This is a genomic window from Rossellomorea arthrocnemi, assembly GCF_904424705.1.
GTDB lineage: Bacteria > Bacillota > Bacilli > Bacillales > Bacillaceae_B > Rossellomorea > Rossellomorea arthrocnemi.
On the sequence record NZ_CAJGBF010000002.1, the window covers coordinates 113,865 to 229,207 of the forward strand.

Genomic DNA, 115,343 nt, shown 5'->3' on the forward strand with positions numbered 1-115,343 from the left:
TTGATCACTATTGAATTGTTCCACGATGGCCGAGGCAAGTTCCCATGCCACAACGGCTTCTGCTACTACACTTGCAGCTGGCACCGCACAGCTATCCGATCTCTCGATGCTTGCTTTAAATGGTTCCTTCGTCTCGATGTCTACGCTTTGAAGAGGCTTGTACAGTGTAGGGATGGGCTTCATGACTCCTTTGACACGGATTGGCATTCCCGTTGTCATACCACCTTCAAATCCGCCCAAACGATTCGTCTTCCGGTAGTATCCCCGCTCTTCACTCCATGCTATTTCATCATGAACTTCACTTCCCGGCTTTCTTGCCATTTCAAAGCCCAAGCCGAATTCGACGCCTTTGAACGCATTGATACTCATAACCGCCATGGCAATTTTCGCATCAAGCTTACGATCATAGTGAACATAACTTCCAACTCCTGAAGGCATCCCTTCTACCACGACCTCCACTACACCGCCAATGGAATCACCATTTTGCTTTGCTTCATCAATCAGGTTCATCATTTTCCGGGCTGCCACTTCATCCAGACAGCGGACGGGAGATTCTTCAGTTAGATCCCTCAGTTCATTGATAGAATCATAATGAACCTTCTCTGCTTTAATGCCTCCGATTTCAAGGACATGACCGACGACTTCAATATCCAATAATTTAAGAAGCTTCTTGGCAACGGCACCTGCCGCCACTCTAACTGTCGTCTCTCTTGCTGAAGATCTCTCCAACACATTCCTAAGGTCTCTATGTCCATATTTCATTCCGCCAACGAGATCCGCGTGGCCTGGTCTTGGCCTGGAAATCTTTCTTTTCACCTCTTCTTCTCCGCCATCTTCGAGAGGCTCGATTCCCATTACTTTCGTCCAGTGAGTCCAGTCTTTATTCTCCACAACCAGACCCAAAGGAGACCCGAGAGTATGGCCATGTCTCACTCCTCCGACAATTGATGCACGATCCTTTTCAATCTGCATTCTTCGTCCACGCCCATAGCCTTTTTGCCTTCTTGCCAGGTTATCATTTATATCTTCAGCTTCTAACGGCATTCCTGCAGGAAGCCCTTCAATGATGGTCGTTAATTGTGGTCCATGTGATTCTCCAGATGTTAAGTATCTCATTTACTTTCCCCCTTCAACTCGTTAAAGAATTATGTACCAATATAACATAGAATTTATATTCTTTCCTAGTCCTTACGTTTAAAAAATTTTCTAATATTCTATTTTCCTAAATAGAGGTTCTATTCGTTCTTATATAAGCAAGTCACAGGGGCTTGCGGTGAACCTCCCAGGCTTTGCCTGCGGTGCTTCACCTATGCAACTTCTTCCCAAGGAGTCGATCACCTTCCGATTCAATCAACTCATTCTAAAAAAGATTTTCATGAAATCCAATAAAACCAAACCTTGGATTACAATCGCTTATAAAAATAAATACGATGTTAACCCGGCATTTTTGAATTCCCCGCTTATTCCTATAAGGGATTAAGAGAGTATTCAAAAATGCCGGATTGACATCGTCATTGTTTATATTTTTTTGTAGAAGAAGGTGTCTTCTGTTTCGAAGCCGTATTGTAATGGGTTAAAGATTTGTTCTGTGCTCCCTACAAAGAGAACGCCGCCAGGTTTTAATGAGTCATTAAATTTTTTGTATAGAATGTTTTTTGCCTCTTCTGTAAAATAAATCAGGACATTTCTGCAAACGATCAGGTCATATTTCCCTTCGAAAGGATCAGAGAGCAGATTTTGTTGTTTAAAGGTTACTGTTCTCTTCACTTCGTCTTTCAGTTTAAACAGCGGCCCTTCCTGGGTAAAATTGTATTTTTTCATTTCTTCCGGAATTTCAGATAGTGACCTTTCAGGATAAACCCCGTTCATTGCCCGCTGAAGAGCATTTTTGTCTATGTCTGTCGCAGTGATTGACCCTTTGGTAAGGGGAATATACTTCGACAACATCATAGAGAGAGTGTAAGGTTCTTCACCGGTGGAGCATGCTGCGCTCCATACTTTAAACGATGTACTCCCCTCGAGTATCCGAGGAAGGATTTTGGTTTCTAGTACTTCCCAACGCTTGTAGTTACGATAAAACTCTGAAACGTTAATTGTCATCCGATCCAGGAATTCTTCCATTTCTTCTTTATCCCGGTTCAATGTACAGAAGAATTCCTGAAAACTCACGTACCCCTTCTTTTCATAAAGGGCAGTTAATCTCCTCTTCATCTGTGCTTCTTTATAAAGGGAAAGGTCAATTCCCGTTTTCCGCTTAATTGCCTGAATAAATTCACTATAATCAGTTGACATAAGGATTCACACTCTCTTTGCTACGATAGGTATAAGGCTATAGTATCTATATCGAACATTTCAGGAGAATGTTAAACCCTGACACATAGAAAAAAGCAAGCCGCTAATCACGACCTGCTTCTAAATAGCAAAGGCTTACGTAAATTAGTAAACCCACTCATTCATTAACTTAGAATATTCTACTAGTTCTTCTTCTTTAAAGAATAAGCCGCTCTCTCTTACAGCGCTTTCAGCAGAGTCAGATCCGTGGATAATGTTCTTACCGACAGTCAGACCGAAATCACCGCGGATTGTACCAAGAGCAGCATCTTTGGGATTGGTCGCACCCATCATTCCACGAGCTGTCGTGATCACATTTTCACCTTGCCAAACCATTGCAAAGACAGGTCCGGAAGTGATAAAGTCAACGAGTTCCCCAAAGAATGGTCTTTCTTTGTGCTCGCCATAATGTTCTTCGGCAAGCTCGTTTGAAATGCTCATAAGTTTAGCACCGACTAATTGAAAACCTTTTTTTTCAAAACGTGATACGATATCACCGATTAACCCTCTTTGTACGCCGTCCGGCTTTACCATTAAAAATGTCTTTTCCATGTTCCCCACTCCTAAATATGTATGTATGGTAGTCTAAGGACATCCCACGAAAATAGTAACACTGATTGGGGGTTTTGGCAACGTTTCCATTTTAAATTTTCTTAATATTTTCTCTTCCCGATAAAGTTCGCAATATTTTTAAGGCTTTTCTTTACCCTGTTATATGGGAGTTGATCCAGGTCTTTAAGAGCTTTATCCAGGTACATTCTACTGAGGTCATGGGATCGCTCAATGGCATCCGTTGCCAGGATGGAAGTAATGACCTCTTTCATCTCGTCCGGAGTGGTATATTCCGTCACTTTTTCGATCTTCGACTTTAAATCCGGGCTTTCCATGGCATATAGAATCGGAAGGGTGATATTCCCTTGCCACAAGTCACTTCCAGCAGGTTTCCCCAGTTCCTCTTCACTAGCTGTAAGGTCTAATATATCATCCGTGATTTGAAAGCTCATCCCCACATTGTAGCCAAAACGGTAAAGACGCCTGTGAATCTCTTCAGGAGCACCCGAAGCAATAGCACCCAGCTGGCAGCTTACAGCTATAAGCAAAGCGGTTTTCCTTTTAATTCGTAAAAGATAATTCCTCAAATTCTGATCAAATCGATATTTGTCTTCAATTTGTGCAATTTCTCCCTTACACAATTCTACCAGTGTGTGTGATAAAATTTTATGTGCCTCTGGAACTTTTATATGAGTCATATATTCAAGAGCACGTGCAAAAATATAATCCCCTGTATACATGGCGATACGATTATCCCATTGCGCTTTGATCGTCGGTTTTCCCCTTCTCAGCTCTGCATCATCGATAACATCATCATGCACAAGGGAAGCCATATGCATCAGTTCTAATGCAACCGCTACATTTTTCACAATATTGATATCATATTGCCCAAACTTTGCAGACAGCAATACAAACACGGGACGGATTCTCTTCCCACCTGCCTGTAAAAGGTGAAGGGATGCCTCTTGTAAAAGCTTGGACTCTGACTCAATCGCCACTTCCAGTTCCTTTTCAATTTCATCTATATCCGTTTTAAGAAACGAATACATCCTGTTTAGCTTCATAGTTTTTCCACCTAATTTACGAATTTCTTACTTTCTGCCGGAATGCATGGCGGCAACCCCGCCACTATATGGCTTCACATGTATATCCTTAAAGCCCGCTTCTTGGAACATTCCTGCAAGCTCCTTCATACCCGGGAAATCTCTTGCAGATTCCTGAAGCCAGGAATATTCACTAAAGCTTTTGGCAAAGACCTTACCGAACAAAGGCATCACAAATCGGAAATATGCGTAGTACATCTGTTTGAATCCGAACATGGTCGGTTGAGAGGTTTCAAGGCAAACCGCCATTCCACCAGGCTTAACAACACGGTTCATTTCTTTTAGGACGTGTAGATAGTCAGGTACATTTCGTAAACCGAAACCTATCGTCACATAATCAAATGTGTTATCGTCGAAAGGCAGTTCCATTGCGTTCCCATGAATCAGTTCGATGTTGTTTGTATGTTTAACTTTTTCTTTTCCGATGGAAAGCATATTTTGACTGAAGTCCAGCCCTACGACACTGCCGGAATCACCGACTTTTTCTCCTATGGCCAATGTCCAGTCCGCGGTTCCGCAGCAAACGTCAAGAGCCTTGGAACCAGGCTTCACATTCATATGCTTCATCGTATCTTTTCTCCACTTCTTATGCTGTTGAAAACTGATTACCGAGTTCATCTTGTCATAATTGGAGTAAATTTTTTCAAATACTCCGTGGACTTTTTGTTCTTTCGACTGCTGCATGTCGTATTACCCTTCTTCCGCGTATAGTTTGGTCATAGGTTCAGGCTGCACATAAGGTAACAGCTCTACAATAAGCTTCTTAAAATAGGGCGTCACCGGCTCGATTGTCTCTAACTGAGCTTGGACCCTTTTCTTTGTCCGTTCAATGAGTCCATCTATTTGAGATAGCAAATGTCCGGTCTCATCCTTTGTTAAGTGTAAAGACCGTTCTTCCTGATCGGTACTGCCTGACAAAATGGATAACGCCTTGATAAAGCTTGTATTCTGTGAATGTCCGAGACTGATTTTCTCCTGAACAAGCTTCTTATAGAGCAGCGCCTCCTCAACGATCCCAATCCATTGATTATCTTCAAAAAACCGAAAGAAGTTGGAAACAATCGCTGATTCTCTCATTTTCACTCTCTTCATGAGTTCATCAAGATTTTTATGTCCGTCTTTGTAAATGGAAATTTTGCTTTCGTTTACTTCTTTAATCGCTTTTGCTAAATTCGAAATAAGTTCTACATCATCTGTTTCTGCGAGAATCTTATAATAGAGGCTGCTAAAGTAAACCCCTGCAAGAACCGTCAGCTGCCTTTCCTTCAAGGGATCACGCTCAGAAATTGTAACCTTTTCATGAGTATCAAGGGCTATCTGCAATAACATGGCAGTCGAAATCCACTGTACAACTTCTTTACTGATCGCCCTTCCTTCACTTACGAAAGGCAGAAGCAGAAAATAGATTCTGTCCCGGTCAATATACGGTTGATCTATGTATTCCTTTAGATAAGAGTGATGCAACTGCTTTTCTATGTATTGATGAATGATATTCGCTTGATGGTTACAATCAATGAATTTCATACCCTTTAATCCCCATTTCTTCTATGTATCAGTCTATAAATTTCAGCATTAGGTATTATACCATAAAATCCTCCACAATAGGGAGCATGAGACTCATCTCCATCAAGCAGATTATAACAAAGGGGACGACCACGAAGCCAAAGACTTCTTAGTCCGTCCCACCATTATTCTTCTCTATCCGTAAAATTCAGAATAGAGATTATTTCTTGTTATCACTTTCAACTTCGCCGTAGCTGGTGACGATTGTGGCTTTTCCTCTTACTTTAATCGCAGATGTGTGATCCGTAAATTGGGCAATCATCACTTCACCTTTATCCAATTTTTCTGAATGATGAAACCTGGTGTCAGTTCCTCTTGTCAGCCCGATCACGTTTACACCGTCTTCAATTGCTTTAATGACAATATAATCATTTGAATTCATCAGTCGTCACTCCTAATTCTTTATAAAAGAAAGCACTTCGCTGCGTGCCTGAGAGTCCTCTTTAAACGTACCTCTTACCGCTGTTGTCACTGTACTTGAGCCCGGCTTCTTCACACCACGCATCGTCATGCACATATGCTCGGCTTCGACAACGACCATGGCACCGTGAGGAAGAAGGGTTTCCATGATCGTATCCGCCACTGTTGACGTGATTCTTTCCTGAAGCTGAGGACGTTTAGCAACAGATTCAACAGCCCTTGCAAGTTTACTTAATCCTGCTACACGGCCATCTCTTGGAATATAAGCAACATGGGCTTTTCCATAGAATGGTACCAGGTGGTGCTCGCACATTGAGTAGAAAGGAATATCCTTCACTAGCACAAGCTCTTCGTGTTCTTCACTGAATATGGTTTCAAAGTATTCTTTGGGGTCGTGACCGAGTCCAGAGAACACTTCTGCATACATTTTCGCCACGCGCTTTGGCGTATCTAATAAACCTTCTCTATTAGGATTCTCTCCAATAGCTTCTAATATTAATCGAACTGCTTCTTCTATTTGGCCATGATTGACTTGTGCCATAATGTTGTCCTCCTAAAATAACTTAAAGAAATAGTAACATTGTTAATATTAGCACAAGCCCATAATGTCATCAAAGACTAGTGCTTTAGAAGTTATATAATAATATAAAATCATCAATAAAAGAAGAACATTTCATACATAATTTTGAGGAGAACATTTCATACTATTAATGAGAATAACAAAAAAGGCCGCATATTCATGCGACCTTTTCGTTACGCTCAAAGTATGTAATTATTTTACAGCTTCTTTAAGCGCTTTACCTGGTTTGAAAGCAGGTACTTTGCTAGCTGAGATTTCGATCTCTTCACCTGTTTGTGGGTTGCGACCTTTACGGGCTGCACGCTCACGTACTTCGAAGTTACCGAATCCGATTAATTGTACTTTATCACCGTTTGCAAGTGAATTTTGAATTGTATCGAAAACAGCGTCAACCGCTTTAGTAGCGTCCTTCTTAGATAGCTCAGCAGCTTCTGCAACAGCATTGATTAGTTCTGTCTTATTCATGCCATTCACCTCCTCCCAAGGAAATGTCTCAGTCATGATTCATTTACTTTAATATCATTAGTAAACAACTTTAGCGAATTCTATACATTAAATGTAGAAAAAACGCTTGAAAACGTTGTTGAATCAATATTCAACAACAATTCTGTTAAAAGATTATCACAATAGATTGACCTTAGCAAGAACAAATCAAGAAATAATGGGAATCTTTTCTTATTTGAAACACAAATGTAATAGAATCACCCTCTATCCCTTTACTCTTGCACTATATTCAACCTATCACTTCTTTTAGATGACTGCAACTTATACCTTCACCTGTCAGGTACTCTATCTTACTTCCCAACCTCGGAATCCCTTAAACATCAATCCCTATTCACCTCCGCGATGCATATCCTTCAAAATGATCTATTTAATGAAATGTTCATTTCAAGAACCCATGTGTACCAAGGGTTTAGTGCTTCCTTATTTGTTTTCGCACCTTTTCCTTACGTACTGAAATTTTATAAATATACAGTGTGAAATTCAGCAATCCAATATCAAAATCAAACAAAAAATTCAAACCTATAGTGATGGTTACAAAAAACCAAAATAAAAAAGACCCTCCTAAGAAGGTCAAAAGCTTTTATAATATGATGGCGATTAATCCACCTGATCCTTCATTGATAATTCTTTCTAAGGTATCCTTGAGTTTATATCTTGCATTCTCAGGCATTAAGGATAGTTTAGCCTGAATCCCTTCTCTTACGATAGAACTTAAGCTTCTTCCGAAGATATCGGAATTCCAGATGGATAAAGGATCATCTTCGAAATCCTGCATCAAGTAGCGCACCAGTTCTTCGCTTTGCTTTTCTGTACCGATGATTGGTTCGAACTTAGACTGTACATCTACTTTTATCATGTGTATCGATGGAGCCACCGCTTTCAAGCTGACTCCGAACCTTGCGCCCTGTCTGATGATTTCAGGTTCATCGAGGCTCATATCATTCAATGATGGAGCGGCGATGCCGTATCCTGTCTGCTTCACCATTCTCAATGCATCAGAAATCTGATCATATTCCGCTTTGGCATGAGCGAAATCCTGCATTAATTCCAGGAGATGATCTTTCCCTCGAATTTCCACTCCCACAATCTCCTTAAGGACTTCATCGTATAGTTCATCTGGAGCATACAAGTCGATTTCCGCAATCCCCTGCCCCATATCAATACCGGCAAGCCCGGCACGTTCGATATGATCGAATTCACTGAAATAATGAACTACACGGTCCACATCCCTGAGGCGCTTAATATCCTTGACTGTTTCCTTAACAGCTTCCTGATAGTTCTGCCTTAACCAATGCTCTTCTTTTAGTACCATTACCCAGCTAGGAAGATTGACATTCACTTCAAGTACCGGGAATTCAAATAGCGCTTCTCTAAGTACATTGAGAACATCCGAGTCCCTCATGCTTTCCACACTCATCGCGAGAACTGGAATGTCGTACTTATCCTGCAGTTTCATTCTCAGGTCTTCTGTCTCAGGTGCATGTGGCCTTGCCGAGTTGATGACCATGATAAATGGCTTACCTACCTCTTTCAGTTCCTCAATGACACGTTCTTCAGCCTCAATATAGTCACCTCTGCCAATTTCCCCGATGGAGCCGTCTGTTGTTACAACCACTCCGATCGTAGAATGTTCCTGGATGACTTTCCGTGTACCGATCTCGGCGGCTTCATGGAATGGAATAGGCTCTTCATACCATGGGGTATTGATCATTCTAGGGCCATTTTCATCTTCATATCCTTTAGCACCCGGGACAGTATATCCCACACAATCTACCAATCTAATATTCACTTCAAGACCTTCATCGACGTGAACAGAGATGGCTTGATTTGGAACAAACTTCGGTTCAGTCGTCATGATGGTTCTGCCTGCAGCACTTTGAGGCAACTCATCCTGCGCTCTTGCACGTTCTGATTCGCTTGCGATGTTAGGAAGGACGACAAGTTCCATGAACTTCTTGATGAATGTTGATTTTCCTGTTCTAACCGCTCCTACCACACCTAAATAGATATCTCCGCCTGTTCTTTCGGCAATGTCTTTAAATAGATCGACTCTTTCCAAGAGATTCCCTCCCATCTTATATTCCAGGGATGTTTCATCCGTGTATTCTGTGTCTCACATTCTATATTTATGATGTTGTCCCAACGACTTATGACTATTAATATGCTATTTTCCCCCCCTTATGAGTAAAAGTGAAAAATTTATTATGTCTTTAGCATTTATGATCATTTGTTTTGATGAAATAACCCTATAAAGGATGACATAAAAAAATAATAACCCTTCCCTTACAATATATTTTGCAAGGAAAGGGTTATGCCTATTTTGTCATAAAGACAGGTTCGTTATTTTCATCGATCGTATACGGTAAGGAATATGCAGGAACAAAATATGTGTCATCCACAAGTAAATTCCGGATATCTTCACCCATTTTATATTTTTCATTACTGGATTTAAGCTTTTCAAATAAGTCCATGGAGTAATCCACAAAGATATCACCGTCCCCGTTAATGACCAGAGGAAGGTTTTTATTTGAGTATGGGCTATTCACGTATACTTCATCGTCATAGCCGAGCTCCTTATAATTCAATGTATAGACATTGGTTGCTACCTCTTTTTTAAAAGGAGGATAGTCCTGAGCTTGGATCCTTATTTTTAATTCTCTGATTTGTTCAGCCATTCGAAGATCGAATATCTTGACTTGGGGTTTTTCTTCCACATTTACCAGGACATATTGAAAAATACCACCGTTTTCAAACGCATTCCCTGGAATTTCAGGTAGGAATCTTGGTGACAATTTTCTAAAATCAATCGGATATTTTTGATAAATCGGAGTACCCTGGTCCCTGGTCTTAATCGGAAGCAGTCCACTGTTGTCCTTTTGATAGGTTTCCACTGCGTCTTGTACTGTCTTCACCTGGGTTTCATAAGGAATCTGATTTTGACTTAGCTCTTTCTCCGGGTACAAACAACCTGAAAGTACACTCATCGTCAGTACAAGAAGAAATGCTGATATACTAAAGCGCTTCAATCTAAAACGTCCTTTCAATCGGGCGGCCCCTAATTGGTGGGTCCGCTGAATACTATATAAATCATCATAAGTCCACCAGCGATCATCAGTATGTATGCCATAAATGCAGTGATAAAGCGCAGGAATTTCTGCTTTATCTTATACCTGCTGAAATAGATCGTTAATATGGCAAAAAACATGAATCCCATTGATGCAAACGAAATCCACATCTTCGTCATTGAATCCAAAGTACATCCCTCCTGTTATCGAATGTATTATATCATAAGATTTTTACTAAAGAATAGAAAAGAATGGTTGTTCATGAATCTGTTATAAACCTCATGTGGCTTTTCCCAGTTTCTTTACTAAACATCAAAAAAAAGCTTCTCAAGTATTTTAACATCCAAGACGTCAAAATACTCGAGGAGCTCTAAATAAGGGAGACCTACCCATCCATAGGCAAAGCTGTATATATTCATGACAGTGTATGCAGGAGTGTCAGTGTTCGCATCCTCGAATGCCTATTATTTCAAGGATTAATTCTGCATTTATCAGAAATGGCTAATCTAGATCTCTTTATTTTTTCAGGATCAGGTTAAACGTTCACCAAGAATATTCACCAGGTCTTCCATTTCATTCGTTTTCACACGACCCATTAAATGGTCAACTGCTTCTTTCGCTTCGACTTTATTGAAAAGGACATCGTAAAGTGCATCTGTAATCGGCATATTCACTTCATATTTCTCAGCGAGCTGGTGAGCAGCTTTCGTCGTGCGTACCCCTTCCACAACCATACCCATGTTGGCAAGGACCTCATCAAGGTTATGACCCTTCCCAAGCATGTTTCCGGCTCTCCAGTTTCTTGAATGCACACTTGTACAGGTCACGATGAGATCACCAATACCTGTTAAACCTGAAAACGTTAATGGATTTGCACCCATTTTGGTTCCCAAACGAGCGATTTCCGCAAGTCCACGAGTAATAAGGGCCGCTTTGGCATTATCTCCATACCCCAAACCATCAGTAATTCCTGCTGCTAAGGCAATAATATTCTTTAAAGCTCCGCCGATTTCCACACCGAGCATATCGGGGTTTGTATATACTCGGAAATTCATATTCATGAAAAGATCCTGGACTTCTTCAGCTGCCTTCATATCCTTAGAAGAAACAGTAACAGTCGTCGGATGCCTTAAGCTCACTTCTTCTGCGTGACTTGGTCCCGACAATACCACTACTGTATGTAAATTAGCAGGTGACATTTCATCTTCGATCAATTCCGAAATTCTGAGAAGGGAATCAGGTTCAACCCCCTTACTTACATGAACAACGGTCAACGGTGCACGTTGAACCTCTTGAATTTGCCCGAGAACCTCCCGGATTGCTTTCGTAGGTACTGCCAGAATAATGGTATCAACGCCATCTAACGACTCTCTTAAGTCATGATACCCTTTAATGGTTTCCGGGAGCTCGATTTCTTTCAAATACTTTTCATTGGTATGCATAGAGTTGATTTCATCAATTTGCTCTTTCTTGTGGCCCCACAGTCTGACTTCCAATCCATTATCAGCAAGGACCATTGCAAGAGCGGTACCCCAGCTGCCTGCTCCAACTACTGTTACTTTTTTTGAACTTTTCATTTTTTTCACCCACCTTATTATTTTCTTGCACGGGCAATAATACGAATAGGGGTTCCTTCAAATCCGAATGCATCACGAATTCTATTTTCCAAGAAGCGTTCATAAGAGAAATGCATTAATTCAGGGTCATTCACAAATACGACGAATGTAGGAGGCTTCACTGCCACCTGTGTAGCATAGTAAATTCGGAGTCTCTTACCATTATCCGTCGGTGTTGGATTCATTGCAACAGCATCCATGACCACTTCATTCAACACACTGGATTGTACACGCATGGCGTGATTTTCACTTGCCGTATTAATGATTGGCAGCAGCGTGTGAATGCGTTTTTTTGTTTTCGCAGAAAGGAAAACAATTGGGGCATAGTCAAGGAATTGGAAGTGTTCCCTGATATTCTTTTCCCATTTATTCATCGTTTTCTCGTCTTTATCCACAGCATCCCATTTATTCACGACAATCACGACCGCACGCCCTGCATCGTGGGCATACCCTGCAATTTTCTTGTCTTGCTCGATGATTCCCTCTTCACCGTCAATGACTGATAGAACGACATCTGATCGCTCAATGGCTCTGAGGGCTCTTAACACACTGTATTTCTCAGTTGTTTCATATACTTTACCTTTTTTCCTCATACCTGCCGTATCAATGATGACATAGTCCTGTCCATCATAGGAATAAGAGGAGTCAATTGCATCCCTTGTCGTACCTGCAACGTTACTTACAATGACTCGGTCTTCTCCTAGCAAGGCGTTGACTAAAGATGATTTTCCTACGTTCGGACGTCCGATTAAAGAAAATTTGATGACATCTTCCGCATAATCTTCTTCCTCTTCATGCTTGAAGTTTTTGACGACTTCATCGAGAAGATCCCCTAAACCAAGTCCGTGGGAACCTGAAATGGGATACGGTTCACCAAATCCCAGAGAGTAAAAATCATATATCATCTCTCTCATTTCAGGATTATCGATTTTATTAATTCCAAGAACGACCGGTTTCTTGGAACGATATAGAATTTTGGCTACAATTTCATCAGCGGCAGTGACACCTTCACGGCCATTAGTCAAGAAAACGATAACGTCGGCTTCATCTATTGCAATTTCAGCTTGTTGTCTGATCTGATCCAGGAATGGTTCATTCCCCAGTTCAATCCCGCCGGTATCAATGATATTAAATTCATGCGTCAGCCACTCTGCAGAACTATATATACGGTCTCTTGTTACACCAGGTACATCTTCAACGATGGATATTCTTTCTCCAACAATTCTATTAAAGATCGTGGACTTTCCAACGTTCGGACGCCCTACGATTGCTACTACTGGTTTTGTCACGCTATTCACCCTTTCTGTAAGAAGTTGTCCTTTTCTTACATTTCCTCATTTTAAGCCTTTTCAATCATGGTCATGTTATGCATAAGAAGGACTGGCCCTTAAGGTATTGTTTCCTTATGGGACAGTCCCCCCTAACTTTACTATTTTATCAATAAAAGAATAAACTAGCAATCAATGTTTTACAACAATGAAGAGTCCTTCATCGATTTCGTGGGCGATCCCATCAAGAATGGCCTCTAAGTTCGCGCATATTTTTTGTAGTTCTTCATCCGTTTTACAATAGAAGACACTTGTTCCACTAGGTACTCTTTCAGGTGTTGTCGTCACCGTTGCAAGAATGAATTTCTGTATAGTTGTACTCATTCTAATTTACTCCCCTCCTGATTCGCTTTCGACTCAGACGGCATCCTTATAGCATTTTCCAGCGTTGGTACCTGACCAAGAATGGCAATCGCTTTCTCTACATCCTTTCGTTGAGGGAGAACAAATACCCCGATTCTTCCATCATCCAGATCCCTCTTAGCCAGTGGAGTTAGAGCAGGGGTTCCTGAATCCTTAAAAATCCCCAGTGAAGTGGACATATCATGGAGAATGGCTTGCCGTTGACCCAAATTGGCAACCGTCGATCGTGCATCAAAGGATTTGGGTGAAAGGATAAAACCCATTCCATACCGTAAAATCTCTTCCTGCCTTACTTTCAGACCAATATTCATTATGTAGATATTATCAACATATAATCCCGCTCCATCAAAATGAGGCTTAACATATTCTATGTTAACAATATCCTTCAACCTTCCACCCGCCATTAGTTTATGAGCAAGGACCATGCAGACTGCACTGATTACTAATGCAGCATATACGTTCAAAACGATATACGCAATCGTCGCAAGAAGAGAGGTGAAAATGACTAAGTAGTTTCTACTTTCAAACGCAATGGCAATCCCTTCAATGTAGGTAGCCCCTCTTGGGACGAGTTCATAAGCGTCAAGCTCAGTCAATGTGTTTCTCTCCATATTTCTCACATCACGGAACTGAGATGCCGCGACAGTCAAGAACGTAATCGCAGTGAAATTCTCCTCCAATAAAGCAGGAATTGCAATAGTGCCGAGGCCTGCCGCAATGAACCCAAGTGCTATATGTATAATCTTCCCATGCAGATACGTTGGATATTGGCGATAGTCTGTACGGAGCATATAAATTCTCGTCAAGGTCCCTACAACCACACCAAAAATCACCGGATACACATATACATTCATAGATTTTTCATTTCCCCTTTATTTGTTTGTGCCTTAATATTAATGAACTGATTTAATTCTCCCAACAACTTCAAGGCGATAAGAAACCCCATGGAAAGGGCCAGCATATCAAGGTAGACTGGACCTCCTGTAGAATAAGAAAATCCGATTTTATTTAGCGGAATAGAGAGAAAAAAATCGCCAATCACACTGCTCCCCATTATCGCTATTGCTCGCAGCATAAAAAGGGAAGAATCTCCATAAAAAAGAATACATACCAGAACAAACGATAAAGAAATGATGAGATCACGATCCAAGAACATTAGAACAGGGTCATAAATCGCCAATAACCCAATACCTGCATAACACATTCCCATAGTCAGAACGGCAATAAGCATATATAATTTTTTCCTTAAGCTCAGTTTTCTAATATACAAGATACAAATGAGTGCTAAAACAATGGCTGATACCCCTACCTCCACAGAACCTGTTTGTATTCCGTAGGGGAATACACAGATGAGCAGTAAACACATGAACGAATAACGGAAGCGATGTGGATGAGATCTCCTTAATAAAAAAGTTGCATAAATCCAAATTCCCCAAAGTAACCATAAATACAAAATCCCATCCATAGACAATCTCTCCCTCCTATTATCTACATTATGGAAAATCTTTATGTATCTCATTCATGTATGAATAAACTTTTCAAAGAAAAAATAAAGAAAGGAGGTGTTTTCGAGTGGGTAAAGACCGTCAAGAAAAGAAACTGAAACAAAGCAAAAGAGTGGAATCAGACAGAGATCAAGGATTGCATTATAAAGGAGCAACGAGCCTGCAAGGTGCGGAAGAAACAAAAAAATAAACCCGGTACAATAAAAAAAGAACGAATTCTCAATCTGAGAATTCGTTCTTTTTTATTGATTAAGCGTTCTATTGCTATATCTTTCAGGCTTTAGACCTCTTACATGGAGCCAATGATATACGTTGCCCGATAACACCATTGGTACGCTATGAAGATCTTCAATCCGTCTGCACCCCAAAGCACACATTAAAAACTGAATGTCTGTATGAATTTGTTTCACTTCATCAATGGTATCGTTTAGACCTGATTCCAGAAGCTGTTTGAGAATGACTCCGGCCATTCCTGCTGCAGATGCCCCTAAACCCAAAGACTTAACGATATCTAAGCTGTTTTGGATACCACCTGATGCAAGGATCGGCTTCGATGATGCTGCATGACTTTCAGCGATCGATATGGCAGTGGGAATCCCCCAATCATTGAAGAAATCCAACATACGCTTTCGCCGTTTATTTTCGATTTTCGAGAAGTTCGTTCCCCCAAAGCCTCCTATATCAATGGCTGTAATATTCGAGTGAGACAAGGATTTGGCAGCTTCTGCACTGATTCCAAAACCCGTCTCTTTGACAATGACAGGAACTGGAATATTCTCGGCAACCTCCAGGATTCTTTCCAAAGCCCCTCTGAAGTCACGGTCTCCTTCAGGCATGGTTAATTCTTGAATCACATTCAAATGAATCTGCAAAGCGTTGGCTTCAATCATCTCCACAGCATCTTTTGCCTGTTGAACCGTTGCCTCACTGCCTAAATTCCCCAAAATCATCCCATTCGGGTTATGCTTCCGGACAATTTCATACGTTTTTCTTTCATCTCGTTCTTTAAGTGCTGACATTTGGGAGCCTACAGCGATCGCAAGCCCCGTTTCCCTGGAAAGGATCGATAATTCTTTATTGATTTCTAAAGTGGTCACTCCACCGCCACCCGTCATAGCATTTATAAAAATTGGCGAACTCCAGTTAAGTTCGCCAATTTTAGTTTGTAGATGAATCTCATCTACTGCTATATTCGGTAAGCTTTGGTGGACAAAAGCCACTTCATCAAAACCCGTCCTTCTTTGTTGACCGGTTGATAAAGCATAATTAATGTGGTCTTGCTTTCTTTGAGCTCTCGTCACCATTCATCACCATTACTTAAGATCTTTTAGTTTATCTCCAATCATTTCTCCTAATTGGAAGCCGGTATTTTCCTCCGGCATTTCGTAATCCGTTACTTCTTCTTCTTTTTCTTCAAGAGCCTTGATGCTTAAAGATAAGCGTTGTTCATTTTCATTCACATCGAGTACCTTCACTTTAACATTCTGATTTTCTTGCAATACTTCATGTGGGGTACCGATATGTTTGTGTGAAATTTGAGAAATATGAACAAGCCCTTCAACACCAGGTAATACCTCGACAAATGCACCATAAGAAACCAGGCGTTTTACGACCCCGTCCAACACACTGCCTTTTGGAGCCTTCCCGGAAATATCACTCCATGGCCCCGGCAGGGTTTCTTTAATGGATAAAGAGATACGCTCGTTGTCACGATCAACACTCAGCACTTTCACCTGTACTTTTTGCCCCTCTGTTACAACATCGGAAGGCTTTTCGACATGCTCGTGGGATAATTGGGAAATATGAACAAGTCCATCAACACCGCCGATATCTACAAATGCACCAAAATCCGTTATGCGCTGCACTGTTCCCTCAAGAACGGCACCCGCTTCAATATCCGTTAGTAACTTTTTCTTTTGTTGCTGCTTTTCTGCTTCCACAACAGCACGATGGGAAAGGATCAAACGATTTTTTTCCTGATCCAGTTCAACAATTTTGAAGGTTAATGTTTTATCCTTATAGTCCGAAAAATCCTCGACATAGTAATCTTCGACTAAAGAGGCGGGAACAAATCCCCTAACTCCAAGGTCAACGACAAGGCCACCCTTTACAACATCCTTCACTTCCGCTTCAAAGACGTCTCCATTTTCAAAGCGGATCTTCATTTCTTCCCATGCCTTTTCAGCATCCACTTTTCGTTTGGAAAGAACTAGAAGCTCTTCTTCCACTTTAGTCACGATTAACTCAAGTACATCCCCTTCACTGACTACATCAGAAGCTTTTTCGATATGAAGGCTTGAGAGTTCACTAATTGGAATGATGCCATCCACTTTGCTATCTTGAACGTCAACTAAGACCTGTTTTTCTTCAACCTTAGTAACTGTCCCTTTCACTTTTTCACCAATTTCAAGATTCTTCACTTCAATTCCATTCATGTCTTCCATTATGTACTCCTCCTTAATCCATGACTACAAAGATTTTGATAATTGTGAGACTTCGCAATTAAAAATTTTCTTTCTACTAACTTCTAATAAATACTACTTTTTGTCAAGCGGGAAACCTTATATTATTGATACTCATGTATCAGCTTTTCAATATGTTTCATAATGATTTCCGTCGTTTTCTCGGCATTTAATCTTTCTTCACGAATACTTTCCATTTCGATCGGAGGTCCGAATACAACCTTCAATTTCTTAAACGGTTTGTAAGGTCCGATGATAGCACAAGGGATAACGTACGCCTCAGACCGTAGAGCAAAGAAGCCGGCACCGGCCAATCCCTTGCCGATTTGACCTGTTTTACTTCTAGTACCCTCTGGGAACAATCCTAAAACATCTCCCTGTTTCAAAACCTGTAATCCTTTTCGGAGTGCTTCCCTGTCACTCATCCCCCTTTTTACGGGGAAGGCACGTATGCCGGGCAGGAGTTTCCCCAGTAGGGGAACATTGAACAGCTCTTCTTTAGCCATGAAGGACACGGGTCTTGGTGCGGAGATCCCGACTACAGGCGGGTCCAGATTATCAATATGATTGGTGCACAGAAGGACCCCGCCGTCTTTCGGGAAATGTTCCAACCCCATTACCTCGATTCGATATAAAGGAGAAAGAATCGACTTAACAAGACCTCTGGCAAAGGTATATAGATTCACTTTAACCTTTCCTTTCTACTAACATCATAATTTGAGCCACCACTTCTGATATGGACAGGGAAGTGGTGTCTATTTCTGTCGCGTCTGCAGCTTTTTTCAGCGGGGCCACTTCCCTTTCAGAATCTATCTTGTCCCGGAGGGCAATTTCTTGTTTTAATTGTTCGAGATCAGAAGAATAGCCTTTAGAGATATTTTCTTCATGTCTCCTTTGTGCCCTCTCATTCACACTTGCAAGTAGGAATATCTTGATTTCTGCATCCGGAATCACATGGGTGCCGATATCCCTTCCGTCCATCACGACAGCCCCCTCCTTCGCCAGCAGTTGCTGACGCTTCACCATTTCTTCCCTTACCCGGGAATGAACGGCCACATGGGATACTGAATTGGTTACAGATGCCTGACGAATTTCCTCGGTTACATCTTTCCCGTCAAGGAAGACAAGCTGCCCCGTCTCCGAAGGTTCAAGTTCGATCGTGGTTTTGGACAATAAATCATTTAATGCATACTCATCATGCAAGTCTACGTTGTCAGTCAAAGCTTTATACGTTAAAGAGCGGTACATCGCCCCGGTATCAATATAAAGATAAGATAATTTCCCTGCCACTATTTTTGCCACAGTGCTTTTCCCTGCAGCTGCAGGACCATCGATTGCAATTCTAAATTTTTTCAATTCATCCACCTACTTATGTTCCTAATAATTTACTTACCCATTTTAACATAAATCTCACATTTCGTTTATAGATTCTTTCTTTTGAGGTGTTCGTCTTGGAATACAGCATTCAAGAAAAATAGAGCAGGGATCAATCGCCTGCTCTAGCGTGTTAGGGTTTCTACAATCTCACTGTATTCCATTTTTTCCACCCCTTCATAAAAAACGATCTTATGAAGCTCAGGGAGGATATTCATTTGATGGAATACAAATTGAACCGCTAATAATAGGATAAAGTGCATGATGGCTAATTTGATTAAGATTCTTTCTACCCTTTTCATTTATATCACCCTTTTTCCATTCTAAGAAAAAGTATGTGTACATTTTGGGATTTTATTCAAGTAAGCCCTTTTTTCTCAGGTCGAGCTGTCTTTCGAAACAATACCGTAATATAAGCTGTCGCTGATTTTCGGATAAGTGAACAAATTCGATGCTTGCAATCAGCTTATGTTCCTTCTCCCAGACACGGATCACCTTGCCTGCAATCTCCACATACTGGCACTCTCCTGTTTGCATAGGCAACACGATGATCGTTGACAGCTTTGTTCCACTTTCAATATCCATCCCTTCCCTCACCACCACTGCACAGCCTCCGGCACTGAGATCTTCCGTAATGGTCGGGTAAAACCGTTCATTGATCTTTAACGAGATATCTGTATTCGCCTCTACACGAACGAATTGTCTCCTTTGGACTTTAACCAACCCTTCATCCCCGGGATAATGCAGGTGGATCATCGGTATCTTAGATAATTTGCGTCCCATCACTTCCGTTTCAAACATCAGGACCGTCTGTTCATTGATGGTGAAGCTAGCTTTAAGCTGCGTACCATCGATTAAAAAAATGGCTTTCTCCGTTTTCGTATGGATGGGATAATCAATATAAATCCCTTCCTGAGAAAGTTCTACGACCCTGCACCTATATAGATCAAATGTGTCATTATGTATAGGTTCCAATTGCAATGTGGTACCTGCTTTTATCATAGTCCTAAATTCCTACTTTCCCCATTTATGTATCTATATTATGTCATGCCGAACCTCACCTTTCCAGACCTTTTTTAACTTCATTTTGAATTTCCCAATAAAAGAAGAGGGACGGACCTCCCCTTCTGGAGGTCCGTCCCTCTAAGTGTCAAACGACTTCTTCGTAAATGGGTTCTGCTTTTTTGAGTCTTTCCACTTTTTCTTCTTCCCCTGTGTCTGCATTAACGAATATTCTATAGGTATCTTTACCTAGCATCCCTAAGAATTCATAACATAATACTTCTTCGTTCAGGTCGTTCACAATTACAGCCTGACGCTCTTCCATTATTTTCAGATTAGGGTTCGTCGTTTCTTTCGCCTCTGCTTTTGTCATAGAAGCTTCAGGGATTTCTCTTTCATGATTATTTTTTAAGTATTCTTCCGCTGCAAAACCTACAATTTGTCCATTATCCAAGGCTACCTTGATTTTGACTGAGTCTGGATAGATCCTCACTCCATCCAAAACCGTCACGTATGTGAAAATACCGATATTATCATACTGTGCACTTTCAAACATCTCTAACTTTTGGAAATTGTTTTCTTTTAGGAAAGTTGTCGCTTTTTCCGCTGCCTTGTTCAAGCTGATCCTTGGTTCCTTAATTTTACGATTGTTGATATACCAGATCGGATATCCCCCTTTTTGGGTGACATCCATGCTCGCTTCCGTATTTCCATTTCCGATCGAGACACTATAGAATTTGTAATCGGATCCTTTTCCACTTTTTGATACTTTTGCATCCTTTGATTTAGGGATACCGGAATATTTACGTAAAATTTTGACTGCTTCCTCTTTGGAAATCTCTTTACCTTTTAGCTTTTTAAAGTTTTGATCTTTTTTCTCAGTATTAACAAAAGTGGTCGTTCCAAAATTCGCTTCATCATACCCGGATACATTTTTCTCGACGGTTTTGAATCCATCGATAATCGTGTTATCGGTCTGCTCATTACCAGAAGCCAGAGCCATTTCAACATCCATCCATCGTAAATTATTTTCCATTACCAGATGCTGGACTTTCCTTAATTGATTCTGTATATCGGCACTTTGTTCATATAAATTTTGCAAAGATTTATATTCTTTATCCGATAAAGGATTCTTATCTAAATCCCTTACCGCAACGCGATAACTGAAATCACCGATATTACTTAAGAATTCTTCCGTTTTATTGAAGGGGAGCAGTGTTAAGGGAAGCTGTCCGACATCACTGTGTGCCTGGGAAGTTAGTCTCCAGACGTCGGCAAGGGCGGGTGACAGTGATTTTCTTGAATTCATGGCGAGGGTCGACCCGATCTTATCATGAAGTAGATCCACCTGATAAGTTAACTCATGAAATGCTCTTTGGTAGTTATTTTCAGCATTGATCAATATCGCATTTTTCTCCTGGTGTTCCTGATATCCCCAAAAAGCGGTCCCCGCTACACCGAGGACGAGCACCGTAATTAAAATGACACGTACCAATTTCCTTCACCTCTTTAACTACAGAATATGTGTTTTCCAATTTTCTTGATTTGTGGACGCGACCATATCCACTTGCTTGTTGCCGTCGCAGGATTAAAGTAATATAGGGCACTGGAAGATGGATCCCAACCATTAATGGCATCCAAGACCGCTTCTTTCGCCTTTTCATTCGGAGTCAGCCAGATTTGACCGTCGGCAACTGCTGTAAAGGCTCCCGGTTCAAAAATCACTCCTGCCGCCGTGTTTGGAAAAGCAGAGCTGTCAATTCGATTAAGAATGACTGCCGCTACAGCTACCTGACCTTCATAGGGTTCTCCACGGGACTCTCCATACACTGCATTCGCCATCAACTGAATGTCATTTTGAGAGAAACCATTCGGTGTATTTACTGCCGTTGGCTTAGAAGGTGTTGGTTTTGGAGCTGGTTTGGTTTGTGAAGTACCCTTCCCTCCTCCTCCGTCCGCCGAGCCTTTTTGCTTTTCTAAGTCTGTCCCCCCGTAATGGCTGAAGTTGTTGCCTTTTTCTATTTGTTTTTTCACAAATTCTTTATTGTACTTAGACGCCTTGGCTAGTTTCTCTTTCGTCTCCGCTCCAGCAAGGCCGTCAATTGGAAGCCCGAACTCATATTGAAAGTTGCGGAGTGCCCAATAGGTCCCCCACCCAAACACTCCATCAATATCTCCGTTATAATATCCGATATATTGAAGTCTGGATTGAAGTTCGATTACATCCTCGCCCGTTGCGCCATGCTGTATTACCTGATTTGTAAAAGCGTCTGCCTTCTCCCCTTCAGAAGAAATCATAAAGAGAGAACACATAAGCACCATGACGACTGAAGCAGATACCCATTTGAAACGACTATTCATAATGCTTTACCTCCATATCTTCAATTAACATTAACTCTAGTTTTTGTAGAGGATCCCATTTTATACAAGTGGAATAATAAAAATATAAAGGATTGTCAGTTCAGTACTTTGATAAGACACTGTAATGTCTCAGCAAAAGGGATGTAAACTATCAGAGTTATAATGAAACATGGAATAATGCATAAATTCAAACGGGAGGGTCATGATGGAGGATTATTTAGCGAAATCTTTGGATGAATGGAAAGAGGATATTTCAGAGGTATTGGATCAAATCAATACTGATTATGAGGATGTAAAAAAAGAGTTGAAGGTCTATTCTTATAAGTACGGGATTACAAAGCAGGTGATCCAATCTACGGTGAATGAAGAAATCATTGATAATATCCGTGAAATGTACCATAAACCATTTGAAGAAAAGTATAATGAATTGAAAGAATACATACGCGATTTGGATGAAAAGAGAAAAGTGTTTCAAATGTTTGTAAATAAAATAGATGAGGTGAAGAGGAAGGAAACCTCTAAAACCGATCTTGCTGCTGCATATAAATAAATCGAACCCCCGCTTTTTAATGCGGGGGTTCGATCCTTTAGGTTGAATGAAAAAGACGCCACCAAAGGGGAGCGTCTTTAAATGATTTCTTTCTTCAATTCCCCTTTGTACTTCTTCTCTGTAAGCTGGTGGGCGCTCTTCACTTTCTTTAATCCCAACCACCATAAGAAAAACATAAACGGGACCATATAGTAGATCCAGTTTTTCTCGGCAAGGAAAATATAGTTGTAGGTTCCATGTAACATGATTGGCACTGATATAGCAAGAAAAAGCCATTTATGCCTTTCTTCACTGGATGAAAACTTGGCTTTCCCCAAATAGTAGCCCATGATGACACCGAAAAGGGCATGACTTGAAACCGGCAGTATGGCCCTTCCAAATGCATGTTCAACACCATTTGCGACCAAATATAAAATATTTTCAACTGTGGCGAAGCCAAGTGATACTCCGGCACCGTATACAATACCATCATACGGTTCGTTAAAGTCTACGTGCTGAAAAATCGCAAACATCAAAATAAACCACTTAAAAAATTCTTCGAGGAACCCGGAGGAAATAAAAGCGGTAGACCAATTGGAACCAATGATTCCTTCAACTTCCAGGACATATTGTAAAAACATAATCGGAAAGGTAATAAGAGCCCCGTACATAAATGTTTTAAACACTAGCGTAATGGGTTCGGCCTCATATTGATCCCGTAAATAAAAGTAACTTAACAATGCTAATCCTGGTGCTATACCCGCTGATAAAATCACCAGCATAAAAAGTCCTCTTTTCTTTCGGTTTTCTTAATCGTATCATGTTAATGTAGGATTGGAAATAGGAATTTAAATGGTTGGAGGAATGAATGATGAAGAAAGATATTTTAGTCATACATACAGGCGGCACCATCTCAATGATGGAAGACGAACAGACAGGAGCCGTAACACCAGGAAAAGAAAACCCACTGTCAGTACAGACGTCCATTGTGTCAAACATAGCGAATCTGACAGTTGTTGAAGCATTTCATCTGCCCTCACCCCACATTACGCCGGAACATATGCAGCAGCTGAAGGAAATCATCGAAGAAAACTATAAGGAAAAGTCATTTCATGGGGTTGTCATCACCCACGGAACAGATACCCTGGAGGAAACAGCGTATTTCTTAGACTTGACCCTCCGCCTCCCCATCTCTATCGTGGTTACAGGTGCTATGAGGTCAAGCAATGAGATCGGTGCGGACGGGTTATATAATCTGATTTCATCTGTACGGGTTGCAGCAGACGACAAATCCAAGAAAAAAGGGGTTTTAGTTGTCCTGAACGACGAAATCCATTCAGCAAAAAATGTGACTAAAACCCATACAAGCAATGTATCCACCTTTCAAAGCCCACAGTATGGACCAATTGGTATCGTGACCAAAAGAGGAGTCCTCTTTCATCACCAGCCTACTTCTGAGGAACACTACGAGGTGTGTGATATATCTAAGAGGGTGACACTCATCAAGGCATATGCCGGGATGGACTCAGGTTTACTGAGAGCCATAAAGGACCTCCAATACGATGGGGTCGTCATCGAAGCATTGGGGCAGGGGAATCTTCCCCCGGAAACGGTGGCAGGCATAAATGAGCTGTTAGAAGCAAATATCCCTGTCGTATTAGTCTCCAGATGCTTCAACGGGATTGTCCAGGATATTTACGGATATTCCGGTGGCGGAAAGCAGCTAAAAGAGAAAGGTGTTATTTTCTCCAACGGGCTCAATGGACAAAAAGCTAGGATTAAACTAATGGTTTCCCTTTCCCAAACAAATAAAATGAACGAATTAGAAACGATTTTCAAAAACTAGAGTCAACACCTTCAGGATTACTATACATTATAAAAGACTAAAAAGAGGCTCTTTTCAGAGCCTCTTTCTCATAATTCTTTCTCTTCCTCTGTTACAGTCATGGATTCAGCTATCAAACCTCCGTGTAAACGGCCGTTCTCAATAAAAATTTCATTGGCATTGTTTCCGGCAGCAATCACACCTGCAATATATACACCTTCCACATTCGTTTCCATCGTTACTGGATTGTGGGCGGGTCTGCCTGTTTCACTATCGATTTCTATCCCCATCTTCGTCAGAAAGCTGTGATCGGGATGATAGCCGGTCATGGCAAACACAAAATCGTTCTTGACTTCTTTCTCCTCGCCATTTACGTTGTAAATGACAGAACTGTTCGTTATTTCATCCACGCACGCATTAAATTCCATGATGACCTCACCGTTTCTCACAAGGGCATCATAATTAGGGAGGATCCAGGGCTTTACACTTTTAGAATATTCGCTTCCCCGGTATAAAACGGTAACCCTTGCCCCTGCTTTATTCAATTCAAGAGCTGCATCAACCGCTGAGTTCTTCCCTCCGATGACCACAACATCTGTGTCAAAGAACGGGTGGGCTTCTTTGAAATAATGAAACACTTTCTCTAAATCCTCTCCTGGGATACCCATATAATTTGGATTGTCATAGTAGCCCGTTGCGATGACAATCGATTTACTTCGGTATGTACCCTTAGAAGTGGAAACCGTAAAACCCCCGTCACGTTTCACGACTTTATGGACGGTTTCAAATCGGTGGATTCTTAACTTTTTACGCTTTGCCACTTCACGATAATACACTAATGCCTGATTCCTTCTTGGTTTATGTTCTTCAATGACAAAAGGAACTTCCCCGATCTCAAGCTTTTCACTCGATGAAAAGAAGGTTTGATGGGTAGGGTAGTGGTAAATCGCGTTTACGATATTCCCTTTTTCAATGATCAATGGATTGATCCCTTTTTCTTTTAAACTAATGGCCGCAGACAACCCGCACGGTCCTCCGCCTACAATGATGCATTCTTCCATTTTCAAATTCAGACACTCCTTCAATTCCTCTATCTGAATGGTCATTTTCGTCCGTTCATTTCAGATTATAAATGGGCTTTACTCAATTATTATGGAATAAGTTTGCGTCCAGGTCAAAAAGTAGCACTCAGTCTTTTTATGACCCACACCTCTATTCTGTTCATTCGTTCGGATAAAATGTGTCTCTAAAAGATTCCAAAAGAAAAAGGATGGGGTGCCGTGCACCCCATCCTTTGTTATTTATGGTCAAATCCAGCCTCTGAATCGGCAGGCTTCTGCCATTTTCCTTACGCCTACCATATAGGCGGCAAGCCTCATATCCACTCTTCTTGTTTGTGACGTTTCATAAACATTATTAAAAGAGCTGACAAGGATCTTTTCCAGTTTCTCTTCCACTTCTTCTTCAGTCCAGTAATACCCCTGATTATTCTGAACCCATTCGAAATATGAAACCGTCACACCTCCAGAAGAAGCTAATACATCGGGTACCAATAGGATACCCCGTTCCGTTAGAATCTTCGTCGCATCTAATGTTGTCGGTCCATTGGCAGCTTCGACCACGATGCTTGCCCTGATATTATGAGCATTCTTGTCTGTAATCTGATTTTCTATGGCTGCAGGCACAAGGATGTCGCAATCAAGCTCCAGAAGTTCTTCATTTGATATCGTATTATTGAATAATTTTGTAACAGTCCCGAAGCTGTCCCGTCTGTCCAATAAATAATCGATATCCAATCCATTCTCGTCATGCAAGCCGCCGTATGCATCAGAAATCCCGATCACCTTCGCCCCGGCATCATGCATGAACTTGGCAAGGAAGCTTCCTGCATTCCCGAATCCTTGAACGACGACCCTTGCTCCTTCGAGTTTGATTCCCTTTTTCTTCGCAGCCTCATGGATACAGATCGTCACCCCTTTGGCGGTAGCCGTTTCACGACCGTGAGATCCCCCCAGTACCAATGGTTTACCGGTAATGAATCCAGGAGAATTGTATTCATCAATCCGGCTGTATTCATCCATCATCCACGCCATGATTTGAGAATTTGTGAAGACATCCGGAGCCGGAATGTCTTTAGATGGACCGACAATTTGGCTGATGGCGCGTACATATCCACGGCTTAACCTCTCTAATTCTCTAAAGGACATATCACGGGGATCACAGATGATCCCTCCTTTGCCTCCCCCATATGGAAGGTCAACGATCCCGCATTTCAAGCTCATCCATATAGAAAGCGCTTTAACTTCCTTTTCCGAAACATTCGGGTGAAAGCGAATTCCGCCCTTAGTCGGCCCAACGGCATCATTATGCTGGGCACGGTATCCGGTGAATACTTTCACCTTTCCATCATCCATCCGGACAGGTATCTTAACCGTTAACATTCGTATAGGTTCTTTTAATAACTCATAAACTTCTTCTGAATATCCTAATTTATCTAATGCAAGATGAATAACCGTTTGTGTAGATTTCAGCACATCATGTTGATCTGATGCTTGATGATTTTCTTTCCCCTTTTCGGCTACCATGTATGTAAACCTCCCAGTATCCTTCACTGTTTAGCAGAACCTCGTCCGCTTTCATGACATAGTATACACGTTTGATTTCCTCTTGCAAAGAAGGAAAATTAAAAAAGGGGTATTTTTTTGAAAACGCTATCATTCCAAAAGAGGAGAGGCAGCTATGTCAGGTCTGACAAGCATAAGTTGAATTATAAAAAGGGATTTTCCGAAAGATTTTTTAATTTTAGGATCTCCAAGGCTCTAATCAACCAGTATGTGCTGAATGATTAGGAGAACTGCTCCACTTACAACTGGCGAAGGATCGATCCCCATCAACTCACGCCACACAGAAAGCGAGCTTTTGGAGCGGAAAACAAACAAAAAACACCAACAGGAATAACCTGAAAGTGCAAAATGACTAATTTTTACGAGATCCCGAATAAAACATTTATTTAAAAAGGGGGGGAAAGATTTAACTTCATTGCCAATGACTCAAAAATAAAATAATATTTTGTTAATGGTATCCCTATATAACACAGCACGTCCATATTCCATCAGGATATGCTTTGTAATCGTCGAATGCTTTCCATACTCTGCACAAATCGCATCCAGGATGAAACTGTCACCTTCAAGTAAATTCTCTACGAGTACATAATACTTTTTTTCATAGTAAAAAATACTGCATTGAATGAGGGAATTGTTCACCTTTCCCAAATCATTGATCCGTTTTAGAAGGTCGAGTAAGTCCTCGAAATCATCGAAATACACGAGCACATCGTGATCATTCATGGACTTCATCATTTCGGTTCCTTCTTCCCAGTCAGAAAAATCATCTTCTGATTCTAACGTGAGGATCATGCAGATTTCCTGGTCATCGAAAGACTCTATTTCCACAGTAATTTCCATTTGTGTTTCGATACCGAACTTTCCTTGTACCTCATCTAACATGTCTTCGAACAGGTCATGCCACATATAGGAATCTTTCCATTGGTCTTGTTCAAATAAACCTTTTTGTTCTAACTCTTCTACACTAATGGAAAATTTAATTTTATTGTCCGAAATTCTTTCGAGCTTCATCTTCGTACCCCCTAGAGTGTGACGATTTATCATCATACTATGTAAAGGGCAGTAAACAGTGCATACTCCACTTATATTTTACTTTTGAGCCATTGTTCCCACTCCGATTTAGCTTGTCCCACGATGTGTTCATCAAACTCTGCCCTTAACTCTTTTGACAGATGATCTACCGCGAATCCCCCCATTCCGATTACCAGATCCCGCCGCTCGTTCTTTAATGAGGTAACTAGGGAAAGCAGGCTGTCCACATTTTCTAAAAGGGTGCATGAGAAAAATAGAAATTTGGGATTTACTTCATCCAGAACGATATCTATATCATTTTCTTTTATACTAGATCCCAGATAAATGACCTCAAATCCTTTTCTTCGTACATATAGAGTAAAAATCAATAATCCTAATTCATGCCATTCGCCTGGACCGCAGACTGCCACTACCTTGGGTAGTATCCCATTGTGAGGGAACGAATGCATGATGATACCGATTCGTGATCTCAGAATGGAAGTGGCAAAGTGCTCATGGGCCGTCGTGATTTCACCATTTTCCCATAGATCTCCAATCCTGACGAGGAGACTTCCGAGTATATCGATAACCACTTTGTCTATTGTATATACTGAAAATGACTGATTGATCAGCTCATGGGCTTTCGTTTCATCAAAACTTAGTAAAGCTTTTAATAGATCATCGGATATGGTTTGGGTGCGATCCTTTTGTTCAGAGGAATGAAACTCATACTCTTCAAGCTCCTGTTTGTCCAGTAACGCAACGGCCTGGCTGATTGTAAAACCTTGATCGACCTTTTCAACAAGCCATTTCAGAATATTTAAATGCTGTTCAGTGTACAAACGGTGACCCGATTCATTCCTTACAGGTGCAATGATCTGATATCTTCTTTCCCAAGCCCTTAGTGTACCCGGTTGGATCCCTAAAATGGTAGACACAGCTTTAATGTTGTATTTTCCTTCTAACTTCTTCTCATTGCTCATAAAATGTCCCCCACGTATTTCTCACTTCACTAAAATTATAATCGAGAAACCTATTTGTGTAAAATTTGTATAGGTAATGAACAACAAATGTTCATTTCATTCTTTATCGATCACCAACAGGTGGGTTTCGGCCGGGGCACCCAGTCGTAAAGGAATAGCGGTGGTCCCGTAGCCATTGCTTACTAATAGGGTGGTTTGAGGGAGAATTTCAACTCTTCCTTTTTTATACATTCCCCAACCAAACAGACGAATCTGACCTCCATGAGTATGACCACTTATCATGACATCGATTCCGTCTACTTTCCGTACTTGATTCACAAGTCTTGGATCATGACTGACTAAAAGATTAAATTCATCAGGGTGTATCTCTTCAAGAGCCAAGTGATAATTTGCTCGTTGTGTACTTGCATCATCCACCCCTATCAAATTCATCTCCCCGCTATGTATAGGTACTTTTACTGATTCATTGACGACTTCGATGATTCCTTTCTCCATAAAAATCTGCTTTAACCTGTCGGTATTCACTTCATAATCATTATTTCCCCAAACGAAATACACACTCCCCAATGTAAGCAGTTTATCCAAATTTTGTTCAACCCGGGAAAAAGGCACTCCTTTTTCCAACAGGTCCCCCCCAATGATCACAAGTTCTGCTTTCCCCTTCACTTCATCAATGATTTCATCTGAAATTTCCCGTTTATGTATATCTGAAATAAAAAAGAGTGATAAGGGCTTCATGTTTTCAGGAAAGTGGGGCATCTTCACCTGATTCATGTTTACAACGTTACGACGGGCTTCATATAACATAAAAAAGAGGAGACTGACTCCCCCTGCCATTAATAAGATACTGAATTCAAGCATTATGGCCTCCTTGACGGCGAAAATCTATTGAAATAATACCATAAAAAAAGGCTGAAAAGGAAAAAATCATCGTTTGCCATACTCCATATCCGCTTAATGCATAGATTACCCCTATATGAAAAGGTATGATGCTCAGTTCTTTATGTAGTTTGCCTCTCCATAATTGAAGAATTGAATAGATCTCAACTTTTAGTACATTTACCTGAACCATTAGCCCCGTCATAAAGGCTATGGAAGCCGCAAAGAATTGCACCGGGTTCAGGACCAGTTCTACAATGAACTCTGGATTATTAAAGCTTTCAGTCGCCGGAAACCAAGTAATAAAAAGGTACCCTAAAAGAAACGTGATTATCAGTTTAACAAAATGATTGATCAAAAAAATCCCTCCCATAAATCTTATGAGAGGAATTTTGTTTCATACAGGGTTTTAATCAATTATTCATCTTCATGAATATCGAGGATCCGGAAACCGGACTTCTCCAACTTATTAAGGAATTTTTCCATATTGTCCTTCTTTTCGACCTTCAGGACTATACGGCGCAATAACTTATCAGTTTCATCAAAGGTCACCAGGGAAATCACCGATTCTGAATATTGCTGGATGATGTCACCAAGCCGGGCGATTCTTCCTTCGGTTTCTACAGAAGAGAAAGCGATGCGGACTCCCTTTTGATCCATCCCAAACGCACTTCTGAATTGATCCAGGACATCAAAACGGGTAACCAGTCCAAGGAACGTATTATCCTCACCCACCACAGGAAGAATTGGTGAATCTTTTAATTCTATCAACGCATTTTCAAATACATCCTTGTCGGTAATGTATTTTTCTGAATTCGTGATAATATCGCTCGCTTTTTTTTCCTTGAGAAAGGCTTCCTTTTCCATTCCGGAAAGGAAGAAGCTTTGATAAATATTGTAACGGGTCGCTACGCCTTTAAACTGTTCATTTGAAAGGACCGGTACCCCGTCGATTTTATGGTGCTCGAGAACCGTCAGCGTCTTTTCAATTGAATCATTTTCATCCACCACATAACATTTGTGTTTCGGTATCATGGCACTTTTAACAAACATTTGACCACCTCATCATTAATATCCTACACCTTACCTATTCAACATTTCCACTGTATATCCCTTCATATTTATGAATTTCAATAAAATAACATGTTACCATTCTTCTTCTCATATGTTGTTACGAAGGATTTTGTTCATTGGAGGGATGGTCATGCAAACATGTAATATGGCGTATTATCCGTATGTAAATCCATTCGATCCGTGTAAATCGATTACACAAAAGGTATTTTCGATGCCTCCTAATCTGATCTTGGGTTTCAACCACCAAATATAGAACCATTTCCACCAAAAGAAGCTGAAAATCGGGGACGCTATGAAAAGTGTTTTCCTTATTTTAGTCCCTACGAAAAATGAAGGGAGAGTAATCTGTTATGAAACAGCTTCCCCCCCATTATTATAAGGTATTAGAAGAACTCCAGGCAGTCGATTTCGTTATCGTTGACCTTACGCTATACCTGGATACCCATCCAGAAGATTATGAAGCTATCTCTCAATACAATATGTATGTCAAAACACGGAAACAAATTAAAAAAAAGGTCGAAAAGGAACTCGGTCCCTTAACCCATTACGGGTACAGCCCATCCAACTATCCATGGGACTGGAAGGATGCTCCGTGGCCGTGGCAAATCTGAGAAATGAAAACGATGCAGGACAATGTAGGTTCGCAGAGAAAATATTCATTACCCGGTCAGAATAAGTACATGCAACCCAAAATCGGCAACGTTTTTAAATTTTTTAGAGAGCGGGAAATCAATCACGCTCTGCTTTCTGATAATAATGGAGATAGAAGATATTTTTTGATGCATTCAATTATTTTTTGGCTCACGAGAGGTTACACGTGAGCTTTTTTCATGTGATGAGCCAAATATCTCATCATTCCCCTATCAAACAATTCAAGAATTTTTTGCTTTTTTACTTACTTCCATGAAAGAGATTAATATCCCATTCTTTTTTCATTTTATCGTAAACATCATGTCTTTTTTTCCAAGCTTCTTCTTTCCATAGATCTTTACTCCGATCGATGACCTCACATCTTAAGTCATGAAATTCCTTTTCTTTCTTCTCCTTTTTCTCATATAATATTTTGGTTGCCCCGAAAAGAACGACCAGCATAAGTGTCATGAACAAATGAAATGAACTGGAGACAAAGATGGAAAACATCGCAGCAAACGAATAAGAATAAGGTCCCAATACAAATTTCGTTATATAATAAAGAAATAAAAAAGATGCGATCAGTGTCCCCCATAATGTGTAGAGATGCAGGGTTTTTGCTTTATCAAACTTTTGTTTTTTTTCAATAAGATTATGTAGCATTTGTTCCGTTGCTTGATCTGTCCACTCCCCAAATTCCTTTCCCCCACGCCCCATTCTATCCTCTCCTTTCCTCCCTATAGTATATGAGCTTGTCCCCGGAGATAGAATCAGCACATAAAAAAAGGCCCTCTAATGAGGATCCTCCACCCACATCTTTTATCAGCCATACAATTGATTGTGCCCACGACAGGAACCCACTTCCCTGAATTCAAGAATAAGTTCATCAAAAATAGCATCCCAAGACTGCTTTTCAGCCATTTGGCGAGCGTTTCGTTTCATGTACTGAAGTCGGTCATCATTCAGCATTTCCATTATATGATGGATGAAGGACTGATATCGGTGTGCTTCCGCTATTCTCCCTGTCTCGTTATGCTCCACGATATTCGTCACCCCTCCCCTATTTGCCACTATAGCAGGCAATCCAGATGCAAAGGCTTCTAAAATGACATTTCCGAATGTCTCTGAAGCAGAAGGGAATACAAAAAGATCGGATGATGCATACGCTTCTGCCAGTTCATCCCCTGTGACATAACCTGTGAAGATGACATTTTCATCTTTGGTTTTTTCCATAAGTTCTTTCTTCACCGGTCCATCGCCTACAATGATCCATTGGATTTGATTCTTCATTTCCACGGGTAGGTGTTTGATCGTTTTTTCCAGTGTATCCAAGTCCTTTTCAGGCGCTAATCTCCCAACATAAAGGAGGATATATTTCTTAACGATATTGTATTTGACTCTTAAGCCGGAAACTCGCTTTTCAGGTGAATAGGCTGTACAATCGACCCCCCTTCCCCAGATGGATAAGTCTTTAAAGCCGCGGGCTGCCAGATGCTGCCTTGTTTCTTCTGATGGTACAAAAATTCGATCTGCCTGTGAATAAAACCATTTCATATATTTCCATAATAACGAAGATGCCCACATCATTTTGTAATAATTCAAGTATATGTCGAAGTGTGTATGGTAAGAGGATACAAGGGGGATATCCATTTTCTTTGCTCCGCGAATCCCATAGAGGCCCATTGTCAGGGGGGTGGTTACATGAATAAGAGTGGGTGAAAAATCTTTAAGCTGTTTTACAATGGTCTTTGGATTCGCAATGGCCGTCCTGCATTCCGGATAAAGAAAAAAGGGGAAACTTGTAAAAGAATATACATTAGGATAAGAGGATTGATGCTCTTGAAGATCCGGAACAAATACTTTGTATTCAATCCTTCTCTTTTCATAGTGATCCGTCAGTCTTTTTAACGTCCTTGCTACTCCGTTTACTTGCGGATAGTACGTGTCAGAAAAAAGCGCCACTCTCATATACATTACCCCTTTATGATTTTGTGTCATTTTCCCCATAAAGATTATTGATTATGAATTAAATAAAAGCACCATTGCCGTTGTAGTAAATGCAAGAAAAGCCCCCGCCAATACATCTGAAGGATAATGCACTCCCAGTACTACCCTTGAAAACCCAACAACCAAGCTCAAAGGGAAAAGAAGGAGGAACGTGACCGGGTAGTGGATCATAAAGGGGATGGTGATAGAGAAAATGGCTGTTGAATGACCTGACGGAAAGGAATGGTCCTTGAACTCATAGCCATGAATGACGGCATCTGGTAATGTCCTATATGGACGAATTCTTTTGACACTTTTTTTCACCAATCTCATCAAAATATGGCTTACGAATAGAGTAATCATCGCCACGATGACTGTATTCTTGATCCCGGTAATATATAGACCTAAAATATACAGGATGATGATTGAGCCAACCGTGACCCTCGCCCCTCCCAAATGAGTCACATATCCAAAGAATGATCGATACAATTCTTTACTACCATTAATTCTATAAAACCACTTATCATCTGCCCGCCGAAAGCGCGTCACCATACTGTCCATCAAATCATCTCCGTTCCCTATACTGGTTATGTCATCTTCATTATATTTTTAGTTTGTAATCCCTCTGATAATCCCATGTAAATTCAATTGGAAATTGTTGCGAAGAAATGTAAATTATCCACAAAAACGGAAAAACACCCATCCCCATATCTTCCTGGGGAGGGTGCTTTTATTGATCTAACGGAATTTCCAACACTTGGCCTGTTTGAATTTCATTATCCTGAATCTTATTCCACTCTTTGATCCGATCCACACCGGACGGGGAATTGTAGTAATTCATCGCAATTCGAAAAAGGGTTTCCTGCGGTTTAACCGTATGGTACACAATCTTATCCTTTGGCTCTTCTTTTGTTTCTTTTTTCGTTTCTTCTCTTACTTCTTCTTTTTGCTCTTTTTTCACCTCTTCCTTCGGTTCTTCTTTTACGACTTCTTTAGCTGGAGGAGAAGAGGCTGATTGAGTCTTTCCGTCAGTAGATGAATCGGTTTCTTTTGGTGATGCATCATGTTCATCTGTTTCAGGAGATACTTCCTCCTTATCATCATCTGCCGTTTCCTTACTCTCATCCTGATCGTTTTCAGATTGATCATAACGGACTTCAACTACATCATCCTTGCCTTCTGACATGACAACAAGGGGGCTGTTCCTGTGATCAAAATAAGAATAAATGCTAAAAACAGTCAAAGGCAATAAAATGAACAATAAGAGGAGCATACTGATCAATGGATATTTCATTTTCCATTTATTCTTTTGTTGTTTCTCCCTATGCAGTTCCCCTCTTGGAGGAAGCGGCTCTCTTTTTTTAGCGGGTGGTTCCTCAGGGACTCGTTCAATTTTTTTCTTCAGTTTTGCTGCCTGATCTCGATATGGGTCTTTACTCATGAGACATCCCTTCTTTACTTCCTTGTCTTCCATTTTTACGCATATGCAATCCCAGTAAAAAATCGATGACAAAGTGCATAATAATCGTAACCAATAAATTATCTGTGAATTCGTAAATGAAACCGATCAAAAAGCTGAGCAGTAGAATATTGATGATGAGAAACCAATGAGCCCAGTACCTGAAATGAATAAGTGCAAAAATAATGCTTGAAACGATCAGTCCAAAATGAAATTGAAGCACCCCTCTAAATAAAACCTCTTCGCTTACACTGATGAAAAAAGCTAAAAGAGCAATTTCCCCTATGCTCCTATTCGTGAAAATTCGGGCATTAACCCCACCATCGTCATAGTATTTAGCAGGTAATACCTTCATCATTACAATATCAAACATAACTATCAGCAAACCGCTTGTCATACCAACCGAAAATATGCTAGTGGAAAGCTGGAATTGATCCCAGAAATCAGAGGATGTATCAAATAAAAATATACCTAATCCACAGCCAATCGTTAATAGTAAAAACTGAGTAAAATACAAATGGAATGTTAATTGCTTCTTAGAAAGCTGTTGAATAATTTCGCCTTGTTTCTGCATTGTTACCACTTATCCTAATAATAATTTTTCTAACCTCTTCTGCCAGTTTGTAACACCGGGATTCTCTGTATTTAACGTGAAAGGCTCACTCTTGAACTCCAGGAGTGAATCCCCGCAAACATCACAGCAGAAAGAATAATCCCCACCCGATTTTTCATCAAAATATTGGAGCAGCTTCTCCCGTCTGCACGTAGTGGCATGTAGCCAGTTGATCATGGAGTATAGCTTGTCCTTCTTGTATTGTAAACGATTGTTCCTTATTTGTTTCACTTTTTCTAGTAATCTATCTTCATCAAGTGTCCAACCTGCCGTCAACTTATCTGTATAATAAGTAAGGAATCGAAACTGCACCTCAGAAAGTTGCAGGTGCTCGATTAATTCTTTAGTCCGGCCATTTCTGCTTTCTTCAATAAATCCCCGAATTTGATCATCATCCGGTAACTCGCTTTGAATGAGTTGTAAGGGCAAAGTAAGATCCTGTTCGGAGTATAACACAACAGAAATACTCCTCTCTCCATCCCGGCCTGCCCTTCCGATCTCCTGTAGAAACGCTTCTATGCTTGAGGGGAAATGATAATGAATAACGAATCGGATATTCTCTTTATTTACACCCATCCCAAAAGCTGAGGTCGCACAGATCATTCTCAGCTTTCCGGAAAGAAATTGCTGCTGAATTAAAATCCTGTCCTCTTGGTCCATGCCTCCATGATAGTGGGCAACACCTGTCACACCGTTCTCCAAAAGCCATTGAGCAACATCTTCAGCTATTCGTTTGCTTGAGAAATAGACAACACCCGGTCCCCCCCAGGTTCTCACATATTCTAACAAAGTATGCAGTTTTTCATTTTGCCCTTGTACCTTCTCAACAAATAACCCAATATTTCTCCGATCGACTGAATAGACCATTTCAACAGCAAGCTCCATTTGAAGCACTTTCTTGATGTCTTTTCTCACTTCTTCTGTTGCCGTTGCCGTTAATGCCAGGGTGGTTGGATTCCCAAGCATCACCTTCAGCTCACCAAGTTTCAGATAATCCGGCCTGAAATCTGGCCCCCACTGAGATATACAATGGGCTTCATCGATCACATATAGTGAAATATCCAAAGCCTGTAGGGAGGAAATCACACCTGAATTCATTAACATTTCAGGGGAAATGAAAATAAACTTATATAAGTGTAATTGTTCCAGCGCCCCCTTTCTTTCCAAATAAGGCAGAAATGAATTTAGAGCGATAACCCGCTTTTCCCCCATCACTTTCATCTGCTCCACTTGATCCTGCATTAAAGACAATAGCGGAGAAATTACTAACACATGTCCATCCATCAGATAACCAGGCAACTGGTAGCATAATGACTTTCCGGTTCCAGTCGGAAGCATAGCAACCGTATCCTGTTGATCCAGTACGGAACGGATGATCTCTTCCTGGCCTTCCCTAAATGAAGAATAACCGAATTTCCCTTTAAGTTCTTGCTGCAGATTCACGTTTCTCACCAGCCTTTGCGATTGCCACCCGAATTTGAAAATAAGTCAACTGAGGGAGCTTTTCCTTAATGGGTCTAAGTCTTCTCGTTTGTGCTTCGTCCATCACCTGGAGTACTTTCACGTACTCTTCTTGTGTAATGAACGGGTCAATCGGCAAATCTACCTGAGTCAGGATCAATTCGATGACATGATCTTCAATGGTATTGAGCTTCAACTTCCGGATTCGCGAAATTTCTTCAAGGGAATGCCCCCTTTTATATAATTCGTACGTCTTGCTTGTCGAAATCGTCAAGTTCTGCCTATGATCACTTTTCAAGCTAATTGAATATAATAAGGGATATCTTGAAGGGTCTTTTTCTATTTCTGTTAACAAACTGTGGAGCAAATTCAGGAATCGGAAGCGAAACTCTTCTTCATTCATGTGTAACCTCTCCGCCACCTGTAATTCAGTCCACCCATAGTCTTTATACCCGGTTAACCGATAGACGAGTATGGAAGGATCGCTACTCTGCAAATTCAAGAGATCGGAAAGCTCTTGAAATAATACAGACGAGAGATTATCACTTTCAGGGTTGTTTCTTATACAATTCTTTACCCATTCCTGGATATGCTTGTTGCGCTGAATCGGGAAATAAAGTGTTTCCTGCCGTTTTGCATTGGAAAGCACCTGAACAAGCAGGCTGAGTCTCATCCAGAATAGCCGGGTTTGATCACCATAGATGAGCCCGTTCATCGCTGAAGGGAATGCATCACCAAGGAATTGTTCCTTCACGGCTTTTGATCCCTCAGGTGTCACGAAGGCATTTTCACTCTCCCCCCAGGTGATCAATTCTGCCTTCTTCAATTCTATTACCTTTTGATTGAAATATGGACGCTTCAGCTTGGGTAATGAAAGAAAAAAGGCTTGTAAATAAAAGATATGCGCATCCTGAATCGACTGGGAAGACTTTTTCCCTTTTAAGATATGAAAGACTGAGTAAATGGATCGCTCTCCATTAATTTGTAAAAGACAATATAGTATCACATAATTAAGATAGGTCAATTTTCTACTCCTTAATATGTAGGTTATTGTCAAATATTGTACCATGAATTTGGCTTTTCACCATGTTTTGTTTTTCTATTATCGGATAAAAATAAAAAGAGAGCACCTAACTATTGAAAAGTCATTCAATCCTCTATAAAATAAACATTAAGTGATTTTTCACAAATAGACATTGTGTATAATGATGAATTATATAGAATTATTTATTCGGGAGGTTTTTTCTTTGCCAAAATATACGATTGTTGACAAGGATACATGCATTGCATGTGGAGCATGTGGGGCTGCAGCTCCAGATATTTACGACTATGATGATGAAGGTATTGCATTTGTGACATTAGATGATAACCAGGGAACTGTTGAAGTTCCTGACGTATTGGAAGATGATATGGTCGATGCATTTGAAGGCTGCCCGACAGATTCCATTAAAGTATCTGACGAACCGTTCGACGGAGATGCACTTAAATTTGAATAGCACGACCGAAGGCTAAGAAGACTTTTCTTCTTAGCCTTTTCTTTAACAGTTAAGCACGAACGCAATAGAAATAACCCCTCAAACAATTGAGGGGTTACTTTTATATTGTCACTATGCCGCTTTATTGAAGGCTATTTGTTTTGATAACCAGCCTTGAAGGCGGACAAACAGTAAGGTAAAAACGGAAGTTACCAGAATGCCCTTTAAGATGTTGAATGGAACAATTCCTGTAATGATGATTTCAACCGGAAGCTCGAAATTCATAAAATACTTATAAGCAGGTAGAAACACGAAATAATTCAGGATCCCCATGCTGATACTCATAACGAACGTTCCTGTAATCAGTCCAATTAACAAGCCTTTTTTCGATTGAAAACGTGAATAAATAAAATGGGTTGGCAGAATCAGAAGGACGCCTGCCACAAAATTAGCTGCATGACCAATCGGAACGCCAGTATCGCTACCAGTCAGGACATAATCAATCACATTTTTAAACAATTCGACTAATATACCTGCAAGCGGTCCTAATGTGACCATCGCAATCAAAGCAGGTACATCACTGAAATCGACCATTAAAAACTTCGGAAATGGTGGTATTGGGAAGTTGAATAACATTAACACATACGATATGGCACTTAACATACCCACTGTTACAAACATGCGCGTATTCATTTTTTTCATAGCTCTCTCTCCCTATGGAGATTCATCTCAATTCGAAGACGGTTCAAACCAAAGGTAGCATTAAAAAACTCCCAGATAAGAATATCCAGGAGAATGAAAGGCATACCCTAATAAACGTTTAGCTTCCCATTTTCTAAACGTTCCGGCACAAACCTTCATCTTCTCCCATCCAGACTATACTGTCGGCTTTGGAATCGCACCAAATCCTGCCCCTAAAGGCTCGCGGGCTTAGAAACTATTGTTTCATCACCGCCGGTAGGGAATTTCACCCTGCCCCGAAGACGAATCTTTATTTTTTTATACATTCTTATTATACATAATGTCATGGATTATGTGAAGAGAAACAGTTCGAATTCAAACTATCTCATCAACAAAGTTCTTTTTAAAGGAACTACTGAATCATCATTCCACTTTTAGAACCTGTTGAGGATATATATCTGACTCCGGTTTCAGGTCATTCCACGCGAATAGTTCATCCATATCGATTCCCTGTGACATAGAGATCGAGTATAATGTGTCACCCTGCTTTACTATATATTGACCTTTTGGGGAAGCAGCTGGAATCAGCAATTTTTGATTAATCACTATATTCGGGCTCTCCAATGCATTTTCCACCATAATATCTTCAACTGGCAAGTCGTATTTTTGAGATATTCCCCAAAGGGTCTCTCCTTTTTGAACGACATGAGTCACTTTATTTTTACGTTCAGAACCGCTCTCATCAGATTCCGACTTAGGTAAGCCGGCTACACCCACCGCCTCGAAAGGATCCTTCTCTTTGGCAAATACAAGCTGCCCTACTTCTCCATGGCCGAAAACTCGATAGGGATCGATCGCATTTTTCTTATCGATCGTCCACTCTCCTCTATGTATTTCAAAATGAAGATGGGCCCCCGTTGATCTTCCCGTATTTCCCAAACGTCCCACCTGTTCACCTTGTGCAATTTCCTGTTGCTCTTTCACCAGCCTGTTTTCAAGATGTGCATAGACCGTTTCATATCCGTTCTCATGCCTGATGAATACAACATGACCGTAGCTTCGAGAAAGATAAGATTTGGTCACTTTTCCTTTGGCAACAGAATACACAGGCGATCCAATCTCCCCACCGATATCCATTCCTTTGTGACCACCCGATCTTGTACCATATGAATCTGTAATCATTCCTTCGACGGGAAACGTCCAGTATCCAGTCTCCTCTGACACCTTATCCCCTTCTGCTTTTGCCACAATAACGGAAAAAAACATCACATATACACATATCGGCATTAGAAAAACGGTGAGAAGCCTTCTTGCATAAACGAAAATCATGCATGTCCTCCTTAATCCTTATTGACTTATCTGTCGCAGCTTATGTATTACACCAACCAGTCTATCCTTTTCCCACACATTGCATGCACACAAAACGAACAGGACCAATTCTATATTCCATATGAGATAATTTTCCTTTAAGTAGTTTGGCTTAGTATGTGGTAAATATTCAATTTAAATCTGTAGAAAATAGAAAAGACCAGAACGGATGCCTTTTTCCGCTTCTGGCCATATGGGCTATATTTAATTCATTAAGCTTTTTTTATTCGGGCTGATTGGAGTTTTGATGGGACCGTTAAAGCTAAAACCGTTCCAGGTTTCCTGTTTGATATTTTCAAACCTGGCTACCTTAAATCCAGAGCTCCGGCTTGTTAGTAATATCCCTTCAATCATTTCCAATGCACTTTGTTTCTCTAATGTGTCCAAATCCAATTCGTTCAAGAAGCTTATTGTTACCAATTCATTTGTTTCTGTCACACTAAAATTAATTCCTTTAGGAATGACACTTTGGAATAGACCCGTGTCAGCATTTTTCATTGCTTCCATAGACTCCTTGACATCCCCCCTGTTAATATTGTCAGGTACCAGGAAGCGGTCCCTTCCATTCGGGGAATAAAGATAGTAAGCCGTATGGACTTTTTCATTCAAATCAATTTTTGAAAATTCCCCCGCTGAACTGAATTGGGGAACAGAACCGTCATAATCCCTCAGTATAACCTCTTTAAGCCCTTTATGCTGGAATGAATATTGAAGAGAATGATAAAATGCGTACTCAACTGCACTGCTGCCACTGTAAGAATGATCGGCACCAAGGGTAAAGATGACTCTATCTTTGTCAAGTGTTAATTCTCCATTTAAAGGCAGGTAGTCTTCAAGTCCCCATTCGGTTTCCGGCAGCTTTTCTGCAAGTTGCTCATGACGTGATAACCAGTCTTCTTCTGACTGTTCGTCGACAATTGATACAGGTATCGGTACCGCATCCGTAGAGACAAGCCCAAATGAATAGAATTCCTTCCCTTTAAGATCCTCTTCATAGAGTGAAAGTCTCTCTTCAGGTTCTTTATGGTTCTCTGACATGGTCAGTTCGCTGTTTTCCTTTTGATTATCTTTCGTCATAGCCACTTTCTCGTCATTACTTGCTTCAGGAGGAATTTCTGTTTCCTTCTTTTGCGGCGCCATTTCGATTTTACCTTCTGAGCCTCCCGAGGAATCCACCATACTCGAGTCGGACTTCTCCATACTGGTTTCAGTAAGTTGATTTAGAACGGTAGGAGCCAGCAGGACCATTATGAATATGGCTGCAAGTGTAGCAAGAGCAGGTATAAATCGTTTAAATGGGGTTTTCCCCTTCTTCTTTTGCCTATCTATCCGCGCTTGGATATATTGAGAGGTCCGATCATCTTTGATTTGAGGAAGCTTTTTGATGAGCTCCTCTATATCACGATCTTTCCATTCTGACTGGTTCAATGTCTCTTTCCTCCTTTGGGAGCCGTTGATTCATTTCAATTCTCAACCATTTGATTGCCCTATGTTGGGTCGTCTTCACTTTGCTTTCTGACCAGCCGAGCACCTCAGAGGTTTCGATGATTGAAAGTTCCTGTAAGTAACGCATGATAATCACCATTCGGAAGTCTGTGGAACAGTGTTTTAAGCATTCATACAAAACTTGGATTTCCTCATTTGCAACGGCTATTTCTTCCGGTAGTGCCCCGCCATCTGATACTTCATTTCGACTCCAGTCGAATTTATCCAGTATTCGATTTTTCCAGTTTTTCTGTTTTCTGAAATAGTCAATGGCTACATTTTTCGCAATCGAAAAAAGCCATGTTTTTTCGGAGCTTTTCCCCTCAAAGTTTTCGTGAGATTTAAGTACCCGGATATAGACTTCCTGAACTAAATCTTCAGCCTGCTGTTTATTCTGTACCATATAAATGAGGAATTGAAATACATCCTGATGATAGGCATCATATAATTTCTCGAAAACGGAGTCCACTTGATTCCCTCCCCGTCAGTATATTAGTCGTACTTTATGTAAAAAAGTTACACACTATCAATATAGTATTTTTTGGGTGAAAAGGAAAGACCTATATTGATCGGGCTTACGCATAGGAAAAGCCAACAGGGAAGTTCTCCCTGTTGGCTTTTCCAATTATTTTCAACATTCTTCTCTACTGTCAGCAAAAAATAAAGAATGTTTCCCATGTAACAAGAAAAAACGTCATGTTTCTATGGATATCATCGATTCATGGCTAAATAGGAAGAAAGAAAGTGAAGGTTGTCCCTTGATCAACTTTGCTTTGCACCTGAATATGTCCCTTATGTGACTCAATAATATTCTTTGCAATTGCGAGGCCAAGACCCGTTCCGGACTTCCCTCTTGTTCTGGCTTTATCCGCCTTATAAAAACGTTCGAACACAAAAGGGAGATCTTCTTCTGGTATCCCGGAACCGGTATCCCTGACATGGAACAGGAATCCGCCTTTTTTTTCCGTCAGGGAAACAGTCACTTCCCCTCCCGTCGGTGTATGTCTTAACGCATTATCAATAAGATTCGTTAATACTTGTTCAATTCGATCGGGGTCCATGTAGATTTCTTTATTAATTTCCACATCACTTTCGAAGTAAATGGAAACTTTCTTTTCCTTAGCCAAGCCGATAAACTTGTTCGTCACTCTTTCCGTAAAAGACATGACCCCTATCACATCTTTGTTCAAGGTGATGTGCCCCGCTTCCATGCGGGCAAGGTCCAACAGGTCATTCACGAGCCTGCCCATACGCAGCGATTCATCATAAATTATACGGGCAATTTCTTTCTTCTCTTCTTCCGATCCAGCAATATCATCAACTATCGCTTCACTATACCCTTGAAGCATGGAAATGGGAGTGCGTAATTCATGGGAGACGTTTGCAATGAAGTCCTTTCGGAGTTTATCCAACCTTCGCTCCTCCGTCATATCACGTACAACTGCTACAGCTCCCCTGATAGTGTTGTTATTATATAAAGGACTCACGATCACTACGTAGGATCTCCCTTGCAGACTCAGCTCCCCCGTTTGTTCCATTTCGGTTACGACTACGCTCTGCAATAATTCTCTAATAGTTGTCGGGATTGCCTCTTCACTCTCTTCACTTTGTTCATAATACCAATGCTGTAAAAAGCGGTCTGCAGGAGGGTTGGTAATCAGGATGGTCCCGTCCCGATTAAAGGTGATAACACCGTCGGCCATACTGCTGAGAATGGATGAGAGCTGTTCTTTTTCCTGGCTGAGTGCGTTAATGTGAAACTTCAACTGTCTTCCCATCTGATTGAATCCTGTGGCAAGTTCACCTATCTCATCCTTCGTCAGGATTGGGACCTTTGTATCAAACTTTCCTTTAGCCACTTCGAAAGCAGCTTCTCTCATTTTCCGGAGTGGCGCAGTAATACGGGTGGAAAGAAAGAATGCAAAGATGGTCGTAAGGATAATGGCTATCCCTGCTGCCAGCAAGATCAGCTTGGTGGTCTGTCGTGTCGTATCTTTAATGACCCCAAGTGACTGATAAAGATAAACGGCTCCATCCTCCCCGTTAATATGTAGGGGAGTTCCGACAATAATGACATTCTCGTATCGATTTGACGAAACATCCTTCGATAGTTCAACCTCTTTTTTTACGGTGATTTCCTTTAACTTCACAGATTGAAGTTGACGGTCCTTTGTTATATATTCATGGATCTTCTGTTGAAAGTCCGTCGAGTCTTGGGAATATAAAGATTCATTTTGATCCAATGAAATGATGATATTCACCGGTTCATCAATGATTTCTTTCCCAAGTTCCATTCCAAGGGTAAGATCATTATGATTTTCAATTACTCTTGCCACTTTTTCTGCAGTGTGGGTCAACTCTTTCTCCACCACATCAACGTGGTAGTTTTGAAAGAATTCAAGCAATAGAATCGTCAGTATAAATAATACAAATGAAACCAACAAGAGAATGGTCAGCCATAATTTCCCTACTACACTACGCCAAAGCCTCATTCATTTGTTACCTCGAATTTATAGCCTACTCCCCATACGGTCACGATCATTTTGGCAGCCATTTCAGAAACCTTATTAAGTTTCTCCCTTAAGCGTTTTACATGTGTATCGACCGTTCGCAGATCACCAAAGAATTCGTAATGCCACACTTCCTTCAGAAGGTGCTCCCGATCAAATACTTTATCCGGCGCTTTTGCGAGGAAGTATAAAAGTTCATATTCTTTAGGAGTCAGATTGACATCAATTCCATCTGCTGTCACCCGATGGGCATCATTATCTATTGTCAAATGTGGATATACAATCAGGTCCTTCGCTTTCGCGTCTGTCTGAATGAAGCTCGACTTTGTAGATCGTCTTAATAGCGCTTTCACCCTGAGAACCACTTCCCGGGGGGAAAAAGGCTTCACAATATAATCATCGGTCCCTACCTCAAACCCTTGTACCCTATTTACTTCTTCTCCCTTGGCAGTAAGCATGATGACAGGAGTCGCCTTACTTTCACGGAGGTGCTGACACACTTCGATTCCATCCATTCCAGGCATCATGATATCCAATAAGATACAGTCATAATCGTGTTCCAAAGCCAATTCCAACGCGTTTTCTCCATTTTCTGCTTCGTCAATTTGATAGTTTTCTCTTTCCAAATACATCTTTAATAGTCTTCGGATCCGATCTTCGTCATCTACAACTAAAATACGAATGTTTTCCTCCATGGGTTCATCCCCCTTTGTATAATTAAACCATATTATCCTATATTTTATATAAAAAAAGAAGCTGACTAGAAAGAGAAGTAAATTCTCGTGATTGTCAGCTCCTTCCATTCGTTACGATTGATTAAGCGTATGAGTGTAAACCAGCAATGATAAGATTAACGGCCACAAGGTTGAATAGAATGATCGCAACCCCTACGACGGCTAACCATGCTGATTTCTCACCATGCCATCCTTTTGACAGGCGAAGGTGAAGAAAGGCAGCATAGAAGAGGAATGTAATCAATGCCCATACCTCTTTCGGGTCCCATCCCCAGAAGCGTGTCCATGCAATCTGTGCCCAGATCATGGCAAAAATGAGTCCACCAAGAGTAAAAACAGGAAACCCGATTAAAACAGACCGGTAACCAATTTCGTCCATCAAGTCAAGGTTCACATTCTTTACCAACGGCTGTAACTTTGCAGCGATACGTTTTCTGAAGATCAAGCGCAGAATAAGATATATCACTGTTCCGATCATAAATGACCAGATCACTGTATTTAATTTCTTCGCATTGATGATGGCAGGCATTTCAACAAGCGGCTTCATTACATCATCGGTTACTAATTGACCCTCATTCGGACCTACCAGAGCAGGGAGGGTGTATTCAGAAATCGCTTCTTCTCCCTGTTGATTTATATATTGAAAGTTTGCTTCGTAATTCCCAAGGGTAAAAGCCGTAGATGCGACAACAAATCCAATTACGACAACCAAAGAATACATCACAGTTTCAAGCCAGAATGACTGCCTGCTTCCCTTTGTATGCTGAACCGACTTCAATAAGTAAATAAGTCCGGCCACGAAGCTGATGGAAAGAATCGCTTCCCCGGCTGAAACGGTGGTCACATGAATCTTCAACCAATCACTTTGCAGTGCCGGGATGAGTGGACTGATGTCTTTAGGAAACATACTGGCATAGGCAATCACCAGCAGTGCGAACGGAAGTGCAATCACACCAAGTATCGTCGTTTTGTACATAAAGTAAAGAATGATGAATGCCCCGACAAGCATCATTCCGAAAAAAGTCGTAAATTCAAACAAATTACTTACTGGGGCATGTCCCGATGCTCCCCACCTTAGGAAGAAGTACCCTAACTGAGAGGCAAATCCGACAAGGGTTAAAACAATGCCGATAAAGCCCCATTTCTTCTGATTTGTTTCTGTAGTATTCTTTTGACGGATACTTCCGCCAAAAAACAGTGTAGCAACCAAATACATTATGAAGGATATATAGAGTAAATTACTGCTCCACTCTGCCATCGCTGTCGTTGACATCCTCATTCCTCCTTACTTCATCCTTTTGTTGTTGATCTTCAGGCTCATTGATTCCAGTGCCTTCCAACACATAGCTGATTTCATTTTTCAAACCATGCCAGTTTTTATTCGTATGACCGGCTACGATGATTCCATCTTCATCTTCACTTCGTCTAATCCAGATCCTCCTGTGATGCCAATAAGCACCTTGTATGACACCGATCATGAAGATAGCACCTCCAAGAGCCAGAATCCAGAGAGTAAGATCTTTATGCACAGTCAAGGCAGATACATCTCTCGTCTCGACACCTGCAAAGGACAATTTATATTCATTTTCCCCTAATGGCTCAAGATTTTTTCTGATCCCTACAAAACTGATCTCACCTTCAGGCTGTTCAGGGGAGAATAACTTAAATAGGAACGCCGGATTATTTGGAAGCGGAGATTTCGTTTGCGGTTCCCCCTGTTCATTGAAACCAGAGAAATCCGGATAATATCCCATGAGTTCTGCTTTATATCCATCTTCAAAAGTATACGTATTTTGAGGATCAAACAAATCAACTGTAAATTCACCGAAGCTTTTCCCGGACTCTTTGTTATCAAAGGTAAAGGACATGGATTTGAATTCATCTAATTTATAACTTGTTTGATAAACAGCAAAATTTCCGAATTTAAGCGGGTGGTTTACTTTAATTGAATCCTCCTGCTCCTTCGTACGTTCAGCTTTTTCACCGGGAACACGATCTCCTGACTCTTTATAGAGGATTACATCGGATTGGAAATTTTTAGCGATTGTCCCGTTTTTGTCAATCGCTTCACCAAATACTTCTTTATCTTTGTCTTTATCGTACGTCTCCAGGGTGAATCCTTTGTTTTCTAAGTAATATTCCTGGTCCGTACCCGGTACTGCCCTCGTTTCACCTTCACGAATCCATACTGTTTGGTCGATATACATCCCCGGAACAAATCGAAGCATACCTCCGAAAAGGAAGATGATAAGACCAATATGATTCACATATGGACCCCATCTGGAAAAACGATTCTTCTCTGCCAGGATATTTCCATCCTCTTCCCGGATCTTATATTTCTTCTGGTTCAGTTTTTCTTTTATTTTTCTGACAGGCTCATCAAATTCGACTGCATTCGTTTTTCCGTAAATCCGTTGGCGTTTCAAGAAGCCGACATGCCTTGAAACACGTTGATTCTTCAAGGCGCGATAGAGTGGGATCACACGGTCCAAACTGCAGATCACGAGGGAAACCCCAATGGATGCAATTAGAAGCAAGTACCACCATGAGCTATATAAATCATGGAAACCTACCGTGTAGTATAATTCTCCGAAGAAACCGTAAACATCTTCATAGTACTCATTTGCAGGCTGACCATTTGGAATATACTGTTCCTGTGGCAATATCGTTCCCACTGCTGACGCAATAAGCGTGACAACAATTAGCCACACCCCTACTTTCACAGAAGAAAAAAAGTTCCAAATTTTATCAACAATAGATTTGTTATACGTTTGGGAACGTCTGGCACTTCCCTCATAACGCATGTCATGGAGCTTCTCGTTCTTTGCTTCCTCCGTTAAAGCCCGTCCACAGGATTCACAGAGAACGGTTCCATTTGGATTTACATGACCACATACACACTTAATCTCTTTCATGTTAAAACTCCTTATATCAAGTTAACCGCCTTAAGGCTTGATACTCTCTAAATCTTCGATGATATCGCTTTCGGTCATCGTACCTGTAATGATCTTTTCTATTTCCCCTTGAGGATTAATCAGGAACGTCGTAGGTAGTGGATCAATTCCGTATGTATTCTGCACTTCCTCTTCTTTGTCTACCAAGATAGGGAATTCTAACCCGTGTTTTGATACGAAGCGGTTAATAAGGAAATCAGATTCCCCTACATTTACAGCTAAAATCTGTACGCCTTGGTCCTGATATTTTTTATATTGATTATTCATATAGGGCATCTCTCTTTCACAAGGTTTGCACCATGTTCCCCAGAAATTCAAGAATACCCCTTGACCCTTATAATCAGATAGACGATGTGTATTTCCTTCCATATCCGTAAGAACAAAATCAGGTGCCTTGTCGCCTTTTTTTAACATTCCTCTTTCATCCTTCGTGAAGTTTGCATAAAGCGTATATGCAACTGCAGAAGTCAGCACAATGAGAATAATGGTACGGATGAGTAACCTGCGTTTTTTCTTATTCATTTACGTGTGCCTCCCATAGTGAAATCGTTCTCAATAATGGAGAAGTTTTTCTCTCTTTACAGTAGCAAAGGGCCTGAAGTCATAAGAATTCTCTTATGAGATCAGTCCCTGCCATAATGTACTGTTTCATATCCTCATAATAAGCAGAGAAATACCCCGATAATTTCAGAGTGAAATTCCTATCTTATTATATCATTTATCACTTTAAAGTTAATGTGAATTATATGAAGGATATGTGACACTTTCTATGCCGGTTGTTAATGTAAGCTGCCTGTTTCGGCCAACGTTCTCAACTGTTTCACTTCATGTGGTGTCAGTTCCCGTCCTTCTCCAGCGTTCAATCCATGGAGTGAGAGGAATGCATATCTTTCCCTCTTCAGCTTTTGAACCGGATAACCAAGAGCTTCGAACATACGGCGGACCTGACGGTTTCTGCCTTCATGAATCGTGATCTCGACGATTGATTTTCCTTGCTTTTTATCAATACTGAGAACTTTCACTTTAGCCGGAGCGGTCATCCCGTCCTCAAGCTTAATCCCTTTCTCAAGTTCACGGATTTTAAATTTGGGTGGAATCCCTTTTAATCTTGCCACATATGTCTTTTCAATCTCATTGCTTGGATGCATAAGGGAGTTGGCAAAGTCTCCGTCATTGGTTAACAGTAGAATCCCTGAGGTTTCATAGTCCAGTCTGCCTACTGGATAAATTCTTTCCTCGATTTCGGGGAAGAAATCCGTTACGACTTGACGATCTTTATCGTCGGTCACAGCGGAGATGACCCCTCTTGGTTTATAGAGCAAATAATATACTTTATTTTCTCTCTCAATTTGAATTCCTGTCACTTCAACTCTATCAGAGTGGGAAACCTTCGTCCCTAGTTCCTTCACTACTTTCCCATTGACCTTTACTTTGCCTTCTATAATTAATTGCTCTGCCTTACGTCTGGATGCCACTCCACTGTGAGCAATAACCTTTTGTAAACGTTCCACGGTCTTTCACCTCATTTAATTTTCAATACAATTGTCTTCATGAATTATTACACAATCCAGGCAAAATAGAAAGGCATAAAGAAAAATCGACCATTTCAGCCGATTCTTTTTCTCTTTTTATAAATAATCTCAGCTCTTTAAAACATGATGGTGACAATAAAGATGGCAGCAGCGATTCCTACTAGATCGGCCAAGAGACCCACTTTCAGTGCATCCCCCATTCTCCTGATCCCCACTGCGCCGAAATACACCGTCAATACATAAAGGGTCGTATCGGTACTTCCCTGTAAGGTCGAAGCAAGTCTTCCGATAAATGAATCGGGACCGTACGTGGCGATGATATCACTCATCATTCCCAGTGCAGCTGTGCCGGAAATTGGTCTGATGATGGCCAACGGGACAATTTCCGGAGGGATCCCCAGTGCAAGCAATGCGGGACGGATGAGACCAACAAAGAATTCAAGAGCACCCGATTCACGGAAAATCGTGATGGCCACCAGCATCCCTATAAGAAACGGAATGATCGATACGGCTATTTTAATCCCTTCTTTTCCCCCATCAACGAACACTTCATACGTGGGTACCTTTTTGATGGTCCCATAGATTAATATAAACCCAATCATAATGGGAATCAGCCATAATGAGATTGTGGATATCCATTGCATCTATTTCACCTCTCGACGGGTACGCCTATAATGAAAATAACGATCGATCAGAATCGCACCAATGGTGGATAACATCGTGGCAATTAGGGTTGGTCCTACAATTTCAGTCGGCGACGCAGAGTCGTATTTCATACGGATTGCGATCACCGTGGTCGGAATGATAGTAATGCTTGACGTATTGATTGCAAGAAATGTAATCATCGATCTGCTGGCGAAGTCCCTGCCTCCATTTAAGCTTTTCAGCTGCTCCATGGCTTTGATCCCCAGTGGAGTCGCGGCATTTCCGAGGCCGAACAGATTAGCCATCATATTAGAAAGGATATAGCCCATTGCCGGATGGTTTTCGGGAACTTCCGGAAAGAGTCTCGTCACGAGTGGCCTGAACAACTTTGCCAGTTTATCTAGTAACCCCGCTTCCTGAGCGATTCTCATAATGCCCAGCCAAAACACTAATACACTGACCAATCCTATACAGAGGGTAACGGCTTCATTTGCCGAAGTAAAGATAGCTTCGTTCACTTCGGCCATTTTTCCGTTGATGATTGCAAATATCAATCCGATGATGGTCATGCCTACCCATATTAAGTTAACCATGGTCCCGGACTCCTATGATGGATTCGAAGGAGTAGGCCCAGAATTTCCACCAGCTCTTTTCTTTTTTCTCCTCACCTGATGATTGAAAAAAAACAGGAAGACTATCTACTTCCTTGTCTCCAATATATACAACAGCCTTTCCAACTACTTCAGGCACACCTTGATTCTTTAACCATTCTTGCTTTGGCTTCAACATCTTGTATTCCACCTTTACCTCTTCCACTTCATCATCTGTCAAGGTTAATACAGATTCCCGTTTAAGGTATGCATGGTTTTTATATACTTCGTTATCCATTTTTTTAATCTTGCCTTTTTCCAGGACAATTTTGTAATCAAATTGTTTAAATCCGTATTCAAACATCCCAATATGATCATTCCAGTCATCTGGACCGTTCAGGGTCACGGCAATCAGATGCTCCCCATCCTTCGAAGCAGTGGACACGAGTGTTCTTTTCGCCAGTTTCGTATATCCCGTTTTTCCTCCTGTACTGTATTCATACAATTCCGTCAGTAATCTATTTTTGTTCTTCCATTTTCGATCCCACTTCTCATCGGGATTCGGAGCCGTGTGAACTTTCGTTCCTGCAATTTCCTTGTACAAATCGTTATTCATAGAATATCTTGTCAGAACAGCCATATCATATGCAGTGGAATAGTGGTCCTCATGATCGTCAAGTCCATGGGGATTAGCGAAATGAGTATTTTTCATCCCGATTTCATTCGCTTTTTCATTCATCATATACACAAATCCGTCCAGACTCCCTCCTACAAATTCTGCGATGGCAACTGCCGCATCATTTCCGGATCTGAGCATCAATCCGTAAACGAGATCTTCAAGCTTTATTTTCTCTCCTGCTTTCAAATAAAGGGAGGAACCTTCCGTACCTGCTGCATTCGAAGAAACTGTCACTTCGCGATCCATCTTTCCAGACTCGACGGCAAGGATCGCTGTCATGATCTTCGTGATACTTGCAATGCGGCTTTGACTATGGGCATCCTTCTCAAACAGAATCCTTCCGGTTTCCTGATCCATTAAGATCGCTCTTTGGGAACTGACAGAAGGTGCCGCCTGCACCTCTTTGGAAACTGTCACAAACAACAATGTGAATATCAGAAAAAAATATATGTAAAATTTCGCACTCTTTCGATTCACACCCATCTACTCCTTTAAATCTAACGTGTTTGTACAAGTTTATGCAGGACAAGGGGTAATATGAGTGAAAACTTGAAAGTGGAGAGCCTTTTCAGGGGAAGTCTACATGTATTCCTCACAATAAAAAAAACACAGCATTCATCTGCTGTGTTGGGCATTTATTCTTTTGGTCCCGCGTGTTTTCTTTCTCAAAAAAACAGGCAGGACTGGTATTACCTTTTTAACGTGCTGCCTATTCGATTACTATTCATTCGTTTCCATCGTTTCCTGAAATTTCTCAAAGAAGAGGTCTGCTTCGTCCTGGGCGAATTCGTCTTGAATATTTTCAGGAAGAGGGGGTAGCTCCTCAATGCTTTTCAGACCAAAGTAATCCAAAAATTCCTTCGTTGTACCGAATAAGTAAGCACGGCCAGTCCCTTCCGCTCTGCCCACTTCCTTGACAAGTCCTTTTGAGGCAAGTGTCTGGATTGGCCGTTCGGTTTTTACGCCTCTGATCTGCTCGATTTCCATCCTTGTAATGGGTTGTTTATACGCAATTATCGCCAGGGTTTCAAGAGCTGCCTGGGACAGGAAGCTTACATTAGGCGATTCTACCAGTTTTTTTAAGTAATCGGCATTCTCTTTTTTGGTCACTAACTGAAAGGTTCCTGCTATTTCAATCATGTAGATGCCTCTATTGGAATCCTTCTCATAATCACTCCTCAAGTCTTCAAGGACATCGATCGCTACTTGTGCTTCGATTTCCAATACAGAACAGACCTGTTTCAGTGAAAGACCCTCGTCCCCTGCTGCAAACAACAGACTTTCAAGAATCCCTTTCCAATTAATACTGCTCAACAAGACCTGCCTCCTCTCCTGCTTCTACAAATATTTCCGTAAAGTTTTCTTCCTGGTTGACGATAATTTGTTTCCGTTTCATCAATTCCAGCACTGCAAGGAACGTCACAACGAGATGCTCTTTGTTATCGGAGGGGAAGAGACTTGTAAAGGATGTACGTTTGTTTAGATTGCGTAAGCTCTCCAAAATATCATTCATCCTTTTCTCAATGGATATTTCCTGTCTTGCAATTCTCGTTTGAGCGGGACGTTGAAGCTTTTTCCTTCTTAATAATTTATGAAAAGCTCCAAGCATATCATATAAAGATACCTGAACATCCGTATTCTTCAATTCCACCTCTTCACTGAATTCAGATAGGTCACTAGGAGGTTTGGTATATACTTGCCCCCGCTCTTCTTCACGATGCTTCAGCTCATTCGCCGCTTCTTTAAATTTACGATATTCAATCAAACGCTCCACCAGTTCGTCACGTGGATCTTCCTCTTCAAATTCAATTTCATCGTTCATCATGCCATCATCATGCTTCGGAAGAAGCATTTTACTCTTAATGGCGAGAAGTGTAGCTGCCATCACTAAGTATTCACTTGCCACATCCAGCTGCAGATTTTTCATCGTATGTACATATAACATATATTGCTCTGTGATTTGAGCCATAGGAATATCATATATATCAATTTCTAACGAGTTAATCAGATGCAAAAGAAGATCTAATGGACCTTCAAAAGCGTCAATCTTCACATTGTATTCCATTTAATCACCAAATTTCTAATTACAATCTTGCAAGAGCACTACTTAATAGTATAGTAGATAGACCACTATTCTCCAATAGAAAGTTTTGTATTTACTGAGCTGCCTGTCGTTTCAACATGGGTTTATGCTACAATTTAAATACTTTACACCAAGTGGAGGGATCATATGACTTATCCAGAAGCCTATATCGAGTTTTTAATGTATTTCCATGGAAATCGTGACTACTTTGAGTGCCATGAAGTATTAGAGGAATATTGGAAAGAAGTGGATCCGAAAAACAGAACCTCCCATTGGGTGGGGTTGATCCAGATTGCGGTTGGCTTTTACCATTATAGAAGAGGGAATCTGGCAGGATCGGGAAGGACGCTCCAGAAAGCCTTCAAGAACATTGAAATGAATCAAAACGAACTGACTCAGCTGGGGATCCATTCCAAAAAACTTCAAGACATGCTTACAGATACATCTCATCAAATCAGTCAAGGGCAACCTTACCAAAGCATCAACTTACCGTTAACGGATGATTCACTTGTGGATCAGGTTCAAGCCGTTTGCGAGGAAAATGGATACATCTGGTGCTCACCGAGTGACCTGTCAAATACAGGTCTTGTTCATCGCCACTCCCTCAGAGACCGGTCTGAAGTAATCACCGAGCGGAATAATGCCTTAAGAAAAAAAAGAGGATGACCACCCTTACTATTAGGCGGTCTACCTCTTTATTGGTCTTCGTTATTCAATTCTAATGGATCCGGGTCATCACATTTCCCAAAAAATGAAGCGGTTTCTGAATTTGGTTTCACTTCAAGCTCCGAATGTATATCCCTCAGTTGTTTCACCATCGATTTCCCGATCCCCTCGTGACGGTGTGATGGATTGACTGATATATGTTGAATCTCTAACGTGCTTTCTGTTTTATAAACACCGATTAAACCTACTATGTCCTCTTCTTTCCATAAAAAGAGCTGCCAATTTTCTTCAGTTTCGTATTGCTTCATCGTCTGTTGAAGCTTCTTCAAATCCTTTTCATTTGGCATGAAAGATAATAATCCCATTGCAATCTTTTCAAACGCCTTTTTATACCGAATTAACATATTTACCCCTCGTTATGTTTTATGTCTAATCTATTTATTTCCTATTATAGACAAAAACTAGAAATTTAATTGATATGAACGTTTATTTATCTTACTAAATTTACTTTTATTAAGCAAATCAAAACCGATCAGTTCCCGGCGATGAACATCCAGTAGATGACTCCCCACCCAAGACCGGCAAGTATTAATAGCAAGAACAATCCTTTATTACTGATTTTCATGTCTGACTCCTTTTTGTACACCCTATTCGCATATGTCATTGTAATTGTATAGTAAAATCGAATTTTGTTAAAGTATGTAATTTACTATTCAAGAAAAGTAGTCTTTAAGGACGATATACTTAAAGACTACTTTCCATGTGATTATAACGATATATCAAGGTTTACCAAATCCTCATATGTCTCCCTCCGAACGGCTAATCTCGCTCTCCCGTTCTCAACAAAAACGACGGCAGGACGCGGGATCCGATTATAGTTATTCGCCATGGAATACCCATATGCACCTGTACAAAAAACAGCAAGAATATCCCCTGCTTCAGAGGCAGGCAATGGTAAATCCCAAATCAACATATCTCCGGACTCACAGCATTTTCCGGCAATGGATACCGTTTCTTCAGGGATCCTGTCCGCCTTATTTGCAATAATCGCCTCATACTTTGCCTTATACAGGGCAGGTCTGATATTATCACTCATTCCCCCATCGATCGCTATATATTTTCTGATGCCGGGGACAGCTTTCTGTGATCCCAGAGTATAGAGACTGGTTCCTGCATCCCCTACAAGTGAACGACCCGGTTCAATCCAGATTTCAGGCAAATCTAAATTGTATTTCTCCACTTCCTCTTTAACAGCAGCAATCATTTCTTTCACATATTGAGCGGGAGGGATCGGGTCATCATCTTCCGTGTAACGAATCCCAAATCCTCCCCCAAGATTAAGGACCTTGGGATTAAAGTTATAATGTAAACTCCACTGAGCGAGCTTCTCAATGATCTTCCTGGCAGCAAGTATGAAGCCGGTCGTTTCAAATATTTGCGAACCAATATGACAGTGCAAACCTAACAATTCAATTGCTTCAGAGTCCATCGCCCATTTCATCGCTTTCTCTGCCTGACCGTTGCCTAAGTCAAAACCGAACTTCGAATCTTCCTGTCCTGTAAGGATATAATCATGAGTGTGAGCTTCGATTCCCGGCGTTACTCTTAACAACACCCTGGTTATCCGTTCAACAGAACGTGATACTTCATTTACCAGCTCCAACTCATGAAAATTATCGACTACAATACAGCCGATTCCATTTTCAACGGCCATTAACAGTTCTTCCCTTGACTTATTATTGCCATTAAAATGGATGCGCTCAGGAGGGAACCCTGCCTTCAGGGCTGTAAATAGCTCTCCTCCCGAAACGACATCCAATGACAATCCTTCTTCTTTCATTAGCTGAAAGATGGCAATAGATGAAAATGCTTTACTGGCATAGGCGACTTCCGCCTTCACCCCGAGAGATTCAAATGTTTCTTTAAAGCCTCTCGCACGCTCTCTGATAAGTTTCGTGTCATATACATAAAGGGGCGTACCATATTGAATGGCCAAATCTATCGTACTGACCCCACCAATCATTAAGTCCCCATTTCTGATTTCTGCTGATCCATGAAGATACATGAAACGCCTCATTCCCCTCTGTCATCCTGTACTAATTAAAGGTAATTTACCACAGAATGAAAGTTGTTGCAATATTCTAAGATTTCGCAGGCTGTTTGTATTTATTTCTCGGTTGGACGATACTTGGTCGAATTTTAGACCCCGGTACTGATTTCCTGATGAGAATCTGCATAAATGCTTTTGGGCTGAAAGGCAGCAATGGCCAGAGATACGGTGTATTGAGAGATTTAATATTCGCTACAAAGAGAATGAATATAGTACTTCCGATTATCAATCCAGGAATATGGAAGAAAGCTACCATCACCAGGAGAAGAAGCCTTGCCATTTTATTCGCCACACTCAATTCATAACTCGGGGTTGCAAATGTACCGATCGAAGCGACTGCTACATACAAAATAACCTCTGGTTGGAAAAGCCCTACATCGATGGCAATTTGACCAATCAAGACGGCAGCGATTAAACCCATGGCCGTTGAGAGTGGTGTCGGAGTATGAATGGCGGCGATTCTGAACATCTCCACCCCTAAGTCCGCGATGAATAATTGAACAATGACAGGGATGTTGGTCTGTTCCTGAGGTCCAACATATTTGATGACTTCTGGTAGTAAAGAAGGATCCAATACAAACAGGTACCATAATGGAAGTAGGAAGAGAGACGCAAGCACACCCATAAATCGTGTCCATCGCACGAAAGTCCCTACAGCAGGTGATTGTCTATACTCCTCAGCATGCTGTAGATGATGAAAGTACGTTGTAGGTGTGATGATGACACTCGGGGATGTATCAACAAAGATCAGGACATGCCCCTCTAGCAAGTGTGTGGCGGCCACATCCGCCCTTTCTGTGTATCTGACCAGTGGGTACGGGTTGTACCCTTGTTTCACTAGAAACTCTTCGACAGTTTTATCTGCCATCGTTAATCCATCGATTTTTATATTTTTCAATTCTTTCTTAATGACTTCAATTAGGCTTGGATTTGCAACATCATCGATATACGCAATGGAAATGTCGGTCTTAGAACGCTCACCTATGCGGAAGATTTCAAACCGCAGTCTGGGGTCTCGTATTCTACGTCTCGTTAAAGCGGTATTCACAATGATATTCTCAACATAGCCATCACGGGAACCCCTGACTACCTTTTCCGTATCGGGTTCTGACGGCTGCCTTCCAGGATAACTACGAACATCCACGATCAATGCTTCTTCATAGCCTTCTACAAATACGGCGATTAATCCGGATAGAACTTCATCCACGGCTTCTTCAATTGTTTTGACCGGTTCGACGGATTGATGGACAAGGCGATTATGTACAATGTCATATAACCGGCTCGTCGCACGCTCATGGTCGTTGATTTCCACAAGTTCTTCTACAATCTCAATGATATATGAAGCATCGGTCAGTCCATTTATATAGTAGAAATGAACCCCTTTTTTCAATATCATCAGTTTTCGCACACCTATATCAAAACTCGTGTTCAGTCCAACGTGATCTTTCATGTAATCTTCAATGACTTTTAAATCTTTAGGAATCGGTGTTTCTTTCTTCTTTTGATGCATGATACCCACTCCTTTCTAAGATGATTTCCACTGCTTTTTTCGTGATGGGGGCACCTTGTGAATAGTGATCCCTTTTAGCCATTTTTCCAATATCACCAATTCCGACAATCACCGGAACATCCAGTTCATCCAGACAATAAACGGTATCTCCCGTCAATCTGCCAACATCCATTTCAGGTACACCGAATTTATCCACCCCATATGGAGTCAACTCCCCAAACTTATCAATGCACACATCCACCCTGGTCCATTCCGCCTGTCGTGTTTTGCTTGCTACGGCGATGACTCCAAGGACCTCAACATCTGAGTGATTCGCAACATATTTTAAGGCACGTTCCCCGGCACCCTCCCCAATAAATCCACTATCATCAAACATCACAAAGACAGGGTCGTTTTTGGCTCTTTTGATCAGTTTTACGATTTCTGGTCCTGACAGTATAGAGGGGTTACCCTTAGAACTTGAGATGCAACGCCCCCCATATTCTGTGGCAACACACTCGATGGCACGTTTTGCGTATTCATCTCCATCTGTAATCAGGATCACTTTCCTTATGTTATCCATATGAACCCCTGCCCCTTGCTAATTATTGATGAACCAAGTAAAGCCAATGAAATAGTGAACCGAATATCTTCCCAAATACGATCGCCATGATTAGAATGACAATCTTGCCATCAATTCCGATTCGTTTGGCCAATATGGGAAACACATTCAATACTTCAGTTAACGCAGCAGCCAACAGCCCAATGAATACCCCGCTCATGAGCCCGATGGGGATAAGGACCAGTGGAGAAAAATGGAGAGTGTAATTATTCAGGCTAATAAACCCTCCGGCCAGGGCCCCGGTAATGACAGCCATTTCATAGTAGTGAATCATTTTCATTGTTTTAGTCAATTGAGTTAATCGGGGAATAATCCCCAAGACCGTTAAAAAAGCGACGAATCCCGAGCCTACTGCCAGTCCACCAGCAAATCCAATAAACACGGTGATCAATACATTAATGGTCATCCAGTTTCTTCTGACTTTCCTTATTTTCATGCATAATTACATATTGATCTAAATCCTGCTGGTAGTTAAACATTTCAACCTCGAGTGGACTCGGCTCTTCATTAAGTCGTTTACGAAACACATGATTAAAAAACAATATCATTCCAAGACCTAAACCAAACGAGTAGGGAACCTGGAACAATAATGGATGAGGATCGACTCCTCCAGTTACAAAATGATACAGCCTTTGATGAACTTCTCTCATACTTACATCTTCATGAAAATTCATAATTGCCAGGGCTGCACCGATGAATAATAGTAACCAAACGCCAATGAACAAAGGAAGAGAGACTTTCTTTTTCTCATAGATCACTTCAATAATGCTTTGTGTTGGTCCGATCGTTTGAATATCCAAGTCGGAATGTTGTTTGCATATTTCCTTTATGACCTTCATTACATCAACCACTATGATATTCTTATCAGAAGGCGTCACTTGATGGATCGGGATTCCCCTTAGATCTTCAACAATATTTTCAGGTGCTATGATTTGAGCCAGCTGAGAAAGCCTGACCACGCTCTCTTCCCTTACCTGCACTCGATGACGTAAGCGTATATACAAAATACCTTCCATGCAGTTCACTTCCTGAAAACATGATTTTCTCTTCGTACCAATAGTATGGATTAACGGAATTTATTTATGTAATAACCGCGTCGACGAACAGAGGAAACAGCAGAGTACATAAAATGGTAGGAAGAGATTAGAAGGACTGAGATGAAAATATATGGAGAATATTTCAAAAAACGTTCACAAAAAAATAACCTTGTTGGTTCAAAGAAAATTGAACCAACAAGGTTATTTTACCTATGACTCTGTGTGCATATGATCTTTCATCGTTTGTAAGATCTTTTTCTCCAGCCTCGATACCTGTACCTGCGATATCCCCAGCCGGTCCGCTACTTCTGATTGGGTCTGATCTTTGTAATACCTTAGATAGACAATCAATCGTTCCCGATCATCCAATTCACGTATGGCTTCCTTCAGTGCAATCTTGTCAAACCACTTGTTATCCGTATTATCGGCAATCTGATCCAAAAGGGTGATGGGGTCTCCATCGTTTTCATACACTGTTTCATGTATCGACGAGGGGGCACGACTCGCTTCCTGGGCCATGACCACCTCTTCAACAGAATATTCGAGATGTTCTGCAAGCTCACTGACTGTGGGCACCCTACCGAACTTCTTGGAGAGTTCATCCTTCGCTTTGCGAATTTTATTTCCCATTTCTTTCAGGGATCGACTCACCTTCACTGTTCCATCATCCCGGATGAATCGCTGGATCTCTCCGATAATCATCGGAACAGCATAAGTCGAAAACTTGACATCGTAGCTTAAATCAAACTTATCCACTGATTTCAGCAACCCGATACTGCCTATTTGAAAGAGATCATCCGGTTCATAACCCCGATTAAGAAAGCGTTGGACAACAGACCATACCAGGCGCATATTCTTTTGGACGATCAGGTCCCTGGCGCTTTGGTCACCATCCTGGCTTTGTTTAATCAGCTCTTTCACCTCGTGATCTTTCAAAAAGGTCTGTTCCTTTTCATTCTTCACTTCGACATCCATGGGCACGACTCCTTAATTGCATAGCGCTTTACTATTGGTCAAGTGCTTCTTCAATCTAACCGTGGTCCCTGTACCTGGGTGTGATGAGACTTCTATTTCATCCATGAAATTCTCCATAATCGTAAACCCCATACCCGAACGCTCCAGCTCAGGTTTGGAAGTGAAGAGTGGTTGACGTGCTTCTTCTACATCGCCAATCCCGATCCCTTCATCACGAATGGTCATATCAATAAATCCATCCTCTTCCATGATCACTGAAATATAAACCGTCCCATTTGGTCTGTTATCATATCCGTGAATGATCGCATTCGTCACAGCTTCTGAGACGACGGTCTTGATTTCTGTCAGTTCATCCATGGTCGGATCCAGCTGGGCAATAAATGACGCCACAGTCACTCGGGCAAAGGACTCATTTTGGCTTAAAGAACTGAATTGAATATTCATTTCATTTCTCATGTTAGGCGACCCCCAATCTTTGTAATGCATTTTCTTCAGACGGTTCAAGACGGATAATCTTAAACAACCCTGACATTTCAAATAATCGGTTTACAGAAGGGGAAATCGCACAAACCACCATTTCTCCATGCTTTTGCTTAATCTGCTTGTATCTACCCAAAATGACACCTAACCCTGAACTATCCATAAAGCTTAATTCCTCTAAATTCAAGATGATATGCTTCACATTCTCACTTTCAATCAAGTTCGAAGCTTTTTCTCTGAGATCATCCGCAGTGTGATGATCTAACTCACCACTTAAACGGACACACAATACATCTTTTTTGACTTCTAAGTTAATAGCAAGACTCACTATCAGAAAGCCTCCTTCTCTGTCGTATAGTGAGTCATTTCGCTATTCTTTTAGTAAATTCCTTCTCTATGACAAAACTAGAAGGAATTCGTCATAATTAGAGTTTATTTTCGGGAGATCATTGCTTACCTACTTTCGTGAAAAGTCCAAAGGATTTTTTGTATAATTCCCACCAGGTTGCATCATTTACATCTTTCTTGGCAACGAGGGTGCTTTCCACTATTTTTTTGCCTTTGTTCATCACCACGAGTGTCCCTACTTTGTCTCCTTTTTTAATAGGAGCTTTCAGGTCTTTCGATAGGGTGATTTTTTGTTCTATCCCATCTAATTTTTCACCTTTCTGTGTAAGCAGGGAAATCGGCTCATCTGTTACGGCATCGACCTTATTTTCTTTCCCTTTTGAGATCTTCACCTTGGCCAGAGAATCACCTTTTTTGAAGAGAGGCTTGGTTGAATACTGATTGAAGGCATAATCAAGCATTTTACTGACCTCGTTGTTCCGTTCCTTTGGTGTCGGTGCACCGAACACGACTGCTACTACCCTCATATTGTCTCTCTTTGCCGTCGCCGTCAGGCAATATTTCGCTTCATTTGTGAATCCCGTTTTCAATCCGTCTACACCGTCATAGAAGCGGACTAATTTATTCGTATTTACAAGCCAGAATTTATTATCCGATCCTTCACGTAAATAGGATTCATAGCTGCCCGTGAATTTTGTGATCCCTTCATATTTAAGAAGTTCCTTCGCCATCATGGACATATCATGTGCCGAACTGTAATGGTCTTTGGATGGTAAGCCTGTCGGGTTTTTGAAATGCGTTTCTTTCAACCCTAACTCTTTTGCCTTTTTATTCATTTTCTCAACAAAGGCTTCTTCACTTCCTGCTATATGCTCCGCCATCGCTACAGAGGCATCATTGGCAGATCCAATGGCAATCCCCTTCAGCATTTCTTCTACAGTCATGCTTTCGCCCGGCTCCAGAAAGATCTGTGACCCTCCCATGGATGCAGCATATTCACTTGCACGTACTTTGTCATCCCACTTTATTTGGCCATTTTCAAGGGCTTCCATAATCAGGGTCATAGTCATGATTTTCGTCATGGACGCTGGTGCCAGCTTTTCGTGGCTGTTCTTTTCGTAGAGCACCGCTCCAGTATCACGCTCAATTAAAATGGCTGATTTCGCCACTTCGGCCAATTCTGATTTTTTCTCTTGTGCAAATCCCATCGAAGGAAAAAGAAAAGCTGTTAATATCAATGTCACTACTATATACGCAAAACGTTTCATCCAACTGTCCTCCAATCAAAATCTCGTTATTATTCAATACTCATAGACCCATTTTTTCCAACCTCATCATTTTTATACAAACATTGGTAAAAAAATAAGGGTGTGCTGGGTTGCTAGTGCTGACGATATTTGAAGATGGTTAAGGGGGAGGCTTTAAAAAGGGAAAAGATGTGATTTTCATCAAGATTACATTATTTCTAAATGTAATCTAGTTGAAGAAGTAAGGTTGAGGAAGAGTAGTGAGTGGAAAAGACGCATAGTAAATTTGACATCTCGGCACGTCTATTTTTAATGGCGCATGAAAAACCTGTATCTCGCACGATCATCTTAAATCCGGTATGATTCCTAAACGAGTAGGGTAGGGCTTAACTATAATCTCTGCCGCCATATCTGACTCTAATATCAAGTCAAACTTTATCAAATTTGAGAGCAATATTGAAGGTTCTTTGCGTCTGGTTTGAAGGAAATGCATCGCTGTGAATGTTTTTCGGTGTCTTTTCCATAAAGTGAAATTTTCATTGCCCGATTAACGCAAAAAAACCCCTGCCAAAGGAAAATACTCCACTTTGGCAAAGGCCTCGATTACCATTAAATTCAACCCGTGATTTCAGTATGAATCAGCGTTGGTGCAGTTACATGTTCTGATGTCACTTTAATACTTTCATATAACTTCTCTTTCACATTGTCAATGTTTTCTGCATTACTGTAGATGGTGGCAAGGGAATCTCCCGCTTTCACCTCATCGCCAATTTTTTTGCGAAGCTCAAGACCAACAGCTAAGTCGATCACAGAATCTTTCGTGGCACGGCCTGCACCCAGCCACATAGCAGCTGTCCCTACTGCATCGGCAACAATTTCAGACACATAGCCATCTTGTTTTGATTCAAGCTCGAACTTATACGTTGCTTGAGGCAGCTTGGATGGTTCATCAACCACTGAAGGATCTCCACCTTGTGACTCAAGGAATACCTTGAAATTCTCAAGAGCAGATCCGTCTTCAATGGCTTTTTGCAATAACGATCTCGCTTCTTCCAAAGTCGTTGCTTTTTCCGCAAGGAATACCATGTGGCTTCCAAGAGTCAGGCAAAGTTCGGTTAAATCTTCCGGACCTTCCCCTTTTAATGTATCGATCGCTTCCTTCACTTCAAGGGCGTTTCCAATTGCGTATCCAAGTGGCTGGCTCATATCCGAAATGACTGCCATCGTTTTTCTTCCGACGTTATTTCCGATGTTCACCATGGCTTTTGCAAGGTCTTTTGAATCGTCCAGGGTTTTCATGAAGGCACCGGCACCGGTTTTCACGTCAAGGACGATGGCATCTGCCCCTGCTGCGATTTTTTTACTCATGATCGAGCTTGCAATCAACGGAATACTGTTGACCGTTGCCGTCACGTCACGCAGGGAGTACAGCTTCTTATCAGCAGGCGTCAAGTTACCGCTTTGGCCGATTACAGCCAGCTTATTCTTGTTCACCAAGCGGATAAACTCATCGTTTTCAATTTCTACATGGAAGCCTTCTACAGACTCCAGCTTATCAATGGTTCCTCCTGTGTGCCCAAGACCTCTTCCACTCATTTTCGCTACAGGGACACCGACTGATGCCACAAGTGGTCCAAGAACCAGTGTCGTTGTATCCCCAACTCCTCCTGTGGAGTGCTTATCGACTTTGATCCCTTCAATGGCAGACAAATCAATTTGATCCCCTGATTCGACCATTGCCATCGTCAGGTCCGCTCGTTCTCTATCGCTCATATCTTTAAAGAAAATCGCCATTGTCAGGGCGCTCACCTGATAATCCGGGATGCTTCCGTCTGTATATCCTTCTACGATGAATTTGATTTCTTCAGTAGATAATTCTTTTCCTTCGCGCTTCTTTTCTATTAAGTCTACCATCCTCATTGTCTTCACCCACTCTTTTCTATTTAATCAAAGGGTTTTTCCCTTTTCTGAATCAGCTTTTATAAAGATTTCACCATTTCTTTCACATATGCAAGGAAATTGGCACGTACCATTTCCGTCGTTTCCATGACTTCATCATGGGAAAGGGGTTGATCAAGAATTCCTGCAGCCATATTTGAAATACATGAAATCCCCAGTACCTTGATTCCAGCATGTCGAGCCACGATGACTTCAGGGACCGTTGACATACCGACTGCGTCACCTCCAAGAGTGCGGGCAAGGCGAACTTCAGCAGGAGTTTCATAAGTAGGACCAGTATTACCTACATAGACACCTTCCTGCACTTCTATGGAGAGGTTGGTTGCGATTTCTTTTGCTTTTTGACGAAGCTCTTTACAATAGGCCTCTGACATATCAGGGAACCTTGGCCCTAAGCGGGAATCATTCGCTCCGATGAGTGGATTGCCTCCCATATTGTTGATATGGTCAGAAATCAGCATTAAATCTCCTGCCTGGAAGCTTTCGTTCACGCCACCGGCTGCATTTGTCACAATCAGCACTTCCACACCTAATTCTTTCATGACACGCACAGGGAATGTTACTTTATCAAATCCATACCCTTCATAGTAATGAAAGCGCCCTTGCATCGCGACGACTTCCTGTCCGGCTAATTGTCCGAATACAAGCTGTCCGGCATGTCCTGCAACAGTGGATACAGGAAAATCAGGAATTTCCTTATAGGGAATTTTCACAGAGTTTTGGATTTCATCTGCCAGCACACCCAGTCCGGATCCAAGGATCAATCCGACCTTAGGCTGTCCTGTATATTGATTTTTTAAATGATTAGCTGCGTTTTGGATGTTTTCGTAATTCATCTTATTACTCCTTTTCAACATAAAGAGAAGGAAATGAGCCTTTGAATCAGCTTCATCCCTCTCCTGTTCGTATTTTTTCTATTTCTTATTTCAATTGGTTCAAGAAGCTTTCGCCGAATTTCGGCATTTTCACATTAAAGTTATCCGCAACCGTCGCCCCGATATCTGCGAATGTTTCTGAGATCGGCAGCTCCTTACCATCTTTAAAGCGTTTTGAATAAACAAGAAGGGGTACATATTCTCTCGTATGATCTGTCCCTGGTGCAGTAGGGTCATTTCCATGGTCTGCCGTAATGATAAGAAGGTCATCTTCCGTCATTTTATCGAATACTTCCGGCAGTCGGGCATCGAACTCTTCCAACGCTTCCCCGTACCCTTGTGGATCCCGTCGATGTCCATATAATGCATCAAAGTCTACCAGGTTCAGGAAGCTGAGTCCTGTGAAAGACCGATCGAATGCTTTAATGAAACTGTCCATTCCGTCCATATTATGCTTCGTACGAATAGAGTCGGTCACACCTTCACCATTATAAATATCTGAAATCTTCCCGATAGCAATCACGTCTAAACCGGAGTCTTTCATTTCGTTCATTACCGTACGGTCAAACGGCTTCAATGCATAGTCGTGGCGATTGGATGTTCGCTTGAACTTCCCTGGTTCACCGACGAATGGCCGGGCAATCACACGTCCGACAAGATATTCCTCTTCTTTCGTGATTTCGCGGGCAATCTCACAGATTTTGTACTGCTCATCGATCGGGATGATGTCTTCATGAGCTGCGATTTGAAGGACCGGATCAGCAGACGTGTACACAATCAGGGCCCCGGTTTCCATATGTTCCTTACCCAATTCTTCAATAATCTCAGTTCCACTGGCAGGCTTATTTCCAATAATCGTGCGACCTGTTTCAGCTTCAAGTTTTTGGATTAATTTTTCAGGAAAGCCATCCGGGTACGTCTTGAATGGTTTGTCAATATTAAGCCCCATGATTTCCCAATGTCCAGTCATCGTGTCTTTCCCTACAGAGGCTTCCTGCATCTTTGAGTAGTATGCAAGAGGTTTATCCGCCTTTTCGATACCCTTCACTTCTTTAATGTTGGAAAGTCCCAACTTCCCGATATTCGGCATATTCAATCCGTTCATATGTTCAGCTATGTGACCAATTGTATCTGTTCCCTTATCATTGAATAGTTCTGCGTCCGGAGCTTCGCCGATACCGACAGAATCCATTACGATCAAGTGAACTCGTTTGTATGTATAGTTACTCATTCAAGTAAACCTCCTATATATTGATCCTTTTTTAAAAAAGCGGTTACATTTTCGACCTTCCATCGTATCTTACCCTTATCTGCTTTGAAGCAATCGACAGGTTTTAACGTCAGAAGTCTGACATCTATATTCTACTTTTCCCTTTTAAAAAAAACAAGAGAGATCCCTTAAAGAATCATAATTTCTTTATGGAATCTCTCTTCATTCAATTAAGCTCTTGGATGGAATTGTGAATATACATCCTTTAAACGTGTTTTCGTCACATGTGTATAGATTTGGGTCGTGGAAATATCTGCATGTCCAAGCATTTCCTGAACCGCCCGTAGGTCTGCCCCATTTTCCAACAAATGGGTAGCAAAGGAATGTCGAAGCGTATGAGGCGTCAAATCTTTCTCAATATTGGCTTTCTTGGCAAGTGACTTTAAATTCTTCCAGAAACCTTGTCTTGTGAGACCCTTTCCATGGTGATTCAGAAATAAATGGTCATCACGGTGTTTCTTGCTCCGTAATTTTAATCGTGCGTCACCTAAGTATTTCTCGAGGACATTCATAGCCGTCTGTCCGATCGGGATAATCCGCTCTTTGTTCCCTTTCCCGATACATCGGACAAATCCCATGGTCAAATGGACGTCATCCAATTTAAGCTGGATGAGCTCGCTTACCCGTATCCCCGTAGCATAGAGGATTTCAAGCATTGCCTTGTCCCTCATTCCTAAAGGTGTCGATTCTTCAGGGGCTTCGAGTAATGCCTCCACTTCAGCGATGCTCAAAATCTTCGGCAGCGTTCTCTCGGTCTTAGGTGTCTCGATATGCACAGTCGGATCTTGTTCCGTCGCCTTTTCCCTTAAAAGGAATTGATGAAAGGAGCGGATGGATGCAACATGACGGGCAATGGTCTTCGAGGATTTCCCCTGACTTTTCAGATGACCTAGAAATTGGAGGATATTCACTCTTGAAACAGCGTTCAATTCCGCTAATTCCTCAACCTTCTTTAAATATAATGCATAATTCTTTAAATCACGCTGATACGACTCGATCGTATTCTTGGCAAGTCCTTTTTCTACTATTAAAAAATGCATGAAATCTTGAATATGGTCTTCCACCCTGCATTACTCCCCGTTCATATAAAAAAATAATAATCGATCATACCAATGGCTTTCTTCCTCTGTTACGGAAGAATAAACCTTTACTGCTGCTCCCTCAGGCTCATCATATCTGTGATAACCTTCGTATTCTTCACTGATCCACATGATACCATAGTAAAACAAAATCGTTGATCCCGTAAATAAAATAAACACCTTAATGGTCTGCCATACCATTTGAACCCCTTTTATCATCCTGTCGTCCTCCATATCACTGATACTAACGCCTATTAATACAAGCTATGACGTTTTTGAACCGTTTTATACCTTATGGAGTCAGAAACTGTGAAAAATACTATGAGGGCATTAAAAAAGCCTTAAAGAGTATGTATGGGAAGTTTCCAAACGAGAAACAACACAGGGGTCTTTAAGGCTTTTCGATTATCTTATTCTTCTGGGTCCTCTTCTTTATCCTGGCATCTGGAACAAATGCCATGAAAGGTGAGGCGGTGGTCTTTTATTTTAAACTTCCAGTCTCGTTCGACAATTGTTTCCACATCTTCTAAGAGATCTTCTTGAATTTCATCAACCGCTCCACATTCAATGCACACCAAATGGTGATGGAAGTGGGCTGCCCCTTCTTGCCTGAGATCGTAACGCGATACACCATCGCCAAAATTGATTTTATCCACAATTTTCAGTTCAGACAGCAATTCCAATGTACGATATACGGTTGCCAGTCCAATTTCCGGAGATTTTTCCTTAACGAGGAGGTATACATCTTCGGCGCTGAGGTGATCTTCTTCATGTTCCAATAACACGCGTACCGTTGCTTCACGCTGTGGCGTAAGCTTGTAGCTGGCAGAATGAAGCTGTTTTTTTATTCGTTCAATGCGGCTTTCCATAGTCCTCTCCTCCCTCGTCAATGTCCTTACTATTATATCAAAAAGGGAGGAATAAGCAAAATAAAATAATTATAATTAAACAAATAAAACGATTATTACATAATAATTGTTTTATTTAAGTTTGGTTATGACTGCTTCCATTAAATTAGGAGAAAGATAGGCTTCAATACTTGCAGCGACGGTGACAATCCCTATGGCCACCACCATGAAAATAACATACCTGGATAAGAACGGAAGCATTTGAAATTGCATGGTGGACGTCTGCCTCATAAAAATCTTCCGGATCAATGTAAGGGAGAAGTTCGCGCTGATCGCTCCAATAAAGATGAACGCCGGAATAATGATAATGTTTTGTGGCAGCACGCTCACAAAAGATAATAAAAATCCGCTCCAGCTCATTTGATTCACAAGGAACCCTACAGAAAAGCCGACCACGACACCTTTCATAAATAGGAGTACGAAGATGAGGGGCAATCCAATGATCGAGATTCCAAGCAGCCACATTAAACCGAGATACTTCACATTATGGAGAAAGCTCTGTCGGAAGAGCTCTTCTGCTGATGTCATACTCCCATCTTCCATTTCACTAAAGAACTTACTTAAATAGAAATACAGATCTTCTTTTTGGGCAAAAGACAAGGAATTCACCACAATCGCACCAAAAATGATCCCCATTAAAAACAATGTAATAATAAATAAATAGATCGAGGAATGTGCTTGTACATGTTGAATAAGTGGGTTTGAATTAGAAATTTTTTTGCGCATCACAATGCTCCTTCTATATATCGATTACTAATTTATATGTAGGAGCGGACACATTTATTCTATTCTATTGAACTTCCATACTGATAAACGTATAATCATAGAAACCTTAACGCAGGATGGGAGGAAGGAATAATGAACAAACCAAATTTAATCGATTTCCCCGATCGGATCGAAACACCCCGCCTTTATATTCGACCATGCATGCCAGGTGACGGATCGGATGTGTTTAAAGCTATAGCTGAATCAAGGAGTGAACTAAAGCCATGGCTCCCCTTTGCCCGTAAAGAACAAACGCTTGATGAAGTGGAGTCCGGGGTACGGGATTCTTATGCAGAATTCATTAAAAAAACCGATATCCGACTCCATATTTATCTGAAAGAAACAGATGAATTCCTTGGGTCCACAGGGCTGCACCGCATTGATTGGGCGGTGCCCAAAGTGGAAATCGGTTATTGGCTCAACTCAAGGTACACCAAGAAAGGGTATATCGTAGAAGCCGTGAAGGGGCTGACCCGGTTTGCCCTGAATGACCTTTCCTGCAAGCGGGTGGAGATCCGCTGTGATGAGAGAAACACTGCCTCCCGAAGGGTGCCTGAGAGGCTGGGGTTCAAGCTTGAAGGGACCATAAGGAATGACCATCTTGATGAAAATGGAACGGATGCACGTGATACGTGTGTTTATTCTCTGATTCGGAGGGGACCTCGATTAAAAGTTGATTACTATATGTAATTGGGCCAGCCTCTTTTTCTTTTGGGTCTCACCCTTATTGCGTCATTTTTTTATTAATTGCGTATTTTACCAATTTTATCCAAAAGATGGACCCCCTCTCAACGGGAGTCCAGCTTTCTTCACATCATCTCTTATTTCCCCAACTCTGCAGCTGCAGATATTGAACCGCATACGCCGTTTTTGCATCATAAATGCGCTGTTCCTTTATGAGTTGCGCCGCTTCCTCTACTGTCACTTCAATCAACTCTACAAACTCATCTTCATCCGTTTCTTTTGATTCATGGATGGGATAAATGTCGTGAGCAATATACAAGTGAACCAGCTCATCCGCAAATCCCGGTGAGGTATAAAATGAAATCAAATGTTCCAGATTCCCGCAACCATAGCCTGTTTCTTCTTCCAATTCACGAAGGGCCGTTTTATCCGGCTCTTCCCCCGGCTCAAGTTTCCCTGCAGGAATTTCAATGATGGACTTCTCCAGCGCTTTGCGATACTGCTCCACCATTACCACTTTTCCTTCCGGTGTCAATGCAATGACCGCTACTGCCCCGGGATGCTTAACCAGTTCCCTCTTGGATGTCTTACCGTTTGGAAGCTCTACTTCATCCACTTGAAGATCAATGATTTTTCCTTGATAGATCGTCTCTGTCGTAATCGTCTTTTCTTCAAATTTTTTCATCGTTCAACTCTCCTTGTTCTGTCATTGACCTTGTCCTCATACATTTTACCATATCCCATTCGAGGATCGAGGTGAAAACCCTTGAAGGTGATTGCTGAAAAAGACCGAATCATCCTGGTAGGAAAAGCATGGGAAATTAAGGAGAAGCTGAAACAATATAATCAAACCTACACCACGGTGAAGGAATGGATTGAAGCAAATCGTTGAAACCAGTCGTATCTTTTGTTTATTCGTCCCGACTTTCGTTAATATAATAAAGAGTGCTAATGTCGAAAGGACGGATATAATGGAAAAAAGACAACTAGGGAGCTCCGATTTATTTGTATCGAAGATGGGACTCGGTTGTATGTCTCTTGGAACCGAGGAGAATGCTGCCAAGGAAATTGTACAACATGCCTTAGAAAATGGAGTCAATTACCTCGATACTGCTGATTTATATGAATTGGGCCAAAATGAAGAAATAGTCGGCAAAGCCATACGTGATGTCCGTGACGATATCATCCTGGCTACAAAAGTAGGAAACCGATGGGATGACGTGGAGGATGGCTGGCGCTGGGACCCTTCCAAGTCCTATATCAAGTCTGCTGTAAAGCACAGCCTAACCCGACTGAAAGTAGACTACATCGACCTTTACCAGCTTCACGGAGGTACGATTGAAGACAATTTTGAAGAAACGATCGAGGCATTTGAAGAATTGAAGAAGGAAGGTCTGATTCGTTATTACGGCATCTCTTCCATCCGTCCGAATGTCATCAAACGATTCTTAAGCTCAGCCGCCATCGATAGCGTGATGATGCAGTACAGCTTATTGGATCGCCGACCGGAAGAATGGATGGACCTATTGGATGAGAATAGGGTGAGTATCGTCGCCCGGGGGCCTTTAGCAAAAGGACTTCTTTCTAATAAAATGCTTACCAAAGCTTCTGCGAAAGTGAAAGAGAATGGGTACCTCGATTATTCTTATCAAGAGCTTCAAGAAACGCTCGGGTGCATTCATAAAAAACTGGGGGACAATCGCACAATGAATGAACTTGCCCTTCAATATAATCTCGCACATGATTCGGTTGCTGCCGTCGTTCCGGGAGCAAGCTCCGTTCAACAGCTTCAGGAAAATATCGACGCTGTGAATGCCGGATCTTTATCTTCCGAAGAGCTTGACATGCTTAAACAATTAACTAAATTATCACGATATGAGCAACATAGGGATTGAGTGAAAAATAAGCGGGTCAGGAATCTTCATTCCCTTCCCGCTTATTTTTTTTATGCCAATCTAATGCCTTTTTCTCCAAGTCCTTCACAAAGTGGTCTTTCCCTTGAATGTAGCCTTCCATATCATGGGGGAATTTCTTTGCGAGCCTTGATTTTAGCTCCCCATATTGATGAGCTTCCCATTCGTGTACTCTTAAATAATCACGGAACGCTATGTGCCTGATCACATGATCGATTCCATAAGGGAAAATATGAAGATGTACAGCTCTCTCATTCCCTTCTCCTTTATAAAAGTAGCGACGGTTTGGGATTCCATTCTCCCCTTTCCCCACAAAATCCAGTTGGCTGAACTCTTCTGTCCGGTCATCAATGCTCTCGAGGCGAGGGACTTCTATCATTATGTCGATAATGGGTTTAGCGGCTAACCCTTTTACTGAGGTTGAACCGATATGGTGGATGATCGCGTCTGGCAGAAGCTTTGTCAGGTTCCGCTTCTCCATTTCAAATTTCTCTTTCCAGTCCGCTTGATGAGGCACTACTATTACATCCCGCATCAATCTTTGAAATTTTTCCAATCCATACTACTTTCATTCAACAGCTCTTCAAAGCTCTTATTCTTTTCCCGCTGCTTTTTCTCTTCTATTTTCTTAAGACGCTCTTCTTCCTTTTTCACAGCCTCTCCTTTTTCAAGCTCTGCTTTTTTCTGCTTCAATTGTTCGAAGAGGTCCCCGTTGATTGAATTCTTTAACGTCAATTCTGCTTCCTGTTTCTTTTTCTTGGACATGTTCTGATTCCCCCTATCTGTCATAGTTATAAATCTTTTTTAGATTTTAGTCAAAGGTGAAGATTTAGCGCAATGAAGCCGGTTGTTTTTGAGGCACTGTGGTAAATTGGATCGATTTTGGATTACCTTACAGGGGGGGGCATAAGGTTTCGGGTCGATTCTGTTCGGGTTTGGGAGTGATCATAAGCATGATAGATAAATTCCAAATGCAAATGTTGACAAGCCTCACGGACATTTTACACCTCTTTCAAAATAACAAAAAGCCGGCCAAAAGGAGGGCTCTCCTTCTAACCGACTCTATTCATCAATACGCTTCCAGTAACACGTCATCCCCTACAATCAACGTGGCATCCGTTGATGATTGGATCTCTTCCACAGAGAAGCCATTCGCTACTTCACGAAGCAACAAGCCTTCATCTGTGACATCCATCACTGCTCGATCCGTAATGATCCGGTGCACGACGCCTTTTCCTGTCAGAGGCAAGGTGCATTCTTTCAGGATTTTGCTTTTACCTGACTTATTGACATGCTCCATGATGACGATGATGCGTTGTGCCCCGTGAACGAGATCCATCGCTCCGCCCATACCCTTAATCATTTTCCCCGGTATCATCCAGTTGGCGAGGTCCCCGTTTTCGGCTACTTCCATTCCACCCAGGATGGCGATATTGATATGTCCGCCTCGAATCATCCCGAATGATTCGGAGCTGTCAAAGTAAGATGAGCCTGGAATCGCTGTAACAGTTTCTTTCCCGGCGTTGATGAGGTCGGCATCGACTTCTTCTTCCTCAGGATAAGGGCCGATTCCAAGTAATCCATTTTCAGACTGAAGGACAACCTGTTTGTTTTCTGTTATATAGTTTGCTACGAGTGTAGGCATTCCGATTCCTAAATTGACATAGAAACCATCTTCTATTTCCTTTTCAGCTCTTCTTGCGATTCTTTCACGCATTTTGGCACGATCCATCCCGTTCCACTCTCCCTTCTATGCTTGCTTCACCGTTCTTCTTTCAATGCGTTTTTCCTGCTCTGCCCTAATCAGACGCTGCACGTAGATGCTTGGAGTGTGCACTTCATTCGGGTTGATGTCCCCGGTTTCAACAAGCTCTTCTACTTCAGCGATCGTCACTTTCCCTGCTGCCGCAATCATCGGGTTAAAGTTTTGAGCTGTTTTGTTATAAATCAGATTCCCCATCCTGTCTGCCTTCCACGCCCGTACAAGTGAGAAGTCCGCCGTATAGGCTTCTTCGAGCAAATACTCTTTTCCATTAAACATGCGGGTTTCTTTTCCTTCCGCTACCGGTGTCCCGACTCCTGCTGGCGTGTAGAATGCAGGGATTCCTGCGCCACCTGCTCGGATTTTCTCTGCAAGTGTACCTTGTGGAACCAATTCTACTTCAAGCTCTCCTGACAGGACCTGTCTTTCAAACTCTTTATTTTCTCCGACATAGGAGCCTATCATTTTATCAATCTGCTTATTTTTCAGCAATAAACCCAATCCCCAATCGTCTACCCCACAGTTATTTGAAATGACGGTAAGGTTTTTCACACCCTTATCTACAAGGGCCAGGATAAGTTTTTCAGGGATTCCGCATAAACCGAATCCTCCAACCATCAATGTGGCTCCATCATGGATGTCTGCCACTGCTTCGTCATATGAAGTGTATACTTCTTTCATTGTATTCCCTCCTTGAATCTGGATTTCACCATTCCTTATTTATGAAGTTCAACAACTGTTGCTACTCCCTGCCCGCCACCGATACAAAGGGTAGCCAATCCGTTTTGAACGCCTCTTTTCTTCATCTCATGGATGAGCGATACCAGAATTCGTGTTCCACTGGCTCCGATCGGGTGACCTAAAGCAATAGCTCCTCCGTTTACATTTAGGGCATCCTTTTTGAATTGAAGTTCTTTATCCACCGCTAATGATTGAGCGGCAAATGCTTCATTCGCCTCAATTAATTCCATGTCCTCCATTGACATCTTTGTTTTTTCCAATACCTTTTTAACAGCAGCAACAGGACCGATTCCCATCATGCTTGGATCGACACCTGCATTGGCGTTTCCTTTGATCGAAACTAAAGGCGTGATGCCCAGTTCGTCAGCTTTCTTCTTCGACATGACGACCACTGCAGCGGCTCCATCATTGATGCCGGATGCATTACCTGCTGTCACAGTGCCATCTTTTTTGAATGCGGACCGAAGACCGGATAATTTCTCTGCAGTCGACCCTTTACGAGGAAATTCATCCTGTTTGAATACGACAGGCTCTCCTTTTCGCTGAGGGATATGTACGGGAACGATTTCATCTTCAAATCGGCCTGACTCAATGGCAGCAGCAGCCTTTTGCTGGCTCCATGCCGCGAATTCGTCCTGCTCTTCACGTGTGAGGGAATAGCGGTCGCAAAGATTCTCTGCCGTCACGCCCATATGATAATCATTAAAAGCACACCATAAGCCGTCTGATATCATACTGTCGACTACTTTCTGGTCCCCCATTTTATATCCTTCTCTTGCCCCTTTTAATAAATATGGAGCCTGACTCATATTTTCCATTCCACCTGCCACGATGATATCGGCATCACCTGAAAGGATTGCCTGCGTTGCCAGATGGACCGTTTTCAATCCTGATCCGCACACTTTGTTGATGGTCATGGCCGGTACATGCTCAGGCAGTCCCGCTTTGATGGATGCTTGACGGGCCGGATTCTGTCCTAACCCTGCCTGCAACACATTCCCCATGATCACTTCATCTACATCGGTTCCATTTACACCAGCCTTCTCTAAGGCATCTTTAATGACAATCGCTCCAAGTTCCGGAGCTGAAATGCCTTTTAATGATCCGTTAAAACTTCCGATGGCTGTGCGTACTGCACTTACAATGACGACTTCATTCGACATCTTTCTTCCTCCCTTTCTCTTCTGACTGATCAATTTGCAATTTTATCTCAATAAAAACAGTTCCACTTTAACTCATTCTATGTAAGCGGTTAAATTCCTCTAAATTTGTCAAAAAATTTTTATATTGATTTACATGTCGAAATTTTCTTAAAATGAAAGAGGGAGGGAAATTATGAATTTACCTAAAAAAGCCACGATTATTGAAGTAGGTCCTAGAGACGGTTTACAAAATGAAAAGAATTTTGTCCCTACGGACGTTAAAAAAGAATTTATCCTTCGTTTGAAACAATCAGGAGTGAAAGAAATGGAGCTGACTTCGTTTGTTTCGCCCAAGTGGGTTCCACAAATGCAAGATGCCGGCGAGATTGTCGATGCCTGCATGACGTGGGATTCACGTGATATGGTTCTTGCTCCCAATAAAAGAGGGATCGAGCGGGTATATGAAACAGGATGCCGTTCTGTAGCCGTCTTTGTTGGTGTAAGTAATTCGTTCAATCAAAAAAACATCAACAAAACGACGGAGGAAGCCATTGAAGGACTAGCTCCTCTAATTTTGGAGCTAAAAGAAAAGGGCTATTTCGTGAGAGCTTGTATTTCAACCGCTTTCTATTGTCCATATGAAGGAAAGATCTTACCGGAGGATACTCTTTCTCTTTGTCAGAAGTTTGTTTCATTGGGCGTGGATGAATTGAGCGTCGCCGATACGATCGGAAAGGCTAACCCATCTGAAAGCTATCATCTCTTTGCGTTCCTGAAACGGGAATTGCCAAACACACTACTTACAGCACATTTCCATGACACCCGTAAGATGGCACTTGCTAATATCCTTGCTTCCCTGCAAGCGGGGATCGACCGCTTTGACACCAGTGCCGGCGGACTCGGCGGCTGCCCTTTCGCCCCCGGTGCAACAGGGAATGTAGCCACAGAGGATGTTGTGTATATGCTCGAGGAGATGGGGATTTCCACAGGGGTTGACCTCGGGAAGCTCGCCCACGCCATCGACGTCGTTAAACCTCATGTCAGCCGTCCGATCGAAAGTGGTTATTACCGTCTTTATGAATTGAATCAGTAGTGCATACGTCCTCTCTCCTTCGTGCATTCTAAACGTAATACCCTTAAAGGAGATGAGTCACATGAGCCAAAAACGTGATAAAGGATTCAGTCAAAAAGGCAAACCAAATTCAGATACGGTCTCAAACACCATGGCGAAAGAAGAACTGGATAAAGCCATTCATCCTACTAAAGGACAAAATGCTAAATCATAAGTTTACAGTCCTGTATCTCTGTAAAAAAGTGTCTCTTCATGAGGCGCTTTTTTATTATGCCTTTAAAATTCCTCTTTTTTCCTTATTTTGCTACAATATGAGTAAATGACTTTCTTTGAGGTGATGACATGCGAAAAAAACTTGCGATTCTCGGCGGCACCCTTTCCTCTATTGGTCTGCTTGGGATTTATATAACCAATCGATTTATGTATTTACCTAAAAAAGAGGATCGTTTCATACGATCACGTGAAACGGAATCGACCCGTCTGATCGAAGAGGATTATGATTCCCTTCCTAAAGAAGAGATACTTATCCCTTCCCAATACGGATATGATATAAAGGCGGTTTTCGTAAAACCCCTCTCTCATAAAAAATTCGTGATCTTTTCCCACGGGGTGACGGAGAATAAATGGAATTCGATTAAATATATGAACCTTTTCATTAAACAGGGATTCAATGCCGTGATTTATGACCACAGGCGTCATGGGGAATCCGGCGGTAAGACGACAAGCTACGGGTATTTTGAAAAATATGATTTAAAGTCTGTTGTAGATGAACTGGTCCGCCGTGAAGGGGACGATGTATTCTTCGGAATCCACGGGGAATCCATGGGAGCTGCGACTTTGCTTCTATACGCAGGCAGTGTGGAGGACCGGGCGGACTTTTATATTGCCGACTGTCCCTTCTCTGACTTTGGTGAACAGTTAGCCTATCGCATGAGTACGGAAGTGAAGATCCCGGCAAAATTCCTCCTGCCCCTCGTAGATGGCACTCTGAAGCTGCGACAAGGATACACATTAAAGGATTTATCCCCTATTTCAGTTGTTCAAAACATCAGGAAACCTGTGTTATTTATCCACAGCCAGAATGATGACTTTATCCTGCCTCAAATGACAAAGGATCTTTTTGAAAAAAAGCAGGGGCCCAAGGAGCTGTTCCTCGATTTCCGCGGGACCCACGCCCAGTCGTATAACGAAAACCCTGAACAATACGAGGAAGTGATTCAACGGTTTCTAAAACAATTTGTACTGATTGAAAAGGATGATGTCTCTTGATTCCAAATGATTTCAAATTAAAAATGCACACCATGTATGGCGGTTCAGGTTTAGAATGGATAGCCTACGTGGAAACTCTATTGGATTCTTTAAAGAAGCGATTTCATTTAACTTATGGTGAACCATATTCATTAAGCTATAACTTTGTAGTGCCGGTCCAGATCAGGCATGGTCGGGATGCTGTTTTAAAGATCGGGTATCCGAACAACGATTTTTCCAATGAGTTTCAAGCTCTTAAGGATTTCCAAGGAAAGGGCATGGTGGAGATAATGGATTTCCATATGGAAGAGGGATGGATTCTTTTAGAACGCCTGACACCCGGTACTTCCCTTCACTCCGTCAGGAATGAAGAAGAGGTACTGAATGTATTCGCCCGCGTGGCTGAGCGCCTCTGGCATAAGCCTGTCAGTTCTTATTCTTTCCCTACGGTTCAATCCTGGGCAAAGGGAGTTGAGCGTCTGCGGGAAAGATTCGACGGAGGAAGCGGTCCAATTCCTGAGGATCTCGTCATAAAAGCTGAAAAACTCTTTCCTGAGCTGCTCAGTACTACTGCAGATCTCTTTCTTCTGCACGGTGACCTGCATCACGGGAACATTCTCTACTCTGAATCTTCCGGTTGGACCGCCATTGATCCTAAAGGGCTTATCGGGGAGCGAGAATATGACTGCATTCAGTTTATGTTAAATGAGTGGAAGAAATGGGAGGTGCCATTAGAGCTGCTCCGATACAGAGTCCGCACGCTCTCATCCCTTCTTTCCCTCTCTTATGAACGGTTGATTCAGTATGGATTTTGTCATTCAATTCTATCTGCCTGCTGGTCTGTAGAGGATGGACTTGATGGATGGAAAAACGGGGTTTCTTTAGCGGGGATGTTTGAAGAGCTATTGAAGGAGTAGTGGGATAGCCTCCACCATCATTTAACCAATTTTTGGATTTACATCTTAAAATTTAATTAAAAAGAACGTTACAGAGGGAGAGGATTTTATGAGAGAGATTGCACTTGCCTTTGGAAATATTTTTGGTGGTATTGCCCTTATTGCCATCTTCGCTTCTTTATGGGGAAGATTCGAAGGCTACTTCGTTTCCAAATTAACCGCATTTCGACTGCAGCTCTTTCTGCTCTTCCTTACCCTTTTCGTGGAAATTCTTTTTCTTCTGGGCATCTATTTCTTTTTCCAACTGACTTTTTGGGATGCATTATTCATTTCTTGCACCCTCTTCCTGTTTGTCATCTGGGTGATTCCTTATCATTCTCATTTTAATATGAATACGGACATTTTGTTTTTGAAAAAGCTCGGGCTGTCTTCCCCGATACGGATTTTCAATCCCGATCGCTCCCCTTTTTTCCTGGGAACGTTCATTTTCTCTACTTTGGGTTTGGCTGTTACCTTTTGTTGGTATTATTTGTTTTAAAAAAACATAAAAGCCTCGTGTGGATTCTAGTATCCACACGAGGCCATTTTTACTCCCCCGGAAACATCAAAAAGTTCATTCTCCCATTTATGATTTGACCAGGACTCTTCAATTGAAATGTGTTACTTTGTGAAGAGAAATCAATCTTCAGTTCTTCATCGAGGAAGACCATCTTTGATTTTTCCACCAGGATCGGAAAGCTATTCGTTTCTATCTTGATATCTTCACCTTCAACAGGATGTTGGACAAACCATAAGGTAGGAATGCCGCTCACCACACAGCCGCAGCCTTCTGTATCGTATTTTAATTTCAGTTGACCATTTTGGGTGCCTATTTTATCTTTAATTTTTTTAGTTGCTTCGTTGGTTAGTTCGATTTTCATTATACGACCTCCTCTGCCCTTTATCCTATCACATTTTATTTGTTCCTTTTAGATTATTGCATTTTCACTCTTTTCACCTTACTATCAATAGGGGGAATTCTTTTGTATTTTATAGAAAGGGTGGTTTTTCATGACAAAGGCTCAAATTAAAGTAAATGATAACGGTTCTTTTCGCGTAAGCGGCGATGTGGAACTAATCGATGCTGACGGAAATGTATTTCCAACCAAACAAGTGTTTACTCTTTGCCGCTGTGGCTTATCAACAAATATGCCATTTTGCGACGCTTCTCACAAAGGAAAATTTGAATCATGTGTGCGTGCAGAAAAGGTATTGGATGAAGAGTAAATGACATAAAAAGAGAGACTTCTCCCGAAGTCTCTCTTTTCATTGGGGCGTCAATCGAAAAAACGGATGTCCACAACGCTTGCCAGTGGAATATAGTGTATGTCTTCGAACCTGTCCACGACGTGCAGCTTCTCATCCAGTGAGTCGACATGATGGATGGTTCCAATCGATAGTTGATGACGGTGCTTCACATAATGAGTAATCGATACCAGCTTCCCAAACTCCATCGCCTCTGCCACGACTTCATTCATTCTGTCGAGCTCCTGCTCATCAAGTTCGATCCTCTTTTCGTGTGTATCTTCTTTTGCCCAGTCCCTTAGGAGCTTCACATGCTCGGGCAGCATCATGGATGTCCATTTGATTCTTCCTCGGTCACGGATCAATTCTCTCACCTCCTATCATTCGTTACGATTTATGTCCCCCCACCAGGCGGGCACGATGCCTTGCTGTTCCCGCTTCAGTGTAGGAGACGGCACGGAGAAGGGCTCCTGATCCATATTTAGTCCGGATTCGGTCCACTACATACCCGAGTTCCCGTTTTTCCCAGCGGTCAGGTTCGAATAAGGAAATCTGCAGCGCTCCATCCTCTACAATATTAGAAAGGGCAATATTGATTTTCCGTACGGTTTTACCGTTGTAATTCTCTTCGAATAATTCCAGGCACACCCGGTACAGATCCATAGTGATATTGGTCGGTTCCTCTATCGTCCTCGACCGGTGGAATCCGCCGCCGAATTCTTCGCGGCTGTAGCCGACCCCAAAGCTGACAGTCCTCCCCGCCTTGCGATGAGTCCGGGCTCTCCTTGCAACTTCTTCGCACATTTCCAAAATGACGCGTTTGATTTCCTTTCGCTCCTTATAATCCCGCAGCAGGATCTGACCCTTGCCGAAGCTGACCTGCCCATCCATGATCGGGGCTCCTATTTCAGAAAGGTCCACTCCCCACGCATGGTAATAAAGCTGGTTTCCCATCACACCGAACTTCGCCTCCAGCTTCTCCAGGTCATACTTCGCCAATTGCCCGATAGAGAAGATGCCCATACGATTGAGGGTCTTCTCAAGGCGTCCGCCTACTCCCCACATTTCACTTAACGGTGAGAGCGGCCACAGCTTCATTGGAACATCCTCATATGTCCACTCGGCAATTCCCTTTTTCTTTGCTTCAAGATCCAGACACAGCTTAGATAAGAGCATATTGGGACCGATTCCTATAGCGCATGGGAGTTGGAATTCCCTTTCCATATCGTCTTTGATTTTGCGTGCGATGGTGGTCCCGTCTCCCCAGAGACTCGTCGCTCCATCAATCTTGATGAAGCTTTCGTCCACACTGTACGTATGAATGGCATCCTTCGGCACATAGCGATGAAACAGACGGGTCAGCTCCGTGGAGATCCGGACATACGTCGCCATTTTCGGCTCTACAAGCCGGATTCGCGGGTCCTTTGGAATTTCAAACATCCGCGAACCCGTTTTGATTCCAAAGTCCTTCTTCATCCTGGGCGAGGCAGCCAGCACGATGCTTCCCTGCCGGCTTTTATCCCCCACTACAGCCAAGTGGCATTCAAGGGGATCCAACCCCTCCATGACAGCCGAACAGCTAGCATAAAAGCTCTTCATATCGATGCACAAAATCTTGTGGTGTGGCAGCACACTGTAATCGACAGTCATATTCTCATCCTCCAACGTACCCAAAATAGAACAAATGTTCCTATATAGTATATCTATGATTCTAACCGAATATACGTTCCCTTTCAACTCAAATAAATGGAAACCGAGAGAATAACAAGAAAAGCGGAGGCGGCTTGCCCAGGCCCGACAAGCATAAGATGAATTGGCCGGAAAGGCGTTTTTTGCCTTTTTGGCCAATTTAGCTTATGACCTCGAGCCCCAAGCCCCTGGAGCTACCCATGTAGAAAAGCGGAAAACCACAGACAAGCCCCAAACATAAGTCGAATGACCCGGGTGCAGGCCGATAGAGGGATCAGAGCAAGAATACTTAGCAAGAATCCTTACAATAAAAAGCAAAAAAATAAGTCCAAAATCACAAAAATGATTTTAGACTTATTTTGTCATGAATCAACCTTTTCCAGCTTGGAATCCCGGATATTTGGTCATTCCCCCGTCGGCGATGAGTGTCGTTCCTGTGACGTAGCTTGCCTGATCAGAGGCTAGAAAAGCCGCGCAGGAAGCTACCTGGTCAGGCTCCCCGATATAGCCAAGAGGAATGAGTTTCTCCACTCCCTTTTTCTTTTCCGGATCGGAAAATTTCTCGGCATTGATGGGCGTATCGATGGCCCCGGGAGCAATATTGTTCACCCGTATCCCGTCGGGAGCAAACTCCAACGCCAGGCTTTCCATCAATAATTTCACTCCACCCTTACTGGCTGCATAATGAGCAAAGTGAGGCCATGGAATGATTTCATGAACAGACGATACATTGATGATCGATCCTTTGATGTTGTGATCGAGCATGTACTTTGCTGCTTCACGGCAACCGAGAAAGGTCCCCGTCAGATTTGTATTGATAACTCTCTGCCAATCTTCGAGGGAAAGATTTTCAGAAGGGACTTCATTCTCGATCCCTGCATTGTTTACATAGATATCAAGACGTCCATATGTATCATGGGCCAATTTGACAAAGCGTTGAACATCATCTTCTTTTGAGACGTCGCCTTGAATGATGGAGGCTGTTCCCCCTTCTTCTTCGATTTCCTGAACGAGTTTTTGGGGGTTTTCATCTTCATTGAAATAGTTGATGACCACTTTACAGTCTTCCCTTGCGAATCTCTTTGCAATCGCCTTCCCGATACCTGTAGCAGCACCCGTGATAATGACAACCTTATCCTTTAAATCTGAATACATGTCCAATTCCTCCTTAATCTTTCGTAAAGCCTAATAGAACCCCGCCAATAATGATCAGAACACATCCAACAATGACGAGAAGAATTTGCTTTTTGGATTTCTTTTCACCTAAGAAAAACAAGCCGCCCAGAGTAGAAATGACGATTCCCGTTTGGGATAGGGAGAAGCTTGTCGCAACTCCGATACGGGGAAGGGCAAGGAGCAAGCCCAAATTCCCCGAAGCCCACATAAGTCCGGTTAAAATATTTCGAATCGTATATTTGTTAAATGGCTTGTGCCTGAACGTGATGACAACGGCTCCAAGGAACATACCGATTGCCTGTGGTAAAATCGCTTCCCAGCCGCCAATATCAAACCATCTTAAAATGACGACATAGGCTATGTATCCACAACTTGAAAGGAGCAGTGTCAACAGACCTTTTTTCAATTGAGAGTCTTCATCCCCCTCGGATTTCTGAGTAAATGAGGTCAGGACGACACCGATGATAAGAGCTAAAACAGCTCCGCTTCCGAGGAGGATCGTTTCCGTTGTTTTCCATTCTTTAAATACTAAAACACCAAAGAGCGTGGTTCCGATCAGCTGCATTCCCGTTGAAATCGGAACGGTTTTGGAAACGCCGATGAATTTTACACTCGCCAGCTGGTTCACTTGCCCGACGGCCCAAAAGACGCCGGAAATAAAGCCGATCCCCCAGACAAATAATGTTAACTCAGGGGACTTGATGAAGAAAACGCCAATCGCAAACAGCAATGAACCAACTGTGATTCCCACCGTTTGACTATAGGCATTCCCCCCGAGTTTTACACTTACAAACACAAGGCTTCCCCACGCGACCGCGGGGATCAGGGCTAAAAGAATCCCTATCATACATCCACATCCTTTTTCCGACAATAATCATAGCTTTCCTCTGAAACAAAAATTCTAGCCGTTTCGACTGGAAAAACGTAAAATTTTTTCCACCCTCTGATTCATACCCTTCTTTCGTCCAATATAATCTCAAGGTGAGGTTGAAATATGAAGCAATGTAAACATACCAAAAAACCCCCCCGGGAAATCGGAAGGAATATGCCTGGTTAATGAAAGAAATTGACAACAGATTCATAGATGAAGCTCATTCAGAGCTCCTTGAAAACATGGAACGCGTCGGATAAACAAAGAAGAAAGCGTTGGGATGTAATCAACGCTTTCTTCTTTGTCATTTGGTAGAAGTATGTATCGGGACAATGACTCTTTCATTCTCAATATTCACCACGACATGGACATCACGGTCAATGGAAAGATCTTTGAACCGTAACGAATATAGACCGGTAGGATTTTTTTCAATGGATTGGATGACGACTTGTGAAAATCTTGGATCACTCATGACCAATTTAACGACCGTCTCTTCCGTTTTGCTTTGCTTGTCTGTCAAAAATATCAATTGATCCGCCGAAGCACTCCTGGGATACGATTCCTGCAGCTCACCATTGAAGGTCACATTCACTTTTCTTCCCATCTCTATATCTTCTTTATGAAGCTTTTTATCATGATCTGTCCTCATGACGGTTTGTTGATCGAAAGAAAACCAAACATCATTAATCAGCACTTGGTTGTTTTCCAACTGGGTCACAAAGCCTATGAAATCTGTGCTTGCTTGAGATGAATTGACAGAGGTTGACGGCCCGCAGCCGATGATTAGAATACAGGAACAAAGTATCATAACAATCAAACATTTCTTCATAGACTCCCCCCTTATTAAATTAGACGAACGAAAGTACTATTTGGTTTCACTATTTTTTGAAAAAAAGGTTATTTCCTACTTTTTCTACAAAAGATGGGAAAAGTTGATAGATCCTACTTCCCATATTCATCCATCTTGGCAGATTAATTTCTCTCTTATTGGTAAAGAGTGCGTTCACCACTTTTTCCGCGACGTATGCAGGGTCCAGCATGAACTTCTGCACATTCTTCACGTACGTACCTGATTCATCGGCAATGGAAAAGAAGTTTGTGGCAATCGGCCCGGGGTTGACCGCCGTCACCTTCACCCCGTACCTTTTCGCCTCCATTCTTACACTATTCGTATACCCGAGGACTGCATGCTTGGAGGCAGAATAAGCACTTGATTTCGGGGTGGCGAACTTCCCTGCCTGAGAAGCGATATTGATGATGTGGCCAGAGCCTTGTTTACGCATATAAGGAAGAGCTTCCCCTGTACATGCCATCAGCCCTAGAACATTCACATCCATCATCCCTTTTACATCTTGAAAGGAGGTTTCATGTGCTTCCTGAAAGATCCCATACCCTGCGTTATTGATTAAGGCATGGATCGATCCGAAGTCCTGCAAAATGGTGTGGAACACATGCGGTATTTGATCATAATCCGTTACATTCAATGGATACACTTCGACCTTACTGTTGAATTCTTTTATCAACTTTTCCTTCAATGCTTCAAGTAAATGGACACGACGTGCGATCAACGCAAGATCCCCGCCATTCTCTGCCACTTTTATGGCCATTTGTTCCCCGATCCCACCAGAAGCACCGGTAATGACAATCGTTTTCCCTTTGATTCTACTGTTCATATTTCGTCACATCTTTCTAAGCAGAATAATAATAGATTCCTTCATGCTTTTCTTTCCGTATATATTGAAGGGATTCAAGGTAATCCAATTGTCCGATGGTCTCGGACAATGTCAAACCGAGCTCCTTCTGATACACGGAAGGAAATAATCTCTTGCATATTTCAAATACAGTCACTCGGTTTCCTTTTATCATTTCGAGTACACCTTTCGCTCTTTCATGCTGTTTCCCTAATCTCCTCGGAATTAATCCATGAACATCCGTAATGTTGTCCCCATGCCCTGTGTAGGCAAGGGAAATCGGAAAATCCAAAAGCTTTTTCAATGAAGCATTGTACTGCAGCAATGGCTTTGAACGCTCACTTTCCCCTTCAAAAGGGGGTTCAATAAGGGGATTGGGAGAAATAGTAGCGAGTATGTGGTCGCCAGCTATCAGCACACCATCACTTTCCCTGTAAAAGGATAAGTGACTCTGAGCATGACCAAGAGTTTCGATGATGGACCACCCTGCCATTCCGGAAATGTTATCCCCCTCCCCAATCTCTACATCCAGCTTACGGTCCCCCATGAATTTAAGTGGACTCTTAAATTTCGGGATGGCACGGAGATATTCTTGCGGAAGTCCGGACTCCATGGCGAGTTCCATGAAAAAACGATCGTACACTTCATGAAAGTGGTCGTCCCGGTGAAGCCAGAACCGATTATATTGATGACCAAGCACCTTGACGGATGATGGAAAACGATCAAGCAACCCGGCATGATCGGGGTGATGATGAGTCAGGACAATTTGTTCGATATCCTGAGGGGTATAGCCTAATAGGCACAATTGTTCAGTCAGCTGCACCCAGGCCGTATCTGTAAGAGGTCCGGCATCCACTAATGTCAAGGCATCCCCTTTCACTAAATAAACATTCACATCTCCTACGGCAAATGGAGTGGAGAGTGTGATTTTTGCGATATCATTCACTAAGGTTGTCATATTTTCACCACATTCTTCATAATAAAAAGGCAAAGCCATGAAGCACGGAACCTTGCCGGTTTGTCACCATTTCCAGGAAATGAATGACCCTTCATTATCTAGTGTACATTTTTTTCTATACGATGTCATTTTTAAAAAGATTGAATATACTAAAAATAAACCCTTGACATATAACCTGTATTTCTACGATAATCACCTATAATATAGAATTGTTCATTAATCAAATGTTATATAAGGATAAAGCGATGATAAAGACTAGTAGTGAATAGATGATGTTAGAGATCGGAGCCCACCGGCTGAAAGGCACCGTCGTCCTCTCTATTTGTGAACCTGCCTTTTGAGCGTCTAAAAGCAGAACGTGTTCCAGCGTTAATGGAATTCGAGTGTGTTCATTTCCTTTCTTGAAAATGGACAAAACAAGGTGGTACCACGGAAGCGAGACCCTTTCGTCCTTTAGGATGAGAGGGTCTGTTTTTTTTGAATACAAAAGGAGGAATGAGCGAATGAAGACATTGTTTATTGGAGCGGGATCGATGGCTCATGCTTTAATGGGCGGCGCATTGAGTGCAGGTGTATTGACATGTGAAGAAGTGTATGTAACCAATCGTGCCAATCAGGAGCGTTTGGATCATATTATGCATGAATTCTGTGTCCAGAAGGTGAACCAGGACACCTCCTATGATGTCATCATCCTCGCCATGAAGCCAAAGGACTTTCATGAGGCGGCAGAGTCGATTAGAACCCACCTTAAAGAGAATACGCTGGTCATTTCCGTCTTGGCGGGAATCACCATGGACCACCTAAGCGACAAGCTCTCTTTTAACGGGGCTATGGCAAGAGCCATGCCCAATACAAGTGCAGCCCTGGGAAAATCGGCAACGGCCGTATCGTTTAACAAGTACCTCTCACACTCCCAGAAGGAATGGACAACAACTTTATTTCGGTCCGTCGGAACAGCAGTGGAAGTAGAGGAAGAGAAATTGGACCTTATTACGGCTTTATCAGGGAGCGGGCCTGCTTATATCTATTATGTCGCCGAGTTGCTTAAAGGTGCTGCAGTAAAGTTGGGGCTGGAAGAAGACCTCGCTAAAGGCCTTGTCACTCAAACGATTGCAGGAGCCAGTGCCATGCTTACAGATTCCGGATTAGAAGCACAGGAATTAAGAAAAAACGTGACCAGCGCAGGTGGAACGACCGAAGCTGGGATCTCCGCGTTAGAGGACTATCATATAAGAGATGCGTTTTTTCAATGTATCGCTTCAGCAAGGGACCGCTCTCAGATACTTGGTAATGAATTAAAGAGACAATCTTTGAAAAAATAAACGTATAACACACCATGTGATTCACGGGTATCCTGTTTCATTGAAATATAATCAACGAAATAATAAAGAAGGTCGATACAGATGAATCCCCTGCTCATTTTACTTTTTACCGTCCTTGTCGTCTGGCTTTTCCTGTCCATTGATGTATGGAGAGGTTTGGCGAAGGTCTCAGAGATTGAAGAAATAAAGGGCACGGATAGTGGTCCGCTTCTTTCCATAATCGTGCCTGCAAGGAATGAAGAAGAATCGGTAACAGACAGTATCACATCCCAACTCGGGCAGGATTATGGCAGGATTGAATGGATTCTTGTCAATGATCGTTCAACGGACAGCACTCATAGAAAACTTGGAGCACTGGCTGAACTGGACAAGCGGATCCGCGTCCTCCATCTCGACACATTAGAAAAAGGATGGCTTGGAAAAAATCAGGCGTTATATAAAGGGTATGCGCTATCGAAAGGATCACTCATCCTGTTTACCGATGCAGATGTCCTCTTTAAAGACCCTTCCATCCTATCCCGGGCTGTCGCGTTCTTTCAATCCCAGAAGCTTGATCACCTTACCCTGGCTCCCGGCATCAAATCACAAACATTCTGGTTAAAAAGCTTTGTTGCATTCTTTTTATTCGGTTTTTCTTTTTATAAACGACCCTGGAAAGCAAATGATCCATCCTCCGGGACTGGGATGGGAATTGGTGCCTTCAATCTGATCACCCGGTCTGCTTATGAGGATATCGGTACCCATGAGAAGATCAGGCACATGCCCGATGACGACCTGCAGCTGGGAGTGCATATAAAAAAGCGGGGAAAACGTCAGGCGTTTCTCACTGCCCTTTATTCATTGGAGGTGGCGTGGTATCACTCCTTGAAAGAAGCCTTTAAGGGCCTTGAGAAAAATACGTTTGCAGGTCTCCATTACTCCATCCTCCTTGTGTTGTTTGCCATGACGGGGATATTCTGCTCTACTGTCCTTCCTTTCTTGACGATATTTTCAGGAAACCCGCTGATTGTGATGGTGAGCATACTTATCATCCTTTTCATTTTTGCAACTTATTTTAAGGTCATTAAAAAGATGACAAACGAGTCACCACTCCTTTTTCTGTCATTGCCCGTAACTGCCTTGTTATTCATCTATTCAATAGCACGGGCGATGTTTCTGACCTTTAAACGGGGAGGGATCGAATGGCGTGGAACGATTTATTCTCTGAAAGAGCTAAGGAAAAAAAGAAAGTAGAGCACATTTCTTTTCGGAGAAAAATGTTGTTGTTATAATCGTTGTATAAAAATGTTTAGAAACCCGAAATAAACTTGTCATGGAAGGGGATCGCAAATGAAAGCAAAGCTATTTGAACCATATACGCTTAAAAATGTTGAACTGAAGAACAGAATCGTCATGGCACCTATGTGTATGTATTCTTCCCATAACCAAGATGGAAAAGTCGAAAACTGGCATCGCACCCACTATACGAGCCGCGCCGTCGGCGGAGTCGGGCTCATCATTCAAGAAGCAACGGCTGTCACGCCACAAGGCAGGATTTCTCCTCAGGATCTGGGGATTTGGGATGACGGGCATATTGAAGGACTAAGAGAACTAGTTGACTTAATCAAGGATCAGGGTGCAAAAACCGGAATCCAGCTTGCTCATGCAGGGAGAAAAGCCGTACTTGAAGGCGATATCCTTGCACCATCTGCGATTCCATTTAATGAAGAGATGAAAACACCTGTTGAAATGACAGCGGGTGATATTGAAGAAACCATCACCGCCTTCATCAAGGGAGCAGAAAGGGCGAAGAAAGCAGGCTTTGATGTAATCGAGATTCACGGTGCCCACGGTTATCTCATCAACGAGTTCCTCTCTCCTCTATCCAATAAACGGAGAGACGAGTACGGCGGTTCAGCAGAAAACCGCTACCGTTTCCTCCGTGAAGTCATTGACGGAATTCAGCAGGTATGGGATGGACCACTCCTTGTGCGGGTTTCTGCCAAAGATTATAACGATGAAGGCCTGGACGTTGGAGACTATATCGTATTCGCAAAATGGATGAAAGAACAAGGCGTCGATTTAATCGATGTCAGTTCCGGAGCCCTTGTCCCGGCACGCATCCCGGTATTCCCAGGCTATCAGGTGAAGCTAGCGGAGAACATCAAGAATGCAGCAGGCATTGACACCGGAGCGGTAGGACTGATTACAACAGGCATTCAGGCGGAAGAGATACTGCGAAACGAACGGGCCGACCTCATCCTCCTTGCACGTGAAATGCTGCGGGATCCTTACTGGCCAAGAACGGCGGCTCTTGAGCTCGGTGTTGAAATCGAAGCACCTAAACAGTATGAGCGCGGCTGGTAAGTACCGGAAGTTACATAAAAAAGTGTGGAACTGGAATCTGCGTTCCACACTTTTTTTATTTATTCATACACCTTTTGCACTTCATATCTGAACCCTGAGCAATGGTAATTCTGTTTTTGATACATCAGTCTCGGCGTATCTTCCCCATCCGCCACGAGTATGATAATTTTATCAAGGAACCGTTCCATGACAAACCCCTGCAGCCTGCTGGCAATTCCTTTCTTTTGAAACGATTCGTGTACCATCAATCCGTCTATTTCCGCTGAATCTTCTTCGATGATCACATCCAGAGATCCGGCTGGTGTCCCTTTATAGAAAGCCAGGAGCTGCATTATTCGGGGATTTTTAAAATTCCGCTTATGCATGTCCACCTTTTGATCAGCAAAGCCCGGACCATACTCCATATCCTGCTCGTATTGGAAGGCAAGATACGCATAGAGGTCCTCCTCCATCACTTCCCTTATATCGATATCAGCATTGTCTTCTAAAGACGGAAATTGACCAGGGGTAATAAGATACAGCTCATTGAAACCTTTCTCATATCCTTCTTGCTTAAAATAGTCCATTAATTCATCTGAAGGCTTATGATTTTCCGGAAACAGGAACTTCACATGCTTCTGACCATTGGCTCGATGGAATTCACGTAAAAAGCGGGATGCCTTTTTGAATTCTTCAAGAGTCGGCTGTTTCTTGAATGCAAGAAAGTTACTATCATACCTCGTCAGCATTTCCGGAAAATGAATATGTTGATAAAGAGCGTTTTCCCCTATTACATGCCCAGGATTATAAATATGTTCAAATGTGAATGATTTCATCTGTATTCCCCTTTTTCTGTTTATACAGTCTTTCCTACTCCCAAATACGCTGAACAGAAGCACCGTCTTCTTCCAGTCTTACGATGTAGACATCTGGATTAGAAAGGGCGAACAATTCCTCGTATCCATAGCTTTCATCAAACAATCTTAAAAGCAGTGTCGTTAAATTACCATGACTCACACAAACAATGTGATCCTCTTCTTTTTTCACTGCTTCATCTATAAAGGATCTTGCCCGTTCCATCGCCATTTGATTGGATTCCCCACCAGGTAATGAGAGAGAGAAATCCTCAAAACTCCTCTTTAACTTTTCCATCCAATTTGGAAGGTCCTGATTACTCAATACTCTTTCTCCCAATCTGTCGTCCTCGTGGATAACCAGCCCCGTACGTTTGGCAAATGGTGCGATCGTGTCAACTGCCCTAACAAACGGACTTGAATAAATCGCTTGTATAGATCGGGTTGCCAAAAAGTCTGCCAATTGGATCGCCTGACGTTCCCCGGCTTTCGTTAACGGGGCATGAAACGGCTGCCCTTCCGCTTTTGCATGACGTACGATATAAATCGTCTTCATTTCTTCCCCCCCCTATTTCTTTAAAGGTATGACGTATTCCATGAAATCTTTGGCCATATAAGTTTCATGGAAGATGTCTCTCGCTTCATGCTCCAGTTCTCCCCAGGATTCCTTTGCATACCGGGAAGAAATATGGGTAAGAAAGAGCCGCCTTGCCCCGGCAGCAAATGCCGTCTCACCTGCCTGTTTCGTCGTGGAATGAAAATACTGCCGGGCCATGTCTTCTTGATCCCGGTTGAAAGTTGCTTCATGAACCAATACATCTGCAGACTTAGAAAGCTTCACCGCATTGGAACAAACCCTCGTGTCTCCTAAGATAGTGACAACCCGTCCGGGAATAGAAGGTCCCAGAAAATCCTTTCCATCAATCTCTCTTCCATCTTCCAGCCGTACCGTTTGTCCTGATTTTAACTTCTTATATAAAGGACCCGGGGGAACACCAATCTCCCGTAATTGATCTACTTGAAGGACACCGTGCTTATCCTTTTCCACTACACGGTATCCGAAGGTAGTCAGAGCGTGATCAAGTTCCCCTGCCTCTACTCTGAACCCTTCATCTTCAAAGATGATCCCTTCCTCAATTTCCACCACTTCAAGGGGATATTGAAGATGAGTCCTGCTCACGGAAAGGGAAACGTTAATATACTCTTTGATTCCCTTAGGACCATAAACCGTTAGCTCTGATTCCCCCCCTTGGAAGGAGCGGCTCCCCAATAATCCCGGAAGCCCGTAAATATGATCACCATGCAGATGGGTAATGAAAATCTTTTCGATTCTTCTCGGTTTTAAGCTTGTATGTAAAATTTGATGCTGTGTCGCTTCCCCACAATCAAAAAGCCAAACCGCACCACGTTCCTCTAATAATTTCAAGGCGATACTGGTCACATTGCGGAGTTTTGCAGGTACCCCTGCACCCGTTCCTAAAAATAACAATTCCACTTCATTCACTCCTCAGATGAGCTATGCTGCCTCTATTTTAGCATAATCCCCGTCTTTTTACCCTTTCCCGGAAAATGAGTTATAAGAATGAAAATTAAAGCCAAGATAATGATGAAGATGTTTGCACAAAAGTAAAACGTTTTCATGATTTTACTCGGGAAAAGCCATCAGCATATAATTTGCTAAATGTAGCAGAAGTCTTTAAAATTAAGTAATTGTATAGGATATTAAATAAGAAGAAACGCATAAATAAGGGTTACAACAAGATAAAGTGAGGTCATGACATTGAATAATTCAACTACACCAACGTCTCTGATTACGATTTTTGGAGCGACAGGTGATCTAGCGAAAAGAAAACTATATCCGTCTCTTTATCATTTGTTCCGTAAAGGGAAAATTTCAAAGCGTTTTGCCGTTGTAGGTGTAGCTCGACGTGAATGGTCAAACGAAGAATTCCAGGAACACGTCAAGACATCGGTACATAAAGCTTTAGGCAGCAATGAAAACATCGATGAGTTTGTCTCACATTTCTATTATCAGCCGAATGATGTGTCTAACAGTGATTCATACAAAGCATTGAAGAACTTATCGGATGAGCTCGATGTAACATATGAATTAGAAGGAAATCGCATTTTCTACCTGGCGATGGCTCCTGAATTCTTCGGAACGATTACTGAGCAATTGAAAAATCAAGGACTGACCGATTCTAACGGATTCCAGAGACTAGTGATTGAAAAGCCGTTCGGTCACGACTTGCCTTCAGCTGAAAAACTGAACAGTCAGATCCGCGAGTCCTTCTCTGAGGATCAAATTTATCGTATCGATCACTATCTCGGTAAAGAAATGGTGCAGAATATTGAGGTCATCCGTTTCTCTAATGCGATGTTTGAACCCCTTTGGAACAACCGCTATATCTCGAATATCCAAGTCACTTCTTCGGAAGAACTAGGTGTAGAAGATCGCGGGCGATATTATGAAAAAAGCGGAGCACTTCGGGATATGGTCCAAAACCACCTGCTTCAAATGGTTGCCTTACTCGCCATGGAGCCGCCGATCAAATTGACAACGGACGAAATCCGCAGTGAAAAAGTACGTGTATTACGATCCCTTCGTCCATTTGAACATGAAGAAGTAAAAGACTATTTCGTTCGCGGACAATACGGCCCAGGAAAAGCCGGTAATCAGGATGTGCCCGGTTACCGGGAAGCAGAAAACGTGGATGATCAGTCTAATACAGAATCATATGTTGCCGGGAAGTTGATGATTGATAACTTCCGTTGGGCCGGTGTCCCATTCTATATCCGTACTGGAAAAAGAATGGAGGCAAAATCAACGAAAATCGTCATCCAGTTCAAAGATATCCCGATGAATCTGTACTACAATCCGGACAAGCCGTTGGCTCCAAACCTGCTGGTCATTCATATCCAGCCTGAAGAGGGAATCACCCTTCACCTGAACGTAAAAAAATCAGGACAGAATATCGAAACGACTCCGGTGAAACTGAACTTTGCCAACAACAGCGTGGACGGAATGAACACACCGGAAGCGTATGAAAAACTTCTATTCGATTGTCTGCGTGGAGATGCCACGAATTTCACCCATTGGGATGAAGTGAAACTTTCATGGGCATTCGTCGACAAAATCTCCGAAGTATGGGAACATACTCGTGACGGGGAATTCCCGAACTACGAAGCAGGGTCGATGGGTCCGAAAGCCGCTGACAATCTGCTCGCAAAAGACGGCTTCTACTGGTGGCCAATTGCAAATCTAGACGTAGACCAATGCTGAGAAAGGTGTGGAACAATGAAAATATTTGATGTAACAGCCCCAATCTTTAACGGGATGCCCGTTTATAAGAACAAGCCGGAGAAACAACCGACGATTGAAACGAACACAAACGGCCATGTGACGGAGTCAAGACTCTCTTTGGACGTTCATACAGGAACCCATGTGGACGCTCCCCTGCACATGATCAACGACGGCGAGACGATTGAAACCATTGATATCGAGAAGCTCGTCCGCCCTGTTAAAGTATTTGATGTAACAGAAGTCGATGAAAAAATCAGTCTTAAGGATATCAACGGATTAGACATTGAAGAGAATGACTTCATCCTCTTCAAAACGAAGAATTCATGGGATACAGAATTCAACTTTGACTTCATCTATGTAGCTGAAGACGCTGCAGCATACCTTGCCGAGAAGAAGATCTCAGGCGTGGGGATCGACGCACTGGGTATCGAAAGAGCCCAGGAAGGTCACCCCACACACCGCAGCCTGATGGGTAGCGGCGTCATCATCATGGAAGGCCTTCAGTTGAAAGACATCAAAGCTGGCCAGTACTTCATGGTGGCAGCACCACTTAAAATTCAAAATACCGATGCATCACCGGCACGCGTGCTGTTGTTTGATGAAATGATCGGGTAAATATTTGATGTAGACTCTCTGGCTTATGGCCGGGGAGTTTTTTTTGAGGGGACCTCTTTTACTGACCTTTTCAGATCATTGTGGTGTGTTTTCGTAGATTTTCAAGCTCTATTGAACATGTAAGAATTGCCCAGGTGAATGAAGGCTGATTTACTGAAGAAAATGAAGTTGTTTTTGAATTGCGGAGGCCACTATAGCGGAACCAGTACCAGTTTGAGGAAAACTTGTGCTACTTTCACAAAGAACTCGTGCCAGTTCAGAACAAACGAGTGTCACTTTCACCGAGACTCGTTCCAAATTGTGAATAAAAAGAATGGTTATCGTTTACAACCAGCTTCCAAACGGCCCGGCGCGTCATTGGAGTGAAAACACAAAAAAACAGGTGCCTCATTCTATGAGACACCTAGTTCTGCCCTAATACAATTTTTTCAAAGCTTCCTTATCAAATGGCAGCAGGTCATCTGCTCTGCCTTCCTCGACTTTCCTTACCCATTCAGGGTCCTGCAGGAGTGATCGCCCGATGGCGACCAGATCGAATTCTCCACTGTCCAGTCTTTGGATCAGACCATCCAGGCTTGTTGTACCCGCACCTGAGAAGCTAGTGAATTCACCATCGAGTCCAACCGATCCGACCGATACCACAGGTTTACCTGTCAGCTTTTTCGTCCAGCCGGCAAGATTCAAGTCAGATCCTTCAAATTCCGGCTCCCAGAAACGGCGTGTCGAGCAATGAAAAATATCCACGCCTGCTTTCACAAGAGGCTCAAGGAAACGATCCAGTTCATCAGGGGTCGTTGCAAGCTTTGCGTTGAAATCATTCATTTTCCATTGTGAAAAACGGAAGATGATTGGGAAATCAGGTCCCACTTCACGACGACATGCTTCAATCACCTCAACGGCAAACCGGGTCCTTCCGACCATGTCTCCTCCATATCGGTCCGTACGATGGTTCGTATGCGACCAGAAGAATTGATCAATTAAATATCCATGTGCACCGTGAAGCTCTATGCCGTCAAAACCAAGCCGTTTGGCATCTGCTGCTGCCTGAGCGTAGGCTTCCACCATCATTACGACTTCTTCTTCCGACATCGGCTCTGTTATTTTTTCACCTGCTAAGCTTAGCCCAGATGGTCCAACAGGCAACGCTTCTTCATTTGGGAGCTCCCCCATTTTACGTGTCATCCCCACATGCCAAAGCTGTGGAACGATCTTGCCACCAGCGTTGTGGACTTCCTTTACGACTTCGGCCCAGCCGTTCTGAGCCTCTTCACCATAGAACAGAGGGATGCTCGCTCCTGAAACAGAAGCTGGATGGTTGATTCCGGTTCCTTCCGTAACAATCAACCCTACACCATTTTCAGCTCTGCGTCGATAATAGGCTGCAACATCTTTATCAGGTACTCCATTTGGGGAGAACCCCCGTGTCATTGGCGCCATCACTGTACGATTGGATAGCTGTAACTTCTCACTTTTGAATGGTCTGAATAATGGTTCTGTCGATATATTGGTTTGACTCATTGAAATGCCTCCTCTTTTCTTCATGCATTTTCATTATTTCAAACCCGAACCGAAAATCAAAGAAATCTGTTTCCATTCACATTCAGCCTCTATGTAATTCTCTCGAAAGTGCATGAATCGCTGCCATCACTTCCCTTACGTTTTGTTCACCATTCATCTCATTTCTTGCATGAAGGAGTACGGGTCTGACCGACTCGACAGACCTACCGAATTCATACATCCATTCGTAGCGTGGAACCATCCATGTATGGAAGTGATGCGTTGTGTCCTCATTGTAAAAATAATAAACATATTCGATTCCCAATACATCCCTCTGAGCTTTTCTGATTCGGGTCAAGCAGTTGATATAATCAAGTTTCTCCGCCTCAGTCAGTTCATCAAAACACGTAATATGCCTTTTGGAGGCCAAAATGATCAAACCCTTGATTGGATAAGCCACATCCTGATGGGCATGGAAATACGCCGTTTCGAGCACTACCCCGCCATCAGGTTCGATCAAGCCGCTTGTCAATGCACAGCTTAGACAAGCGACCTCCACTTGTTTGCCATTTGATAATGTGATTTGTCTCATATGTCCCCCACTACTCGCTATTTTTTCAGAAATCATACTACTGCACGAAGATGAAGTTTGTAGTCTTCAGTACTATTTGTAATGCATGCTTCTCAATTTATATCCCCACTTCAAAAAGGGAGCTATTGTAAAATTTCCCTAAGTAAAATATCATGCTCGTGCATGCACAGATGAGGATAAAAAGAAATGTTATCCCTACTTTTTTCGGGCATATCCCCCCTTCCTCTATCTGTTACTACTTGATGTGCAGAAGATGTTCACGTCTGTTCAGCTCAGGTGGAGTTCCGATGATTAAGCCAAGTGATTTATTATCTTTAGCCCTCAATGAATATCGAAAGAAGCTGTCGGTTGAGAAGAATCTCCCGTTTGGGTTGATGAGTGCCAGTGTCTCGATCAACTTTCTCAATTGTGTGCGTTCGAGGTCGTTTTTGAGACGCATGACATCATGATGCTCCGTCGCATAATTCACCCACAGTTCCACCTTGCATCCCTCTTTGATCAAATACAGGCGACAGACACAGTATATTCGATCAATTCCTCCATATCTCTCCTGAGATGAAACTGCCCTGCTCCGACCATGTTGAGGAAGACGGAATAAACATCCCCGTGGACTTTCTGATATTTTTTCGCTAGGAGCCTGTTCTCTTTGGCTGTCGCAAGCCAGTGGATATGCCTGAAACTTTCATTCTCATAATCTTTGGTCCCTATGATGCTCGTCTCATCCAGAAACAGGGAGTAGTTGGTCTGTTTATATCCTTGAAGCATGGATTTAAGCTTTAAATCATGAATCTTGCCTATCCGGGGAAGGACTTTGAATGACGGGAGTTCTTCCTCCTCATATTCCACGCGATAGGTTTGCAGGGATAAGGGATCTCTCACTATGAATTCTAGATTGCTCCAGTGATGGATCCCCCTGCCTTTACCCTTTAGGGTGACCGAAATTGTCTTTTGTGCTTTAGCCGGGAGATCCAGAGACAGTGTGTAGATGCTCCTCTCACCATCAACGCTTGTGAAAACGAGTTCACGGTCACTTCTGGTCTCTATGTTCATTTTGAGCTGGTACATAGGGAGCGCAGAATCATTCCTGATCTCGACATAGCAGGTAATGGTTTCATCGATACTTGTAGCGTCATGGTATTTCTTTATGCTCCATGAGATTTTTTTATGTTGGATATTCAAGTAAATCCTTGAGAAGAGAGCGAAAGAGAGAATCAGGAAGAAAAGAAATACAAGGAAGCTATACCCTGCGAAACTGCTGATGATGATCAGGATAACGTTCAAGATCAAAACCAGTGGTGCGAAAATAATGGGTGGTTCCTTATGGATTTTCATGATGTTTCGACCGGAACAGAAACGTGATCAAGGATTTCCTGTATAATTCCTTCTTTCGATGTCTTCACTTCCCCTTCCACATTCAACGAGATTCTGTGTGCCAATAGAGGCAGCGCAAGTTCCTTCACATCTTCAGGCGTACTGAACTCTCTTCCGTACAGGAAAGCCCTTGATTGGATCGCCCTCATGTAGGCTATGGATCCACGGGGACTTACCCCTACATCCACAAATTGATGATGCCTTGTCTTTTGAACGATTTCCATCAAATAATCTTCCATTTCTGCAGAAACCAGGACATCTTTTACTCTTTTTTTTAACTGTATGATCTCTTCAATGGATATGACACTCTCGATGGTTTCAAGGGGATTGGATGAACGGAATCTCCTTAGCATCACTTTTTCATTTTCAGGAGAAGGGTACCCTTGCCTAATAGTGAGCAGGAAGCGGTCGAGCTGTGCATCCGGCAATGGGAAGGTACCGATGGAGTCATATGGATTCTGCGTGGCGATGACACAAAATGGCTTTGGTAAATGATACGTTACCCCTCCAAGCGTGACATGCTTTTCTTCCATCAGTTCAAGAAGCGCGGACTGGGTTCTCGGAACTGCGCGGTTGATCTCATCGATAAGGAGGACGTTATTAAACACCGGCCCCTTTCGGACTTTAAAGTCGCTTGATTTCACATCGAAATATTCCTGCCCCACGATATCCGAGGGAAGCGTATCGGGTGTAAACTGCAGGCGGTTGAACGACCCGTCGATACTTTTCGAAAAACATTTTGCCATCGTTGTTTTTCCCGTACCCGGTACATCTTCCAGTAAAACATGACCATCACTCAATAAAGCAATGATCATTAACTCTATCTCTTTCTCTTTATCAATCATGACTCTTGCTATATTATCTTTAATCGTTTGAAGCATGCCTCCACCCCCATCTATATATGTAATATAATGGTAACACACATACCGGGACTGGTGAGAGATGATTTTTTCGAAAATTAAGTATATATTTACATGAATCATAAAAGCCCCTTCCCTAATAAGGAAAGAGGCTTTTTCATTTAATTATTTCATCCATTCCGTGTGGAAAATACCTTCTTTATCCACACGTTCGTAGGTGTGTGCACCGAAGTAGTCGCGCTGAGCCTGGATCAGGTTCGCGGGAAGAGTTTCTGTGCGGTAGCTGTCGTAATAAGATAGGGCAGCAGAGAATCCAGGGACAGGAACTCCATTCTGAACGGCCACGCTGATGACTTCGCGCAATGCATACTGGTAGCTTTCAACGATCTCTTTAAAGTAAGAATCGAGTAAAAGGTTTGTCAGATTGAATTCACGGTCATATGCTTCTTTGATCTTTTGAAGGAATTGAGCACGGATGATGCATCCTCCTCGGAAGATCATGGCGATATCCCCATATTGAAGATCCCAATTGTATTCATCAGATGCAGACCGCATTTGTGCGAAGCCTTGAGCATACGAACAAATCTTACTCATGTAAAGGGCTTTGCGGATTGATTCAACTAACGCTTTTTTATCGCCTTGGAATGGTTTCGTGTCTGGACCTTTCAGCATTTTGCTTGCTTTTACACGCTCATCTTTAATGGCTGAAATGAAACGGGCAAAGACAGATTCTGTGATGATCGGTAAGGAAACACCAAGGTCCAAAGCACTTTGGCTTGTCCATTTACCTGTACCTTTTTGACCGGCTTTATCCAGGATAACATCTACCATAGGCTTACCGGTTTCTTCGTCTTTCTTCGTGAAGATATCTGCAGTGATTTCGATCAAATAGCTGTCAAGCTCGCCTTTATTCCAGTCGGCAAATACTTCATGCAGTTCTTCTGCACTTAATTCGAGGACATTTTTCATCAGGAAGTACGATTCTGCGATCAGCTGCATATCTCCGTACTCGATTCCGTTGTGCACCATTTTCACATAGTGACCGGCGCCATCCGGACCGATATATGTCGTACAAGGATCTCCGTCCACCTTCGCTGCGATATCTTTCAGAATAGGGGCAACTAAATCATATGCTTCCTTCTGTCCGCCAGGCATGATGGATGGTCCTGTAAGGGCACCTTCCTCACCACCGGAAACACCCGTCCCGATGAAATGAATGCCAAGTTCGCTTAATTCCTGATTGCGTCGACGTGTGTCTTCGAAGAACGTATTTCCTCCATCTATCAGAATATCCCCTTTTTCGAGGTAAGGCTTTAATTGTTCGATGGTCGCATCTGTCGGATTTCCCGCTTTGACCATCAATAGAATCTTTCGAGGCTTTTCCAACGAGTTCACAAATTCTTCTATCGTATATGTAGGAATGACATTCTTGCCTTCCGATTCATTCACCATTTCTTTCGTTTTTTCACCTGAACGATTGTAAACAGAAACAGAGTATCCTCTGCTTTCAATATTCCATGCTAAATTTTTCCCCATAACGGCTAAGCCGATAACACCAATTTCCTGAGGCATAGTCAACGTCCTTTCATCTATAGAATAATGATTTTTGAATGTTTCATCAGCTTTATTAAATGAATGACTAAAGTCTATTTCAATCTAACAAGAATGGAGCTACGATGCAAATAATCCGTTTGAAACATGTTATCTATACTAAGGTTTCCCCTTTTTCACCTGTCATTCCCTTAAAAAATCTTTGTTGAAGCTTGTGTCCTGTTTCGGATCAAAGGACTTCTTCTTATTCTTCGCTTTTACCCCTTGAGAGATGGAATCTTTACCGAACTTGTCATGAAGCTGGGATAAAACATTGTAGAGAGGTTCCTTTTCGGCCACCTTTTTATAAGAGAATAAGTCCAGCTGCTCGGTTGCTTCACTTTTCTCCACCACATCCTGGGCAGTGACCCCAAGAAGCCTTACGGGATCACCATCCCAATGCTTCAAAAATAAATCTTTTGCATGGTGGAATACATCTTCCTTTTTATAAATGGGGTTTTCCACCTTTTTGCTTCTTGTGATGGTCTTCCTGAATTTATCACGAATCATCAGCTGTATTGTTGTTCCCAGTACGTCTTTCTGTTGAAGGCGTGACGATACCTTGGCACACAGCTTCTCTACTACGGTTAATAGCTCATGCTGATTCGTCGTATCCTTCGGTAATGTAGTGGAATTGCCTACACTTTTATAATCATAAATCGATTCGGGATCAACGCTTCTTCTGTCAATCCCATTGGCACGTTCTTTGAGACGGAGACCATTGATCCCGAGTAGCGTCTTCAGTTGTAAATCATTGGCATGAGCAAGTTCGTTACACGTATGTATGCCAATTGAATTTAATTTTTCGGAGGTCTTTTGGCCAATCCCATGCATTTCGATGACCGGTAGAGGCCAGAGCTTTTGTGGAATATCCCGTTTCCGCAAAACAGTGATTCCCATCGGTTTTTTCATATCGGATGCGGTCTTGGCCAAAAACTTATTGGGTGCCACCCCGATACTGCAAGGAAGATCAAGCTGTCCCTTAATCTGGGATTGAATGTCAGAGGCTATTTGTAATGGGGTGCCTTTTTCAAAGGAATCCGTAATATCAAGATATCCTTCATCAATCGAGACGGGTTCCACTAATTCTGAATATTGTCTGAGGATATCGAATAGTCCTTTGGAGGCCGCTCGATAGCGATCGAAGTTAGGGGTCATGATGACCAGATTCGGACATAATTTTTTCGCCTCCCAAAGAGGCATTGTCGTCTTCACACCGAAGCTTCTGGCTTCGTAGCTGCATGTCACGATGATGCCCCGCCTTTCCTTCGGGTTCCCGGCTATTGCCAAAGGTTTTCCCCGTAGAGTAGGGTCAAAGGCCATCTCTACAGAGGCATAAAAACTGTTCATATCAACATGAAGGATCACTCGTCCGTTTTTGGGATAGTGTGAGTTCATTTCAATCGCGGCTTTCTTTGTCTAGTTTTGATGTGTTTTTTGCTCGTCTACATAATCTTTTATTTCTTTTATACCTTCCAGGCTTCCTACTAAAACATTCGGATCAATTTGGGTGATCATTGAGTCCTCAAGATTAATGATCCCGGAGAAATAATTAGTTTTAGAATAGGCAAGTAACCCCACATTCGTGAATGATTCATGAGGTACTTCAAGGATTTCTTTTGCTTCTTTTACGACCAGACCGACCTGCATCGTTTCTGTGTGAATGACGAGGAGAAACATCCCACTTATATTATCTGCAGAAGTATGATACAGGATATCCCCTAAATCCAAGACCGGAACCAGCTCATCCCTCACTTTAGAAATCCCACGTACAAATGAAGGCAAATGAGGTATGGCCCTCACTTCTTCCACCTTTTCGATTGATACTACGTTCTCAATCGGCAGAGCATACTCTTCTTTTCCAGCATGAAATACAACTACTTTCGGCATTATACCGTCCCCTCTCGAACTTCTGATATGTATACTACTAATGTACCACATTATAGAAAGTTTAGGTGCTGATTTGAAAGAAGAAAATGTCCACGAACGAAAAGGATAACCTTTTGTTCGTGGACATTTGGATGTATTATGCTTGTCGGGCCTGAACGAGCCGGCTGCGCTTTTCTATTTGTCCAGCTACAGGGCTTAGAGGCTCGAGGTCATAAGTCAAACATACCAAAAAGGCATAGTACGCCTTTCCGGTATGTTCGCCTTATGCTTGTCGCCTCTGGGCAAAGCCCTTCCGCTTTTCTATTTGTCCAGCTCCGCCGGCTAGGCCCTCGAGGTCATATGCTAAATCCGGCAAAAAGGCAAAGTACGCCTTTCCGCCAGATTCATCTTATGCTTGTCGGGCCTGAACGAACCGGCTGCGCTTTTCTATTCCCCAGCGACTTCTTGAATGATTGCGACAACCATTTCAGAGAGCTTGTTTAATTCTTCTACAGGCATTCTTTCGCTCTTCGTGTGGATTTCTTCGTAGCCCACAGCCAGGTTGACAGTCGGCACTCCGAATCCTGCGATGACGTTGGCATCGCTTCCGCCTCCACTTGTTAGCAGCTCACTTGGGCGGCCGATTTTCTTTGCGGCACGTTTTGCCACTTCCACTACTTCGTCACCGTCTTTGAACTTGAAGCCTGGGTACATGACTTGAACTTCGACTTCCGCTTTTCCGCCCATTTCTTCGGCAACCGAAGTGAAGGCAGCTTTCATTTTTTCTACCTGTGCTTCCATTTTTTCCGGAATCAGGGAACGTGCCTCAGCAAGGATATCCGCTTGTTCGCATACGATATTCGTTGCTTTTCCCCCTTCAAAGCGGCCAATATTTGCAGTCGTTTCTTCATCGATACGGCCAAGCGGCATTTTAGAGATCGCTTTTGCTGCAATGGTGATGGCCGAAACGCCTTTCTCAGGAGCAACGCCTGCATGGGCCGTTTTCCCATAAATCGTTGCTTTCACTTTTGCCTGTGTCGGTGCCGCTACGATGATGTTACCGACTTTGCCATCACTATCAAGGGCGAAACCATATTTCGCTTTAACCAGGGATGAGTCAAGGGCTTTCGCTCCAACCAAACCTGATTCCTCCCCTACCGTGATGATGAACTGGATGTCACCATGGGAAATATTATTTTCCTTAAGAACACGCACTGATTCAAGCATGGTGGCAAGTCCCGCTTTGTCATCGGCACCAAGGATGGTTGTTCCATCTGAATAAATATAGCCGTCTTCTTTAAGCGTAGGCTTAACCCCTTGTGCAGGAACGACTGTATCCATATGAGAAGTAAAGTAAATGGTATCTACGCCTTCTTTATTCCCTTTCAATGTACAGATCAGGTTACCGGCACCGTGGCCCGTTTCACCCATGGTGTCGTCTTCAAAGACCTCTACTCCAAGTTCAGAGAATTTCTTTGTTAAAACCTTTGCAATTTCTGCTTCTTCTTTCGTTTCAGAATCGATCTGAACCAATTCCAGGAATTCATTTAATAAACGCTCTTCATTAATCATTTAATAGACCTCCACAAATATGTATTCACTACTATAGTATAGCGTGAATATCCGAGTACAACAAATGGCAGCACTTTACAACGGAATATTGCCATGCTTTTTCTTCGGACGTTCTTCCCGTTTGTTTCTCATCATTTCCAGTCCTTGAATCAGTTTGATCCGTGTTTCACGGGGATCGATGACATCATCCACCATTCCACGGGATGCGGCGACATATGGATTCGCGAATTTCTCACGATACTCCTCGATTTTCTGTTCTCGAAGCTCTTCAGGCTTGTCACTGTTTGCAATTTCCCTGGCAAAAATGATATTCGCTGCTCCTTGTGGCCCCATAACGGCAATCTCAGCATTTGGCCACGCAAATACTAAATCAGCGCCGATTGATTTACTATTCAGTGCTACGTATGCTCCACCATAAGCTTTCCTTAGAATTACAGTCATTTTCGGGACTGTCGCTTCAGAATAAGCATATAGAATCTTTGCTCCATGACGGATGATTCCTCCATGTTCCTGCTTAATCCCCGGGAAGAATCCCGTTACATCTTCGAATGTGATTAATGGGATATTGAAGGAATCACAGAACCTGATGAACCGGGACGCTTTATCAGAAGAGTCGATGTCAAGCCCACCTGCCATGAACTTCGGCTGATTACATACAAGTCCAACAACCTCGCCTTTAATGCGAGCAAGTCCAACAACGATGTTTTTGGCGAATTCCTTCTGAACTTCCATAAAGCTGCTTTCATCGACAATTTCATTGATGACCGTACGGACGTCGTAAGGACGGATTGCATCGAATGGAATCAAGTCAGTTAAGTTGGCACGGTAATCGTCTTCTTCATTCGTTTCTAAGCGAGGGGGTTTTTCCTCGTTATTTTGAGGGAGGTACGTTAATAACCTTCGAACCTCTTGTAATACCTCTTCCTCGGTTTTTCCTCTGAAATGGGCATTTCCGCTTATGGAGTTATGAACCTTAGCCCCGCCTAAATCTTCAGAGCTGATTTTCTCACCTGTGACAGTTTCAATGACTTTAGGTCCTGTGATGAACATTTGACTCGTTTCATCCACCATAAATACAAAATCCGTGATGGCAGGGGAATAAACCGCTCCTCCGGCACAAGGTCCCATGATTACGGATATTTGTGGGATTACGCCTGAATAAATGGAGTTTCGATAGAAGATATGCCCATATCCATCTAAAGACACAACTCCTTCTTGAATTCTTGCCCCACCAGAATCATTTAATCCAATGAAAGGCGCACCATTTTTGACTGCCAGATCCATGACATGTGAAATCTTCTTCGCATGCATTTCCCCCAATGCTCCTCCAAATACGGTGAAATCCTGAGAAAATAAATAGATGGGATTTCCATTTACTTTTCCATAACCTGTCACTACTCCATCTCCTGGCCCCTGAACACCTTCCAGGCCAAAGTCTGAACAGCGATGCTCAATGAATGGATTCAGTTCAACAAAGCTGCCCGGATCCACTAAAATATCGATTCGTTCTCTCGCAGTTAATTTTCCTTTTTCGTGCTGTTTGTCTATTTTTTTATCTCCGCCGCCTAGCTCCACTTCTCTTCTGCGGTCGTATAATTCATTGATTTTTTCATAAATATCCATAATGTTCATTCCCCTTTGATGTTGGATTTATCACAAAGCTCGTATAAAACGCCGTGCGCTGATTTCGGATGCAAAAATGCAACTGAAGCTCCGCCGGCACCCGGCTTTGGTGTTTCGTTGATCATCTGGATCCCTTTGGTTTGAAGCTCCTGGATTCGCTCCTCGATTCCTTCTACACCAAAGGCTATATGGTGAATCCCTTCTCCTTTTTTTTCAATGAATGCCGCGATCGGGCTTGCTTTATGTAGTGGCTCCAATAACTCAAGCTTAATATTTCCGCTATCCATGAATGCTACCTTTACACCCTGATTACCTACTTCTTCAATCTTTAGTAGTGTAAGACCCAGTGTACCTTCGTAAAATGCGAGAACATTGTCTATTGATGAAACTGCTATTCCGATATGATCTACCTTTTTCATCCCTATCATCCCCCTGTTGTTTGCATGCTCCACCCATATAGTATTCCATACTTGATGTCGAATTTCCTCCTATCCAGACGAATAATTGAAGCGTTTTCTTTTATTCCAGTGGTTGTCTTCTCTCATCATTCGCGATAAAATAGAATTGAAAATTATCTCATGCTTACGTGGGAGAATGGAGCGATACGATGGGCAATAAAAAAATGCAAAAAATAATTGTATTTGTTATGCTGTTTGCAATGATTGCATCAACGATCATGGCAGGACTGACATTCTTACTATAAAGATAAAATAAAGAGGATCTGCTTTACGACACGGTCGAAAAGCAGATCCTCTTTATTTTAGTGCTCCATATTCTTTTCCAAGCTGATGAAAGCTTTTCTTTGTCTTCACGACGAGGACTTTGGTGCCGACCGGTGCTTTATCAAACAGATATTCAACATCTTTGCTGTGCATCCTGATGCATCCGTTCGAGATATATCTCCCTATACTTGAAGGCTGGTTCGTCCCGTGAATTCCATATATTCTTCCGTCCGTCCCTTTTGCATCAAAGCCTATCCATCTCGACCCGAGCGGGTTTCTCGGGTCACCGCCAGGGATGTTCTTTTTACGATAATAGGGGTTTTTGGCTTTAACTGTGACATTAAATAGACCTTCCGGAGTTAGTGTGGTTGTTTTCCCTGTAGCGACAGGAAAGGTACCCTGGATTTTTGCATCGTCTACATACGCTAATTGATTATTTTCCTTGTTCACAATGATAAACGGATCCCCCGGTATAGGGTTTCTTCCAAGTGGCCAGATGGGAGATGCAAACAATATAATGGCAAGAAGTAAACGCATCCTATCACCCTTTTTCCTGTGTTAGGTGTAGTTTACTTCTCTTTGTTCATTTTCATCCTTTTTAATTCCTTTAAACGAACTTTTCAACAGGAGGTATTGCTCCATCTCCTGAACAAACTGATAAAGGGCAGCCCGGGTTTCAAACTCTTCCCTTGTTTTTGGTAACTCCATTAGTTCAAATTCCACTTTCATGTCGTACAATTTTTTTAAGTAAAACAAGGCGGTATTTCCAGGATGAATATGATCACTGAGCTCTTCCAGGAATTCTGCTATGCGATGTCCCTGCTCGACAGTTAACGAGATGGATGTAGCAATCGGCAGGATACGCTGAAGGATTTCAAATTGTTTTTCCCTCATTTTGAAATATAAATAGTATAAGTTCTCGTCTCTTAAAAAGTGATTTTCCACATCTTTAAAGGCAATCGTCTTCGCTTCTTTGAGCAATTGCTCCGTTTCCGTGATTTCCTTACCGTCCCACTCACTGTTGTTCGTCTTTAAATAATTGATCATTTCACAGAAGATCTTATAAAAATTCGCTTCGATTTTTTCCTGGTATTCAATCATCTTTTTATCAACGCTTGGCATATACAAGTTCATCAGGAGTGCAATTCCAATCCCGATCACGATTATCCCCAATTCATTCTCAAAAAGGCCCAGGGTAACGTGTCCAGCTGAGTACACATGGAGAATGATGACGGAACTCGTGACAATCCCTTCTTTTATGTTGAGCGCAACAGTGATTGGAATGAAGACTAGGAGCAGCAAACCAATAATGGCTGGGTGATAAGCAAGGAATTCGAAAAAGGCGGCAGAAAAAACCATGGCGATCACACACGCCAGGAAACGACTCCATGAGGCGTTAACCGATTTTTTCTTTGTATTTTGAATGCACAGTATCGTCAATATCCCGGCTGAAACAAAGTTATCTAGATGGAACCACTGTGCAATGCTTATGGCAACCGCTGTGCCGATTCCTGTCTTAAGTGTCCGATATCCTATTCGAAACATTCATCTTTCTCCTAACTCTTCTTTTTTTAGCCTCTTTAGAATACCATAAACAGGGATGGACAGGAAAAGAAGGATGAACGACTGATGCCGTTAATCCCTCTCTTTCTTACAATATTTTTTCAAGGAATTCTTGTCCCCTCGCACTTTGTGGATTAGAGAAAAAGGTGCGCGGCTCTCCTTCTTCAATGATCTTTCCATCATCCATAAACAGGATACTGTCCGCCACCTCTCGTGCAAACCCCATTTCATGGGTTACTATGATCATCGTCATCCCTGTATGAGCAAGTGATTTCATTACGTCAAGAACCTCTTTCACCATTTCAGGATCGAGGGCAGATGTCGGTTCATCGAATAACATGACTTTCGGCTCCATGGCAAGCGCCCGTGCTATTGCTACACGCTGCTTTTGCCCGCCTGATAAACGGTTCGGATATTCATCGCTTTTTTCTTTCAAACCGACTTTTGTCAGGAGGTCCGTCCCTAATTTCTCAGCTTCCGTTTTGGTCATGCCCTTCACTTTCTTTGGCGCGTAAATGACATTTTCCAAAGCGGTCATATGGGGGAACAGGTGAAAATGCTGAAACACCATGCCTACATCTTGTCTTACCTTGTTGATGTTTTTCCCCTTTATGAGAACTTCTTCATAGTAAATCGATCCTGTTGTCGGTTCTTCTAAATGGTTCAGGCACCGCAATAATGTGGATTTCCCTGAACCGGATGGACCGATTAAAGCGACAACTTCCCCTTTTTGTACCGAGAAATCGATTCCTTTTAATACCTTCAGTTTGCCAAAAGACTTGGTAATCTTTTCTCCCTTAATCATTGCGCAACCTCCCTTCAAGCACTTTCCCGAGTAAAGTCAGAATCATGACGAGTACATAATAGATGAGTCCTGCGAATAGAAGCGGTTCAAAGAAGGAATACAAATCACTTCCGACCATATAAGATCTCCTCATCACATCTGCTGCACCAATGACGGTAACGATGGCTGATTCCTTGGTGAGGGTGATGAATTCATTCATTAAAGCAGGCAGGATATTTTTTATCGCCTGAGGCAGTATCAAGTCTTTCATCATCAAACGATACGGAACTCCGAGGGCCATTGCGGCTTCCGTTTGACCTTTATCCACTGCATTGATCCCTGCACGGATGATTTCAGATATATAGGCTGCAGAATTAAGGGAAAAGGCAAGGATCGCTGCTGAATAAGGTTCAATCTGTGTACCAAAAAGCTGGGGCGAACCGTAAAAGATGATCATCAGCTGAAGTACTAAAGGCGTTCCTCTAAAAATAGATGTATAAACATCGGCAAGCAGCGTTAATGGTTTAATGGAGCTTATTTTACAAAGGGCAAGAAGAATACCGAATACAAATCCAAGCACTCCTGCTAACCCGACAATTTTAAGTGTGACTTTCAACCCTTCCAGAATAAAGGGGATTGAAGGAATCAGTTGTTCGAAATCAAGTGGCATGAGAATCCCCTTTCAAATAGGTGGTATTTATATAAGAAAGGCTAACCGGATTATAGGTTAGCCCTTCATCAATCTACTGTTCTCCGTCAAACCATTTTTTAGCGAGTTTATCCAATTCTCCCGCATCTTTAAGCTTTTTCAATGCGTTATTGAATTCACTTGTAAGCTCGCTGTCCTTTGGAAGGGCGACAGCAGAACCGGCCTCTTCTTCGTTTACATTCATCGTATTCCCTTGAAGCTCGTCATTTTTGTCCAGATAGCCGTTTGCCACCGTATTTTCGATGATGATGGCATCAAAACGTCCATTTTGAAGATCCTGGATCAGTTCAGGGATACGGTCACGCGTATCTACTTTAAGATTGATCGATTTTGAAAGTTCTTCTGCTGCATCCTGTTGAATAGATCCTAATTGAACACCTACTGTTTTCCCGTCAAGATCCATCTGACTTTGAATTCCGCTTTTCTTTGTGGAGATGATCATATCTTTGGCCGTGTAGTAGATATCACTAAAGTCAACGTTTTTTTGTCGCTCCGGCGTAGGTGTCATGGAAGAAAGGACAAAATCGATTTGGCCGGTTTTCAGGGCAGAGATTAATCCGCTGAATTCCATATCCTTGATTTCGATTTCGTATCCCATTTCATCTGCAAGCAAATTGGCAAGGTCAATATCGTAGCCGATGATTTCATCACTGGTGGCCGTGTCGACATATTCAAAAGGTTTATAGTCAGCAGACGTCCCCATAATCAGTTTCTTTGACTCTCCTGAAGCCGCCTTTTCTTCTCCTGCCCCACATGCCGCTAGAGTAGTAGATAGAATCAATACTAATACGAGAGATAATAGCTTTTTCATTGTGGTTCCTCCTTGAACAATGTGTATAATTATAATATATAATGTATATTAATTACTATATTCGTATTGTATCAGAGATCGATATTTATGCAATAGTTTTTATAAATATCGACAAATGATTATATATTCTGAAAATAACAGGCTGATCGGTCTTATCTTAAGAGGTATAAAAGTTTGTAGTGAATATTTTTCATTCATAATATATGCACATAGAGCGTAGTTGCTGGAACAGTGGCTAAATGGAAGTGTTTTATTTTATACTAAAATTGGCCTTTTGGAGATGAATCTAATAGAAACGGAGATTTTCAACGTGGGTTTTGGAGGTCAGGACGAAGCTTTCTGGTATGAGGAGGCGTTGAATGCCATGCCTTTTCCTTTTATTGCGTGGATTCTGGAAGTGATCGTCAATATTGGAATTATTGCGTTTTGAAATTAATTGCGTCATTTCCACACTTAAGTAATTGTGTATTTTTGGTGAAATAAGGAATCCACCTCCTGACATCCCAATATCACTTCTAAAAATAAAAAAATCGTCAAGCCTCTCACTTATTCAGTGAGAAACTTGACGAAATTTTATACTTCTTCACAATACTCATCAAAGTAGGATTGAAGTTTGTTCACAACCGACATTGGGTCATGCCCTTCAATCTCATGTCTTTCAACCATGGTTAACAGCTTTCCGTCTTTTAATAAGGCAAATGACGGTGAGGATGGCGGATAACCGGTAAAGTAACTGCGCGCTTTCGCAGTAGCTTCTTTATCCTGACCTGCGAAGACCGTTACCAGTTGATCCGGGCGCTTATCAAAGTGAATGGAATGAGCTGCTGCCGGACGGGCGATTCCTCCTGCGCATCCACAAACGGAGTTAATCATGACAAGTGTTGTGCCTTCTTTAGAAAATGCTTGATCCACTTCTTCTTCAGTTGTCAATTGTGTATAACCTGCCGTCTCGATTTCTTGACGGGCCTGGCGGACAACGTCGTTCATAAATAAATTGAAATCTATATCCATGCTTGAACTCTCCTTTAATCGCTGACTTAATCATATTCCACAAATAACGAGGGGATTTGATGTACTCCTATCATACCAATTTCAAACCATATCTTTCAATTAAAATTAACTTTTCTTATCAAGAATTGCTCCTTTGTACTCTTTCAACAACTCTTCCACCGCTTGGGAGGTTGTATACTCCCCGGCCCTCACCCGATCTTCCATTTGTGGGAGGGATGACTTTATATTCTGCTGAAAAAAGAAGTCTGACAGAATTCTTTCTTTCAGCATGGTATGGAACCATTCCTGCCTTTGGCTAAGTCTTCTTTCTTCGAATACCCCCTGTTCTTTTGTCTGCTTTTCGAAACGCCGGATCACACTCCATAGTTCATGTAAACCTTCATTTTTCAACGCTGAACAGGTATAAGCCTTTGAACTCCAACCTTTCGTTGCAGGAATTAAAAAGTGAAGGATCTGATTCAACTCTCTTTTCGTTTTCTCAGCGAGAGGCTTATTCTCTCCATCGGCTTTATTCACGAGTAAGACGTCTGCAAGTTCCATGATTCCTTTTTTCATACCCTGAAGCTCATCGCCAGCGCCGGTAATAACGAGTAGTAAGAAGAAATCCACCATCTGCCTCACCATCACTTCACTTTGCCCTACCCCTACTGTTTCAATGATGATGAGGTCGTACCCCGCTGCTTCACATAAGAGTAGAGTCTCATTTGTTTTTCGATGGACTCCCCCCAGCGTCCCGGCCGTTGGAGAAGGTCTGACAAAGGCTCGGGGGTTTTTCGATAGCTGCTCCATTCTTGTTTTATCCCCAAGGATGCTTCCACCTGAAATGGATGAACTCGGGTCGATGGCAAGAACGGCAACACGGAGACCCTCGTCACATAACATCTCGCCGAATTGTTCGATAAAGGTACTTTTCCCGGCTCCAGGAACACCAGTAATCCCGATCCGAAAGCTTTGTCCAGTATGGGGCAAGAGCTCCTGCAACAATTCTTGACCCACCTCATAATGTTCTTCCGCATTGCTTTCAATCAACGTAATGGCTTTTGCTAAATGACTGCGATCACCTTTTAGGACACCGGCCTTTAATTCGCTGATCGAAACAGGATCTTTTTTCTTTTTGACAAACCTTTTCTTTCGTCCTGACTGATACTCTGTCATTATTCAGTCACTTCCTCATAGCCGAGCACTTCATAAATTTCTTTGATCACTTTTTGTGCGGCAACAGGAATGATCGTTCCAGGGCCAAAGACAGCAGATGCTCCATTGCTTAAAAGGAAGTCATAATCCTTTGCGGGAATCACTCCACCGATGACTACAAGGATGTCTTCCCTGCCGAGTTTCTTAAGTTCAGCCACTAATTGAGGAAGAAGCGTTTTATGACCGGCAGCCAAGGAGCTGACTCCAATGACATGCACATCGTTTTCAACCGCCTGTAGAGCCGTTTCTTCAGGAGTTTGGAACAATGGTCCGATGTCCACATCGAATCCAAGATCGGCAAACGCCGTGCTGATCACTTTCGCCCCCCTGTCATGACCGTCCTGTCCCATCTTGGCGATAAGGATCCGGGGTCTTCTGCCTTCGTTATCCAAAAATTCTTCCGTCATCTCTTTCACAAGGTTAATTTCCTGTTCATTTGAGAAATTCGAGCTGTACACCCCACTTATACTCCGGATCGTTGCTTTATGTCTACCCGATACTTTTTCTATAGCATCTGAAATTTCTCCCAGTGTTGCACGAGCTCTTGCAGCATCAACCGCTTTTTCAAGAAGATTTCCTTTCCCTGTTTCTGCTGCGTGAGTCAAGGCTTCAAGCGTTACAATGACTCTCTCTTCATTTCTTTCTTCTTTAAGCTTTTGAATCCGTTCAATCTGCTTTTGTCTAACAATTGTATTATCGATGTCCAGCGTTTCAATCGGATCTTCCTTCTCAAGTCGATATTTATTCACCCCGATGATGGATTCATCTCCTGAATCGATCATCGCTTGTCTTCTTGCAGCGGCTTCCTCGATACGCATCTTTGGTAATCCTGTTTCAATGGCTTTCGTCATGCCGCCGAGCTCTTCGATTTCTTCAATATGCTCCCATGCCTTTTCCATCAGCTGATCGGTTAACGACTCAACATAGTGGGAACCTGCCCATGGATCAATCACTTTCGTTATAGCCGTTTCTTCTTGAAGATACAGCTGGGTATTTCGGGCGATCCGCGCCGAAAAGTCTGTCGGCAGGGCAATCGCTTCGTCAAGGGCATTGGTATGCAGGGATTGCGTATGGCCCATTGCCGCTGCATGTGCTTCAAGTAATGTACGGATGACATTATTATAAGGATCCTGCTCCGTCAAGCTCCACCCTGAGGTTTGAGAATGGGTTCTAAGGGCCATCGATTTAGGGTTTTCAGGTTTGAATCTCTTCATCATCTTAGCCCAAATCCTCCTTGCTGCCCTCATTTTGGCGACTTCCATGAAATAATTCATGCCGATGGCCCAGAAGAATGACAATCTCGGTGCAAAGGAGTCGATATCTATCCCTGCCTGGAGCCCGGTCCTGACATATTCAAGCCCATCTGCCAAAGTATAAGCGAGCTCAATATCCGCAGGTGCCCCAGCTTCTTGCATATGATAGCCTGAAATACTGATACTGTTGAATTTCGGCATATGTTTGGACGTATACTCAAAGATATCCGCAATGATGTTCATGGATGTTTCAGGGGGATAAATATACGTATTCCGGACCATGTATTCTTTCAAAATATCATTTTGAATCGTACCGGACAGCTTTTCCAGTGGGACACCCTGCTCTTCTGCGGTTACGATATAAAACGCAAGGATGGGCAGCACCGCTCCGTTCATCGTCATAGAAACAGACATTTGATCAAGGGGTATACCGTCGAATAATATCTTCATGTCAAGGATTGAATCGATGGCTACCCCGGCTTTCCCTACATCTCCTTCAACTCTTGGATGATCCGAATCATAACCGCGGTGCGTGGCCAAATCAAATGCCACTGACAACCCTTTCTGGCCCATACTCAAGTTTCTTCGGTAGAAAGCATTGCTTTCTTCTGCAGTTGAAAATCCAGCATATTGTCTAACGGTCCACGGGCGGTTCACATACATCGTCGGGTACGGACCTCTCGTGTATGGAGCAAGACCTGGAAGATCCTTTCCATGAGAAATATTTTTTGTGTCTTCCGCAGAATAAAGTGGTTTTATAGAGATTTTTTCATTCATCTCATAGGTTCTGTCCGAAAGGGAAACCTTACTCATTGCTCCCTCATGTGAATAAGGGTTGATTTGTTGCCAATCAGGCTTCTTCAATGTCATTTCCCTCCTCCCAGATGGTTAAAAGCTCATCCATTTTTTCAAGTATGTTTTGTTTATGGTAGATGGACCCGTTCAATCCCATAAGGTCCCATTCACTTCTCTTCTCATCCGGTATTTTTCCTGCTATGTCTATCAC

The 115,343-nt window shown here is 42.3% G+C and carries 130 protein-coding genes and 1 riboswitch (2 of these 131 cut by a window edge); of the genes, 21 read left to right on the top strand and 109 right to left on the bottom strand.

Features of this window, described 5'->3' with window-relative positions:
• From aroC to BAA9072_RS03580, 17 genes are all read right to left on the bottom strand, one after another.
• Positions 1-1,116, bottom strand: the 5' portion of a protein-coding gene (gene aroC, locus BAA9072_RS03500; RefSeq protein ID WP_201713320.1) for a chorismate synthase. 57 nt of this gene lie to the left of the window's left edge; 1,116 of the gene's 1,173 nt are visible here — the first part of the coding sequence; the start codon lies at positions 1,114-1,116; the stop codon falls past the left edge of the window.
• A 402-nt stretch (positions 1,117-1,518) separates the two neighbouring features.
• Positions 1,519-2,292, bottom strand: coding sequence for a CheR family methyltransferase (locus BAA9072_RS03505; RefSeq protein ID WP_201713321.1), 774 nt, complete (start codon positions 2,290-2,292; stop codon positions 1,519-1,521).
• Between the two features lie 144 nt (positions 2,293-2,436).
• The gene (gene ndk, locus BAA9072_RS03510) at positions 2,437-2,883 is read right to left on the bottom strand and encodes a nucleoside-diphosphate kinase (protein ID WP_201713322.1); all 447 of its coding nucleotides are present in this window, start codon (positions 2,881-2,883) and stop codon (positions 2,437-2,439) included.
• 101 nt (positions 2,884-2,984) lie between these two features.
• Positions 2,985-3,947, bottom strand: coding sequence for a heptaprenyl diphosphate synthase component II (gene hepT, locus BAA9072_RS03515; RefSeq protein ID WP_201713323.1), 963 nt, complete (start codon positions 3,945-3,947; stop codon positions 2,985-2,987).
• Between the two features lie 27 nt (positions 3,948-3,974).
• Complete coding sequence (locus BAA9072_RS03520) at positions 3,975-4,670, bottom strand: demethylmenaquinone methyltransferase (protein WP_201713324.1); 696 nt, start codon at positions 4,668-4,670, stop codon at positions 3,975-3,977.
• Between the two features lie 6 nt (positions 4,671-4,676).
• Positions 4,677-5,510: a heptaprenyl diphosphate synthase component 1 gene (locus BAA9072_RS03525; RefSeq protein ID WP_201713325.1), complete on the bottom strand. Its 834-nt coding sequence runs from the start codon at positions 5,508-5,510 to the stop codon at positions 4,677-4,679.
• A 199-nt stretch (positions 5,511-5,709) separates the two neighbouring features.
• On the bottom strand, positions 5,710-5,931 hold the full coding sequence (gene mtrB, locus BAA9072_RS03530) for a trp RNA-binding attenuation protein MtrB (RefSeq protein WP_034758340.1): 222 nt from the start codon (positions 5,929-5,931) through the stop codon (positions 5,710-5,712).
• 12 nt (positions 5,932-5,943) lie between these two features.
• Entirely contained in the window at positions 5,944-6,510 is a 567-nt protein-coding gene (gene folE / locus BAA9072_RS03535; RefSeq protein WP_201713326.1) for a GTP cyclohydrolase I FolE, read from the bottom strand.
• A gap of 231 nt (positions 6,511-6,741) precedes the next feature.
• Positions 6,742-7,014, bottom strand: coding sequence for an HU family DNA-binding protein (locus BAA9072_RS03540; protein WP_034758336.1), 273 nt, complete (start codon positions 7,012-7,014; stop codon positions 6,742-6,744).
• Between the two features lie 619 nt (positions 7,015-7,633).
• Positions 7,634-9,112 carry a stage IV sporulation protein A gene (gene spoIVA, locus BAA9072_RS03545; protein WP_201713327.1) on the bottom strand — a complete coding sequence of 493 codons (1,479 nt, stop codon included), beginning with the start codon at positions 9,110-9,112 and terminating at the stop codon, positions 7,634-7,636.
• 256 nt (positions 9,113-9,368) lie between these two features.
• Positions 9,369-10,037, bottom strand: coding sequence for a hypothetical protein (locus BAA9072_RS03550; protein WP_230980764.1), 669 nt, complete (start codon positions 10,035-10,037; stop codon positions 9,369-9,371).
• Positions 10,038-10,108: 71 nt separating this feature from the next.
• The gene (locus BAA9072_RS03555; RefSeq protein ID WP_201713682.1) at positions 10,109-10,297 is read right to left on the bottom strand and encodes a DUF2768 domain-containing protein; all 189 of its coding nucleotides are present in this window, start codon (positions 10,295-10,297) and stop codon (positions 10,109-10,111) included.
• Positions 10,298-10,648: 351 nt separating this feature from the next.
• Complete coding sequence (locus BAA9072_RS03560; protein WP_201713328.1) at positions 10,649-11,695, bottom strand: NAD(P)H-dependent glycerol-3-phosphate dehydrogenase; 1,047 nt, start codon at positions 11,693-11,695, stop codon at positions 10,649-10,651.
• A 17-nt stretch (positions 11,696-11,712) separates the two neighbouring features.
• A complete protein-coding gene (gene der / locus BAA9072_RS03565; RefSeq protein WP_201713329.1) occupies positions 11,713-13,023 on the bottom strand; it encodes a ribosome biogenesis GTPase Der in 1,311 nt (436 codons plus the stop codon).
• Between the two features lie 171 nt (positions 13,024-13,194).
• Positions 13,195-13,386: a capping complex subunit for YIEGIA gene (locus BAA9072_RS03570; RefSeq protein WP_201713330.1), complete on the bottom strand. Its 192-nt coding sequence runs from the start codon at positions 13,384-13,386 to the stop codon at positions 13,195-13,197.
• Positions 13,383-14,279 carry a YIEGIA family protein gene (locus BAA9072_RS03575; protein WP_201713331.1) on the bottom strand — a complete coding sequence of 299 codons (897 nt, stop codon included), beginning with the start codon at positions 14,277-14,279 and terminating at the stop codon, positions 13,383-13,385. The genes BAA9072_RS03570 and BAA9072_RS03575 overlap by 4 nt, the downstream gene beginning before the upstream one ends.
• Positions 14,276-14,890 carry a YphA family membrane protein gene (locus BAA9072_RS03580; RefSeq protein WP_201713332.1) on the bottom strand — a complete coding sequence of 205 codons (615 nt, stop codon included), beginning with the start codon at positions 14,888-14,890 and terminating at the stop codon, positions 14,276-14,278. Before BAA9072_RS03580 ends, BAA9072_RS03575 begins: the two co-directional genes overlap by 4 nt.
• Before the next feature lie 107 nt (positions 14,891-14,997).
• On the opposite strand from BAA9072_RS03580, the gene BAA9072_RS03585 reads away from it, so the two are divergent.
• The gene (locus tag BAA9072_RS03585) at positions 14,998-15,120 is read left to right on the top strand and encodes a YpzI family protein (protein WP_201713333.1); all 123 of its coding nucleotides are present in this window, start codon (positions 14,998-15,000) and stop codon (positions 15,118-15,120) included.
• 52 nt (positions 15,121-15,172) lie between these two features.
• Here BAA9072_RS03585 and fni read toward each other — a convergent pair whose 3' ends face one another.
• From fni to sleB, 8 genes are all read right to left on the bottom strand, one after another.
• Positions 15,173-16,231 carry a type 2 isopentenyl-diphosphate Delta-isomerase gene (gene fni, locus BAA9072_RS03590; protein ID WP_201713334.1) on the bottom strand — a complete coding sequence of 353 codons (1,059 nt, stop codon included), beginning with the start codon at positions 16,229-16,231 and terminating at the stop codon, positions 15,173-15,175.
• A gap of 12 nt (positions 16,232-16,243) precedes the next feature.
• Positions 16,244-17,377 (bottom strand): 30S ribosomal protein S1, encoded by a 1,134-nt coding sequence (gene rpsA / locus BAA9072_RS03595; RefSeq protein WP_201713683.1) that lies wholly within the window; start codon positions 17,375-17,377, stop codon positions 16,244-16,246.
• A gap of 119 nt (positions 17,378-17,496) precedes the next feature.
• Positions 17,497-18,078 (bottom strand): lysophospholipid acyltransferase family protein, encoded by a 582-nt coding sequence (locus BAA9072_RS03600; protein WP_201713335.1) that lies wholly within the window; start codon positions 18,076-18,078, stop codon positions 17,497-17,499.
• A 1-nt stretch (position 18,079) separates the two neighbouring features.
• Positions 18,080-18,748 carry a (d)CMP kinase gene (gene cmk / locus BAA9072_RS03605; RefSeq protein WP_408015200.1) on the bottom strand — a complete coding sequence of 223 codons (669 nt, stop codon included), beginning with the start codon at positions 18,746-18,748 and terminating at the stop codon, positions 18,080-18,082.
• 143 nt (positions 18,749-18,891) lie between these two features.
• Entirely contained in the window at positions 18,892-19,068 is a 177-nt protein-coding gene (locus tag BAA9072_RS03610; RefSeq protein WP_201713337.1) for a YpfB family protein, read from the bottom strand.
• A gap of 52 nt (positions 19,069-19,120) precedes the next feature.
• Complete coding sequence (locus tag BAA9072_RS03615) at positions 19,121-19,768, bottom strand: flagellar brake protein (protein ID WP_201713338.1); 648 nt, start codon at positions 19,766-19,768, stop codon at positions 19,121-19,123.
• Positions 19,769-19,916: 148 nt separating this feature from the next.
• Positions 19,917-21,263 carry a germination protein YpeB gene (ypeB, locus tag BAA9072_RS03620; protein ID WP_201713339.1) on the bottom strand — a complete coding sequence of 449 codons (1,347 nt, stop codon included), beginning with the start codon at positions 21,261-21,263 and terminating at the stop codon, positions 19,917-19,919.
• A 14-nt stretch (positions 21,264-21,277) separates the two neighbouring features.
• Positions 21,278-22,090: a spore cortex-lytic enzyme gene (sleB, locus tag BAA9072_RS03625; protein WP_230980765.1), complete on the bottom strand. Its 813-nt coding sequence runs from the start codon at positions 22,088-22,090 to the stop codon at positions 21,278-21,280.
• 244 nt (positions 22,091-22,334) lie between these two features.
• Between sleB and BAA9072_RS03630 the strand changes: the two genes are divergently transcribed.
• Positions 22,335-22,679 carry a hypothetical protein gene (locus BAA9072_RS03630; RefSeq protein WP_201713684.1) on the top strand — a complete coding sequence of 115 codons (345 nt, stop codon included), beginning with the start codon at positions 22,335-22,337 and terminating at the stop codon, positions 22,677-22,679.
• A 77-nt stretch (positions 22,680-22,756) separates the two neighbouring features.
• On the opposite strand, the gene prsW is transcribed toward BAA9072_RS03630, so the two are convergent.
• Positions 22,757-23,440 (bottom strand): glutamic-type intramembrane protease PrsW, encoded by a 684-nt coding sequence (prsW, locus tag BAA9072_RS03635; RefSeq protein WP_201713341.1) that lies wholly within the window; start codon positions 23,438-23,440, stop codon positions 22,757-22,759.
• A gap of 86 nt (positions 23,441-23,526) precedes the next feature.
• On the opposite strand from prsW, the gene BAA9072_RS03640 reads away from it, so the two are divergent.
• Positions 23,527-24,504 (top strand): asparaginase, encoded by a 978-nt coding sequence (locus BAA9072_RS03640; RefSeq protein ID WP_408015201.1) that lies wholly within the window; start codon positions 23,527-23,529, stop codon positions 24,502-24,504.
• 68 nt (positions 24,505-24,572) lie between these two features.
• Here the strand turns inward: BAA9072_RS03640 and BAA9072_RS03645 are convergent, their stop codons facing one another.
• The 7 genes from BAA9072_RS03645 to BAA9072_RS03675 form a co-directional block, all read right to left on the bottom strand.
• A complete protein-coding gene (locus tag BAA9072_RS03645) occupies positions 24,573-25,550 on the bottom strand; it encodes a YpdA family putative bacillithiol disulfide reductase (RefSeq protein ID WP_201713342.1) in 978 nt (325 codons plus the stop codon).
• Between the two features lie 240 nt (positions 25,551-25,790).
• Positions 25,791-27,068, bottom strand: coding sequence for a Glu/Leu/Phe/Val family dehydrogenase (locus BAA9072_RS03650; protein ID WP_201713343.1), 1,278 nt, complete (start codon positions 27,066-27,068; stop codon positions 25,791-25,793).
• A gap of 465 nt (positions 27,069-27,533) precedes the next feature.
• Entirely contained in the window at positions 27,534-28,118 is a 585-nt protein-coding gene (locus tag BAA9072_RS03655; RefSeq protein WP_201713344.1) for an adaptor protein MecA, read from the bottom strand.
• A gap of 71 nt (positions 28,119-28,189) precedes the next feature.
• On the bottom strand, positions 28,190-29,101 hold the full coding sequence (locus BAA9072_RS03660; protein ID WP_201713345.1) for a MerR family transcriptional regulator: 912 nt from the start codon (positions 29,099-29,101) through the stop codon (positions 28,190-28,192).
• A gap of 96 nt (positions 29,102-29,197) precedes the next feature.
• Positions 29,198-29,962, bottom strand: a complete 765-nt coding sequence (locus BAA9072_RS03665) for a metallophosphoesterase (RefSeq protein WP_201713346.1) — start codon at positions 29,960-29,962, stop codon at positions 29,198-29,200.
• Positions 29,955-30,338 (bottom strand): hypothetical protein, encoded by a 384-nt coding sequence (locus tag BAA9072_RS03670; protein WP_201713347.1) that lies wholly within the window; start codon positions 30,336-30,338, stop codon positions 29,955-29,957. The genes BAA9072_RS03665 and BAA9072_RS03670 overlap by 8 nt, the downstream gene beginning before the upstream one ends.
• 59 nt (positions 30,339-30,397) lie before the next feature.
• Positions 30,398-31,033, bottom strand: a complete 636-nt coding sequence (locus BAA9072_RS03675) for a CBS domain-containing protein (RefSeq protein WP_201713348.1) — start codon at positions 31,031-31,033, stop codon at positions 30,398-30,400.
• A gap of 371 nt (positions 31,034-31,404) precedes the next feature.
• Here BAA9072_RS03675 and BAA9072_RS03680 point away from each other — a divergent pair, with 371 nt between their 5' ends.
• The gene (locus BAA9072_RS03680) at positions 31,405-31,665 is read left to right on the top strand and encodes a spore coat protein CotJB (RefSeq protein ID WP_201713349.1); all 261 of its coding nucleotides are present in this window, start codon (positions 31,405-31,407) and stop codon (positions 31,663-31,665) included.
• 280 nt (positions 31,666-31,945) lie between these two features.
• Here BAA9072_RS03680 and BAA9072_RS03685 read toward each other — a convergent pair whose 3' ends face one another.
• The 7 genes from BAA9072_RS03685 to BAA9072_RS03715 all read right to left on the bottom strand — a co-directional run bounded on the left by BAA9072_RS03685 (position 31,946) and on the right by BAA9072_RS03715 (position 38,227).
• Entirely contained in the window at positions 31,946-32,401 is a 456-nt protein-coding gene (locus BAA9072_RS03685; RefSeq protein ID WP_201713350.1) for a DUF2663 family protein, read from the bottom strand.
• A 105-nt stretch (positions 32,402-32,506) separates the two neighbouring features.
• Positions 32,507-33,652 (bottom strand): glycosyltransferase family 4 protein, encoded by a 1,146-nt coding sequence (locus BAA9072_RS03690; protein WP_201713351.1) that lies wholly within the window; start codon positions 33,650-33,652, stop codon positions 32,507-32,509.
• Between the two features lie 51 nt (positions 33,653-33,703).
• Positions 33,704-34,231: a phosphatase PAP2 family protein gene (locus BAA9072_RS03695; RefSeq protein ID WP_201713352.1), complete on the bottom strand. Its 528-nt coding sequence runs from the start codon at positions 34,229-34,231 to the stop codon at positions 33,704-33,706.
• A 169-nt stretch (positions 34,232-34,400) separates the two neighbouring features.
• Positions 34,401-35,111, bottom strand: coding sequence for a LysM peptidoglycan-binding domain-containing protein (locus tag BAA9072_RS03700; RefSeq protein ID WP_201713353.1), 711 nt, complete (start codon positions 35,109-35,111; stop codon positions 34,401-34,403).
• A complete protein-coding gene (locus tag BAA9072_RS03705; protein WP_201713354.1) occupies positions 35,104-35,703 on the bottom strand; it encodes a CPBP family intramembrane glutamic endopeptidase in 600 nt (199 codons plus the stop codon). Before BAA9072_RS03705 ends, BAA9072_RS03700 begins: the two co-directional genes overlap by 8 nt.
• A gap of 9 nt (positions 35,704-35,712) precedes the next feature.
• Positions 35,713-37,185: a RecQ family ATP-dependent DNA helicase gene (locus BAA9072_RS03710; protein ID WP_201713355.1), complete on the bottom strand. Its 1,473-nt coding sequence runs from the start codon at positions 37,183-37,185 to the stop codon at positions 35,713-35,715.
• Positions 37,163-38,227, bottom strand: coding sequence for a helix-turn-helix domain-containing protein (locus BAA9072_RS03715; protein WP_201713356.1), 1,065 nt, complete (start codon positions 38,225-38,227; stop codon positions 37,163-37,165). The genes BAA9072_RS03710 and BAA9072_RS03715 overlap by 23 nt, the downstream gene beginning before the upstream one ends.
• Positions 38,228-38,450: 223 nt before the next feature.
• Here BAA9072_RS03715 and BAA9072_RS03720 point away from each other — a divergent pair, with 223 nt between their 5' ends.
• Positions 38,451-38,699: a ferredoxin gene (locus BAA9072_RS03720; RefSeq protein ID WP_201713357.1), complete on the top strand. Its 249-nt coding sequence runs from the start codon at positions 38,451-38,453 to the stop codon at positions 38,697-38,699.
• Positions 38,700-38,810: 111 nt separating this feature from the next.
• Here the strand turns inward: BAA9072_RS03720 and BAA9072_RS03725 are convergent, their stop codons facing one another.
• From BAA9072_RS03725 to BAA9072_RS03795, 15 genes are all read right to left on the bottom strand, one after another.
• On the bottom strand, positions 38,811-39,380 hold the full coding sequence (locus tag BAA9072_RS03725; protein ID WP_201713358.1) for an ECF transporter S component: 570 nt from the start codon (positions 39,378-39,380) through the stop codon (positions 38,811-38,813).
• Between the two features lie 153 nt (positions 39,381-39,533).
• Positions 39,534-39,667: riboswitch (FMN riboswitch) on the bottom strand.
• A gap of 115 nt (positions 39,668-39,782) precedes the next feature.
• Positions 39,783-40,688 (bottom strand): peptidoglycan DD-metalloendopeptidase family protein, encoded by a 906-nt coding sequence (locus BAA9072_RS03730; protein WP_201713359.1) that lies wholly within the window; start codon positions 40,686-40,688, stop codon positions 39,783-39,785.
• A 243-nt stretch (positions 40,689-40,931) separates the two neighbouring features.
• Positions 40,932-42,155 carry a hypothetical protein gene (locus tag BAA9072_RS03735; RefSeq protein WP_201713360.1) on the bottom strand — a complete coding sequence of 408 codons (1,224 nt, stop codon included), beginning with the start codon at positions 42,153-42,155 and terminating at the stop codon, positions 40,932-40,934.
• The gene (gene sigX, locus BAA9072_RS03740) at positions 42,127-42,681 is read right to left on the bottom strand and encodes an RNA polymerase sigma factor SigX (RefSeq protein WP_201713361.1); all 555 of its coding nucleotides are present in this window, start codon (positions 42,679-42,681) and stop codon (positions 42,127-42,129) included. The genes BAA9072_RS03735 and sigX overlap by 29 nt, the downstream gene beginning before the upstream one ends.
• A 256-nt stretch (positions 42,682-42,937) precedes the next feature.
• Positions 42,938-44,704 (bottom strand): ATP-binding protein, encoded by a 1,767-nt coding sequence (locus BAA9072_RS03745; protein WP_201713362.1) that lies wholly within the window; start codon positions 44,702-44,704, stop codon positions 42,938-42,940.
• On the bottom strand, positions 44,701-45,417 hold the full coding sequence (locus BAA9072_RS03750) for a response regulator transcription factor (protein ID WP_201713363.1): 717 nt from the start codon (positions 45,415-45,417) through the stop codon (positions 44,701-44,703). The genes BAA9072_RS03745 and BAA9072_RS03750 overlap by 4 nt, the downstream gene beginning before the upstream one ends.
• A 121-nt stretch (positions 45,418-45,538) precedes the next feature.
• Positions 45,539-46,714, bottom strand: coding sequence for a c-type cytochrome biogenesis protein CcsB (ccsB, locus tag BAA9072_RS03755; RefSeq protein WP_201713686.1), 1,176 nt, complete (start codon positions 46,712-46,714; stop codon positions 45,539-45,541).
• Positions 46,695-48,371: a cytochrome c biogenesis protein ResB gene (resB, locus tag BAA9072_RS03760; protein ID WP_201713364.1), complete on the bottom strand. Its 1,677-nt coding sequence runs from the start codon at positions 48,369-48,371 to the stop codon at positions 46,695-46,697. Before resB ends, ccsB begins: the two co-directional genes overlap by 20 nt.
• A 30-nt stretch (positions 48,372-48,401) precedes the next feature.
• Complete coding sequence (gene resA / locus BAA9072_RS03765; RefSeq protein ID WP_201713365.1) at positions 48,402-48,932, bottom strand: thiol-disulfide oxidoreductase ResA; 531 nt, start codon at positions 48,930-48,932, stop codon at positions 48,402-48,404.
• A gap of 257 nt (positions 48,933-49,189) precedes the next feature.
• Entirely contained in the window at positions 49,190-49,921 is a 732-nt protein-coding gene (locus BAA9072_RS03770) for a pseudouridine synthase (protein ID WP_201713366.1), read from the bottom strand.
• Between the two features lie 137 nt (positions 49,922-50,058).
• Positions 50,059-50,586 (bottom strand): spore maturation protein, encoded by a 528-nt coding sequence (locus BAA9072_RS03775; RefSeq protein WP_201713367.1) that lies wholly within the window; start codon positions 50,584-50,586, stop codon positions 50,059-50,061.
• Positions 50,587-51,180 carry a nucleoside recognition domain-containing protein gene (locus BAA9072_RS03780; protein ID WP_201713368.1) on the bottom strand — a complete coding sequence of 198 codons (594 nt, stop codon included), beginning with the start codon at positions 51,178-51,180 and terminating at the stop codon, positions 50,587-50,589.
• Positions 51,173-52,333: a D-alanyl-D-alanine carboxypeptidase family protein gene (locus BAA9072_RS03785; RefSeq protein ID WP_230980747.1), complete on the bottom strand. Its 1,161-nt coding sequence runs from the start codon at positions 52,331-52,333 to the stop codon at positions 51,173-51,175. Before BAA9072_RS03785 ends, BAA9072_RS03780 begins: the two co-directional genes overlap by 8 nt.
• 243 nt (positions 52,334-52,576) lie before the next feature.
• Positions 52,577-53,170 (bottom strand): SMC-Scp complex subunit ScpB, encoded by a 594-nt coding sequence (gene scpB, locus BAA9072_RS03790; RefSeq protein WP_201713370.1) that lies wholly within the window; start codon positions 53,168-53,170, stop codon positions 52,577-52,579.
• Positions 53,157-53,921 (bottom strand): segregation/condensation protein A, encoded by a 765-nt coding sequence (locus tag BAA9072_RS03795; protein WP_201713371.1) that lies wholly within the window; start codon positions 53,919-53,921, stop codon positions 53,157-53,159. Before BAA9072_RS03795 ends, scpB begins: the two co-directional genes overlap by 14 nt.
• 165 nt (positions 53,922-54,086) lie before the next feature.
• On the opposite strand from BAA9072_RS03795, the gene BAA9072_RS03800 reads away from it, so the two are divergent.
• Positions 54,087-54,605, top strand: coding sequence for a DUF309 domain-containing protein (locus BAA9072_RS03800; protein ID WP_201713372.1), 519 nt, complete (start codon positions 54,087-54,089; stop codon positions 54,603-54,605).
• 29 nt (positions 54,606-54,634) lie between these two features.
• On the opposite strand, the gene BAA9072_RS03805 is transcribed toward BAA9072_RS03800, so the two are convergent.
• From BAA9072_RS03805 to spoIIM, 17 genes are all read right to left on the bottom strand, one after another.
• Entirely contained in the window at positions 54,635-55,009 is a 375-nt protein-coding gene (locus BAA9072_RS03805) for a GNAT family N-acetyltransferase (RefSeq protein WP_201713373.1), read from the bottom strand.
• A 362-nt stretch (positions 55,010-55,371) separates the two neighbouring features.
• A complete protein-coding gene (lysA, locus tag BAA9072_RS03810) occupies positions 55,372-56,670 on the bottom strand; it encodes a diaminopimelate decarboxylase (protein WP_201713687.1) in 1,299 nt (432 codons plus the stop codon).
• Between the two features lie 76 nt (positions 56,671-56,746).
• On the bottom strand, positions 56,747-58,225 hold the full coding sequence (locus BAA9072_RS03815) for a spore germination protein (RefSeq protein WP_330999262.1): 1,479 nt from the start codon (positions 58,223-58,225) through the stop codon (positions 56,747-56,749).
• Positions 58,191-58,787: a stage V sporulation protein AE gene (locus tag BAA9072_RS03820; protein WP_201713374.1), complete on the bottom strand. Its 597-nt coding sequence runs from the start codon at positions 58,785-58,787 to the stop codon at positions 58,191-58,193. Before BAA9072_RS03820 ends, BAA9072_RS03815 begins: the two co-directional genes overlap by 35 nt.
• Positions 58,788-58,809: 22 nt before the next feature.
• Positions 58,810-59,232, bottom strand: coding sequence for a stage V sporulation protein AB (locus BAA9072_RS03825; RefSeq protein ID WP_201713375.1), 423 nt, complete (start codon positions 59,230-59,232; stop codon positions 58,810-58,812).
• Positions 59,222-59,842: a stage V sporulation protein AA gene (locus BAA9072_RS03830; protein WP_201713376.1), complete on the bottom strand. Its 621-nt coding sequence runs from the start codon at positions 59,840-59,842 to the stop codon at positions 59,222-59,224. The genes BAA9072_RS03825 and BAA9072_RS03830 overlap by 11 nt, the downstream gene beginning before the upstream one ends.
• 231 nt (positions 59,843-60,073) lie before the next feature.
• A complete protein-coding gene (gene sigF, locus BAA9072_RS03835; protein ID WP_201713377.1) occupies positions 60,074-60,838 on the bottom strand; it encodes an RNA polymerase sporulation sigma factor SigF in 765 nt (254 codons plus the stop codon).
• Positions 60,839-60,850: 12 nt separating this feature from the next.
• Positions 60,851-61,294: an anti-sigma F factor gene (spoIIAB, locus tag BAA9072_RS03840; protein WP_034758205.1), complete on the bottom strand. Its 444-nt coding sequence runs from the start codon at positions 61,292-61,294 to the stop codon at positions 60,851-60,853.
• A gap of 1 nt (position 61,295) precedes the next feature.
• Positions 61,296-61,646, bottom strand: a complete 351-nt coding sequence (gene spoIIAA, locus BAA9072_RS03845) for an anti-sigma F factor antagonist (protein WP_201713378.1) — start codon at positions 61,644-61,646, stop codon at positions 61,296-61,298.
• 118 nt (positions 61,647-61,764) lie between these two features.
• The gene (locus BAA9072_RS03850) at positions 61,765-62,934 is read right to left on the bottom strand and encodes a D-alanyl-D-alanine carboxypeptidase family protein (RefSeq protein ID WP_201713379.1); all 1,170 of its coding nucleotides are present in this window, start codon (positions 62,932-62,934) and stop codon (positions 61,765-61,767) included.
• Between the two features lie 594 nt (positions 62,935-63,528).
• Positions 63,529-64,833, bottom strand: a complete 1,305-nt coding sequence (locus tag BAA9072_RS03855) for a pyrimidine-nucleoside phosphorylase (RefSeq protein ID WP_201713380.1) — start codon at positions 64,831-64,833, stop codon at positions 63,529-63,531.
• A gap of 59 nt (positions 64,834-64,892) precedes the next feature.
• The gene (locus tag BAA9072_RS03860) at positions 64,893-65,708 is read right to left on the bottom strand and encodes a purine-nucleoside phosphorylase (RefSeq protein ID WP_201713381.1); all 816 of its coding nucleotides are present in this window, start codon (positions 65,706-65,708) and stop codon (positions 64,893-64,895) included.
• Between the two features lie 85 nt (positions 65,709-65,793).
• Positions 65,794-66,978 (bottom strand): phosphopentomutase, encoded by a 1,185-nt coding sequence (gene deoB / locus BAA9072_RS03865; RefSeq protein WP_201713382.1) that lies wholly within the window; start codon positions 66,976-66,978, stop codon positions 65,794-65,796.
• 209 nt (positions 66,979-67,187) lie between these two features.
• A complete protein-coding gene (gene xerD / locus BAA9072_RS03870; protein ID WP_201713383.1) occupies positions 67,188-68,081 on the bottom strand; it encodes a site-specific tyrosine recombinase XerD in 894 nt (297 codons plus the stop codon).
• Positions 68,082-68,087: 6 nt separating this feature from the next.
• Entirely contained in the window at positions 68,088-68,315 is a 228-nt protein-coding gene (locus BAA9072_RS03875) for a YqzK family protein (protein ID WP_201713384.1), read from the bottom strand.
• A 191-nt stretch (positions 68,316-68,506) separates the two neighbouring features.
• Positions 68,507-68,965 (bottom strand): ferric iron uptake transcriptional regulator, encoded by a 459-nt coding sequence (gene fur / locus BAA9072_RS03880; protein ID WP_044340109.1) that lies wholly within the window; start codon positions 68,963-68,965, stop codon positions 68,507-68,509.
• A gap of 111 nt (positions 68,966-69,076) precedes the next feature.
• Entirely contained in the window at positions 69,077-69,730 is a 654-nt protein-coding gene (gene spoIIM / locus BAA9072_RS03885; RefSeq protein WP_201713385.1) for a stage II sporulation protein M, read from the bottom strand.
• A 132-nt stretch (positions 69,731-69,862) separates the two neighbouring features.
• Here spoIIM and BAA9072_RS03890 point away from each other — a divergent pair, with 132 nt between their 5' ends.
• A complete protein-coding gene (locus tag BAA9072_RS03890) occupies positions 69,863-70,459 on the top strand; it encodes a GNAT family N-acetyltransferase (RefSeq protein ID WP_201713386.1) in 597 nt (198 codons plus the stop codon).
• A gap of 124 nt (positions 70,460-70,583) precedes the next feature.
• Here the strand turns inward: BAA9072_RS03890 and BAA9072_RS03895 are convergent, their stop codons facing one another.
• Positions 70,584-71,138: an NUDIX hydrolase gene (locus BAA9072_RS03895; protein WP_201713387.1), complete on the bottom strand. Its 555-nt coding sequence runs from the start codon at positions 71,136-71,138 to the stop codon at positions 70,584-70,586.
• 81 nt (positions 71,139-71,219) lie between these two features.
• Between BAA9072_RS03895 and mciZ the strand changes: the two genes are divergently transcribed.
• Together mciZ and BAA9072_RS03905 are read left to right on the top strand one after the other, a co-directional pair.
• Positions 71,220-71,345, top strand: a complete 126-nt coding sequence (gene mciZ, locus BAA9072_RS03900; protein WP_201713388.1) for a Z-ring formation inhibitor MciZ — start codon at positions 71,220-71,222, stop codon at positions 71,343-71,345.
• Between the two features lie 79 nt (positions 71,346-71,424).
• Positions 71,425-72,348: an aldo/keto reductase gene (locus BAA9072_RS03905; RefSeq protein ID WP_201713389.1), complete on the top strand. Its 924-nt coding sequence runs from the start codon at positions 71,425-71,427 to the stop codon at positions 72,346-72,348.
• A gap of 16 nt (positions 72,349-72,364) precedes the next feature.
• Here BAA9072_RS03905 and BAA9072_RS03910 read toward each other — a convergent pair whose 3' ends face one another.
• From BAA9072_RS03910 to BAA9072_RS03930, 5 genes are all read right to left on the bottom strand, one after another.
• The gene (locus BAA9072_RS03910; RefSeq protein WP_230980748.1) at positions 72,365-72,883 is read right to left on the bottom strand and encodes a GrpB family protein; all 519 of its coding nucleotides are present in this window, start codon (positions 72,881-72,883) and stop codon (positions 72,365-72,367) included.
• A 17-nt stretch (positions 72,884-72,900) separates the two neighbouring features.
• Positions 72,901-73,131: a YqkE family protein gene (locus BAA9072_RS03915; RefSeq protein ID WP_201713390.1), complete on the bottom strand. Its 231-nt coding sequence runs from the start codon at positions 73,129-73,131 to the stop codon at positions 72,901-72,903.
• 304 nt (positions 73,132-73,435) lie between these two features.
• Complete coding sequence (locus tag BAA9072_RS03920; protein WP_201713391.1) at positions 73,436-74,098, bottom strand: CoA transferase subunit B; 663 nt, start codon at positions 74,096-74,098, stop codon at positions 73,436-73,438.
• 18 nt (positions 74,099-74,116) lie between these two features.
• Positions 74,117-74,809, bottom strand: coding sequence for a CoA transferase subunit A (locus BAA9072_RS03925; protein WP_201713392.1), 693 nt, complete (start codon positions 74,807-74,809; stop codon positions 74,117-74,119).
• Between the two features lie 35 nt (positions 74,810-74,844).
• Positions 74,845-76,032 (bottom strand): acetyl-CoA C-acetyltransferase, encoded by a 1,188-nt coding sequence (locus BAA9072_RS03930; protein ID WP_201713393.1) that lies wholly within the window; start codon positions 76,030-76,032, stop codon positions 74,845-74,847.
• Between the two features lie 172 nt (positions 76,033-76,204).
• Here BAA9072_RS03930 and BAA9072_RS03935 point away from each other — a divergent pair, with 172 nt between their 5' ends.
• The 5 genes from BAA9072_RS03935 (at position 76,205) to BAA9072_RS03950 (ending at position 79,765) form a co-directional block, all read left to right on the top strand.
• Entirely contained in the window at positions 76,205-77,104 is a 900-nt protein-coding gene (locus BAA9072_RS03935; RefSeq protein ID WP_201713394.1) for a hydroxymethylglutaryl-CoA lyase, read from the top strand.
• 61 nt (positions 77,105-77,165) lie between these two features.
• Positions 77,166-77,297, top strand: a complete 132-nt coding sequence (locus BAA9072_RS24425) for a hypothetical protein (RefSeq protein ID WP_269139898.1) — start codon at positions 77,166-77,168, stop codon at positions 77,295-77,297.
• 128 nt (positions 77,298-77,425) lie between these two features.
• Positions 77,426-78,352 carry an alpha/beta hydrolase gene (locus BAA9072_RS03940; RefSeq protein WP_201713395.1) on the top strand — a complete coding sequence of 309 codons (927 nt, stop codon included), beginning with the start codon at positions 77,426-77,428 and terminating at the stop codon, positions 78,350-78,352.
• A 32-nt stretch (positions 78,353-78,384) separates the two neighbouring features.
• Entirely contained in the window at positions 78,385-79,248 is an 864-nt protein-coding gene (locus BAA9072_RS03945; protein ID WP_408015204.1) for an aminoglycoside phosphotransferase family protein, read from the top strand.
• 88 nt (positions 79,249-79,336) lie between these two features.
• Positions 79,337-79,765 carry a hypothetical protein gene (locus BAA9072_RS03950; protein WP_201713397.1) on the top strand — a complete coding sequence of 143 codons (429 nt, stop codon included), beginning with the start codon at positions 79,337-79,339 and terminating at the stop codon, positions 79,763-79,765.
• A 49-nt stretch (positions 79,766-79,814) separates the two neighbouring features.
• Here BAA9072_RS03950 and BAA9072_RS03955 read toward each other — a convergent pair whose 3' ends face one another.
• The gene (locus BAA9072_RS03955) at positions 79,815-80,147 is read right to left on the bottom strand and encodes an iron-sulfur cluster biosynthesis family protein (protein ID WP_201713398.1); all 333 of its coding nucleotides are present in this window, start codon (positions 80,145-80,147) and stop codon (positions 79,815-79,817) included.
• 130 nt (positions 80,148-80,277) lie between these two features.
• On the opposite strand from BAA9072_RS03955, the gene BAA9072_RS03960 reads away from it, so the two are divergent.
• On the top strand, positions 80,278-80,493 hold the full coding sequence (locus BAA9072_RS03960; RefSeq protein ID WP_034758155.1) for a CDGSH iron-sulfur domain-containing protein: 216 nt from the start codon (positions 80,278-80,280) through the stop codon (positions 80,491-80,493).
• A gap of 50 nt (positions 80,494-80,543) precedes the next feature.
• Here the strand turns inward: BAA9072_RS03960 and BAA9072_RS03965 are convergent, their stop codons facing one another.
• From BAA9072_RS03965 to BAA9072_RS03995, 7 genes are all read right to left on the bottom strand, one after another.
• The gene (locus tag BAA9072_RS03965) at positions 80,544-80,876 is read right to left on the bottom strand and encodes a YolD-like family protein (RefSeq protein WP_201713399.1); all 333 of its coding nucleotides are present in this window, start codon (positions 80,874-80,876) and stop codon (positions 80,544-80,546) included.
• Positions 80,877-80,898: 22 nt separating this feature from the next.
• On the bottom strand, positions 80,899-82,161 hold the full coding sequence (locus tag BAA9072_RS03970; RefSeq protein WP_201713400.1) for a Y-family DNA polymerase: 1,263 nt from the start codon (positions 82,159-82,161) through the stop codon (positions 80,899-80,901).
• A 408-nt stretch (positions 82,162-82,569) separates the two neighbouring features.
• Positions 82,570-83,355, bottom strand: a complete 786-nt coding sequence (locus BAA9072_RS03975; RefSeq protein WP_201713401.1) for a glucose-1-dehydrogenase — start codon at positions 83,353-83,355, stop codon at positions 82,570-82,572.
• A gap of 13 nt (positions 83,356-83,368) precedes the next feature.
• Positions 83,369-84,220, bottom strand: coding sequence for a GRP family sugar transporter (locus BAA9072_RS03980; RefSeq protein ID WP_201713690.1), 852 nt, complete (start codon positions 84,218-84,220; stop codon positions 83,369-83,371).
• Between the two features lie 331 nt (positions 84,221-84,551).
• On the bottom strand, positions 84,552-85,076 hold the full coding sequence (locus tag BAA9072_RS03985) for a DUF3221 domain-containing protein (protein WP_201713402.1): 525 nt from the start codon (positions 85,074-85,076) through the stop codon (positions 84,552-84,554).
• A 49-nt stretch (positions 85,077-85,125) separates the two neighbouring features.
• Positions 85,126-85,920, bottom strand: a complete 795-nt coding sequence (locus tag BAA9072_RS03990; RefSeq protein ID WP_201713403.1) for an SDR family NAD(P)-dependent oxidoreductase — start codon at positions 85,918-85,920, stop codon at positions 85,126-85,128.
• A gap of 16 nt (positions 85,921-85,936) precedes the next feature.
• A complete protein-coding gene (locus tag BAA9072_RS03995) occupies positions 85,937-86,896 on the bottom strand; it encodes an MBL fold metallo-hydrolase (protein ID WP_201713404.1) in 960 nt (319 codons plus the stop codon).
• Between the two features lie 503 nt (positions 86,897-87,399).
• Here BAA9072_RS03995 and proC point away from each other — a divergent pair.
• From proC to namA, 3 genes are all read left to right on the top strand, one after another.
• On the top strand, positions 87,400-88,218 hold the full coding sequence (proC, locus tag BAA9072_RS04000; protein ID WP_201713405.1) for a pyrroline-5-carboxylate reductase: 819 nt from the start codon (positions 87,400-87,402) through the stop codon (positions 88,216-88,218).
• 81 nt (positions 88,219-88,299) lie between these two features.
• Complete coding sequence (locus tag BAA9072_RS04005; RefSeq protein WP_201713406.1) at positions 88,300-89,451, top strand: glycosyltransferase; 1,152 nt, start codon at positions 88,300-88,302, stop codon at positions 89,449-89,451.
• 96 nt (positions 89,452-89,547) lie between these two features.
• The gene (gene namA / locus BAA9072_RS04010; RefSeq protein WP_201713407.1) at positions 89,548-90,564 is read left to right on the top strand and encodes an NADPH dehydrogenase NamA; all 1,017 of its coding nucleotides are present in this window, start codon (positions 89,548-89,550) and stop codon (positions 90,562-90,564) included.
• Positions 90,565-90,623: 59 nt separating this feature from the next.
• Here namA and BAA9072_RS04015 read toward each other — a convergent pair whose 3' ends face one another.
• The 3 genes from BAA9072_RS04015 to rnz are packed head-to-tail and all read right to left on the bottom strand — an operon-like array spanning position 90,624 to position 92,892.
• Positions 90,624-91,379 carry a GNAT family N-acetyltransferase gene (locus BAA9072_RS04015; protein ID WP_201713408.1) on the bottom strand — a complete coding sequence of 252 codons (756 nt, stop codon included), beginning with the start codon at positions 91,377-91,379 and terminating at the stop codon, positions 90,624-90,626.
• 34 nt (positions 91,380-91,413) lie between these two features.
• Complete coding sequence (locus tag BAA9072_RS04020; protein ID WP_201713409.1) at positions 91,414-91,953, bottom strand: histidine phosphatase family protein; 540 nt, start codon at positions 91,951-91,953, stop codon at positions 91,414-91,416.
• Between the two features lie 12 nt (positions 91,954-91,965).
• Positions 91,966-92,892 carry a ribonuclease Z gene (gene rnz / locus BAA9072_RS04025; RefSeq protein ID WP_201713410.1) on the bottom strand — a complete coding sequence of 309 codons (927 nt, stop codon included), beginning with the start codon at positions 92,890-92,892 and terminating at the stop codon, positions 91,966-91,968.
• 285 nt (positions 92,893-93,177) lie between these two features.
• Between rnz and zwf the strand changes: the two genes are divergently transcribed.
• Entirely contained in the window at positions 93,178-94,680 is a 1,503-nt protein-coding gene (zwf, locus tag BAA9072_RS04030; RefSeq protein WP_201713411.1) for a glucose-6-phosphate dehydrogenase, read from the top strand.
• Between the two features lie 15 nt (positions 94,681-94,695).
• The gene (locus tag BAA9072_RS04035) at positions 94,696-95,316 is read left to right on the top strand and encodes a cyclase family protein (protein WP_201713412.1); all 621 of its coding nucleotides are present in this window, start codon (positions 94,696-94,698) and stop codon (positions 95,314-95,316) included.
• A 414-nt stretch (positions 95,317-95,730) separates the two neighbouring features.
• Here the strand turns inward: BAA9072_RS04035 and BAA9072_RS04040 are convergent, their stop codons facing one another.
• The 11 genes from BAA9072_RS04040 to mce all read right to left on the bottom strand — a co-directional run bounded on the left by BAA9072_RS04040 (position 95,731) and on the right by mce (position 106,709).
• Positions 95,731-96,834 carry an NADH:flavin oxidoreductase gene (locus BAA9072_RS04040; protein ID WP_201713413.1) on the bottom strand — a complete coding sequence of 368 codons (1,104 nt, stop codon included), beginning with the start codon at positions 96,832-96,834 and terminating at the stop codon, positions 95,731-95,733.
• A gap of 82 nt (positions 96,835-96,916) precedes the next feature.
• Positions 96,917-97,405 carry an HIT family protein gene (locus BAA9072_RS04045; RefSeq protein ID WP_201713414.1) on the bottom strand — a complete coding sequence of 163 codons (489 nt, stop codon included), beginning with the start codon at positions 97,403-97,405 and terminating at the stop codon, positions 96,917-96,919.
• 235 nt (positions 97,406-97,640) lie between these two features.
• Positions 97,641-97,874: a hypothetical protein gene (locus tag BAA9072_RS04050; RefSeq protein ID WP_201713415.1), complete on the bottom strand. Its 234-nt coding sequence runs from the start codon at positions 97,872-97,874 to the stop codon at positions 97,641-97,643.
• A 29-nt stretch (positions 97,875-97,903) separates the two neighbouring features.
• A complete protein-coding gene (locus BAA9072_RS04055) occupies positions 97,904-98,737 on the bottom strand; it encodes a DUF58 domain-containing protein (RefSeq protein WP_201713416.1) in 834 nt (277 codons plus the stop codon).
• Positions 98,734-99,657: an AAA family ATPase gene (locus tag BAA9072_RS04060; RefSeq protein WP_201713417.1), complete on the bottom strand. Its 924-nt coding sequence runs from the start codon at positions 99,655-99,657 to the stop codon at positions 98,734-98,736. The genes BAA9072_RS04055 and BAA9072_RS04060 overlap by 4 nt, the downstream gene beginning before the upstream one ends.
• A 144-nt stretch (positions 99,658-99,801) precedes the next feature.
• The gene (gndA, locus tag BAA9072_RS04065) at positions 99,802-101,208 is read right to left on the bottom strand and encodes an NADP-dependent phosphogluconate dehydrogenase (RefSeq protein ID WP_201713418.1); all 1,407 of its coding nucleotides are present in this window, start codon (positions 101,206-101,208) and stop codon (positions 99,802-99,804) included.
• 162 nt (positions 101,209-101,370) lie between these two features.
• Entirely contained in the window at positions 101,371-102,624 is a 1,254-nt protein-coding gene (locus tag BAA9072_RS04070) for a DNA polymerase IV (protein ID WP_201713419.1), read from the bottom strand.
• Positions 102,625-102,645: 21 nt separating this feature from the next.
• Positions 102,646-103,116 carry a chemotaxis protein CheW gene (locus BAA9072_RS04075; RefSeq protein ID WP_201713420.1) on the bottom strand — a complete coding sequence of 157 codons (471 nt, stop codon included), beginning with the start codon at positions 103,114-103,116 and terminating at the stop codon, positions 102,646-102,648.
• A gap of 426 nt (positions 103,117-103,542) precedes the next feature.
• Entirely contained in the window at positions 103,543-104,667 is a 1,125-nt protein-coding gene (locus BAA9072_RS04080; RefSeq protein ID WP_201713421.1) for a tripeptidase T, read from the bottom strand.
• A gap of 75 nt (positions 104,668-104,742) precedes the next feature.
• Positions 104,743-106,290 (bottom strand): acyl-CoA carboxylase subunit beta, encoded by a 1,548-nt coding sequence (locus BAA9072_RS04085; RefSeq protein WP_201713422.1) that lies wholly within the window; start codon positions 106,288-106,290, stop codon positions 104,743-104,745.
• Positions 106,291-106,295: 5 nt separating this feature from the next.
• Positions 106,296-106,709, bottom strand: coding sequence for a methylmalonyl-CoA epimerase (mce, locus tag BAA9072_RS04090; RefSeq protein WP_201713423.1), 414 nt, complete (start codon positions 106,707-106,709; stop codon positions 106,296-106,298).
• 188 nt (positions 106,710-106,897) lie between these two features.
• On the opposite strand from mce, the gene prli42 reads away from it, so the two are divergent.
• The gene (gene prli42 / locus BAA9072_RS24430; RefSeq protein ID WP_201713424.1) at positions 106,898-106,993 is read left to right on the top strand and encodes a stressosome-associated protein Prli42; all 96 of its coding nucleotides are present in this window, start codon (positions 106,898-106,900) and stop codon (positions 106,991-106,993) included.
• 52 nt (positions 106,994-107,045) lie between these two features.
• Here the strand turns inward: prli42 and BAA9072_RS04100 are convergent, their stop codons facing one another.
• From BAA9072_RS04100 to BAA9072_RS04140, 9 genes are all read right to left on the bottom strand, one after another.
• Positions 107,046-107,549: a L,D-transpeptidase gene (locus BAA9072_RS04100; protein ID WP_201713425.1), complete on the bottom strand. Its 504-nt coding sequence runs from the start codon at positions 107,547-107,549 to the stop codon at positions 107,046-107,048.
• Between the two features lie 21 nt (positions 107,550-107,570).
• Positions 107,571-108,557, bottom strand: coding sequence for an aromatic acid exporter family protein (locus BAA9072_RS04105; RefSeq protein WP_201713426.1), 987 nt, complete (start codon positions 108,555-108,557; stop codon positions 107,571-107,573).
• Between the two features lie 106 nt (positions 108,558-108,663).
• Positions 108,664-109,380, bottom strand: coding sequence for an amino acid ABC transporter ATP-binding protein (locus tag BAA9072_RS04110; RefSeq protein ID WP_201713427.1), 717 nt, complete (start codon positions 109,378-109,380; stop codon positions 108,664-108,666).
• Positions 109,373-110,029 carry an amino acid ABC transporter permease gene (locus tag BAA9072_RS04115; RefSeq protein ID WP_201713428.1) on the bottom strand — a complete coding sequence of 219 codons (657 nt, stop codon included), beginning with the start codon at positions 110,027-110,029 and terminating at the stop codon, positions 109,373-109,375. The genes BAA9072_RS04110 and BAA9072_RS04115 overlap by 8 nt, the downstream gene beginning before the upstream one ends.
• Before the next feature lie 73 nt (positions 110,030-110,102).
• Positions 110,103-110,879, bottom strand: a complete 777-nt coding sequence (locus BAA9072_RS04120) for a transporter substrate-binding domain-containing protein (RefSeq protein WP_201713429.1) — start codon at positions 110,877-110,879, stop codon at positions 110,103-110,105.
• Between the two features lie 573 nt (positions 110,880-111,452).
• Entirely contained in the window at positions 111,453-111,890 is a 438-nt protein-coding gene (locus BAA9072_RS04125) for a BrxA/BrxB family bacilliredoxin (protein WP_098439925.1), read from the bottom strand.
• A gap of 105 nt (positions 111,891-111,995) precedes the next feature.
• Positions 111,996-113,045 (bottom strand): methylmalonyl Co-A mutase-associated GTPase MeaB, encoded by a 1,050-nt coding sequence (gene meaB / locus BAA9072_RS04130; RefSeq protein WP_201713430.1) that lies wholly within the window; start codon positions 113,043-113,045, stop codon positions 111,996-111,998.
• Positions 113,045-115,150, bottom strand: coding sequence for a methylmalonyl-CoA mutase (gene scpA / locus BAA9072_RS04135; RefSeq protein WP_230980767.1), 2,106 nt, complete (start codon positions 115,148-115,150; stop codon positions 113,045-113,047). The genes meaB and scpA overlap by 1 nt, the downstream gene beginning before the upstream one ends.
• 37 nt (positions 115,151-115,187) lie before the next feature.
• Positions 115,188-115,343 carry the final stretch of a methylmalonyl-CoA mutase family protein gene (locus BAA9072_RS04140; protein ID WP_201713432.1) on the bottom strand. 1,641 nt of this gene lie beyond the right edge of the window, so the window shows 156 of its 1,797 coding nt (coding positions 1,642-1,797); its start codon lies beyond the right edge, outside the window — the gene reads right to left on this strand; its stop codon occupies positions 115,188-115,190.

Coding starts and splice junctions, on each gene's coding strand:
- BAA9072_RS03915 (WP_201713390.1), bottom strand. CDS start 73,131: ATGTCCAAGAAAAAGAAACAGGAAGCAGAATTGACGTTAAAGAATTCA.
- BAA9072_RS03690 (WP_201713351.1), bottom strand. CDS start 33,652: ATGAGAGTGGCGCTTTTTTCTGACACGTACTATCCGCAAGTAAACGGA.
- prsW (WP_201713341.1), bottom strand. CDS start 23,440: ATGCTGGTGATTTTATCAGCGGGTATAGCACCAGGATTAGCATTGTTA.
- fur (WP_044340109.1), bottom strand. CDS start 68,965: ATGGAAAGCCGCATTGAACGAATAAAAAAACAGCTTCATTCTGCCAGC.
- BAA9072_RS03970 (WP_201713400.1), bottom strand. CDS start 82,161: ATGACTGTCGATTACAGTGTGCTGCCACACCACAAGATTTTGTGCATC.
- BAA9072_RS03665 (WP_201713346.1), bottom strand. CDS start 29,962: ATGCTTGAATTCAGTATCTTATTAATGGCAGGGGGAGTCAGTCTCCTC.
- BAA9072_RS03995 (WP_201713404.1), bottom strand. CDS start 86,896: ATGACAACCTTAGTGAATGATATCGCAAAAATCACACTCTCCACTCCA.
- BAA9072_RS03630 (WP_201713684.1), top strand. CDS start 22,335: ATGGAGGATTATTTAGCGAAATCTTTGGATGAATGGAAAGAGGATATT.
- BAA9072_RS04080 (WP_201713421.1), bottom strand. CDS start 104,667: ATGATTAATGAAGAGCGTTTATTAAATGAATTCCTGGAATTGGTTCAG.
- BAA9072_RS03540 (WP_034758336.1), bottom strand. CDS start 7,014: ATGAATAAGACAGAACTAATCAATGCTGTTGCAGAAGCTGCTGAGCTA.
- BAA9072_RS03695 (WP_201713352.1), bottom strand. CDS start 34,231: ATGGACAGTATGGTGACGCGCTTTCGGCGGGCAGATGATAAGTGGTTT.
- BAA9072_RS04110 (WP_201713427.1), bottom strand. CDS start 109,380: ATGATTAAGGGAGAAAAGATTACCAAGTCTTTTGGCAAACTGAAGGTA.
- gndA (WP_201713418.1), bottom strand. CDS start 101,208: ATGCCTCAGGAAATTGGTGTTATCGGCTTAGCCGTTATGGGGAAAAAT.
- BAA9072_RS04075 (WP_201713420.1), bottom strand. CDS start 103,116: ATGCCGAAAGTAGTTGTATTTCATGCTGGAAAAGAAGAGTATGCTCTG.
- resB (WP_201713364.1), bottom strand. CDS start 48,371: ATGAAAGAGATTAAGTGTGTATGTGGTCATGTAAATCCAAATGGAACC.
- BAA9072_RS03550 (WP_230980764.1), bottom strand. CDS start 10,037: ATGAGTGTACTTTCAGGTTGTTTGTACCCGGAGAAAGAGCTAAGTCAA.
- BAA9072_RS24425 (WP_269139898.1), top strand. CDS start 77,166: ATGAGCCAAAAACGTGATAAAGGATTCAGTCAAAAAGGCAAACCAAAT.
- BAA9072_RS03805 (WP_201713373.1), bottom strand. CDS start 55,009: ATGTTAATTCGGTATAAAAAGGCGTTTGAAAAGATTGCAATGGGATTA.
- BAA9072_RS04115 (WP_201713428.1), bottom strand. CDS start 110,029: ATGCCACTTGATTTCGAACAACTGATTCCTTCAATCCCCTTTATTCTG.
- BAA9072_RS03990 (WP_201713403.1), bottom strand. CDS start 85,920: ATGAACAGTAGAATCAAAGGGAAAACGATTGTCATTACCGGTGCTTCT.
- BAA9072_RS03570 (WP_201713330.1), bottom strand. CDS start 13,386: ATGAGTACAACTATACAGAAATTCATTCTTGCAACGGTGACGACAACA.
- BAA9072_RS03730 (WP_201713359.1), bottom strand. CDS start 40,688: ATGATTTTCGTTTATGCAAGAAGGCTTCTCACCGTTTTTCTAATGCCG.
- BAA9072_RS04055 (WP_201713416.1), bottom strand. CDS start 98,737: ATGAAAATCCATAAGGAACCACCCATTATTTTCGCACCACTGGTTTTG.
- prli42 (WP_201713424.1), top strand. CDS start 106,898: ATGGGCAATAAAAAAATGCAAAAAATAATTGTATTTGTTATGCTGTTT.
- BAA9072_RS03580 (WP_201713332.1), bottom strand. CDS start 14,890: ATGGATGGGATTTTGTATTTATGGTTACTTTGGGGAATTTGGATTTAT.
- BAA9072_RS03825 (WP_201713375.1), bottom strand. CDS start 59,232: ATGACCATTAATGTATTGATCACCGTGTTTATTGGATTTGCTGGTGGA.
- BAA9072_RS03555 (WP_201713682.1), bottom strand. CDS start 10,297: ATGACGAAGATGTGGATTTCGTTTGCATCAATGGGATTCATGTTTTTT.
- BAA9072_RS03925 (WP_201713392.1), bottom strand. CDS start 74,809: ATGAAAGAAGTATACACTTCATATGACGAAGCAGTGGCAGACATCCAT.
- sleB (WP_230980765.1), bottom strand. CDS start 22,090: ATGGTGCTTATGTGTTCTCTCTTTATGATTTCTTCTGAAGGGGAGAAG.
- BAA9072_RS04005 (WP_201713406.1), top strand. CDS start 88,300: ATGAATCCCCTGCTCATTTTACTTTTTACCGTCCTTGTCGTCTGGCTT.
- BAA9072_RS04085 (WP_201713422.1), bottom strand. CDS start 106,290: ATGGATATTTATGAAAAAATCAATGAATTATACGACCGCAGAAGAGAA.
- BAA9072_RS03675 (WP_201713348.1), bottom strand. CDS start 31,033: ATGTTTGTTAAAAGTGCCATGATACCGAAACACAAATGTTATGTGGTG.
- resA (WP_201713365.1), bottom strand. CDS start 48,932: ATGAATAAGAAAAAACGCAGGTTACTCATCCGTACCATTATTCTCATT.
- BAA9072_RS03895 (WP_201713387.1), bottom strand. CDS start 71,138: ATGAAAAAATTTGAAGAAAAGACGATTACGACAGAGACGATCTATCAA.
- BAA9072_RS03930 (WP_201713393.1), bottom strand. CDS start 76,032: ATGTCGAATGAAGTCGTCATTGTAAGTGCAGTACGCACAGCCATCGGA.
- BAA9072_RS03955 (WP_201713398.1), bottom strand. CDS start 80,147: ATGAAAATCGAACTAACCAACGAAGCAACTAAAAAAATTAAAGATAAA.
- BAA9072_RS03520 (WP_201713324.1), bottom strand. CDS start 4,670: ATGCAGCAGTCGAAAGAACAAAAAGTCCACGGAGTATTTGAAAAAATT.
- deoB (WP_201713382.1), bottom strand. CDS start 66,978: ATGAGTAACTATACATACAAACGAGTTCACTTGATCGTAATGGATTCT.
- BAA9072_RS03575 (WP_201713331.1), bottom strand. CDS start 14,279: ATGAATGTATATGTGTATCCGGTGATTTTTGGTGTGGTTGTAGGGACC.
- mce (WP_201713423.1), bottom strand. CDS start 106,709: ATGAAAAAGGTAGATCATATCGGAATAGCAGTTTCATCAATAGACAAT.
- namA (WP_201713407.1), top strand. CDS start 89,548: ATGAAAGCAAAGCTATTTGAACCATATACGCTTAAAAATGTTGAACTG.
- BAA9072_RS03855 (WP_201713380.1), bottom strand. CDS start 64,833: ATGAGGATGGTAGACTTAATAGAAAAGAAGCGCGAAGGAAAAGAATTA.
- BAA9072_RS04100 (WP_201713425.1), bottom strand. CDS start 107,549: ATGCGTTTACTTCTTGCCATTATATTGTTTGCATCTCCCATCTGGCCA.
- BAA9072_RS04035 (WP_201713412.1), top strand. CDS start 94,696: ATGAAAATATTTGATGTAACAGCCCCAATCTTTAACGGGATGCCCGTT.
- BAA9072_RS03560 (WP_201713328.1), bottom strand. CDS start 11,695: ATGAAAAGTTCAAAAAAAGTAACAGTAGTTGGAGCAGGCAGCTGGGGT.
- BAA9072_RS03940 (WP_201713395.1), top strand. CDS start 77,426: ATGCGAAAAAAACTTGCGATTCTCGGCGGCACCCTTTCCTCTATTGGT.
- sigF (WP_201713377.1), bottom strand. CDS start 60,838: ATGGATGTCGAAGTGAAGAATGAAAAGGAACAGACCTTTTTGAAAGAT.
- BAA9072_RS03950 (WP_201713397.1), top strand. CDS start 79,337: ATGAGAGAGATTGCACTTGCCTTTGGAAATATTTTTGGTGGTATTGCC.
- BAA9072_RS04040 (WP_201713413.1), bottom strand. CDS start 96,834: ATGAGTCAAACCAATATATCGACAGAACCATTATTCAGACCATTCAAA.
- scpA (WP_230980767.1), bottom strand. CDS start 115,150: ATGAGTAAGGTTTCCCTTTCGGACAGAACCTATGAGATGAATGAAAAA.
- BAA9072_RS03660 (WP_201713345.1), bottom strand. CDS start 29,101: ATGAGCAATGAGAAGAAGTTAGAAGGAAAATACAACATTAAAGCTGTG.
- ndk (WP_201713322.1), bottom strand. CDS start 2,883: ATGGAAAAGACATTTTTAATGGTAAAGCCGGACGGCGTACAAAGAGGG.
- BAA9072_RS04120 (WP_201713429.1), bottom strand. CDS start 110,879: ATGAAAAAGCTATTATCTCTCGTATTAGTATTGATTCTATCTACTACT.
- BAA9072_RS03920 (WP_201713391.1), bottom strand. CDS start 74,098: ATGGATCGTGCCAAAATGCGTGAAAGAATCGCAAGAAGAGCTGAAAAG.
- BAA9072_RS04125 (WP_098439925.1), bottom strand. CDS start 111,890: ATGGATATAGATTTCAATTTATTTATGAACGACGTTGTCCGCCAGGCC.
- BAA9072_RS03650 (WP_201713343.1), bottom strand. CDS start 27,068: ATGGTAGCCGAAAAGGGGAAAGAAAATCATCAAGCATCAGATCAACAT.
- BAA9072_RS04105 (WP_201713426.1), bottom strand. CDS start 108,557: ATGTTTCGAATAGGATATCGGACACTTAAGACAGGAATCGGCACAGCG.
- BAA9072_RS03820 (WP_201713374.1), bottom strand. CDS start 58,787: ATGGATAACATAAGGAAAGTGATCCTGATTACAGATGGAGATGAATAC.
- BAA9072_RS03960 (WP_034758155.1), top strand. CDS start 80,278: ATGACAAAGGCTCAAATTAAAGTAAATGATAACGGTTCTTTTCGCGTA.
- BAA9072_RS04015 (WP_201713408.1), bottom strand. CDS start 91,379: ATGAAATCATTCACATTTGAACATATTTATAATCCTGGGCATGTAATA.
- ccsB (WP_201713686.1), bottom strand. CDS start 46,714: ATGGCAGAGTGGAGCAGTAATTTACTCTATATATCCTTCATAATGTAT.
- BAA9072_RS03800 (WP_201713372.1), top strand. CDS start 54,087: ATGACTTATCCAGAAGCCTATATCGAGTTTTTAATGTATTTCCATGGA.
- hepT (WP_201713323.1), bottom strand. CDS start 3,947: ATGAAGCTAAACAGGATGTATTCGTTTCTTAAAACGGATATAGATGAA.
- meaB (WP_201713430.1), bottom strand. CDS start 113,045: ATGACAGAGTATCAGTCAGGACGAAAGAAAAGGTTTGTCAAAAAGAAA.
- BAA9072_RS04060 (WP_201713417.1), bottom strand. CDS start 99,657: ATGCTTCAAACGATTAAAGATAATATAGCAAGAGTCATGATTGATAAA.
- BAA9072_RS03850 (WP_201713379.1), bottom strand. CDS start 62,934: ATGAAACGTTTTGCGTATATAGTAGTGACATTGATATTAACAGCTTTT.
- BAA9072_RS03935 (WP_201713394.1), top strand. CDS start 76,205: ATGAATTTACCTAAAAAAGCCACGATTATTGAAGTAGGTCCTAGAGAC.
- BAA9072_RS03875 (WP_201713384.1), bottom strand. CDS start 68,315: ATGATAAAAGGGGTTCAAATGGTATGGCAGACCATTAAGGTGTTTATT.
- BAA9072_RS03945 (WP_408015204.1), top strand. CDS start 78,385: ATGTATGGCGGTTCAGGTTTAGAATGGATAGCCTACGTGGAAACTCTA.
- BAA9072_RS03700 (WP_201713353.1), bottom strand. CDS start 35,111: ATGAGTAAAGACCCATATCGAGATCAGGCAGCAAAACTGAAGAAAAAA.
- BAA9072_RS03795 (WP_201713371.1), bottom strand. CDS start 53,921: ATGGAATACAATGTGAAGATTGACGCTTTTGAAGGTCCATTAGATCTT.
- BAA9072_RS03505 (WP_201713321.1), bottom strand. CDS start 2,292: ATGTCAACTGATTATAGTGAATTTATTCAGGCAATTAAGCGGAAAACG.
- mtrB (WP_034758340.1), bottom strand. CDS start 5,931: ATGAATTCAAATGATTATATTGTCATTAAAGCAATTGAAGACGGTGTA.
- lysA (WP_201713687.1), bottom strand. CDS start 56,670: ATGTATCTTCATGGATCAGCAGAAATCAGAAATGGGGACTTAATGATT.
- BAA9072_RS03725 (WP_201713358.1), bottom strand. CDS start 39,380: ATGAAAAAAATGAATACGCGCATGTTTGTAACAGTGGGTATGTTAAGT.
- BAA9072_RS03905 (WP_201713389.1), top strand. CDS start 71,425: ATGGAAAAAAGACAACTAGGGAGCTCCGATTTATTTGTATCGAAGATG.
- BAA9072_RS03640 (WP_408015201.1), top strand. CDS start 23,527: ATGATGAAGAAAGATATTTTAGTCATACATACAGGCGGCACCATCTCA.
- BAA9072_RS03525 (WP_201713325.1), bottom strand. CDS start 5,510: ATGAAATTCATTGATTGTAACCATCAAGCGAATATCATTCATCAATAC.
- spoIIM (WP_201713385.1), bottom strand. CDS start 69,730: ATGCGCAAAAAAATTTCTAATTCAAACCCACTTATTCAACATGTACAA.
- BAA9072_RS03775 (WP_201713367.1), bottom strand. CDS start 50,586: ATGCAATGGATATCCACAATCTCATTATGGCTGATTCCCATTATGATT.
- BAA9072_RS03985 (WP_201713402.1), bottom strand. CDS start 85,076: ATGAAGAAATGTTTGATTGTTATGATACTTTGTTCCTGTATTCTAATC.
- BAA9072_RS03860 (WP_201713381.1), bottom strand. CDS start 65,708: ATGAATTACGAAAACATCCAAAACGCAGCTAATCATTTAAAAAATCAA.
- BAA9072_RS04045 (WP_201713414.1), bottom strand. CDS start 97,405: ATGAGACAAATCACATTATCAAATGGCAAACAAGTGGAGGTCGCTTGT.
- BAA9072_RS03750 (WP_201713363.1), bottom strand. CDS start 45,417: ATGGAGGAAAACATTCGTATTTTAGTTGTAGATGACGAAGATCGGATC.
- BAA9072_RS04070 (WP_201713419.1), bottom strand. CDS start 102,624: ATGAACTCACACTATCCCAAAAACGGACGAGTGATCCTTCATGTTGAT.
- BAA9072_RS03745 (WP_201713362.1), bottom strand. CDS start 44,704: ATGAGGCTTTGGCGTAGTGTAGTAGGGAAATTATGGCTGACCATTCTC.
- BAA9072_RS03705 (WP_201713354.1), bottom strand. CDS start 35,703: ATGCAGAAACAAGGCGAAATTATTCAACAGCTTTCTAAGAAGCAATTA.
- BAA9072_RS03780 (WP_201713368.1), bottom strand. CDS start 51,180: ATGGTTAACTTAATATGGGTAGGCATGACCATCATCGGATTGATATTT.
- BAA9072_RS03680 (WP_201713349.1), top strand. CDS start 31,405: ATGAAACAGCTTCCCCCCCATTATTATAAGGTATTAGAAGAACTCCAG.
- BAA9072_RS03975 (WP_201713401.1), bottom strand. CDS start 83,355: ATGTATTCAGATTTAAAGGATAAGGTTGTCATTATCACGGGTGCTGCT.
- proC (WP_201713405.1), top strand. CDS start 87,400: ATGAAGACATTGTTTATTGGAGCGGGATCGATGGCTCATGCTTTAATG.
- BAA9072_RS03830 (WP_201713376.1), bottom strand. CDS start 59,842: ATGGAAGGTATTTTGTATATACGCTTACGTCATCGAGTGCAGGTAAGG.
- spoIIAB (WP_034758205.1), bottom strand. CDS start 61,294: ATGAGAAATGAAATGAATATTCAATTCAGTTCTTTAAGCCAAAATGAG.
- BAA9072_RS03655 (WP_201713344.1), bottom strand. CDS start 28,118: ATGAAGCTCGAAAGAATTTCGGACAATAAAATTAAATTTTCCATTAGT.
- BAA9072_RS03890 (WP_201713386.1), top strand. CDS start 69,863: ATGAACAAACCAAATTTAATCGATTTCCCCGATCGGATCGAAACACCC.
- BAA9072_RS03610 (WP_201713337.1), bottom strand. CDS start 19,068: ATGAAAAGGGTAGAAAGAATCTTAATCAAATTAGCCATCATGCACTTT.
- BAA9072_RS03685 (WP_201713350.1), bottom strand. CDS start 32,401: ATGGGGCGTGGGGGAAAGGAATTTGGGGAGTGGACAGATCAAGCAACG.
- BAA9072_RS03815 (WP_330999262.1), bottom strand. CDS start 58,225: ATGCATCAAAAGAAGAAAGAAACACCGATTCCTAAAGATTTAAAAGTC.
- BAA9072_RS04020 (WP_201713409.1), bottom strand. CDS start 91,953: ATGAAGACGATTTATATCGTACGTCATGCAAAAGCGGAAGGGCAGCCG.
- BAA9072_RS03615 (WP_201713338.1), bottom strand. CDS start 19,768: ATGATAAAAGCAGGTACCACATTGCAATTGGAACCTATACATAATGAC.
- folE (WP_201713326.1), bottom strand. CDS start 6,510: ATGGCACAAGTCAATCATGGCCAAATAGAAGAAGCAGTTCGATTAATA.